This is a genomic window from Arcticibacter sp. (assembly GCF_053551015.1).
In genome coordinates this window covers 115,344-230,686 of sequence record NZ_JBMQOB010000008.1, presented here as the reverse complement: position 1 = coordinate 230,686, position 115,343 = coordinate 115,344, and the positions used below count along the sequence as shown (strand labels likewise).

Below are 115,343 nucleotides of genomic sequence, written 5' to 3'. Positions count from 1 at the left end.
AGTACCACCATCAGAAGTCCCATTGACCAATGTAGAATCCTGTGAGTTATTGTAAAACGCATATTAATAGTTGCTTTCATGACCTATATTTTCTTAATCATTGTAATTCCGTAAGTATTTCTCTGGCCGAAGGGAGCAATCGACAAGGACTCTACCTCCTTTTTTGAAGACAAGTATCTCGAGATCAACGGAAACAGCCAGTAAGCAACTTCGGTTGACAAAATCCCGATACCAGCGCCTGCAACAACGTCACCAACCCAGTGCTTATCGTTGAATACCCTGTATATTCCGGTCATAGCAGCAACCGGATACCCGGAAATGCTCAGCCCAAAATTAACATCCTGATATTCCCTGAACATAAACTGAGCTGATGAAAATGCCGTAGCCGTATGTCCCGAAGGAAAGGACAAGTGGTTTGTAGCATCAGGTCGGACTTCGCTCACAAAGTGTTTCGTCGGCAAAACTAAAGCTGCTGCAACGAGCTGAGATGCTGCATAGATCATGGTTCTGTCCTTGAACTTATGCTTCCCCTTTACTCCGGCAAAATTGAGTAAATACACAGCGGCGGCTGGAGCGTACTGCATATAGTTGTCTATCCTGGCTCCAGCAATGATGTGTTCCCGGGTTTCGTGGCGTGTAGACTGGTTTAAAGATTTCAGATCGTTAGACACCAGACTTACTACGCCATACGAAATCAAAACGGATGGAACAATCAGCTTCCCTCCCGAGAAATGATAAGCGCGATCCTGATGGTCCGTTGTATCCTTGTTTACTGTTTGTGCTTTCAACTTCAACGTGAGCAAAAAGCAGCTAATCACTAACAATGCACACTTCATATTAGTCTTCTGCGGTATTCTTCAACGCCATCAATAAGGTATAGGCCCCTTTACTGACAATTTTCTTCCGGCCCGGTTCTGCTCCGCTCAATATTTCCACCCAGCCGTCTCCAGTGTTCCCGGTCTCTACTGCTTTCATCCGGAAAGTCCTCTTGTCCAGCACCTCAAAGACATAATTATCCCCTTCAAAGCTAACGATGCTCTCTTCTGGGAGTGCTGGTGCCTTGCTCTCGGGGATTCGAATTTCCGCATTCATATACAGCCCGGGAATAAGACTTTCATCAGCCCCCTTGAAACGGGCGTAGGCTTCCACCGCGCGGTCCGGGGTTATATTTTTGCTAATTAACATCATCTCGGCAGGATATTTCTTTTCAGGGTAGCTGTTGGTATAGGCCCTGAGCGTTTGTCCGACCTTGAGTTTGTCCCAGTCTTTCTCGAAAACTTTCAGCTTCAGGTGCAAATCATGCGGATCTACCAGCTCAAACAGGGCATCGGTTGGCGACACATATTTACCTGAATTCACAAGAACTTTTGAAACAAAGCCGCTAAAAGGCGCATATATAGCAACTGTTGGCTTGATGTTACTCACCGATATACTAGCCGGGTTGATGTGGATCAGGCGAAGTTTTTCTTCCAGGGCCTTTTTGCTGATGAGCAATGTCTCGTAGTTTGCTTTCGCCTGCAAGTGGGCTTTATCACTGCTTGCCTGACTTTCGTTAAGTTGCTTTTGGCGATTGTATTCGGCTTCCAGATTTTGCAATTGGACCTTTGCTGTGAGATAGTCCTGCTGCAACTCAATAAATTGCTTGTCTTCCAGCAGCGCGATCACCTCTCCTTTCCGAAAATACATCCCGGGAAGCAGCCTGGTCGACTTTACATACCCCCCTAGGGCGCTGCTCACCGATACCAGGTTCTGCGGAGCAACATCCACCATCCCGCTAAGTTTCAATGTATTTGTCACGTTCCTTTCCTCTAGTTCAACAGTCGTCAGAGTGAATGCCTTTAACTGCTCGTCGGATAGCGTCAGTACGTTTTCTGAAGTCTGCATGACCTTGTTTTCCGTGGTGTTTTTCTTATTTCCGCAACTCCATAACAGGAGCAGCGTGAAAAGCCCGACTATATTTTTCATTTGTTTGTTTATTTTGAAATGAGATATTGAAGATTGATCATCTGGAAGTTGAGCTGCAGTACCGCATCAAAATATTCATTCTGAATCTGGATTGCCTGATTGTTGAGCATCACCCAGTCCAAATAGTTGATCTCTCCTTTAGCAAATTGATCCCCCGCGGTTTTGAAAATCTGTTCTGCTGCGGGCAGCTGCTTCTTCTTGTACGTTTCCACGATGTCAAGCTGGGTCTGGTACTGCTGCACCGACGCAGCAAAACCGCTCCGCCACTCGGCTTTACGCAAGGCAAGTTCATTCTCCGTAAACCGGATACGCTGCTCTTCTGCTTTTATCTGGGATTTCTGTGCCTGAAAAAAAATTGGAATGCCCAAACCTATCTGAAAGGAATTGAACCGGCTACTGTTTAACTCCCTGAAGCTTTGGTTGAAGTAGCCGACCGATAGATCAGGTAGAAGCTTAGATTTCTCAAGGCGACCAGACGCCCTGGCCTTCTCAATTTCCTGTGCAGACAACTGCAGAACAGGATGTTGCACAATATCGATCATGGGGTCGAACGCAAGGTCCTGAAAAACAATGCCCGGTGCCGAGGGTTCGTAGCGTGGATCCGCATTCAAGAGAAGCTGAAGCTGTATCTTTGCGAGCTCGATCTCACTGGCCAGTGTCTTTAGTGCTATAGCAATATGTTCACGCTGCACCTCGGCAGCCGTCTTTTCAAGGAGATTACTTTCTCCGCTTTCCATACGCAGGGCCGCTTTTTGCGAAAACGTCTCGTACATCTTGTCGCTACGTTGCATGATCTTCTCCTTTTCGCGCAAAACGAGGATCTGGTAGAACAGCTCGCTCACGTTCTTTCGAATGTTCAGCTTATTCAGGTTGACCGAAATAACAGCCGAACTCCATTCTTCTGCCAGTAATCTTTTCTGATTACTGTAAACCGTCGGAAAGCTTAACGACTGCGAAACGCCAAACCTGGTATCGGACGCAGCACTATTGATCTGTCCGAATTCACCGGATACCATCGTCTGAGGAAGGTTAACGCCTGTAGCCATACGCTTCCGGTGATATTCAGCCAGCAGTTGCTGGCTTTTAGCCGAAAGATTATTTTCAGTAGCCATCTGAACAGCAGCTTCAAGCGTTATCGTCTGCGAATAGACGGAAGCACTTAAACCCAGGAAAACGAGCAGAGTCCCGCTCTTCTTTCCCAGCCTGCGCTTCGGGAGCTCGATTTTTTGAAACAGCACGAATAATGTAGGCAGAACAAAAAGGGTTAGAAACGTTGAAATCAGCAAGCCGCCGATCACTACGGTTGCCAGCGGACGCTGTACTTCAGCTCCTGCACCATTACTCAATGCCATCGGGAAAAATCCTAATGAGGCTACGAAGGCCGTCATCAGTACAGGACGAAGTCTCGTTTTGGTACCCACCAGTACGATCCGGTACAGGTTCTTTTCTCCGCTCTTCTTCATACGATTAAACTCCGCAATAAGTACAATCCCATTAAGAACAGCTACTCCAAACAACGCAATAAAACCGACGCCGGCACTGATGCTGAACGGCATTCCCCGCATTGCCAGCAGGAATATACCTCCAATGGCCGACAAGGGGATGGCGGTGTAGATCAACAAGCTTTCCTTGATCGAGCCAAAGGCAAAATACAGCAGAATGAAGATCATCGCCAGCGAAACAGGGACAGCAACCAGCAGTCGATTAGTCGCTTCATTCAGGTTCTCAAACGCTCCGCCATAGGTGACGTAGTACCCGGGCGAAAAGGCCATCTGCTTATCAGCTTTATCCTGTACTTCATTTACGATGCTTTGCACGTCACGTCCCCGAACGTTGAAACCAACGACAATCCGTCTTTTTGCATCCTCACGCTGGATCTGGGCTGGTCCGTTAACGATCTGAACGTCGGCGACCTGATAAAGCGGGATCTGGTTACCCGTATAAGTAGGAATGAGCAGATTGCGAATATCCTCCAGGTTTTCACGCTGGGTTTCGTCCAGCCGGACCACCAGATCGAAGCGCTTTTCACCTTCGTAGACTTTTCCCGTGCTCTGGCCCGCAAAAGCAGTATTCACCACCCGGTTGATCTGTGCAATGTCCAGATTGTACTGGGCTATGCTGGCCCGGTTGTACCGGATGACCACCTGAGGCATTCCGGTAATGGGCTCCACATACAAATCCTCCGCACCTGGTACCGTTTTGATGATTCTGCCAAATCGGGCCGCATAAGCAGACAGACTGTCCAGGTCTTCACCAAAAATCTTACAGACCACGTCCTGCCGGGCACCGGTCATCAGTTCATTGAAGCGCATTTGCACAGGATATTGAAACCCGGCGGTGATACCCGGTACGGCTTCCAGCGATTTTCCCATCTTTGCAGCCAGTTCAGGAAACGATCTTGCTGATGTCCATTCCTTCTTGTCTTTTAAAATAACCATCATGTCACTTGCCTCCATCGGCATCGGGTCTGTGGGCACTTCGCCACTTCCTATTTTAGTGACCACTTTCTGCACTTCCGGATAATCCCTTATCAGAATATGAGCGGCTTTTTGGGTGTATTCAACCGTCGTTTTCAGGTTACTTCCTGTCATTACCCGCGTATCTACCGCAAAATCACCTTCTTCAAGAGCAGGAATGAATTCTCCTCCCAGCCGGGACAAGATCAGTACTGCAACGATGAACAGAGAAACAATGACGGCGATGAGCGCTTTCGGATAGTGCAGCACTTTCTTCAAGGTACGGTAATGGATATTCTCCAGGCTCTGCATGATCCGATCCGAATAATTGGGGGTATGCTGGATTTTTTTATTTAATACCAATGAGCTCATCATCGGAATATAGGTCAGCGAAAGGATAAACGCGCCGATCAGAGCGAAAGCCACGGTCTGCGCCATCGGTTTGAACATTTTACCTTCGATGCCTTCGAGTGTGAAGATCGGCAGATATACGATCAGGATGATGAGTTGTCCGAACACGGCACTGTTCACCATTTTACTGGCAGAGCTCCTCACCTGATTGTTCATCTCTGCCTGCGAAATCCTGTCCGCAGCCGACAGTTTCTTTCCGTGCAACTGATGCAGTACCGCTTCAACGATTATGACGGCTCCATCTACAATCAATCCGAAATCCAGGGCGCCCAGACTCATCAGGTTACCGCTCACGCCAAACATATTCATCATGATAATGGCAAAAAGCATCGACAATGGAATCACAGACGCTACGAGTATACCGGCCCTGAAATTGCCGAGGAACACCACAAGCACGAAAACAACGATGAGTGCGCCTTCTGCAAGATTGGTTTCAATGGTGCTGATGGCATTGTTAACCATCTTAGTACGATCAAGAAAAGGCTCAATGACAACCCCTTCAGGCAGCGTTTTCTGAATGATGGCAATACGTTCTTTAACATTTGTGATTACTTCGGCACTATTAGCGCCCTTAAGCATCATCACCACCGCTCCGGATACCTCGCCCTGATCGTTATAGGTCATCGCTCCATAACGTGTGGCATAGCTTGTTTTGACGTCGGCTACGTCTTTCAACAGTACGGGAATGCCCTCTCGGCTCGTCCTGACCGAAATATTCTCAATATCGTCTTTATTGCCGATCAGGCCTTCACTGCGGATGTAGAGGACGGTGGGTCCTTTTTCGATATACGCTCCCCCGGTATTCTGATTGTTGCTTTCCACCGCCCTGAACACATCACCAATGCTGAGGTTCAGCGATTGCAACTTGTTTGAATTGACCGCGATCTCATATTGTTTCAGCTTGCCACCGAAACTGCTGACTTCGGCTACACCTTTTACACCCAATAGCTGCCGGCGAACGATCCAATCCTGAATAGTACGCAGTTCGGTAGCATCGAATTGGTCTTCGTATCCCTTTTTGGGCAATATCATATACTGATAAATCTCTCCCAAACCGGTCGAAACGGGTCCTAATTCCGGCGTTCCGACACCCTCTGGAATCTCATTTTTTACTACTTGCAAACGCTCAGCGACTTGCTGTCTCGCGCGGTACACATCAGTATCGTCGTCAAAAACAATCGTCACAAGCGATAGCCCGAAGCGAGAAAAACTTCTGATTTCGGTAATACCATCGATGTTGCTGTTAGCTTGTTCAATAGGGAATGTTACCAGGCGTTCAATGTCGGTAGCTCCCAGAGAAGGAGCTACGGTAATCACCTGTACCTGATTGTTAGTAATATCAGGCTGTGCGTCGATGGGTAACTTGGTGGCTTCGTATCCGCCCAGGCCAATGAGGGCCAGGGTAAGAAGCGCAATGATGAGTTTGTTCTGTATGGAAAACCCAATAATCTTGTCCAACATGATTTCTACTAAATTATAATAAATCGATACGGGGTCCGCAAGAATCCCCCTCCCTGGGACCCCGAAAACTGCAGATGATAAGCCGCTGATTTTTAGGCTACCGACACAAACGTCCCCATACAGGACCGTATCAAACCTTATTCAGAAACGACTCAATAAAACCTTAGTCCAAAAAACGACTAGCAACCTTTTGGCGGTTGCCAGATTGTAGAAAAGTAGTTGCAATAGGAGAAAGTATCGTCCCAGGGCAATGCTTCAGACTCCTTTCGAACCGGATAGTCTGCTTCTGTTTCGAAATGAAACGGAGGAATAAGAACAAAGCTCAGACTCAAAACATGCGAATGGAAGATAAAGGGTAGTCTCTGGTCTTCTTGGTAGTCTTCATCCTCCGGATGGTTCTCCAGATGATTGCCCTCGTAATGAATTGCCAGGAACCGGACGATCGAAATATCGGGATTTTTCTCTTTGTGGCTGATATAATGTCCTATCAGCACCGGAAATTTCAAGAACTCAACTAACTCAGTTGTTGAAATTAGGTACACTGACAAAAACCATATAGCGAGTAATCTCCCCATAGGCCAAAGTTAAGGAGAAAGAATATGCCGTTTTTAAGTCCTTGTAATTTAAAACTCTTCAAAATAGCAGTTGGGAGTTGGAGTTGCTACATTTTGAGCAGGCAATGATTTTAGGGAAGACTTGTCGACAATAGCTTAACAGCTGGAAAGTTAACTTCATAAGAGCCTCACCAATACGTGACGAGAGCTAGAGCCTTTCCCAGGTTCACCAAAAAAACCTGGAATCTCCCCTCAGTCCTTTAGCAAAAAAGCCCTCTGATCAGGCATTCCTGACCAGAGGGCTAAACCCAAAATGACTATTCCGGGCAGGCTATTTTAAGCCCGTATTGCTAATCCTGAAATAGTCAAACGACACGTTAAATGGAGTGCCGGGCTTGGTAGTGCTCTTATCGAAATAGAAGGTGCTGGTCATGCTCTGCGTCACCACTCCATCAGCCGCAATTAAGCCGGCTTTGATATTCTTCAACATAATATTGGCAGTTGCCAGGTGGTTAAACTTGACCCCATCTAAAGAATAGTAGGCGGTATAAACACTCCCCTTTTTCTCCAACTTGAGAAGTAAATCCTTATTGCCCGTAATCTCTTCCTTCAGATCGATCCACTTCATCGATTTAGCGATCCCGTTTTCCTCGATCAACAGATCTACTGATCCTGGCTGCACACCCGTTTGCCTCGTAGTTTTGATAACTGCCCGGAACATTAATTTCAGGAAATTGTCCTCATCCTGGTAAACCAGCAGCCCGGCATTTTCCGGCTGGGAAGGCGCTCTTGAACCTACCAGCTTTGTTTCTATCACCCAATCGTTATTGGCACTTTGCAACAGGATGTTTCTGGCATTGTTACTTGCTTCAGAAACGTCTCCCGGTTCTGTAGTGATCGTTAGTGCTCCAGGTTTCGTTGCCAGATTGCGGGTAGCCGGATTCTCTCTCAGCCATTGCCACTGTTTCCCTACCGACGCAGCATTAAACTCGTCGCTCTGCGAGGCCACATCGAAATTGATATAGTAGGAGTTCTTCTCAAAAGTAAGACGGTCAATGAAATGGACTACCGCGGTCCCCGGTATCGCCTTCGCCTGCTCGATCTCAACGGAAATGTTTCGATCAGCAGCCCTGGCTTTAATCAGCGGGATAGCGTTCTTGTTACTCATCAGATAACTGTATGCATGCACATCGGCACTAAATCCGGCAATTGCCTTTCCGTTTACCGTAACAGATGCGGGATTGAGGTTCGGCATTACCTTGACAGGATAACTGCCAGACAAACTTTTGCCGTCATAGCTTACTTCGGCAAAGATAGTGGCAACCCCCGGACGCAACGAGCTTACCTTCCCGGCTGCGTCAACTGAAGCCACGGCTGGATTGTTACTTTTATAGGTAACTTTTGCCCGGTTGAGATCTAGAAAACTATCGTCAGATAAGCTTGCAGTAAGGCGGGACAGGGCGGTGTCTCCGGGCTTCAGAACAATCTTATCCGAGCCCGCAACCACTGTCTTCAATACCGCCTTGTAGCTACCGGTCATAGTGACCGCAACCTGCCCTCTTATGTCTTTGGACGATGCCCCTATTTCAAATACATACCTGCCCTGATCAAAGGTGATTTTATCGTTATCCGCGTCCCAGAACCAAAGGTCGGAAGCATCTACCTCGATGGCTACTGTTTTGGTTTGCCCTGCCGGGATGGTAACCCGTTTAAAGCCTTTCAACCTCTTAAGAGGGCGTTGGAGGATCGCCGGACTTTCAGGGGTTTTCATATACAGCTGCACAATTTCATCCCCGTCTACCTTGCCTGAATTTTTAACATCGACTGAAACGGTAACTTTTTCATTAGGCGTTATCGTATTCTTATCGATCCTGAAATTGCTGTAATCAAAGCTTGTATACGAAAGTCCGTAACCAAATTCATACGAAACATCTTTATTGAAATACCAATAGGTACGCCCATTTTTGCCCGCTCCACCCCTCAGGGTATAATCATTAAAATCAGGAAGATCGTCAACCGATTTATACCAGGTTAGCGTTGACTTTCCACCCGGGTTAACCTCACCAAACAGGATTTTCGCCATAGCGGCGCCCTGCGCCTGACCGTTATATCCCGTAAAAATGATCCCCGGGATATTCGCGTTATTCTTAATAGATTCAACTTCAACCATCCCCATCGTTTGCATGACTACAATGGTATTCGCGTTTGCAGCCGATATGGCTTTAATAAGGGCCATCTGGTTCCCCGGTAAGGCCAGGGAAAAACGGTCTGACTCTTCACGTCCGGTGCTCTGATCTGTACCCACAAAAACAATGGCGACGTCGGCAGAAGCCGCCAGTTCAAGGGTCTGCTTATCCGTTGCAGGAGCCTCCGGCTCTTTAAAAACCAGATATACCTCTTGAGGACCAGCTATGCCAAGGGTATTTACTTTTGCAGCCACCGTCATGTTCCTGCCACCGAAAGGACTTCCACTGCCTGCAGGCGTTTTAGCCGCAACTGTTTGTGAAGCGATGATATTGCCTGTCACTGATCCTACCCTGGCTTCAATCACGCCGCCATCATAGGCCACACTTACGTTAAATCTGATGGAATCCAACTCGCCTACATTGATGTTGCCGTAAGAAGTCCAGTCGCCATTTTTAATACCTCTTACCGACACGCGCCCGAACCTCGGCTCGGTGATGAGCCCTTTGACTGCATTATCAAATTTGGTGGCGTCATAGTCTTTTACGGTGCCACTTTTAGAGACGGTCGAAAAGCTGTTGAGAGTAAAAAAATCATTCCTTCTTTCTGTATTTCCCCCTTCAGCATGCATCACCTGGATATTAAGGCCCTTTTGTTTAACATAATTCTGGATCCCTGCCAGTGGTGTACTTTGCAAGGCGGGTTCTACCGGGCCGGAGTAATCTCCCAGTTCGACCTTATTAGCCATCGGACCGAATACTGCGATTTTCCTGATGTTCGCCGGATTAAGAGGCAAAGCTTTTTGTCGTGTTTTAGCAACTTGATCGTTCTTTAAAAGCACAGGAGTTTTAGTGGCGATTTCCAGTGCCAGGTCATTGTGGGAAGGATCATTGATGATATTGGGCCGGATACCGGCGAAGGGTACAATGTTTTGAGGATCAAACTCTCCCACCCTCATGCGAATAGTAAACATATTGACAAGTGCCCTGTCTATATGAGCTTCATCGATCAGTCCTCTCTTCAAAGCCTCGATAGCGCTTACCTGGTACACATCACCACAGTCACTATCCACTCCCACAGTAAGGCCCATAGCGGTGGCCTCCGCACCGTCTTTTGCATACTTGTGTCCTCGTATCATATCGGATATCGCACCACAATCGCCCGTTACATAGCCATCCATTCCGTAGGTGCGGCGGATGACAGAATCAACCAGAAATTCATGTGCCGACATAGGCGTGCCATTCAAGGCTCCGTAGGCAGTCATCACAGAAGGCAGATTATCTTTTTCAATCAAGGCTTTGTAAGGGGTCAGGTAGAACTCCCGCAGGTCCCTGTCGTCCATATCGGAAGAACCTGTATGCCGGTTATATTCGGTATTGTTGGCCACAAAGTGCTTTCCGCAGGGAACCGTTTTGAGGTAAACGCGATCGTCGCCCATTAAGCCCTGAATGAAGCCCCTGGAAATCTCAGATACCAGAAAGGGATCTTCTCCAAAGGTTTCCGCGGTACGCCCCCAGCGGGGATCGCGGGCAGGCTCAATCACCGGCGACCAGTATGTTAACGTAAAAATACGATCGTGGTTAAAGCCGCGGGCCTCGTCGGAGATAACTTTAGTTTCGCGCTTAATCAACTCCGGGTCCCAGGTGCAGCCAACGGCCACACTGTTCGGAAAAGATGTAGCCGTCATCCCACTATTATTATTCCGCCCCATCACGCCATGAAGTGCCTCTCCCCAGACATCGTATTTATTGACACCCAGACGCGGAATAGCCGGCATGGTATTGCCCAGCTGACTCATTTTTTCTTCCAGCGTCATTCTGGAAACCAGGTCCGCCGCCCTTTCCCTGAAGCTGTAAGCGGTATTAAGGTAAATCGGCTTTCCGGAATCCTCCTCGTATGGGATAAAAGCCATCATGGCCATTAAACAGAGCATTAACGGGAGGATCTTGGCAAAAATTTTCATTACGTGATGGTTTAGTTTATAAAAGGTGTTTTTAGACTACATAATAAGAAATATAAACAGCTCACTTTTCCCTCACCAGGCGAACATAATAAACCGCTCCCGCTGTACTGTTCGGAAGGGCCTGAAACTTAACGCGGATATGTTCCTTCCCGTTAAGCATAGCATTGGGGATGGAATATTCAACATCCTGAAATTGCGACTGGTTCCATCGTTCAGTATTGTCTTCTGTTACCAACTTCTTATCGTCAATATAGATATCGAACGTCCTTGTTCCCCATTCAGCACCCCAATACCTCACGTATAGTTTCAGTTCAGTCTCAGAGTTCGTTACCATCTCATAGCTAAAGTAACCCTCCTTGCCGGCCTCGCGAAACATCTCATCAAAATTGCTGCCGGTCCGCGAATTTTTGCTCTGCATCTTATGGTCTGTTTCCGGCTGTTGTTCGCCGGTGTTCACCTTATCAACCGTGCGACGGTCGAGCGCCAGTCTTTTTTCCTCTGTCTTTGAAAGAGAATCACTGTATCGCTCATACCTTTTATCATTTAAGGCCAGCCAGTAAATCATGTACCGGGCATCGTGTATCTGGTAAAAAGGTTCCAGCACCATATTCTCCAAGGGATTTTTGATCGCTACATTTAACTTAAAATGCAAGGGCTTTCCTTCCAATTGCACCAGTTTGTCGCCAATATCTTCAATGTTGTTGTCAATAATGACGGGAGCTTTGTCTATGGCGAGCATTTTGCCTCCGGTATATTGATCGAAGCGTCCCGCTCCGGCAACCAGGCTTCCCATGTCCTCTGTCCCTGCTTTAGCCCCAAGCAATATTGGCCCGTGCATGATCGCAACATAGTCCGGCACATCAGGCATACGCTCGATGGTATTCCTCATGGGTAAGAAAACCTCAACTTTGTCGCCCTTTTTCCATTCTCTGGCAATACTCACATAAGAAGAGGGCTTGGCAGAATAGTTAAAGACTTTCCCGTTTACCAATATTTTAAGAGCACCTTCTTTTACCCATCCGGGATACCTGACTAAAAGATTGAATTTCGCTGTACCTTTTGTAACTGTCAGTTTCGTTTGTTCTTCCAAGGGAAAATTCGTTTCCTGTTTAATCTCCACACCTTTCTCTTTCCAGCTAAGTTGTGAAGACATAAAGAGGTTTAAGAAGAGCTTGTCGCCTGAATGCGAAAACACCATCTGGTTGTACTTCCCATGATTCTCCATTCCGGTGCCTACACAACACCACATGGCCTCATTCGGCGCGGAATATTTGCGGTGCTGACGCGGCCGGGCAGTCGTAAAATAAACATAACCGCCATGTTCCGGATGTTGAGTGGAACGGATGTGATTGAATGTGGCCCGCTCGTAAAAATCCATGTATTTTGCCTCCGGCTGCTCGCGGAACAGGTCTTCCGTTAACTTAAGCATGTTATAGGTGTTGCACGACTCCGGTCCGTCGGTAACCAGCAGATAGTCGAAAGCCGACGTTTTGCTGGGGAAATGTTCCCTGCGGCTGTTTCCACCGAATGCAAGCGAGCGCTTCTGTGTAATTGTCTCCCATGAAAAGCTCGCCGCCTTCGCATACTGTTCGTCACCGCTTAGTTCACCGACCCGGCCAAAGCCAATAAACTTCGGAATCTGAGTATTGGCGTGTTTATTGTCCAGATTATCAACTCCCCTGGATAAGGGGTCCAGGAATTGTTTGTGCGAGTATCTTTTGGCAGCCGCCAGATATCTGGTGTCTTTTGTCATCTGATAAGCATCGGCAAACATTTCATTCATGCCGCCATGCTCCATGTTCAGCATTCTTTCCATCTGATCGTCAGACAGGCCTGCGGTAATATCAATACCCCAGTCGCAAAACTTAAGGAACATATCCTTCGCTTCCTGATTATCGGCGTATAACCAGGCATCGCGCAGTCCGGCATACATCTTATGCAAGTTATAAAAAGGTGCCCATGCGGAATTATAGGCACTTAAGTCGCCCTTTTTAAAAGCCGACCATAGTCTGGCGCTGTTTGGGAATCCGCCTACATAGCCCCGCCCCCATTGTGCATTATTTTTCGCATTGGCTTCCTGACACTCCCTGAGTTCTTTGATCATATACTCCATGCGGATTTTACACTCTGCATTTCCGGTAGCTGCATAATTCATCGCCAGGGCCGACAGATAATGGCCTCCGACGTGACCATCCAGACCATCCCAGTTAGGGTACGTCTCAGCTTTTTTTGATAAACCTGCCTCTTTGCGGTAAGGTGCCAGTAAACGGTCTACATCGTATTGCATCAGCACTTTTAGGTTCAGGTCTCTCGCTTGTTTAAACGGGCCATCCAAAAGACTAATATCACGTAAAGGGAACTGATCGGGGTATAACTTCTCCTGAGAACTGCCTGTAAATGGGATCAGGCCTCCCATCAATACACTAAGTATTAAATTTTTAAGGTTTATCTTCTTCATAATTGGTCTTATGCAGTTTGGAGTAAACATACAAATTCAGGTTTGAAATTTGCTACTGAAATACTGCGACCAAGGGGAAAGCTTATAAATAGAAAATACCGAACAAGAGCAGGACGAAATTGACCTGCTGATTACCTGAACCCTGGAGTTTAACCGCCACCTTCGGCATCGGAAAGGGATTAGTTCCCCGTTGTCGGTCCATAAACGACCAGCCTTCCGTCTTTTAGGACCTCCATTTTATCGATAAATACAAGCCTCTCGTGTCCTGTAGCTTCCGTGCGACCGTGGTAAACACAAAGCATCTCCTTTCCATCCGGCGACATGGTGATACTGTTATGACCTGTACCCGTCACCTTTCCGCGCTTTTGGAGAACAGGATTACCAGCTGCCTTAACAAAGGGACCCAAAGGCGACTTAGACGTCGCATAGCCCACCGCATAATTTTGGCCGTCGAAATTGTTGGCAGAATACATCATGTAATAGGTGCCATTCTTCTTGAAGATAAATGAGCCCTCAGTCCAGCGCCGGTTAACCTCACGGGAAGTAACCGAGCGGCTCTCCCACTCCGCGATATCCATCTTTACCGGCGGGCGCAGCAGCAGCACGGGTTCACCTATGACACCACTGAAGTCGGCCTTCATCTCTACGCCGTAAACCCAGCTCTCCTCAATCTCTTTATACCAGCCCTTCTGCCGGGCCCACTTAGAAACCTCAGTCTCTACGGGATGCTTGTAGCAACACCTGGAATAATATAAATACGTCTTTCCGTTCTCAAACCAGACATTCGCGTCGATGATCGGATAGCCCGGATCAAATACCGGAGCATTCCGCATGTCGATGAACGGTCCCGTTGGCTTGTCCGCAACCGCCACCCCGATCTTGAAATTCTCTTCTTCATTGGTCGGATTATGCCGCCACTGCGCACTATAGAACATATAATATTTGCCGTTCTGCTTGTACACCTCAGGAGCCCAATAGGCGCCGGTCCCCCAGCCGTTCTTGTTGTCCCCGAAGTAAACCTGCCCCTCATTCTTCCAGTTTTTCAAATCAGCAGATGAATACGCCGCAAAGCCGTCCTTCGCACCTCCTCCCGTACCATACATGTAATATACATCACCGTCTTTTAGCACAAAGGGATCGCCAAAGGCAATTGATAGTGGATTGGAGTGTGCGGATACGGTTCCCACCTGAGCTTTGCCTTGTGCTTGTACCTGTACCAGACTAGTAGGCAAGCACGAGATAATGATTAGAAATGTACTGCTGATGATCCTTAGCATAGGTCGGTAGATTAGCTTGTGAATTAAAGGAGATTCATTCAAAGCAAATCTAGGATTCCAGGCGGGCTACGGCTAACAAGAATGTGCCGATTGTTATAAATTTTGTGTCATACTGCCTGTAAAGCAGTTAGGGAAGAGCAAAACAGCTTAAATATCCTTCACGCCTGCTCAAAGGTCTTTAGATACAAAACTCTTCAAAATAGCAGGTCAGAGAGGACGTTTATCCGTGCCTCTGATCCTTTTCGAGCAGCCTTGTCATCCCTGGCGCAGCTAGAAATCTGAGTAGATCCCTGGTGGCGCTGAGATGACATGACGTCGAGTAAAATGAGCAAATGACAAGCCCGAGAGCATCTATTACTTTTTAGGCTTTGGCAGAGGTTTAAACACCATGCTGAATAGCGAAACGCTTCGCTGGCACAGCATTACTATCAAGCAGTTCGTTAAAACGGGCGTTCATAATCCATACCTCTTCACCTTTTTTGGTAGCGGTTGCAGGATAAGTAAACCGGTCGGCAATAAGAGTCGTTGCCGCAAGCCTGGCGCTTTTCCAGTTATCCGTACTTTCAAGCTGGTAAATCTTGTCGTTTCCGCCATTTACTACTATCGTAAGTCGTTCGCTGCTATTAAGCAATAATCCGTCAGCGCCGAGTAAATATTGGTCGGTCTCGACTTTTTGCACATCGGACGGGTTTTTAATATCTACTTTGTAAACCTGGCCGGTATTGCTGTTATCAACCAACAAAAATCCTGCGGGATGATAAACGATGCCGTTTACACCAATATCTTCCGTTTCAAACTTCTTGTCTTTGGCAAATACACTGGCCTCTCCCTGAGGAGTAATTTTATAAATGGCGTGTGCGTAGCTATCAGTAAGGTATATATTTCCGTTATCACCGAAGGTTAAATCATTGGAAAAATGCTTTCCAGGCACTAAGCCGGAAAGGTCCACGTCCGACAAACGTTGACCGGTCGCCAGATCGATACTGATTAAACGGGCCATTTTATTACGGGTATCCGGCTATGTAAATTTGCCACGCTAATATAAAGCATACCGTCAGGACCGAATTCGATTGTCCGGTTCGGATGCTGGCCCGCATTTGGCAAATCATTTATTAAGAGCTCCATCTCACCCAATGTGCCGTCCGGGTTGAGCGGGTAACGGCGAAGCTCCTTATTATTGCACAAGTACATATATCCGTCTTTCATGGTTATACCATGCACGCTCTTAAAATCATAAAGAACGGTTTTCAGTTCTTCAAACCTGGTGTCGCCATCATTGTCTTTCAGCATCAGCACATCGCCGGCGTCCCGCCTGGTAATATACAATTCGCCATTTGGACCGGCGTAAAGCATTCTTGGCCGTCCCAGGCCCGAGGCGGCAACACTGACTTCCCAGCCGGCAGGCACCTTCAACAACTTCACCATCTCGGGTAAAAAGTCTAAATGCTGAGGGTACTTGGTAACGTTCGACGACCTCGTCTTTTCTTTAGGGGGCAATCCACGCTGCGCCGACGCTCAGGCACATAATAGCGTGGATATCAAAAGAGTTGATATCAATTTTTTCATAGGTAGATGTTTCTCTGATAATGTATTTGGAGCCAGGATAGTTTTGGTTATTTATTTATATTTTTTCTAAGCTCTTTATACCTTTTGCGGCAACTGAACAGAAAACAACTTGAAAGAGAATTTTTAAAGCCTGCTGAAGAACACAAACGTTATGATAATTGAGTCGCATGCTTAAATTACTTGCCCGATACGATTGATTGCACAAGCAACATCCCGCTTATCTGCAACGCCCGGCGCAGTCCAAAACATTCCTAAAAACAAAGAAGGCGGTCCCAAAACCTGGAACCGCCTTCTTTTATAGCTTTAAAGAATTACTGAAACTAGATCTTCTCCAATCCCTTCAGGTCTGACTTCTTCGCTTCTACCACACTAATGGCATAACCTCCGCCGGCAGCAACAAACTGCGAAAGCTTCGACTTGCTGGTCACCGCCACTTTACGGATCGTGTAAGCCTGAGGATTTGTCTTATAATGTGCATCTTTCGCATCTGTGTACAGCGTAGCGATATACGTTTTGGACGGATCTAAAAAGCCAAAGTCAATCTTCGATGTTCTGGAGTTTTCGCCACCTACGCTTCCAACAAACCATTTGCCTGTCTTCTTCGCTTTACGTGCTACGGTAATATATTGTCCCGGTTCTGCTTCCAGGTACTTGCTGTCGTCCCAGTCTACCGCAACATCCTTGATGAACTGAAAAGCATCCGCGAACTGCATGTAATGCTCAGGAAGGTCGGCTGCCATCTGAAGCGGACTGTACATCGTCACATACAGCGCCAGCTGGTTGGCGATGGTGCTGTTTACATGTGATTTATTGTCCGGATTCAGCTTGCTGATATCCATTTCAAAGATGCCCGGAGTATAATCCATCGGCCCCCCCAGGAGTCTCGTAAACGGAAGAAGAGTCACATGGTTCGGCTTAGAACCTCCAAAGGCCTGGTACTCGGTACCGCGGGCCGACTCGTTGCCGATCAGGTTAGGATACGTACGTGCAATACCTGTGGGACGTACAGCCTCATGCGCATTGATCATGATCTTGTATTCGGCTGCTTTCTCCAGCGCGTACTGGTAATGGTTTACGATCCACTGGCTGTAGTGGTTCTCCCCTCTTGGCAGGATATTACCTACGTAACCGCTCTTTACCGCATCATAGCCGTTGTCTTTCATGAACTGATAGGCCTTATCCATGTGGCGCTCGTAATTACGTACGGAGCTGCTCGTCTCGTGGTGCATGATCATCTTCACATTTTTGGATTTCGCATAATCCCTGATCTCCTTCACGTTGAAGTCCGGATACGGCGATACGAAGTCAAACACAAAATCCTTGGAGTTCCCGAACCAGTCTTCCCATCCCTGGTTCCAGCCTTCCACCAAAACACCGTCGAAGCCATGCTCCGCAGCGAAATCAATGTATCTCTTCACATTTTCAGTCGTCGCAGCATGCTTGCCGTTAGGCTTTGCCTTCGAATAATCGGTGATACCCAGTTGCACGGCCGGATACTCATCTGTATATGCCCATGAACTCTTGCCGGTGATCATCTCCCACCATACTCCTACGTATTTGGTCGGCTTGATCCATGAAGTATCCTCAATCTTGGAGGGCTCATTCAGGTTATAGATCATCTTGGAAGCCAGGATATCGCGGGCGTCATCACTCACGATCACCGTTCTCCATGGCGTATTGAAGGGTGCCTGAATATAGCCTTTATCTCCCTTAACATCGGGCGTCAGCCAGGACTCAAACACCATGTTCTTATCATCCAGGTTCAGGTGCATACAGGCATAATTAATCAGCGCCGCCTCATGCAGGTTGATATAAATACCCTGATCTGTTTTCATCATCAGCGAAGTTTGCACCCCTGTTGGCGAGAATGAAGCCTGCGATACGTTAGCGGTAATGGCCTTCGGCATCAGTCCCCTGATCTCTGATAAGCGTGAAGTGGTGAAATCATATTCCTGGGTATCATAGTCGCCCGGAATCCAGTATGCTGTATGATCGCCGGTCATGGCGAATTGGGTCTTTTCTTCTTTGATCACAAAGTAAGTCAGGTTCTTCTGCTCCGGAAACTCGTAGCGGAAGCCCAGTCCATCGTCGAATAAACGGAAGCGGATGAGCATCTGACGTTTGGTGCCTTTCTGATCAAGCGTCACCGCCAGTTCATTATAGTGGTTGCGGATCTCCCTTACCTCACCCCACACGGGCTTCCAGGTTTCATCAAAGCTCGATGTTTTGGAGCTGGCCAGCGTAAAGTTATCATGCAGGGAAGATTCAGCGTTGGCAACCTTCTGGTTCATGTCGCCGCCGGATGCCGCGTCCTTCGCCTGGCGCTTCAACTCGAAACCCAGCTTGCTCTGTTTCACCACGTCCTTACCTTTATATTTTAGGCTGTACGCGGGTGTACCATCTTTCAGCAGCGAAAACCGAAGAGCGAATTTGCCGTCCGGCGATTTAAGATCCTGTGCATTAATTACGTTTGGCATAGCCACACATAAGCAGATCAAAAAGAGAATTGTTCTCATATTATAAGTTTATGTTAAAAGGTATGTACGCTCGGGAACGTTCCCGAAATTAGGATATTATATCCATCACAGCAAGAGAAAAATAAATTTCTATATCAAAAGCGGAGCTTATGCTACACTGTCTCGCCTATTCCGCCATTCATGCTCACACTTTATTGAACATCCGGTGTTCTTAAGATCAACAAGTACTCAACATGAAGAAAAGGTCTAATGACGCATTACGGCGTCAGATATACACGGTCGTATTCCGGTCAGACACCACTGCAGGCAAGCTGTTCGACCTGATCCTCCTATGGCTCATCCTCTTTAGTATCCTTTCCGTATTTCTGGAAAGCGTGGCGAGCATCAGGCAGAACTATCTCACTTATATCCGGATTGCCGAATGGTTTTTTACTATCATATTCACAATAGAGTACCTCCTGCGCATTTACAGCTCACGCAGGCCGCTAAGCTATATCTTCAGCTTTTACGGACTCATTGACCTGATTGCCTTCCTACCGGGATACCTGAGCCTGTTCCTAGCCGGGGGACAGTATCTCGTGGTCGTACGAGCCTTCCGCCTGCTGCGTGTCTTCCGCATCCTGAAGTTGAGTCGCTTTCTGTATGAGGGCAACATACTCCAGAGCGCGCTAAAAGCAAGTATGTACAAGATTATTGTATTTATCACAAGTGTAGTCACCCTGGTCACCATTATCGGCACACTCATGTACATTATCGAAGGAGACAAAAGCGGCTTCACCAGCATTCCGGTATCCATATATTGGGCGATAGTTACCATCACGACTGTGGGTTATGGGGACATATCGCCACAGACTCCCGCCGGCCAGCTGCTGGCCAGCATCCTGATGATCATCGGCTATGGCATCATTGCGGTTCCCACCGGAATCGTATCTGTTGAAATGGCACGTGCTACGGAAGAAGCGAAGGAAAAATGCAGCTACTGCCAGGCGCCCATATACCCACGGAACGCCCGGTTCTGCTCCAACTGCGGAAAAGAACGCCCCGGCAAAAACTTACAGGAAAGCAAACCTGAGATTTAGCAAACTATAGACCGTCAGCCATAAATTGATCACAACTGCTTGGTTTGTTCATCCAAGAAAAAGCAGGAAAGCGCTTGAGTATTTGTCCGATCTATCATTTTTTTTATTCAATCAAGCTTTTCAAACGAGAGCGAAGGAATGCAGGAGGAAGCCTGAGAAAAACATCCTATGTTTGTTCAACGACCAGTTAAAACATTCGAATATGCAGATGAACAACCACCTAAAATTCACGATAAGTACGGCGCTCGCATTCTTCGCCAGTTTCCCCAACCTTCGGGCACAGGATACAAAGCCGGCTGAAATACAGGTAACGCCTTATAAGACCACTATGCTGGCGAACGGCAAAGATGAAGTTCTGATCACCGCCAAAATAATCGATCGCAAAGGCAGGGATGTACCGCAACTGTCGAAGTCCGTCACCTACAAGGTAATCGGTGATGCCCGCCTGATCAGTGTGAACGGAATAGACGCAAAGACCCTGCAAAAAACTGACAGTACCTGGGAGTCTACCCTCAGCGGAACGGCCCGAATTATACTGAGAGCAGGTAACGTGCGTACCCCTATCAAATTTGAAGCAAAGAGCGATAGCCCGACGGAAGGCGCAACCGAGATCCACACCATTCAGCCGGGCAAAGCTCATAAGGTTACAAACGACAGGTACACAGCAAGAGCTATCAGTGATAAAATCCTCGGAGCAGATATCTCCTTCTTACCTCAACTGGAATCAAGGGGGATAAAGTTCAGTGACAATGGTGTAGAGAAAGATGCTCTGATGATATTAAAAGATCACGGCTTCAACTACATCCGCCTCCGGATCTTTAATAATCCCGCTCAGCCCAAGGGCTATTCGCCAAATACAGGCTTTTGCGATCTGGAGCATACCAAACAAATGGCAAAACGTGTGAAAGCGGCGGGAATGAAGTTCCTGCTGGATTTTCATTACAGCGACTACTGGGCAGATCCGCAGCAACAAAACAAACCTTTGGCATGGAGCGGCAAAGACTTCCGCACCTTAACAGACTCCGTTCAGGCGTATACGAAACATGTTATGCAGCAGCTCAAAGATCAGGGCACTGAGCCCGATATGGTTCAGATAGGCAACGAGATTAACCACGGCATGATATGGCCGGAGGGACATGTAAACAATCTCGACAGTCTCGCACAACTGATCTACGCTGGATTCAAAGGGATAAAAGAAGTTAGTCCGCAGTCTGTCATCATGCTGCATGTGGCCCTCGGCGGCCAGGCAGAAGAGTCAGAATTTTTCTATGATGCCATGCATAAACGCAACGTTCCCTATGACATAATAGGCCTTTCCTATTATCCGAAGTGGCACGGCACGCTGGCTGACCTGAGAAGTAACATTGCTGACCTCTCAAAAAAATACAAGAGACAAATTATGGTTGCCGAATACACCCACATGAAACGGGAAGTCAATGATATCGCCTTCACCGTGCCAGGAGGCAGAGGTGTTGGTTCCTTTATCTGGGAGCCGCTAAACACCTGGGAAGCCATATTCGATCGTTCCGGAAAGTCCAATGAACTGCTTGATGTGTATCCCGAAATAGCTGAGAAATACCTGAAATAACCGTCACAGCATCAAAAAATAAAAGCTCTGCTCTGATGTGGCTATCAGAGCAGAGCTTCAACCGCAACGAATTTTCGTCTTTCCTGAACGAAAGAAACATCCTCCCCCAGCGCCCTGAAAGCGAGCATGTACAAGATCACGGTATTCATCTCGAGCGTAGGTACACTGGTGATCATAGTTGGCACACTTACGTACATTATTTGAGGGAGATCAAATTGGGTTTACCAGCATACCGGTACGCATTTATTGGGCAATTGTTACCATCACAAACCTGGACAATGGGTACATATCTCCACAACTCCCGCACGCCAGTTGCTTGCCAGCGTCCTGATGATCGTCGGTTATGGCGCCAGTACGGGCCAATAGGCATGACATCCGTTAAGATGGCGAGAGCTACAGGCGAAGCAAAGGAAAAATGCGGCGTCTGCCGGGCACCCATTTACCACCCGCCTCAAGATTCTGCTGCAAAGTGGGAAAGAACGCCCCAGGCAAGAGCTTACAGGAAAGCGAACCTGAGCATAGCAAAGCGTAACGGTTCAATCCTTTGAACTCGCTCCCGCCCCGCCGGAAAATAAAAAAGCCTGGCTCCTCCTCCGGAACCAGGCTTAACAAGTGCAGGATGCTGGCCTACACTGCCACTGCTAGTTGGTTGGCGAGTTGTTGATTGTACTGCTCCAACAAGCTGATATATTTATCTTTCCAGTAATGCTGACCTTCGTCTTCAGTGAATTCGTCAGCTTTCATAGAGAATGATGCACGTTTAAAGCCTCTTTCAAAGTCTTCAGAAGTGAAAAGGTGCGGTAGCTCAACCGAAAAGTCATGATTAATGACGCAACCTACCCGGAAGATAATATCTGCCTTCAATTGCTGTTGGTTGAACCAGTTATATACAGAACGTCTGTTTACATTTGTTAAACGTGCAACGTCGCTGATTGAATGACCGTTTCTTCTTACAACTTTTTCGAGAATTTGACCGTAATGAATTTCCATAGTTTGAGAGTTTGTTAATTTAGTTATTTGATAAAGTACTAGTTACCTGAGCATTAAAATTGTTGAGCCATTTCCACAATCGAGAACTTCTTTTCCTCAATATCGGGAACCCAGCTTGCACATCTTCCGTTTATTCCAACTGATAAACCCTTTCACTACGCTGTTCGGCTGATATAAGGCAACTACTGTACCGATCTCGGTTCATTTTTTTCACATGATGATCTGTATCACATTTTTTCCCATCAACCTGAACACATTAGCCAAAATCACCAGAAGAAATACTTCCAAACCAAGGCAACAGCCTATGAACCTAAGTAGCTATGAATATGGCCATTAACAAATTCCGACTAAATAAAAGCATAAACATACACTCATAACAGTTAGATTATCAATAATATAGCTTTAGTTAGAATTTCAATAATATCGCGACAAAGGCTTGATCCAGAGTTTCGAATCCCGGTTCATTACCAACAAAGGCAGTGACAAAGCCTCCCATTTTCGGGAGGAGAATTCGCGAAAAGTATTTTCCCACTTCGGAAGAAAAACCTATTATTCATTAGGTATGATGAGGAGGTATAAGGCATCGAAGCGCAATAATATTTCATGCATATAATCGCAGCCTGGTAAACGGTTCTCGCTCTTAAAAACCCTCCCAACGACCAAACTCATCGTTTATTTTCCGCCAGAGAGCTGTAGTTCTGAGAACGTTGGAGAAACTTTCCACCCGGAATTCAGTGAAAGAACCGAACCCTAAATTCCGTATCCACCCGCCCTGAAACGCGCCCGTCTCCTACCCCACGGAGCTGCTGGAAGCAAGCACATGAACGAGCCCTAAAAAAGTTTTGGCATAGAAAAGAGAAGCTTAACTCATCTGCTCAAAAAGCGGTGAGTCGATACACTAGTCCACATGGAAGGTGGTGAAAAGTGAAAAGCTTCACATCTCTGTAGCTGAGCTTGCCTAAAAACGGAACAGTTGAGCTGTGCCAGTTTCACACAAGATGTGAAGACCAAAAATTTAGTGACGGGGATTAAACAAAAGTCTCCGCGTCTAACAACGGGCAGCATATACCCCAATATGGGGACTTTTACACATCACACAGCCCAAAATACCCCAACTTTCTGGCACAAAAAGCCCATCTCCTTAACTGAAACTGATGATGTCGTTCACATCGGCCAAACGCTCATTTAGTTCAATAAACGATTTCTTTCTCGCCGTCACCTGCCACAATACCGTCAGCGTTCCATTATCCTTGCTCAGTTCCAGACGTTCAATATTGAGGTCTGAAGTCTGCAGGGATTGTTCCAGATCTGCGATTCTATTCAGATCGGAGTGATTAAACGTCGCGCTAACGATCTTTTGCTTCTGCAGGGATCCGATCAGCCTTTCGACCTTCGTTACCATCAGTAGTATAATCAGTGTTATAATAGTAAAGAGAAACGCCAGCGCATGATAGCCAATTCCTGTTGTCATGCCGATGGCCGCCGAAGTCCAGATCACTGCAGCAGTAGTTAAGCCCCGGATAGACACCTGATCTTTAAAGATCACTCCCGCACCAATAAAACCGATACCCGTGATGATGTTTGCCGAAATACGATCATCGGATCCGACCCCGTAACCGGATACGATCGTGAAGATGGTTGAACCGAGTGAGATCAGCACGATGGTACGGAAGCCAGCCGACTTACTTTTATATTCCCGTTCAAAGCCGATGATGCCACCGCAAAGAACAGACATGAGCATACTTACGATATCATTAATGTCAATATGAAGTTCCATGCGGACTCAACAAAAGCATTAAAACTTGGTTTGTATTATTCTCTTGATTAAACACAGCAGTGTCATGTAAATAATATATTTAGCAATACTGCCTAATTCTCAATAAATTACTGTACATTTGGATAATTAATTAAAATATAATGCAACAAGGAACAGTAAAATTTTTCAACGAAACAAAAGGTTTTGGATTCATCGTGCCAGCTAATGGCGACAGCGAAATCTTCGTTCATTCTTCAGGATTGTTAGATAACATTCGTGAGAATGATTCAGTAACCTATGACGTTGAGCAGGGCAGAAAAGGCCTGAACGCTATTAATGTTAAGATTGGTTAATTAAACTCATTTTATATATTGATCAAAAGCATCCTCACACAGGATGCTTTTGTTGTTTACAGGCTTTTTTTATCTTGCCTGCAGGTCAAACCAGAATGCCCTTCAGCCCGTTCCTATCGGTGAAAAACAGCTGATATATGCATCTGATAGAACTATTCCTGCCCCTTTATGACGCCGGGGGTAATCCTTTTCCGGGAAAAATTTTCTCCGATCTCAAAGAGGAGCTTACTGAAGTTTTTGGCGGACTCACCATCCACAGCAAAGCACCGGCAACGGGCTTATGGAAACCCGAAAACGACCAAACCGTCAGAGACACCATCGTCATCTACGAAGTGATGACAGAAGAACTTAACGACGCTTACTGGAAAACTCGAAAGCTGCAACTCCAGCGGGATCTTCAACAAGACGAGATCATGATCCGTGCAACGCCTATACGCTTGCTGTAGCCCGGCGTGCCATTTCTGGCCTATTCCGGCAGGCACAAGTCCATGTTTAGTCCGACTTTTGTGTAGAAAACACGGACTCAACATGGACTCAACACGCATTCATTAGTGTTGCACAGGACGGCCGGGGGAGCCCAATGGGTACCCCTAGCTCTCGAGGGGATCGCAAGCCCACCTTATTCTGCAAAGCTTTTAAAGCAAATCAGGTCGAGCGGAGATACAAAGAAGCCCAACACTTTTCCTCGCGAACCCCTACATTGCCCGGAAAATGAAGATCCTGTCAGGAGCCGAACAACATAAATGCGATGATCAGGGTGATAAAGATATTGAAAAGCTGCGCGATCAGGAAGGCGTAAAGCGGCTTCCTGCTGTCTTTATTAAACAGGTCTGCAAAGCGGGTTTCCAGGCCAATACTGGTAAATGCCAAGGCGAACCAAAGTCCCTGCAGACTTTTCAGACTGCCTTTAATCTCCGCATTCACCTCTGCAGGAACAGCAAAGGAAAAGATGAGCGAAGCCGTCACGAAGCCCAGTACAAACTTTGGAAAGCGCTCCCAGATCACACCCAGAGTAGGCTTGGTATCTTCCTGTTTGGCAAGCGGATTATTGGTATAGGTCCAGTACACGGAGATGGCGAAGGCCGCTATCCCCAGCAGGACGTTTTGAGAGAACTTGACAATCGTGCTGATTTCCAGTGCCTTCTCTCCTACCAGACTTCCTGAAGCCACAACTGCGCCCGTAGTGTCAATACTGCCGCCCAGCCATGCGCCGGTTACTGCATCCGGGAAATGGAAATAGCTGGCGATATAGGGCATGATGATCATCATAGGGATCGCCGTGATCAGCACCATCGAGATCACGTAGGACAGCTTCTTTGAATCTCCCTTGATTGCTCCCGAGGTTGCAATGGCGGCCGAAACGCCGCAAATGGACACCGCACTCGAGATCATCATGGTCAGTTCGTTATCGATCTTCAGCCTGCGGCAGAGCCAGAAGGCGAAGTACCAAACCGACAGCACCACGACAAGGGCCTGGATGAGTCCCAGGGAACCTGCCTTGAGAATGTCTGAAAAAATGATGGTGGTACCGAGAAGCACCAGTCCGATCTTGACATACAGTTCGGTGGAAAGGGCATCGCGGAACCATTGCGGCAGACGGAAGAAATTACTGATGATCAGACCGATGGACAAGCTGAAGATCACTGCTTCCAGGTTCAGGTCCTTGATCTGCTTGTTTCCTGCGAGAATCAGGGCCAGCAGGGTCAGGATATAGACGCAAGGGAAGGTAAAAAGCAGGTTCTTGAGGGGCTTGGCGGTTAGCAATGCGCCGAGGAATGCCACGACCAGCACCGCCAGAAATTGCAAACCGATAGCCTTCAGGTTTGATGGAGAGAGTACCTGCGTATTCAATTCGGAAACGTTCGTCCAGCTGAAGGCCGGAGCAGGTACAACAAGGCCCAGAATGGCCAGAACAATGATTAAGATTCCCAGTATCACCACGGTCCAGTCCTCGTGCAGAGAAAAGCGGGTATTTGTTGATGACATAAATGATAAGATTGAATTACGTTTTCTAAATTTTTGGAGCTTCGAGATTGAAGATATCGCTCAGTGCCTTTTTAGCGGCATGATAACCGCACATGCCATGCACCCCTCCTCCCGGAGGCGTTGATGAGGAACAGATATAGATCCCCTTGGCGGAGGTGGTATAAGGCGAGCGGCGGAGCACCGGGCGCGTGAACAGCTGTCGCACATCCTGAATGCCGCCGTTAATGTCCCCGCCGATATAATTCGGGTTATAGGCTTCCATTTCCCCGGCGTTCATGGTGTGCTTCGCCAGGATCCGCTCCCTGAATCCGGGAGCAAAACGCTCCACCTGGTTTTCAATAGCAGCGGTCATATCCGCGTTCGATCCGTGCGGCACATGGCAATAGGCCCAGGCAGTATGTTTGCCTTCGGGTGCCCTGGAAGGGTCGAAGAGACTTTGCTGTGCCATCAGGACGAAGGGCTTCTCGACGATCTTCCCGTCGCTGCTCTGTTTTTCGCCGGCAGCAATCTCCTCTATGGTATTCCCGATGTGGATGGTGCCTGCGCGGCGGCAGACTTCGGCCGTGAAAGGGATCGGTGCATCGAGTGCCCAGTCGACCTTGAAAATACCCATTCCGTATCGGTAGCGCTCCATCTGCCACTTGTAGATGGATGAGAACTTGTGGCCCGCAATCTTAAGAAGCTGGCGCGGGGTTACGTCGAAGAGCACTGCGCGGGCAGACGGAAGCTGGTCGAGCGACTCCACCTGGAAGTTCGCTTGGATTTCGCCGCCCAGGGACAGGTAGTAAGAACTCATCGCATTGGCGATCGACACGGAGCCGCCCAGCGGGATCGGCCATCCGCCGAGGTGACCGTTTGCCATCAGCACCAGGCCGATCGCTGAAGTGCTGAGATTCGTGAGCGGCTGTATGGCATGAGCGGCCATGCCGGCCCAGAGTCCCCTCGCCTCCTTTTGGGAGAACATCTTAGCGAGATTCCAGGCAGAGGGGATTGCCTTGATGCCGAAGCCTGCCATGGTAAAGGGCCGGGAGGGAAAATGCAGGGGGCCGAGTGCATCTTTGGCAATGAGCGGCCATGCTTCGCAGACGGAGTTCATGAGCCGCGTATACGCCGGGCCGTCCTTACCCAGCGTGGCAGCGGTTTTTTCGATGGACGTATAGAGCACCGCCGCATGTCCCTCGTCGAAAGGATGAGCCGCGGCCACCTCGGGCGTCACGAAGCGCAGTCCGTGTTCCGCCAGGGGGATCGACTTGAAGAAAGCTGAGCGGGCAGCCATGGGGTGCACCGCCGAGCAAACGTCGTGAAGAAATCCGGGCAGCGTCAGCTCTGCCGAGCGCATGCCTCCACCGATCTCCTTTTTGCCTTCAAGAAGCAAGACGGATAGTCCTGATTGTCTGAGCGTAATCGCTGCAGCCAAACCATTGGGACCAGCCCCTACTACTATTGCGTCGTAATCCCGTCTACTCCCCGATTGTGTCATAATGAATATTAAATGCGCGCTTCATGCCTGCTGCTAAATTAAGTGATTTGTACTAATATTTACCTGCTTCAAGTTTACCATCCGACAAAGCATATTTGCGGTCGATCCGGTTGAGCACCATGTGCAGGGAATTGTTGTTTTCGTCGGTGCCTTCCAGAATGACCCTCGAGCCATCGGATGTAGAATAGCGCAGAATCATCCGCTTGCGCTTCGGATCTCTTTCCTTTTCCGCCTGGATGCCGCGGGTACGTCTCGCGGTCAGGGCAATGGGTTCGATCTTCAGGTTCTCATCCCCGATATTCGCGAGTGCTTCTTTCGGGATCCATTGATCCTGTACTGCGGGCTTTGCCTTTTTGACTTTAGCGGGACCATCTTCGCGGGAGCGTGGTACATTCTTGTCCTGAAGGTAAAGCGTATGGTTCTTCGTATCTGCTTCATAGTAGAATACGCGTCGCCCTCCTCCCACTCCTGTCAGTTCGAAGGTCCGGTTGATATCCCGCATCGGAGATCCACCGCCGTTGGACAGGTCGAGCTTCACGGGTTTGTTGACCTTGTACGTCAGCGTAGACCACTTCTCGAAGCTTACTTCCTGCCAGCGCAGGGAGTCATTGGGAGATTCGGGGAGCAGCTGATCGTTGATCCGGAACTCAGCGACATGATAAAGTCCCCGGAGTTCCTTCACCCCGCTGATCGCCGGCTGCTTATAAGGATCGTACAGAAAGTTGAGGAGCTGCACGTAGAAGAGCAGTCCCAGAAAGATCGCAATCGTCAGCGTTTTCAGACCGATACGCAGGTACTTCTGCCAGGGAAGGCGGAAAGAAGGGTAATAGTTCGCCGGCACCGTGACGCGTTCCAGGATCAGCAAGTTGTAGAGTTTCGGGAGGTCATAGAGGATCAGGAAGGCGCCATACAGCACGAAGTAGGAACTATATACGTGCACGCCCCCATCATAGGCAAAGTTGACATACACGATATCGCCCAGGGCGCCAAACAGGAGCACTGCACCCAGCAAAGTGGTCTTTCTGAAGAACAGCATCAACCCCGCAGTGACTTCCACCACGCCTGCAAATACCTGATACAAGGGTACGATGCCGATGGACAGCCAGTAGATCTTTTGCAGGGTCAGATCTCCGAAATCGGTATTCAGCAGACCGATGGAGGGATAAGGCATCTGCACCGGAAGCAGCTTGGTAAAACCAAAACCGATGATGCCGATACCCGCCCGGTACCTGACGATCACTCTTAACCAATAATTCAGCTTAGTGTACTCTTTGCGTTCTTTATCAAAGAAATACCAGATAGCGGCACCTATAGCCGAGATCCCCAGGATGACGAGCCACTCCCCGTAACCGTAAAGGATGCGGGCAGATCCTTTCAGGAAAGAAGGCTGAAAACGGGCGATATCGTAGAGGTCGCGGTAATGGACACTGGTCCAGTCAATACCGAACAGGCCCTTGTACCAGTTGAGGGAGCCCGGGATGGACATGATGATGAAAAAGATAAACGCCACCCGGAAGAGGAAAAGCTGGTAAGGCTTCCAGGCTTTGGCGGTGCTCAGGACCGGCTTACTTAATTCCGGTGTTCTGATATCTGTATTTGTCTGCATCTTCTTATGAATTCAGATTTTATAATTCCAGTGCTTTGCCGCGGCCTTGTTTCGCTGCTTCCTCCAGAAGGTACTTCTTATCCTTCTTGTTCAGCACCACGTAGATCGACTCGCCCCGCTCATTCCTCCCCTGCAGGATGATCTGCCGGGAATTGGGACGTGTATAACGAAGTTCCAGACGCTCATCGGCATAATGCCTGTTCTTGTTCTCGAGATGGAGGATGCCGTGTTGAGTATCGACGCGATAATTGTAGTAGTGGCGACCAGCGGCTCCTGCAAGTTCGTACAGGCGGTCTTTATCCTGCACGCGGATCACTTCGATGTTGCTTGAGTCGAGTACCGCGGGACGGTTAGAGCGTACGCTTAGGGTGGCCCATTTTTCAAAGACAACGTCATTCCAACGGAGACTGTCGACTGCCGAATACGGAATGATCCGGTTATTGAGGCGAAACTCCGCCACCTCGTAGATGCCGCTGGCTTCAGGCAGTCCCGCCGTCTTAGGGTACTGATAAGGATCTTCCCGGAAGCCCCTGTAAGCAGCAAAGCCATAAACAAGGAGAAAAAGCAGGATAAAGGTCGACTTCAGTGCCAGACGGATACTCCGCTGATTGCCCTCGAAAACGGGGCGGTAAGTATCCGGTGCCGTAGCCTGCTCCAATCCGAACAGCGTGTACAGGCGGATGGCATCATGGGCCAGGAGAAACAGCGCGATGCTGATCAGATAAAGCGCATAGACATGCTCCCCGCCCTCATAAGCCAGGTTGGCCATAAAAACATTACCTGTGTACACCAGCACCAGGAAGGCGCTGATGGTCGCAGTTTTTCTGTACAGGAGCAGCAGCGCCGCCAGGATCTCCACCCATCCGAGGAAAGACTCATAACCGGGCACCACACCCAGTGTGAGGGAGAAGATCTTCCATGAACTCAGGTCGCCGTAGTGGGTATTCAGGTGGCTGAGTGAAGGAAGCGGCGACTGCATTGGGTATATCTTGATGAAGCCGTAGCCAATCAGTCCGAGTGCAAGCCGGTAGCGCAGGATCACCCGCAGCCAGTAATACAATCTGCGGTAATCCGAACGGTGGAGATCCTTTGCCGACCAAACGAGTGAACCCACAAGGGCAATCAGGGCCGGAACAAGCCAGTTCAGAAACGACTCTTCCGCGGTTAAAAAGTGCGGGCTATAGCGTGCGATATTGAACAGGTAGCCGTAAAAGGGATATCCTTCCTCCGGTTGAAGCAGATGCGCGTAAAATGCAGGGTCGAGCGGAAGCACCTGAAGGAGGAAGTAGATGAAAAAGAAGCGAAAGAGCGCTTTCTCATAGTTCTTCCAGGGAGGCAGGGTTCCGGTTGCGTATGGCGTCGTCATATCATTAATTATTTATTGCTGATCGGATTGGCAGACTTCGGTACTTCGGCGATCACTTTCCTGTTTTTGAGGTCGTATTTCTGGCCGCGGCTGAGAAAGACGAAGGGCCTGGCGTTATTCAGCTGACTGCTTTCGTACACGGCAGCGTATGAGGTGCCAAGCACCTCGAAGGTGTCCTTCTGCACGAAGATGGCCGTACTCTCGTCTATGCCGATCCCGAGCAGCTCTGGCTTGCTGCGAATGACTTCGATAAGGTCGAATTGGCGATTGCGCTTCAGGATATGCTGGTCGATGGCCACGTTGTGGATGAAGTCGAGCCCCTGCAGATGGTCGCCCACCAGGATCTCATTTCCTTTGGTATCCCCCCGCAGCAGGAAGGAGCCCTGGATGGTTGCACCGGCTGAGGTGCCGGCAATAACGCCGCCGCGGTTGAGCAGATTGTTGAGCTCCCGGTGCGTGCGCGTATTCAGGAGTGCATCGGCAATCTTCCACTGGCGTCCGCCTACGAACCAGATGCCTGTGGCCTTTTTGATGGGCGCGGCAAACTGCTCGGTGTCGGCAATCTTAGGGTCACGTGTGTGCAGCACCGAAACGGTACGCACACCCAGCGATTCAAGAATTTCCTTTTCTTTCGATACACCCCTGTTAATGGTCGAATCATCACCGGCCGTAGGAATGACGACGATGTTGGCCGATTCACCACCAGCAAGCTCAATGAACTTCGACCAGATTTCGGGACCGACCTTTCCGCCCCCTATGATGAGCAGGGAGCCCTTTTCGGGACCTACGGTTTTGACAATGGGAGCTTTCTGACTGAATCCCGTTTGAGCAGTCAGCAACAGCAGCATGGCGAGGCTTAGCGATTTTATTATTTTCATGATGAGAGAGATAAACTAGTAATCTTTGTTCTGGACGATGGCGGAATTGGCTACGATCTCCGCTGTTGGGATCGGAAAAAGGTACTTACTTGGATTGGTGATCCCGAGCACTTGAGCTACCTTCCCTGTTCTGACCAGGTCAAACCAGCGGTCAGCTTCGAAGGCAAACTCCAGTCGCCTTTCCTGAGAGATAGCATCCAGGATGGCGTTCTTGTCGGTCGTAATCAGTGCCTCCAGACCCGCTCGGTCGCGCACAGCATTCAGGTCATTCAGCGCAGCGCCCAGGTTATTCTGCTGTGCCCGGGCCTCTGCACGGATGAGGTACAGCTCGGCGGTGCGGATGATATAGGCGGGGTCTGTACCCGTTGGGGAGCGGTAGTAGAGTTTGCCATACCAGAGGTTGCCGGGAGCAGCTGTTTGACCGAGCAATTCCTTGCGCCCCCCACCTGTCCGCGGACTCGTCAGCAGCGCAACGAGCTGTGTGGTAGGCGACCATTCCCTCCTGCCCCCCAGGGCCGGCGGCAGCCACCAGTTGCTGTGATTATTTGTTGCAGAGATGGTGTACGAAAGCTCGAAGACCGATTCGGCGGTATTCAGGGCGTTGCTGGCGAAGAAGGCCGAATAGGGCTTCAGCAGAGAGAAGCTGCCCGAGTCGTTGATCACCTTTGTGGCGTAGGACTCCGCCTGCGCCCATTCAGCGCGGTAGAGGTGATAGCGGGAGCGCAGCGCCCAGACCGTCTTGCGCGTCGCTCTCTGGCGGTCGGTTTTTTCCTGCAGCAGCGTTTCAGCCGTCTCGAGATCCTTCAGCACCTGCGCATAGGTTTCGGCCAGGCTCGCTCTTGCGATGTTGGCGTTCTCAGAAGATTCGCGGGTAGGCGTCAGGACGATCGGCACGCCACCCCATCCCCTTGCCAGGTCGAAGTAAGCAAGCGCCCTGATAAAATGTGCCTGACCCAGGATAGTGTTCCGCTGCGTCTCGGTAAACAGCGGATCTACTACCTGGGGTACAGCTTGAATGATATAGTTGGCAGAGAGGATCGTTTTGTAAATGGCTGCCCATGCAGATCCCACATAGCCATTGTCGGCCGTAAGACGATGGAGGACCACCTCCTGAGGAGCAGATTGGGAACCCGACCACTGGATGTCGCCTCCGGAGAGGTACGACAGAGCAGGGAAATTAGAGCCGTAATAGTCGTTTGTACCCAGACGATTGTAAAGCCCGTTCAGGGCAGTAGCGGCCGATGAAGCATTGGTGATGGCCTTTGCCTCATCCACCTGAAGCTGCGGATCCACTTCCAGGAACTTCTCGCAGGAAGAGAGCAGAAGCAAAAGGGGGAATATATATGCTAAGCGTTTCATTGTTCTTGATCTTTTAGAGTGTGACATTTAAACCCAATTGCACCGTGCGTGGCACGGGAGGCGTACCCAGGTCGTATCCCTGAACCAGGGGATTGGAGGTGACGTTGATCTCTGGATCCGGACCGCTGTATTTGGTCCACAGTGCCAGGTTCGTTCCGGTGACATAGATGCGGACAGAAGATGCGTTCACTTTTCTGCTGAGGTGCTTAGGCAGCGTGTATCCCAGATTCACCGTACTGAGGCGCAGGAAAGAACCATCCTCCACAAAGCGGCTGCTCGGGCTGAGCGTATAGTTGGTTCCCTGCGTAGTCACACGCGGCACATCGGTGATATCGCCCGGCTTCTGCCATCTGTTCAGCTGGTTCTTGTTGATGGCACGGCGGTCATCACGCGTACCGCCCGATTCGAGGAAGAAGCGGTTGTTGTTATAGATTTTGTTTCCGTAAGAAAAGTTGAAGAAGACAGACAGATCGATTCCCTTGAAGGAAAACGAGTTATTCAGTCCCCCGAACAGCTTCGGAGAAGCATTGCCGACAACCTGCTTGTCGGCCACGGTGATCTGACCATCCCCATTCAGGTCCTCGTATACCGCGTCGCCCGTTTGCGGGTCGACATACAGCTGCTTGTAGACAAAGAAAGAATACAGCGGATAGCCCTCAATCATGCGGATAGTGTTGTATGAAGCATCGATGGGCGTCGGCAGTTTTTCAATTTTATTGATATTGCGTCCCAGGTTCAGGTTGCTTTGCCATCTGAAATGCTCAGCGGCGATATTGGTGCTGTTGATGCCGAGTTCAAAGCCTTTGTTGCTGATCTCACCGGTGTTCTTGGTGATGGAAGAGAATCCCGTGCTGGGAGCCAGCGGATCGTTCAACAGGAGATCTTCCGTGTACTTGGAATAGACGTTGAATTCAATTCCCAGGCGATCCTTGAACAGGCCGAGGTCCACGCCTAGGTTGGTTTGGCGAGTCGACTCCCAGCCCAGATCGGCATTGGCCAGCTGAATCGGGGCAGATCCCGGGTTGTCCAGATAGTTATACCCTCCCTGCCAAAGGCCAAGAGCCGCGTAGTTGTCGATGCCGTTCTGGTTTCCGGTAAGACCGATGCTGGCGCGGATCTTCAGATCGCTGACGGACTGTGAATTTCTGAGGAAAGATTCCTCTTTTATTCGCCACGAAAGCCCTGCTGAAGGGAAGTAGCCCCATTTCTTATCCGCTCCGAAGCGGGAAGAGCCGTCGGCCCGCAGACTCACTTCGAAGAAGTATTTGCCCGCGTAGTTATAGTCGACCCGGGAAAATAACGAAGACAGCTTATTTTCTGCCAGGTTGGACGAAGAAGTTGTTGTCGCCGCCGAAGCGATCTGCTTCAGATCATCAGAGGGGAAGTTCGTTCCCTGGGCGAAGGTCTGGCGTGCGGTATTCCCCTGCACCGAGTTTCCGAGCAGCACACCCAGGGTATGCTCCTTATGGAAGGAGGTGCGATAGGTCAGCGTCTGTTCGCTGCTCCAGATTAGGTTCTGGCTGATACTGGAGGTAGCAAGACCTTTGTTGGCACTGCCGCGGTTGGTGAGCGAATTCCAGTATTCAAACTCATCGTAATTGTTATAATCGAGGCTCCAGCTTGTGCGGAACTTCAGTCCCTTGATGATCTCCGCTTCGCCAAATACGTTACCGATGTAGCGGGTGCTGACGGAGCTCATGTCCGTATTGTTGATCAGCACGTCGAGGTTGTCGAAGCCCGCCCATTTTGCATACGTTCCATCCGTATTGAACTTCGGCAGATAAGTAGGCGTGTGGAGTGCCGCCTGCAGGATACCACCCTGGGGACCGTCTCCTACCCTTGCATTCGCACGGGATGAGCGGGCCAGCGTATTGCTCGTACCCACCTTCAGGAAAGAGTTGATGGTCTGATCGAGGTTGACCTTGAAGCTGGCACGACTGTAATCATTCGTTTTCAATGTGGCGTCCTGGGAAGCATATCCCCCGCCGATGTAGTAGCGGGTTTTGTCGTTACCGCCGGACACCGAAAGATCGTAGTTCTGGATCGCCCCGGTGCGAAAGATGTCGTTGAGCCGGTCGTAGGTCTGCTGCTGTTCAGGAAGCCCGCGTCCCCCTTCATCCACCGGGCGAAAAGGACGGGTAGCAGCAGGCTTCCCGTCGTTCAGCCAGGCTTCGTTGATAATGGTGGCGTGCTCGGGACCTGTCAGCAGATCCCAAAGTTTAGGTGCCCATGCTGCCCCTGCGTATGCGTTAAGGGCGATTTTGGGGCGGGAGTTGTAGGTGCCCCTTTTGGTCGTAATAAGCACTACTCCGTTTGCGGCCCTCGCCCCGTAGATGGCAGTCGCCTCAGCATCCTTCAGGATAGAAATCGATTCAATGTCGGCGGGGTTGATGTCCGCCAGCGGATTATTCGCTTGACCCTGAGTCGTAATCTTTTGCAGCGACTGGTTATTGATGAAGACGCCATCGATCACGTAGAGCGGGTCGCTGCTGGCGTTGATGGAAGTCGTTCCGCGGATGCGGAAGAAAAGCCCGTCGCCCGGCACCCCAGTGTTGGAGCCCACCTGTACCCCTGCAGCGCGGCCCTGGATCTGCTGATCGAAGCTGGCGGAGGGCTGGTTGGCAATCTCCGAGGTTTTGATGGTGGATACCGAGCCGATCATGGAGCGGCGGGTCTGCGTGCCGTAGCCTACCACAACCACCTCGTTAAGTGCCTTGATATCTTCCTTCAGGAGAACTTCAATGGGACTGCCCGTTGCAGTGACCTCCGTCTTTTGGTAGCCGATATAGCTGATGATCAGATTATAGGGAAACTTCTGTCCCGTGATGAACTGAAAGCGCCCTTTAGCATCTGTTTGTGCCGAGTGCGTAGTCCCCTTGATTTGTATGGATACACCTACGAGAGGGTCCTTCGTTTTATCGTCGAGTACGGTACCATGCAGGCTCGAGTTGATGAGTGGCCGGGGATCTTGCTGAGCCCGGAGCAGTACGGGAGTAAAAGGGACAAGTAAAAATGCGCATACAAAACTAAGCGCATAACGAGTCCGGGTATATAATTTCATACCTTTGGATGTTTTTATTAATGAGCAATTGATTGATAAGAACGGGATAGAGTCAGTGGCAATTGGCGTTACTTTCTGATTTTATCCGACAAGCCGGGAGAGCTACTCTTCCGGCTTTATTTATATCCCTACCGGCAACAACACATTCGCTTTACAACTGCATGAGGCATGTTCAATACTTTCGCTGTCTGATGAGACCGGTGCTTTTGCGTCTTCATTATTTTTCAGTCGTTTGTTTGTTGATTGTTTGAGTTTCTACAGACAAATATAGGGGAAAAATTAGAAGTACATAATTAATCTATAGAATTAGTAGGGTTTATGAAAAAACAGAAAATTCCTAATGATGTAACCAGGAAAGAAGCGTAGGAATAATTGTTAATTTGACATAACATACTTTATGCGGACAGAAAATCTCTTATCTTTCGCCGCTATTTAACCAATAAGATATTTATCGAACAAACCTATCCATGAACAGGTATTCCAAACAGACCCGTCTTCTGATCGCTATTGACTGTATTATATTCGGTTTCGACGGAGAAAACCTCAAATTGTTATTGATCCATAGAGCCTTTGAACCCGAGATGGGCAAATGGAGCGTCGTGGGCGGATTTCTACAGCCGGATGAGAGTCCCGAGAACGCCGCGGCGCGGATCCTGAAACAGCTCACGGGACTGGAGGGTGTGTACATGGAGCAGCTGGAAGCCTTCGGGAACCCGAAGCGCGACCCGATAGAACGCGTGATCAGTATCACCTATTTCGCGCTGATCGACATTAAGAAATATACCGAACAGTTAAGCGAAGAATACAGGCCGGAATGGTTCCTGCTGAAAGAGCGGCCGGAGCTGATCTTCGACCATAATGAGATGGTAGAAGCCGCGCTGAAAAAGCTGCGATACAAGGCCGCGCTGCACCCTGTTCTTTTTGAGCTGCTTCCCGATAAGTTCACATTACCACAGCTACAGTCCTTATACACCGCCGTTTACGATACCGAATTCGACAAGCGGAACTTCAGCAGAAAGGTCTTATCGGCCGACCTCCTGATCAAACAACAGGAGAAAGACAAAGAAGGATCGAAGAAAGGAGCCTTTTACTATATGCTCGATAAATCGCAGTATAAAGACAAACTACAGACCTTCGTAAACTTCGTACCAACACCCGATAATTTTCTTTTATAAAAAGCGTACATATTGACAAGTAATTTCTATTTTTGACATCATTAAGTGTTAATTAGACACGAATACCAATTATGTCTTCAGAAAAATTTGTTATTGGAGTAGATTACGGGACGGACTCGGTACGCTCAGTAATCGTAAACGCAAACAGTGGTGAGGAATTAGCTGCCTCTGTATTTTATTATCCTCAATGGAAAAAAGGTGCATTCTGCGATCCTGAGAAGAATCAGTTCCGTCAGCATCCTGAAGATTACGTTGCAGGACTGGAAAGCACCATCAAGGAATGCCTGGCGAAGGTAGGTCCCGAAGTGGCTGCGCAGGTGAAAGCCATCTCGGTAGACACGACAGGATCCACTCCCGTTGCTGTAAACAAAGAAGGAACTCCACTGGCCCTGTTACCAGAATTCAAGGACAACCCGAATGCGATGTTCGTGCTCTGGAAAGATCATACAGCGGTAAAAGAAGCTGCGGAGATCAATGAGCATGCAACTAAGTTTGAGACCAACTACCTGAAATACGTAGGCGGGATCTACTCCTCGGAGTGGTTCTGGTCGAAGCTGCTGCGCATTCTGCGTGCCGATGAGGCGGTCCGTCAGGCTTGCTATACCTGGGTAGAGCATTGCGACTGGATTCCATTCGTACTGACAGGCGGAAACAACGTAGACGAGATCAAACGCAGCGTTTGTTCAGCAGGACATAAATCCCTGTGGAATGAAGAATTCGGTGGATTCCCGCCGGAAGAGTTCTTTGTTTCTCTCGATCCCCTATTGAAAGGATTCCCGTCCAGATTAGCCAGCAAAACCTATACATCAGCAGAACAAGCAGGAACGATCAGTGCTGAATGGTCAGAGCGTTTAGGTCTGAGCAATGATGTGGTGATCGGTATTGGTGCATTTGATGCGCATATGGGAGCTGTAGGCGGACAAATTGAGCCTTACTACCTGAGCAAGGTAATGGGAACATCCACCTGCGATATGCTGGTTGCACCAGCCGATGAAGTAGAAGGCATCCTGGTCAACGGAATCTGCGGACAGGTGAACGGATCTATTATTCCAGGCATGATCGGTATGGAAGCCGGACAATCAGCTTTCGGAGACGCCTACGCCTGGTTTAAGAACGTGCTGATGGGTCCATTCAAGCAATTGGTGGGCGACTCTAAGGTGATCGATGCAGAAACTGCAGCACGCCTTTTAGAAGAAGTAGAAGGACGTATTATCCCTGAACTTAGCAAGCAGGCTGCCTTATTGCCTATTGAAGAGTTTGGTGAGTATGCGATTGAGTGGTTAAACGGAAGACGTACACCAGATGCGAATCAAGCATTAAAAGGCGCTTTCCTTGGTCTTGACCTGGGAAGTGATGCTGTGAAGATGTTCCGTTCACTGGTAGAATCAACCTGTTTCGGTGCCAAGAAGATTGTTGACCGTTTCAATGAGCAGGGCGTTCCTGTAAAAGGACTAATCGGTCTAGGCGGAGTAGCAAAGAAATCACCTTTCATCATGCAGATGATGGCCGATGTGATGAATATGCCGATCCGCATCCATAAATCAGAGCAGACCTGTGCGATCGGTGCAGCCATGTTTGCCGCTACGGCAGCAGGTATCTATCCACGAGTGGAAGATGCAATGGCGGCAATGGGACAAGGCTTCGACGCTGAGTACCATCCGAACCCGGAGCGAGTAGCCATTTACGCGAAGCGTTATGCGCACTACTCAGAAGCCGGACACGCCATTGAAGGCTTATTAACCGAAGAAGTACACGCTTAATGCTGTTTATACACAGATATCAAGATGAGTAAATACGATCAAATCAAACAAACTGCATATGAAACCAATATGCAGTTACCCAAACTGGGACTGGTACTCTTTACCTTCGGGAATGTGAGTGCTGCAGACCGTTCGGAAGGCGTCTTCGCGATCAAACCAAGCGGAGTACCATACGAAGATCTGAGTCCTGAGAAGATGGTTATTGTGGACTTCGACGGCAAGACCGTTGAGGGAAGCCTTCGCCCCTCTTCAGATACCCTGACCCACGCTGTATTATACAAGCACTGGGAAGAGATCGGCGGTATCGTACATACCCACTCCACCTATGCAACAGCATGGGCGCAGAGCCAGCGTGATATTCCCATCTTCGGAACAACGCACGCTGACCATATCACGGTAGACGTACCTTGTGCGCCGCCAATGGAAGACGCAATGATCGAGGGAGATTACGAATACCAGACCGGATTCCAGATCATGAACTGCTTCCTGGAGAAAGGCTTAAGCTACAAAGAAGTAGAGATGATCCTGGTGGGTAACCACGCACCTTTTACCTGGGGTAAGACAGCAGAAAAAGCCGTTTACAACAGTGCGGTACTGGAAACAGTAGCCAAGATGGCGCTGCTGACGGAGCAAATCAGTCCCGTTGCACCCCGCCTGAAGGACTCGCTGATCAAGAAGCATTTCGAGCGCAAACACGGACCACATTCATACTACGGACAACAATAATATCCCTATAAAAATATGTTAGATTTAAAGAAATTCGAAGTCTGGTTTGTAACCGGCAGTCAGCATCTTTACGGAGAAGAGACCCTGAAGCAAGTAGCGGCACACTCCGAAGAGATTGCCAAATCACTGAATGCAGCATCACAGATCCCTGTGCAGGTTGTATTCAAACCAACAGTAAAGAGCACTGAAGAGATCTACCAGATCTGTCAGCAGGCCAACGTAGCAGAGAACTGTATCGGTATCATCACCTGGATGCACACCTTCTCCCCTGCCAAGATGTGGATCAACGGATTAAAGATCCTTCGCAAGCCGTTATTGCACCTGCACACCCAGTTCAACCGCGATATTCCATGGAGCACCATCGATATGGACTTCATGAACCTGAACCAGAGTGCGCATGGAGACCGTGAGTTCGGTTTCATCGTATCTCGCCTCCGCATAGAGCGTAAAGTGGTTGTAGGTCACTGGAAAGACGAAGAAGTATTGGAGCAGATCAATGCATGGACCCGTGCAGCTGCAGGCTGGAACGACTGGCAGGGAGCAAAGTTCGCGCGTTTTGGCGACAACATGCGTTTCGTGGCAGTAACAGACGGTGATAAAGTAGAGGCAGAACTGAAGTTCGGTTTCTCTGTAAACACTTACGGAATCGGCGACTTAGTAGCTGTGATCAACCAGGTAAGCGATGGAGAGATCGATAAACTGACTGCAGAATATGCAGAACGTTATGCAGTAGTAGAAGCTTTGAGAAAAGGCGGCGCACAGCATGCATCATTGCGTGAAGCAGCGAAGATCGAGATCGGTATGCGTCACTTCCTTGTAGACGGAGGATTCAAAGGATTCTCTGATACATTTGAAGACCTGCACGGCATGAAACAATTGCCAGGTATCGCAGCACAGCGTCTGATGGCTGACGGATATGGATTCGCAGGAGAAGGCGACTGGAAGACAGCAGCTTTAGTACGTGCGATGAAGGTAATGGGTAGCGGACTGAAAGGCGGAAACGCATTCATGGAAGACTATACTTACCACTTCGACCCATCTAACCTATTGGTATTGGGTTCACACATGCTGGAGATCTGCGAGTCTATCGCTGATGGCAAACCATCTTGTGAGATCCACCCATTAGGAATCGGCGGTAAAGAAGATCCAGTTCGTTTGGTATTCAACGTAGCAGCAGGACCGGCTTTGAACGCATCCATCATCGATATGGGTAACCGTTTCCGTATGCTGGTGAACGAAGTAGAAGCAGTAGCTCCAGAGCACGACCTGCCGAACCTTCCTGTAGCACGTGTACTGTGGAAGCCATACCCGGATATGAAGACCGGCCTAGCAGCATGGATCCTGGCGGGTGGTGCACACCACACCGGCTACAGCCAGAACTTAACATCTGAGCACATGCAGGATTTCGCTGAAATGGCGGATATCGAGTTCGTGAAGATCGGTAAGGAAACAAACCTGTACCAGTTCAAGAATGAGCTCCGCTGGAGCGAGGTTGCTTATAAGTAAGATCGTTTTTTATATGGTAAAAGGCCCTGGAGTGTAATGCTTCAGGGCCTTTTTGTTTGTTGGATATTTTTTCAGGCAAGCCTGGGTTCTTTTTTTAGATCAGATCAGCTCTAGTATATAAGGGTCGTTATAATCTTCGATGAACTTGAGGATATTGGGCAGGCCTTCAAACTCATGCTCTTCGTGCATGGTGGTGAGGACAACGGCTTTCATTCCTCCGTTTAGCGCAGCTTCCACACCTTTGGGATTATCTTCGAAGACGATGCAGTCTTCAGGTTTGACGTTGAGCAGCTCAGCCGCTTTTACAAACGTTTCAGGATCTGGTTTGCTCAGGACCACATCATCAGCGCTGACGGTTACCGGGAAATAGTGGCGGAGGTTCAGGTTATCCAGTACAAAGTCGATATTGAAAGGGATGGCGGCAGAACCGATGGCCATTTTGATTCCTTTCTGATGAGCCTTTTCCAGGAACCTGTCGAGACCGTCGATCAGCTTCAGATGCGGTTTGAAAGCCGCCTGGTAGCGTCTCTCCTTTTCTTTTGATAGTTCATCCATGCGTTCCTGGGTGAAGTGGTCTTTGCCGAACACCCGTTCCAGCAGTTCAGAGTTCTTGCCATACATCTGGAGCTTGGTTTCTTCCATGGAGATGTCTTTGCCCAGGTCCTCAGTGAGGATGCTGTGCCAGGCACGGTTGTGGAAGTCCATATCATCGATCATCGTACCGTTAAGGTCGAACAAAAATGCTTTCATAATTTCTTGTTTTGTTGTGCGGAGCTCTATTGAAGCTGCGCGCTGTATCCGGAGCGCTTATTGAAGCTCCTTAAAAATGAGTTCGGCAGTCCGTTTAGACGCGCCGGGCTCTCCCATCTTCTCAGACAATTCCTGATAATTTTTCAGCATGTTGCTGCGGTAGGCATCGTCGTGCAGGAGGGCATTTAATTCTTCCGTGATCTTCGCGGGGTTGCAGTCCTCCTGGATCAGTTCCTTTACCACCAGCTTATCCATGATGAGGTTCACCAGAGAGATAAAGCGGATTTTGATGACCAGTCGCGCTATGGCGATTGAGATCTTATTGCCTTTGTAGACCACGATCTCCGGAACATGAAACAAAGCCGTCTCCAGCGTCGCCGTACCGGACGTGACGATAGCCGCTTCGGCATTTCTCAGCAAGTCGTATGTCTGTCCGAATACCACCTTCAGCTTTTGATTGGGCATCAGTGCATCGTAGTAGTCCTGCGTAAACGTAGGAGCACCCGCGATGACGAACTGGTATCCCGGAAAGTTCCTGACCACGCTCAGCATATCCGTTAAGATAGAAGAAACCTCCTGACGGCGGCTCCCGGGAAGCAGGGCGATGATCTTTTGGTCTGTGAGTCCGTTCTGTGTGCGGAAGTTTTCGTTCGGTGTACTGGCCGCAATTTCATCCAGGAGCGGATTACCGACGTAATCGACCTCCATACCCCAGGAACGGAAGAATTCCACTTCGAAGGGCAGGATGCAATAGAGATGATCCACCACCTTTTTGATCTTCAGGACGCGCTTCTGATTCCAGGCCCAGACCTTGGGTGAGATATAGTAAAACACCTTGATGCCGTTCTTCTTGGCAAACTCCGCGATCTTCAGGTTGAAGCCAGGGAAATCGATCAGGACAAGCGCATCCGGTCTGTCTTGGAGCAGATCCTGCTTTACCATTTTGATGTTGCGCAGGACAGTCCGCAGATTCATCACCACTTCCACAAAACCCATAAAGGCCATTTCGCTGTAGTGTTTGACAATATGGCCACCTTCAGCCAGCATCAGATCACCACCCAGGAAACGAAAGTTCGCCTGAGGGTCAGTCTGTTTGATCGCTTTCATCAGATTAGCTCCGTGCAAGTCGCCCGAGGCCTCCCCCGAAATAAGATAGTAGTTCATTTGAGTGCTGTTATTGGCGAACCTTGTACATGAAGAACACAAAGGCACAGATAAATGTTGAGGCTACAATGCCGCGTGCTGTATTTTCGCTGTTCTTACGGAAAAAGTAGCGCACCAGAAAGAGATTGATTGCCACGCAGCCGATGTAGAGCAGGTCGTCCTTTTCCAGAATGCGGACATTCTTTTTCAGGATCTCTACAATGAAATAGGCAATACCGGGGAACACGAGTCCCAGTACAGTACCCAGCCAGATATTATCTTTCTTAAGCATCCAGGTTCCAGTTATTCAGCAGCGGGATGGCGTGGTGAGCGGTAAAGTCGAACTGCACGGGCACGATGGACGCATAGTCATTGTTCAAAGCCCAAACGTCGGTATCCTCTCCCCTGTCGTTCAGCTGGAATACGCCTGTCAGCCAATAGTAATTGCGGTTATGCGGGTCTTTACGCTCGTCGAACTCTTCTGCCCACTTGGCGTTGGCTTGACGGCATACTTTAAGTCCCTTGATGTTCTCTACTCTTGGGAAGTTCACGTTCAATAGCGTGCCTAAAGGAAGGCCGTGTTCGAGGACCTGCTGTGCCACTATCTTGATAAAGGGAACGCATTTGGAGAAGTCAGCATCGTAGGAGAAGTCGTCGTACGAGAAACCTACCGAAGGAATGCTTTCGATGGCGCCTTCCATGGCTGCTGACATGGTTCCTGAATAGATAACGTTAATGGAGTGGTTTAGCCCGTGGTTGATACCAGAAACGCAAAGGTCTGGTTTCTTACCCTGGAAGACTTTGTTTACTGCGAGCTTTACGCAGTCTACGGGAGTTCCGGAGCATTTATACATCTCCACATCCGGATAGATGTGTACGCGGTCTAAACGAAGTGGTTTTGCTATGGTAATGGCGTGTCCCGTTGCCGACTGAGGGCTATCAGGTGCTACGACCACTACCCTGCCGAGGCCTTTCATGGCATCGATGAGAACTTTAATGCCTGGGGCGTCGATGCCGTCGTCGTTAACCACCAATATGGTTGGAGTTGGTTTCTTTGTCATCCTTGCGAAATTACGAAAAGGGATAGAATTTAAAGAGCGGATGTGGGGATGTTACGGCATGATGATGTTTCCTGACGGCTTTGAGGGGATATTGGCGCTTGTTGGAGTTCGTGTTGGCGTGATTTTTTGGGACTGATTTTGAAGAGCTTATACTAAAGGGAGGAAAAAAGAGTTGTAAATAGTTGCACTGAAAGGCTTGTAGGCGTATCTTTGCGTCACTTTAACGGAAACGAGGTAAGCAGAAATGCTGAAACGAAGAAGAAAAAGTAAGATTCCGTAGCTCAGCTGGTAGAGCATTACACTTTTAATGTAGTGGTCCTGGGTTCGAATCCCAGCGGGATCACAAAAAGGCGCGAGAGATTGCGCCTTTTTGCGTTTTGGGGGCTAGGTTTTGGATCAAGCCAAAACTTAGGATCAATGCGGATCAAGCGGAATTCTTGGGGGGAGATGATCATTAAGCATAAATCTTAGCAAGTCGGAAGAGGAAGAATGAGGTATCTCTGGAAATTACAGCAGACCAGCTTCGTAAAGCTAACAGCACTTATCCCATAAGGGCGCTGGAAATCGGGTATTCGCTCGCTGAGCGCGGGATAGAAAGCGAACTGCTGCCTGCAGCAAAGGAATTAGGCATTAGCATCGTGGCCTTCGCTGGTACTGCTGAAGGCTTGTTGACCGGAGAGTTGAATGCTCCGCTTGCAGAAAACGATTACCGTAATCATTTCTCCCGTTTCAAGGGTGAAAACTTGATTCATAACCTGAAAAAAGTCGAGGTATTAAAGCAGTTAGCAAAGGATAAAGGCTATTCGCCACCACAGGTTGCGATCGCCTGGGTAAACGCACAAGGCGAAAACGTGATGCCGCTGGTAAGCATGAGCCGCAGGTCGCGCTTACCGGAAAATATCACAGCGATGGATATTGTTTTTACGCCGGAAGAAATGAGCACCTTAAACACTACTTTTGCACCCGGCGCCATACTTGGTGGCACTTACTTGCAACGCTAAATGGAAAGTCCAGCAGAAATCCTCCCCGGCGTCATTTTCTACTCCTACCTCTCTTCCGAACGAAAAGAGAAAGTATGTTTTTGGAACCACCCTACCTTAATACTACAGGTTCAGGGCAGTTGGTCTTACAGACCTCTGGACAGAACATTTCGATGACCGGAGGAGAAATGCTGCTGATTGGCAAAAACCAGGTGGGTACGCTCACTAAAACACCCTTTCCCGAAGCAAATTACGAAACCATTGTCATATCCCTCCAGGAAGACTTGCTGCGCAGAATCGCGCTGGAAGAAAAACTTGAAGCAGACCGGAGATATGTTGGTCCGCCAAACATCCTGATTCCCTCAAACGAATTCTTGCAGGGGTATTTTCAATCTATTGTTCCATACGCACGACGCTCTGGAGCGGCCATGACAGACGAAATGGGCATCCTAAAAGTTAAAGAAGGCATTAAACTATTACTGCTTGCCTTGCCCGGACTTCGCAACTTTTTATTTGACTTTTCGCAGCCTCATAAGATCGACCTGGAAAAGTTCATGCTCAGTAATTTTCATTTCAATGTCCCTATCGAAAAATTTGCACAGTTGACCGGGCGCAGCCTGGCGGGTTTCAAACGTGACTTCCAGAAAACTTTCGGCTCACCGCCCCGGCAGTGGCTGCAGGACATGCGGCTGAACGCAGCAAAACAACTTATCGAAATGAAGCATCAAAAACCCTCAGCCATCTACCTTGAGCTGGGCTTTGAGAGCCTGTCGCACTTCTCGTATTCTTTCAAGAAAAAGTTCGGCATGGCGCCTACTGAACTATATTATGATCGTTCTCCAAAGTGATTGTTGGGGAATGTGTGTTGTCCGAAGGGGCCTGGTGTATGGATCATAACTATGTTTCATTTAAATCAGCTTTGTAAGCTTTTGCTGCCATATTCTCTTGTACTCTTCCTTGTAGGGATCCGACAGGAAGGATCTGTCAATCAAATCTTTCACCTTTTCAGTACTGCCTGTGTATTTCTGCATTATGCGCTTAAAAACTATCTCGCGTATACCCAACACCTCTGAGAGTTTCTGAAAGTCATCGCGATTGATATTCTTCTTTCTCCCATTCAACAACAAGGCCATATCCTCTTTATCGGCCGGGTTTATCAGATTGCTATTAATGAGATCATATGCTGGGCTAAGTACAATTTGACCGTCTTGATGCAGCACGGCAAAGTTTTTCATATGCATATCGTTATTGCCGCTTAAAAATGAAAACACCAGGAGTTCAAAGTAACTCAGGACCTCCAGGCCTTTATGTGTACAGTATTTGAGGATCAGCTTTCCACAGCGCTCATAAGTACTCATGTATTTCTGCTCCGTCTGGAACTCTCCGAGCTGGCAAAGATCTTCCATGTGTATCTTCAGATCACCTTGACGGTCAAAACGTTTTACGAGATATACCAGCTGACCTGCTGTCGTAGGGATGAGACAATGTGCGCTCGTGTTTATTTTGAATACTGAAGCCAGATGCATGGTGAGATCTTCCGTTTCAGGCATTTGAGGAATCTCGGCATGCTGGGGCTTTAAGATGTAGGCACCCCATAGGCCTACAATGGTTAAACGTTCGCTTTGCCCCGGAACCCTGTCTAAACTAACCGAAAGCTTGGGCTGCACTCCAGTTATGGAGATACGTTTATTGATAGTCTCTTTTGCAAGTTCCTCCAATAACTCCTTATTCAGCTCAAGAACGGGAAGGCTGTCTGTACCAAAGAATTTCTTACAGCAGTTTTTGTGATAATGCTGCCCTTGAGGTACCTGTCGATAGCAGAAGTAGCATCTATTCATCTGCATCCTCCCCATCTGGCACAACTGTTACTGCCCCGATCGTATCTTTGCAAAGGGTGACCAGCAGTTCGAAACGATCTGTTTCTTTGAGATTCAGGTTTTGCCTGGCAATATTCAACAACCATCCTTCTGGTATGAGGCCATCGAAAAAAGGAAACAAGATCCGGCTGGTATAAGAATATTCTGAAAGCGGTATTGTCAGGCTCACCGGTCTGGCTTCTGCGTGTCGCAGATAAGCTTTCTCATATGAAAACCGGTATCCGGCCTCGTATCTCTCCAGATATCCCGCCAGGCGGTTTCGGTAAAAGATCTTAGCTTTCTGTGTCATAATTTTGTTCCAGATCAGTTATGCCCACCTGCTTTCCAAAAAGCTCCAGCACCTGGTTTACTTTATCGAGGCGCAGGGTTGTTTTGCCCCTTTCGAGCTCCCTAAGAAAACGAAGACCTACACCAGCCTTAAATGCGAGTTCTTCCTGAGAGAACTTTAGACTTTTTCTCTTCGCGCGAACAAATGCCGCTAACGGATTGATAGTTGTACCCATTCGGGTATAAATATAATAAATATTTGTATTTCATACCCTAACGGGTACAAGATAAAGATGTAGTAGGTAAATTATACCCGGCAGGGTATAAAGCGATCCACGGCATGTGTAGCCCTGGGCAGATCATCACGATACATAGTGGGGACAATAATTTTGGAGAGCTTGCCTCTCATTGCCTCAACTGGAAAATGAATTTTTCGTTCGTAGGTGATACGGTGGGCTAGTTCAAGACTTTAACCACATGCGAAATATGTTAAAAATGTCTAGTGATTGGATATAAAACTATCACTTTTAATGCTTTCATACATGTAGGTTTATAGAGACAAACCTACATGTATAATGACCGATCTGCAACTTATTTGACAATCTAACTACCTGATTCATTTACATCACAAGTGGTAATCAAGACTTGCTAATTCCACTATATACTAATTATTTAAACCTACCTAATATGAGACTAACGTTACGAAGACTTACTTCCTATCCTTCTCAACCTATTTATACTGTTTTGCAGAGGCGAAAGCAATCACAAGATTGATTGTCGATGAATGAAGTAAAGATTCCCCGCGGGGGATTACTATCATTCGTATAAATAGTTCAGCCTAGTACACCTTTTATCTAACCTAATAAATCTAATGGAATCCATAATCTACAAAAAGTTTGGGAGAAAGACCTTAGGATTAGCCTTGAAATGCTCTGTTTTTCAGCTGATATTCTTGTCTGTTTCACCCGATGCGTACGCTATCAATAGCGTTACCAAGCTAAGTGTACGATCAGAGATCGCACAAAACATTGTTACAGGTAGGGTTTCCGACAAACGCGGCGAGCCTCTAATTGGAGTCAGTGTTCGGGAATCTGGAACTACAAACGGGACAACCACCAATTCCGATGGCCGTTTTTCTATCAAGGTAAGTAATGCCAGCCCCACTTTGATCTTCACGTATATCGGTTACACGAGTCAAAGCGTCAACAAGGGGACAAGAAGTTCAATTAATGTCATTCTGGTCGAGGAAATGAAAATGCTGGATGAACTTGTGGTAGTTGGGTATGGTACTCAAAAGAAAAAGTTGACCACCGGAGCTTCTGTTCAAGTTAAAGGAGAAGATCTGCAAAAGCTGAGCACATCAAGTGTTATGGGAGCCTTGCAAAGCCAGTCGCCTGGGGTTCAGATCACGCAGAGTTCAGGTATGCCCGGTGAGTCTTTTAAGGTAACTATCCGTGGCTTAGGAACTGTTGGAAATTCATCGCCATTATATGTGATTGATGGAGTTGCAGGGGGTGATATCAATACTTTAAATCCATCTGATATAGCGTCGGTTGACATCTTAAAGGATGCTGCTTCAGCTGCTATTTATGGTTCCAGAGCTGCCAATGGAGTTGTTCTTGTAACAACAAAGCAGGGAAAAGCAGGTAAATTGGTATTTTCTTACGACACTTACATTGGTCGTCAAAATGCATATAAAATGCCTTCCCTGCTTACGGCAAAAGAATATATAAGCGTAATAGACGAACTGCGTTTTAATGAGGGACAGGAACCCTATGATTGGGCCAGCATAATTCCAAAACAATATGAACAGATTCAGGCAGGTACCTGGAACGGAACAAACTGGTTAGAGGAGATTCATTATGATGATGCCCCAACTCAGAATCATGCATTTAATATATCGGGAGGAAATGATCAATCTAAGTTCTCACTAGGTTATTCACTTAATGATCAGTCAGGCATTTTCGGTAAACCCACCCAGCCTGAGTTTAAAAGAAATAATTTCCGGATAAATTCTGATCATATCATTTTAAAGAAAGACGATTTTAACGTAATCAAATTTGGTGAAAATTTGACCTACTCCTATTCCGAAAGATCGGGGATCGGTATCGGAAATATTTACTGGAACGATATTCATAATATGCTTGTAGGAAATCCTCTGCTTCCGGTATATAATGAAAATGGTAATTATTATGATCAAGCAAGTAAAACAGCGGACGGCTGGGCGCTTGATGGATCGACAGCAAACCCGCTTGCTAGTATGGTGTATAACCGTGGACAGAACCGAAGTAAAAATCACTCCTTGCTTGCGAATGCTTATCTCGAACTGCAACCAATTAAGAACTTAAAATTCAGAAGTAGTTTTGGTTATAGGATGACTGCATCGTCCTATAGACAATATACCCCTGCTTACGCTTTGTCGACCACTGTTTCCAATGCCGAGGATGATGTGCAGCAAAATCAGGGAAGCGGTTACAGTACAACCTTTGAAAACACCCTCTCTTATCTATGGTCTATTAATGACCAGCATAATTTTGACGTATTGGCTGGAACATCTATGGAATCATGGGGAATGGGGGATGATTTAAGTGCCAGAAATTCCGGATCCTTATTTCCCGGGTCATGGAAAAATGCCTGGATCACCAATACTCCGGGAGTTTCCGGTACCAATACAGTTATTTCCGGCGCACCATGGGGCGAAGGTGGTTTATCATCTTTCTTCGGAAGGCTAAACTACAACTATAAGGAAACCTATATGGCTACCTTAATTATGAGAGCCGATGGTTCCTCTAATTTTGCAAAGGGTAACCGTTGGGGTTACTTTCCATCTGTAGCTGCGGGTTGGGTAGTATCCAACGAATCCTTTATGAAAGGTTCGAATAGCCTGGTAAACTTCCTGAAACTTCGCGCGAGCTGGGGTCAGAATGGAAATGCAAATATTTCGCCCTTTCAGTATTTAGCTACTATTGCGTTCGATACAAGAAATGGATATTATTTTGGCAACAATAAAAATTCACTATCGACAGGTGGATATGCGGATATATTGCCTAATCCAGACATTACATGGGAGACCTCTGAGCAATTAAATATAGGTATGGATTCCAGGTTCGTAGCGGATAGATTAGGGATTACGTTTGACTGGTACAAAAAAACCACCAAGGACTGGTTAGTACAGGCTCCAATATTAGCTTCTTATGGAACTGCAGCACCATATATTAACGGCGGAGATATTGTCAACAAGGGATTTGAATTGGGTTTAACCTGGAATGAAACGTTGAATAACTTTAGGTATGGAATTAGCCTGAACGGAGCTTACAATAAGAATGAGGTGACCCGAATCGCTAATGCAGAAGGAATTATTCATGGACCCGAACATGTGTTGAGTCAGGGTACTACTGAAATGTATCGTGCACAGGTTGGTTTTCCCATTGGTTATTTCTACGGATATAAAACAGCGGGTATCTTCCAGACTGCAGAACAAATTGTGGATTACAGGAATAGAGGTATAGGTCTACTGCCTACTGCGCAACCCGGAGATGTTATTTTTGTAGACAGAAATGGTGATGGAGTAATATCAAACGAAGATAAGACCATGATAGGAAATCCAAATCCTGATTTTACAGGTGGATTAAATCTGAATCTTGGTTATAAAGGTTTGGACCTGTCGGTTACTGCTACAGGAGCTTTTGGGCAGCAGATTGCAAAATCATACCGGTCTTTTGCTGATAGCCCATTGCAAAATTATACTACAGAAGTTTTTCAAAGATGGTATGGCGAAGGAACCTCGAACCGCTACCCTCGTTTAACTAATGGAAGTCATACCAACAGCCAATATATTTCTGACATTTATATTGAAGATGGTGATTATGTGAAGATTCAGAACATTACGGTTGGATATGATCTGAAATCTGTATTGCCAAAAATGCCTTTCGGGAGGGCCAGATTATATTTTACAGGCCAAAACCTATTTACCATTACGGGATACTCAGGTATGGATCCGGAAATTGGATATGGCGATGCTCAGACCTGGGTGTCGGGCATTGATTTAGGATTTTATCCAACTCCGAGGACCTATCTGATCGGTTTAAATCTCACATTCTAACAACAAGACAATGAAGAAATTTATAAGTTTAGTAGCCCTGACATTCGTTTTTTCAGCCTGTGAAAAGAACCTGGAGTCAGAAAGCTACACAAGGAAAAATACAGGAAATTTCCCTACCACTGTTGCTGATGCAGAACAAATGATCACCGGGATTTATTCTACATTGAACTCGGCAATTTCAAACCCGCAACATTCGCATTTCTATATGTCTGAACTGGCTTCCGACGACCGTTTCGGAGGAGGGGGAGAAAATGATAAAGATATGCAAGGACTTGATCACCTAATGAACACTAAGAGTAGTCGTTTTGAGCCATTTTGGACTGCACGTTATCAAGGAATATACAGAGCAAATACGGCAATTGAAAATCTTGATAAAGTAAATTCCTGGGAGAATGAAACACAAAAAAACCAGCTGCTTGGAGAAGCATATTTCTTAAGGGCTTTGTTTTATTTTGAACTCTCACAAATGTTTGGTGAAGTTCCTTTGGTGATTACAACACAAGCGGTAAACTTGCCGAAAAGTCCTGCTGATGTAACTTATGCTCAAATAGCCTATGACTTGAATGAAGCTATCAGGCTGATGTCTTCCGAAACTTACACCAGTATTACTTCAGGTCATGCAACTAAATGGGCTGCAGAGGCATTGATGGCTCGCGTATTTTTGTTTTATACCGGATACTATAAAAAAACCGAATTACCAGTAGCTAACGAAGGTGGATCTATCAGTAAAGCTCAGGTAATAACATGGATCGATGAGTGTGTAAATAGCAGCGGGCATGGTTTAGTCGATGATTTCAGGAATCTATGGCCATATACAAATGAGTATACAGCGAAGGATTATAAGTACACCACCGACAATGGGTTAAAATGGGTCGGTGACGGCAATAAGGAGACTGTATTTGCAGTAAAGTTTGGTACTTCTGTAGATTGGGGAACTAATTTTCAGTTGGGTTATTCGAACCAAAATATGCTGCATTTTGGTCTACGCTCAAATAACGGTTTGGCGAATACTTTTCCTTTTGGTCAAGGCTGGGGAGCCGGTCCGGTTAACTCTAAATTATGGAATGAGTGGAGGCAGGCTGAACCAACTGATATTCGACGTACAGCCTCTATCATGAATGTTGAAACAGATCTAAAAAGTTACATCTATGGTGCCGATAATCAGATGGAAGAAACCGGCTTCTGGCAAAAGAAATACATTCCGATAACTGCGTATAATAAAGAAACAGGTGCTTTAATTCCTTCCTATGCTATTTTACAAGATGAAGCTCCGGCAGATATGCAGCTTGCTCATACTCAGGATTTGGTACTAATCCGATTTGCAGATGTATTATTGATGCAGTCGGAACTGAAAGAAGAAGCTACAGGAATAAACAAGGTTCGTGTACGAGCGAAGCTTCCGCCAGTAGCATATTCACTGGAGGCTTTAAAAAGAGAGCGTCGTTGGGAACTGTCTTTTGAAGGACTTCGTTATTTTGATCTGATGCGTTGGGGAGATGCCGCTACTGCATTAGCTACACAAGAAGGTGTTGCAATTAAAAACAAAGGTAATGATACACAGATGAGAGGATTTGGAGGAGGTTACAGAGCAAGGTTTGAAGCAACCAGGGGCTTCTGGCCTATTCCTGAATCGCAGATCCTGCTTTCTGACGGAGTACTGGTTCAAAACCCGGGATGGGGAACGCCTGCTGCTGAATTCACAGGATGGTAATTATATAAATAGAATTATGAAACGATATATTGCGTATATAACGGTTTTAATCTCAACCTTCACGCTCATAAGCTGCGAGCCGGTTGAAGACAGGTTAGATATGGGAGGTGCTATAAGCGCCGAACAGCTTAATGTTACGGCAGTTCCATTAATTATTAATGGAAAAAACACAAACAAAGTTATTCTGAATAATTCTAGTCCTGTTTTATCCTCGTGGGATTTCGGGACAGGTACAACCCAGAAAAAGACGGACACCGTCCTTATGGTGGTTGCTGGAGAGAACGATATTATTTTTACTGGTAGAAATCCTGATGGTTCTCAAATTACAAGCACCCTTAAGGTCAACGTGGAGGATATGTATTTTCCTGTACCTCCGGAATGGGGCTATCTGACTGGTGGTTCCGTGAAAGAGTGGGAATGGGATGATACCAAACCTGCAGTTTGGGGTAATGGAGGCTACTTAGCTAGTTCTGCACCAGCCTGGTGGGTAGTACCGATAGCGGATATCCATGGTCAGTCTCCTAAAGAGGGAGCCGGAGCAAAAATGATTTTCTCTTTAAGAGGTGCAAAATTTAGCAAGGTTAAATCAGATGGTACTACTGAAGAAGGAACCTTTTCATTCAATATGAATAGCAAGTCGGTTGCCAGTAATGGAACTGTTTGGGGAAAGGGAAAGTTAACCCTGAAAGGGACTACCATATTAAATGGGATATCGCCTAATGAAGGGAATGCAAAGATATATGAATACGATATTTTGGTACTAGACAACAAACAAATGGTATTAAGTCACCCTGAACCTAATGTTGCAGAATGGGGAACAGCATGGTTTTGGATGTTTAAAACTGTTGTTGATTAATAATATATCCGAAACCTTGCCTTTTAACCAGAAACGGGTGAGCGTCAGTTTGACGCTCACCCGTTTCTGGTGTGCGCCGATTATACGTTTTTGAAGCCTTTGTCCCTTAGTACTGGTGATGTAATTCCCTTTGCGGAAGTGAAGTGCTATGCAGCCGTTTATATCTGACAACAAATCCGTAGACTTTCTATGCAAACTCTACAATAACTCAATTACGAAGACCCAAATATTTATCGCAGGAGCTGCCTTGTTTTTGTTTTCAGTCCAAAGCTTCGCGCTAAAATTCTGGCAGCAGTGCTCCTGCCGCTCCAACGGGCATTGGGATTGTAGCTAAAGTGCGGAATGCCCTCCCCTCCAGGGATTAGGACCATTTACGGATCATACACCTTACTAAAGAAAATAGTCCCCTTCTTTGACACTGAAGTTCAGCTGAAGTTAATATCCTAAAACGTCTTTTAAAAAATGATACCCATCGTCTTTTGCTTCATTTGCCAGGACCATATGGCCGTCATTAGGATAAATCTTATACCTTTTTTCAGCATTGATTTTGTTAAATGCAGCAAATCCAACATGTGAAGGGCAGTCGTCATCAAAAAGTGCAGAAGCAAAGAAAACCTTTGCGGTTATCCATGGTGCCATATTCTTGACGTCGACATAGCTAAGCGTACTATCTATCGTTTCCATTTCACATTCATATGCTTTAGAGAAATAGAATTTTTCCCGTTGCCAAACTTCCCTCACAATGCCATGATGTGCTAAATCGCTAAGAAAAGGACATAATGTGACGCATGCTTTAATCTTATTGCCGGCTAGTGCCGCCGTTGCCAGGGAAAGACCGCCGCCTTGGCTCCCTCCCATCACAGCAACCCGGGAAGAATCGGTTCTAGAAAACGATCTCAGGATATCCAAAGCCCTCAGGCAATCCATATAAGCACCCCGGTAAATATAAGTACGCGGATCATCGATTTTGTAGGCCGCCAGTCCTACCACGCCGAATCCCGGATTAATCACTTTATTGCTTGGAGATTGTCCTCTTATCGCAACCGCAAACTCAATAACATCTTCCGTATTACTACTGAAACTACCCGATGTGTAAGCCTGTCCATATCCAGGCACATGCAGTATAGCCGGAAAGCGTCCTTCTTTTTTAGGAACAAACATAAACCCGGTAATCCTTATATTCTCAAGAGAGGTAAATTCAACCTTATATACGTCTTTTGAAGGATTTCCCGAATCGGTCAATTTAGTCATCTCTGTTTGGGCGCCTATAGAATCCAATTCAAGTTTCGTCTTGTCCCACCAGGTCTTTAGATTCGGAGCTCCGTCTTCACTACAGGATATTCTCTCTGGTTCAATGGCGATCCACATATCTGCTTGTTCGTAAAAAGGGCCATCGGTATAAACTATTATATGATAAAATCCAGGCTTAAACAATCTCCTTTTTAAGGAAACAGCAAACGACCTGTCTTCCTTTATCAATCCAAAATTCCGAGTGGCTACAGTATCATGAAAGTCGGATATTACGGTCATCTTTAATTTAGCCGGAATTCGCCCATTTAATTTATAAAGAACAGAAAAATCTAAATTGTCCTTTTCATAATAAGTATTTGCCGGCACTGCAGTTTTTAAACTAATAGAATCTGAAGAAGCAAAATCGGGATGTGTGAGCCTGAATATATTTTTACAGATACCGCCTGTCCATTTGACATTGGCTATTTTCAGCACGATCAAGTTTCTTTTATCAAACAATAATTGACTTTCGGTGACGCTGATAACCGTCGGTCGATTTTGGAACTGAAAGTTCTCACCAATCTTATTACCATTCAGATATACTTCAAGAACCTTGCATTGCAGGTTTACCGCTAATTGAAAAGGCACCTCCCTTCTGTCTGCCCGCGCTTTTGAAACGTCGAAATAAGTTGCCAGTACCAACTCCTTATCAGCAGAAAAATATCCTTGTCTCTCCCAGCTTATTCCTAAATTTATGGACGGCCATTTATGAATGTCGACGTCGGCCTGAGACAGTTGTAAATTTGCGTCCTTTGAAACCTTCCACACATAAGGTATTAAGTTCGAACCTTTTAATGCAAGTTCTCCATCTGAGGCGAATACATAGGAACTTAGCATTACTAATATCAGAGAGAGAACAGAGCGTTTCATCAAATGGGGATTACAATTGCGTTATATACACGATAAATATAGGATAGATTATTAACTGTTGCTAAAAGAAAAGAACTATGACAAGAAGCAAAGTACCTCAGCTGCACAACATGGGTATCGTTGTAGAATCGCTTGACAAGGCCATTTCTTTTTTTGAGGAGATAGGATTGAAACTTGAAGGACGAGCCATGGTTGAAGGTGAATGGGCGGGAAGAGTTACGGGACTTGGAAATCAATCGGTAGAGCTTGCGATGATGGTAACTTCGGATGGACACAGCCGACTTGAACTCTCACGGTTTCTAACGCCAACTCCCGTATCAGACCACAGGGCTGCCCCGGTGAACTCACTCGGCTACCTACGTCTGATGTTTACCGTCGACAATATTGACGAATTAGTATCAAGACTTACCAGGCTTGGTGCCGAACTGGTTGGCGAAATAGTGCAGTATGGGGACGTGTACCGGCTCTGCTACATTCGTGGGCCGGAGAGCATTCTTATCGGATTGGCCGAGCAACTTGGCAACAAAACAGCGGCAGATATCCTGGATTGAAGTTCTGGATAAAATATAACAAGCTTTCGCGATATGGATTTAACGCCAGTGATTTAGACAATTTATTTAAATTGCGATTTAGATACTGCCTAATTATGTTGCTGTATCAACCGTATGATATTCAATTTCTCCACTACGCCTGACTTTGACTTTCTGACGCACTTTGCGCGTCACATCAATGCACCTGTACGGAACAACATGTTATCGATTCCGGAAAGCCTGGGCGAGGGATACATCCGGAAACTATCTTTCGGAGAGGCGTTCAAGATCACCCAGCATCATTATACGCTCCGTGAAGACCTGGTTATCAGGCGTAATGCCTCCGGCCTCGGCAACAAGCTGATCACCATCTTCTTTTACAGCAATGAACAAACGCTGAGTATCGCCTTTAACGATGATCCGCAGGTACTTTTTTCGCAGCGGGATGATTCGGCTATTCAGGTGACCTCTAACGACCTGAGTTCGACCATACGTTTCCCCGCAAATCACCAGGTGAATTACGTGGTAGTAGCTATTGCGCCGGCTTATCTTAAGGCTTTGTTAGCGATGGAAAACGCAAACGCGGTCATTGGTACCATCACGGGCAGCGGTAACTCCTTTGTTTACTTTGAAGGCATGACTGCAGAAACTAAACTGTTGCTGAAGCATATTGCCGCGGTGGACATGACCGATAGCCTGAGCCTGTTCTACATGCAGGTGAAAGTACTGGAGCTTTTATACCTGCTCTTCCGTCAGCTGGCTTCGCGCGAAAGTACGGTACAGCACCGGATCAACAGTGCCGATGTGGAACGCCTTATGCGGATCCGCAACGAGCTGCTCAGCGAGCTGAGCGTACCGCCGGTGATCAGCGAACTGGCAAAGATTGCCGCCATGAGTGAAACCAAGCTGAAACAGCTGTTCAAGCAAACGTTCGGCGATACCATTTACAACTATTACCAGAAGGCCCGAATGGGAGAAGCCGCTTTCCTGTTGAAGCAGGGCAAGCGGTCTGTTGCCGAAGTAGGCTATGAATTGGGCTTTTCTAACCTGAGCCACTTCAGCCGCTTGTTTGAGAAACATTATGGTGTCACTCCTAAATGCTTTTCGAAGCAGGACTGAGCGACATCACCGGATGCGACTGATTTTGCGTCTCATTGCGCTATTATCAGCTACTGATTAGGGCCACCTTTGCTATGTCAATCAACACATAGCAATATGAAGAAGTTATTTCAGCCGTACACTAACGGCGCACTACAATTGAAGAACCATATCGTAATGGCACCTATGACCCGCAGCCGGGCGCTGAATAATTTGCCGAATGAACTCATGGCTACTTATTATAAACAGCGTTCAGGCACCGGCCTCATCATTACCGAGGGAACTTCACCCAGCCCCGAAGGATTAGGTTACCCGCGTATACCGGGCATCTTTTCGGAAGCCCAGGTTGATGGCTGGAAGCTGGTGACCCATGCTGTGCATGCTGGCGGTTCCAAGATCTTCCTGCAGATCATGCACACGGGAAGAGTAGCACACCAGTCCAACTTGCCCGGAGGCTACCAGGTAGTCGGCATGTCGGACATTAAAGCTGCCGGTGAGATCTATACAGATACGGGTATGGAGGAGTATTCAGCACCCCTACCGCTAGATGCAGATGGTATCGCCCGTGTTATACAAGAGCATGTTCAGGCTGCCCAGAATGCCATAGCTGCCGGCTTTGACGGTGTGGAGTTGCACGGTGCACATGGCTACTTGCTGGAGCAATCTCTTAATCCGCACGTGAATAACCGTACAGATAGCTATGGCGGCTCCATTGAAAACCGTGCCTCCCTGACGCTTGAGATCGTCCAACAGGTTGCTGATGCCATTGGTGCCGAAAAGGTTGGCCTGCGCATATCACCGTTTTTATTGTCGAACGATATTCCTGCTTATGAAGAAGCAGAAGTGCACGAAACGTATGTTCTCTTAGCAACAGAAACGAACCGCCTTGGCATCGCTTACCTGCACATATCTAACAATCCGGACATTCCAGACAAAACCCATCAGGGCATCCGGGCTGCGTTTACAAATACCATCATCTACTGCAACGGCTTTACAGCAGAAACCGCGGAAGCTAAACTGCAAGATGGTTCTGCTGACCTGGTAGCCTTTGGAAGAAGCTTCCTCGCTAACCCCGACTTCATTAGGAGGATAGAAAAAAACGAGCCCTTAAACCAGCCGGACTATAACACGCTTTATACCTCGGGCGAAACAGGCTACACTGATTATCCTGAACTCAACTAATTGAAGAATCTTAAAGCATAAAACTATGAAAATTACAACAACAGGCTCATTGGGTAATGTAGCCAAACCCTTAGTAGAGAAACTGATCGCAGCCGGACATGAAGTAACGGTGATCACGACTAAAGATAACCGCAAAGAAGAGATCGAAGCACTTGGTGCAAAAGCCGCCGTTGGTTACATCAGTGATCCGGACTTCCTTACCAAAGCATTCCAGGGTGCGGATGCGGTGTACACCATGATGCCGCCGAGCATAGGTACAAGCAATTTGATACAGAATATTGCTGATGCAGGGCAAGCTTATGCCGAGGCCATCAAAGCAGCAGGAGTACCCAGAGTGGTGATGCTAAGCAGCATTGGTGCTGATGCATCGGAAGGAACAGGTCCGGTACAAGGCGTAAATCGCGTGGAGCATATCTTGCAGGGTTTGACCGGCGTTTCAGTAACTGTCTTGAGATCAGGATTCTTCTATACAAACTTTCTACGGGATATTCCATTGATCAAGAGCCGGGGTATGTTCGGCAACAACTATGACGGCGACGAGCGCTTGCCGCTTACGCACCCGGATGATCTCTCGTCGGCGATTGCTGAGGAGTTACAGGCCGAGGGAAACAGGTTTGAAGTGAAACACGTTGTCAGCGATATTGCAACCGGCAACCAGATCGCTGCCCTGCTCGGACAGGCTATAGGCAAACCGGAGCTAACCTGGACAAACATCCCGGATGAGCAGCTTAGGCAAGGTATGCTGTCTGCCGGATTACCGCAGGAATTGGTGGGGCTTATTGTCGAAATGGGTCAAGGGGTAAGAGCAGGCATCATGACTAAAGGTTTCTTTGAAAAAGGTGCGCCAGTAAGCGGCCGAATCAAGCTCGCTCAGTTCGCCCGGGAGTTTAAAGCTAAATTTTTGCAGAGCTAAGTTGAATGCTTATGTATTGACTTAGATTGATTTGAACTTCCCAAACAATAACTAACATTTTTTTAAATTTACTGGTGCAGTTTGGAGCGGAATATCCACAAGGTGTTTCTTGGGCAAATTCATCCATGGGACTGTCTTTTAGTAGCCCTAGCGATGAATGATTTTGTCATGAGGTATTAAATCCTATTGATATCGAAATCATTCCTAAAAAATGATACACAGACTACTATGAAGCTCACTGAGCTTGAAGACTTTTTTCAGGACGAGTCAAGTTCGGAACGTCATGCTTTTACTATATTAGAGGACTTAACCTTATCACACTAATATGAACCTAAATCCGCTGAGGCCTTCCGGTCTCTCCCAGGGGATTACCAGTCCTAGTGGAGATTTTACAAAGGAAATCGTAAAAGTACTTTGCCTTTGTCTCGCATTCGTTTTGTTGTATATCTTGCTCTTTATCGGCGTGTTGGCTATCGCAATTGCTGTTTCCGGACTAGGAATCTGGCTGGCCGTTGAAGTCAAAATCTTCATTACGATAATGCTTGCTATCGGAGCGATTGGAATGGGTGTAATGCTAGTTTTCTTCATGCTAAAGTCTCTGGCGATTAAAAAGGCTGATCCTATCGCGACAGTCGGTGAAGTGACAAGATCCTCAGAACCTCAACTCTATGAGTTCATTCTAAAGATATGCAAGGAGGCGAAGGCTCCTTCTCCAAAGAGGATTTTTTTGACCAATGATGTGAATGCCTTTGTTAGTTACAGTTCTACCTTTTTGAGCTTATTCTTTCCTGCCCGTAAAAACCTGTACATCGGCTTGGGTTTAGTTAATGCGACTACTGTTAGCGAGCTTAAGGCTGTGATAGCTCACGAGTTCGGACACTTCTCTCAGGGAAGTATGCGTTTCGGGAGCTATGTTCATCATTTCAACCAGATCATTTTCAGGATTGTGGAAGACAATCCGTCATACAACGAGAGCGTAGAAAGATGGGCAAACTTCAGCGGCTATTTTGCTTTCTTTGCACGTATCAACATCTACCTTATCCAGGGTGTCCAGGAGATTATGGGCAACTTCTATAGATTGCTGAACAAGGGATACATGGGTCTGTCCCGACAAATGGAATTTCATGCTGATGCAGTCGCTGCTAGCGTCGCGGGATCTGCTCCACTCATCTCAGGCTTATATCGTATAGACCTGGCGATGACAAGCTATGATATGTTAATTGGCTATTACAATGAGCAGGTTAAAGAAAACCTGAAAGCTGACAACCTTTACGCTCATCATTTCAAGTTAATACAGTTGCTTGCAGAACGTCAGAATGTACCGCTTGAAAATGGATTCCCCATGATCAGCACGGAGCAGAACAGCGCGCTTGGCGGATGCCGCATTGTTGTTAAAGACCAGTGGGCATCTCACCCTTCGGTCGCTGACAGAGAGCAGGCGGTAAGAAACCTGAATAGTATGGCAAAGGCAAGTCATGAACCAGCATGGCTTTTGTTCTCGGACCCGATGGGCCTTCAGGCTGAGCAAACTTCGAAAATCTATAAGGAAATAGAATTCCCGGGTGATCCACGCCTGTTGGATGTGGAAGAATTTGCAGCCAAGTATACGCAGCTTCTTGCTATTAGATCCTTTAATCAGGAGTACAAGGGGTATTATGATAATCGATACGTAGCGCCTTTTGATCTGTTGCTCACGGGCAATGCTGAATCTCTTTTACCTCCTGATCTATTTGATGACAGGTATTTAGGTCTCCCAAGAGTTGTTGGCTCTCTTGAAGCAGATATATTCACGCTGGATATGATCGCAATGAAAGGGTCTGGACACCGGAGCTTCGATTTTGATGGTATCAGGCACGATATAAGAGAGGCCGCTGAGGTTAAGGAACAGCTTAATGCTGAACTTGAACGGAATAGAATCGCCTTGGCGGAGCACGATCAACTGATCTATGGCGCTGCCAGAGCAAACGCGCTTCTTTCAGGGAGCGAGAAAGAACTGGAAGATGCTTTCATGCGCATGTTGCAGCAAACTGCACTAGTTGAAAAAGATATTGAAATATACAATGATCTCATGCAAGAGGCTAACAAGGTCTACAGCCGCCTTCCATTTGATCAAATCAAGCTTCTTGTATCAACGATCATTCAGAAAGAGAAGAAGGTTAAAAGCCGGCTGCGCGACCTTTTAACACATGATAGAGTTCGAGAGATGAGTGTATTCAAGAATAGTGCAGAAATTATCGAGTTGTTCCTTGACAGCGACCATGTCTACTTTGCCGTAGATAGCTACCTGAACGATCAACTGAATATCCTTATTGGGGCGTCTAATGCTTATGTGGATATCTCCCAGGAGTATTGCTTTTTGTTAAAGAAAGATGCATTACACAAGCAGGCGGTCCATCTGGATGTAGTGAAGCAAAGTTGTTCTGCAACTGTCTAGAAGAAAGGAGTCATGATAGTTACTGGGATATATCTAATGCTCTTTTTTATCGTTGGAGCGATAATTTATTTGAGCTATTGGATACCGAAGAAGCTTGGAATTCGAGAAACTGGGCGGCTGTTTGCGGCTGTCATAACGCTGCTTTTCGGTGTTACTGCCCTGTCGGTTGTGTTCGGAGACAAACTTTTCTCAAACGATAAGGTTAAGGAGTTACTTGCAGAGCAGGATATAAAGCTTATTGACGACTTCGATATGGTTGAGAATAAATCCACGTCCGCAATTGGAGATTACTATCACACCTTTACGCTGCGTATATCTGAAAAGGACAAGAAAGCTATTATCAATCAAATTAAGCGTTCTTCCAATTTTGCGTTTATCAGGGAGTCAGAATTAGCACAATATGTCGATGACAGGGAAGATTATTATACAGGGCAGCGACGAATCAAAAACTATGAAACTGAGACGCAATTTGTAAGGGATCTATTTGAACCTCATGGATATGGATATTCTCCAACTTATAGAAAAATTGAAATAGACAAAGCAGAAAACCTATTGATATTTGAAGAAATTGATGATTAAGAATAGGTACCGAAAAAATTAGTTACCTGATGATATAGGCTAAGTATTATCTGATTGATGATCTATGAACAGTCACAAAATGATCGTGGATGCCAGTATTGACCGCAGTTCTTCAATTAGCCCTTTAACCCAATTAGGCTTAATCAGCATATATTTAATGAGAACTTTGCTATCAACTACTCTCCTACTGGTATTCGCTACATGTTGTTCAGCACAAACAACGTTTCCAGGGTGGTTCCATCATTCGTTCAAGGGGAAGCAGTTAGACAAGAAACTCTCAATTACCCCTTTCTTGAAAAACGGATTTTTACAAGCTGATTTTAATGGTGACAGGCTTGTTGACATTGCTGTGCTTGTAACTGAAAAGATTAGCGAAAAAAAAGGAATATTGCTCCTTCATCAGCAGGGCTCCTATTTCGTATTCGGAGCTGGAACTCAATTTGGCAGTGGTTCTGATAACTTCAAGTGGGCGAGCCGCTGGGGTGTATATAAAGAAAAAACCGCTTCTGAAACACAGTTCAGCGAAGACGGCGACATTCTCGGCGGTAAAGAGATCAGGCTGCAACGGCCTGGAATTACAATATGGGCGGAAGAAGACGGATATCTTTTTGCCGGGGGCATAATCTATTGGACGGGAAAGAAATACATTTGGATCCATCAGGGAGAATAAACAGGATTCTTTTAGTTATATAACTTAGAAGTGCTAGCCAAGTCAGCCTTCCTGGCGCTGATAAGTAAATCTTTACCTTCATTTATATCAAGATTTCAACCGACGAAAATCGATCAGATGATTGGGATCGATCTTCTTGTGGTTCCAACTGCTTCAAACAGTTACACGCTGCTCAACCTACTGCCCGGCTCGATGACCGGCCCATTAGCCATCGCAAACTATTTGTCCTATATCCCTGCTTTTACCTTGCTGATGCCCTACCTGATTGCTGTAAATCTTTCAGCTAAGTCAGGAGGTAAGCATAGAAGAGACGCATAACTTTACTTCTTTTACCACCTGTAGCGTAAAAATTAGCTCTCTGTTCTACTCTTTAGAGCTGCAATCATCTTCCATGTTGAAAAACTTAAAAGCACAAGAATGGCAGAGATAACGGTCCAGAGCACAAGCTTAGACTGAGAAGCAGGTGCTTCAGACGGAACTTTCATTAAGGGATTCCTGAGAACCTGAGCGTGATTGATTATAGAAGTTTCGAGTTGGGCAGAGTCGGAAAAGAATGCTAAATCGTATCCGGGCTTCTCCGCTCTTCTATCTCCGGTAAGTAATTCATAGGACTTACCAGATTCCAGATAAGCTAATAGATATTTCTTCTGTTGCCGGGCCTGTATAGGTCCGATTTCCAGTGGAGGATTGTCTTCGTTCTGGATTTGTAATTCCAGGTTCCGGAATTTATTTGATAAGGTGATCTCATGCGCATCACCTGAACTTAATTCCGTTTCGCTGATCAGTTCCTTCTGCTTTCCCATTCCATAAAAAACCAGAACTTGCCTTTTGAAGTATGTCGGGTAAGTCACCGGAATGATTAGTTTATCTACCTGAAAGTCTGCCTTCAGCTTGATATACAGATAAGTGGTTTTGTCACTGCTGTCTTTGCGGGTCACAGTGGGTGCGGGAAGAGTAATGAACTCCGGATCGGATCTTAGCATCGAAAAAGTGCCTACCTGGAGAATCTTCAGGGGGCTCTTCTTCTGGTTTCGGACATTTATCCTGAAGTATCTGTATTTGCTGACTGGCATGGAAAAAGACTGCAGGTGGGTGTCTGTCTTGCTTTCTGTTGATTGCTGAAGCGTTATACTCTCATCAATAGCAAACCATTTACGCATATCATCACTTCCGAGTAGATCAGCCTGCCGCGATACGGAGGCGTTTTTTATTCGCAGCCATAGCGAGCTGATTGACGTGCGTTGCACATTCTCTACAACTATGGATGTGATAGAATCAGCAGCATCTGAGATTTGAATCAGAGGTAAAGTTTTTAGCTCCCTTGTGACGGTCGGCGAGCCGGGCTGGACATAGGGTACGAATCTTTTGCTTTCTTCCAAATCCTCACATCTGAGAGATCGCTGTTGCTTCTGGCTATCAGTGAGGGACTAAGTTCGATTTTATAAAATCCGGATTGAGGTACTTGCTTTATCGCTGCGCTGTATCTGAAGGAGTCCTGCGCTGATGCACGGTTAGCGGCGCCAGCCAGGAACAGGCTGAAAAATACTACAGCTTTAAGCATGGGGATGTTCTTCATCTGATATAATGATCTTTTTAACCCTTTGATACATAAACGACACGATCAATAGCAACACACCAAGACAGAAGAATGCAATGATCTTACCAGCTGCGGGAATATTCTGGATATCGAAAACAAACAACTTCAACAGGGTGATGGTGAATAAACTTAAAGAGATCACCCTTAAACTACGGTTCTTGAAGTGCATACCCAGCCACATCATGGCAAAAGACAGAACTCCCCATAATACCGGCAGTCCTGTCTTAATGTAAATTCGCTGCACTTCATCGATCGCGTTGGCTTTTGAATAAAACAGCATATTACTTGCCAGATTGACTTCGAGGCTAAGAAACAAGACGATAACGCCACATATTACCCAGGTAAAGCTTGTCAGTAAAGGGCTCTGCATATGGTTCCGGCACAAGATGATCAGTTTATAAAAGAGAATGATCGTCACTACCGAAGACAACCAATGTGCGGTGAAGTGGTATACTGAAATTTCCCCCTTGCTCCAGAATTGCTTTCAGAACAGATGAGAACGAAGCGTACCACAGGAAGTACATAGATAGTGATGCGGCTATAATAAGCGACTTCGGCTGCCAAGGCAAAGATAGGGACCTAGCTTTCTCTGACACCTGGATGAGGATCGAGACAAAGATAGAAACGTACAACATAAGGTAAATGGAGCTTACGCTACTTGTAGTCCAGCGTGTGGTAAATTGATAGTTAATCTCAATAAATCCTGCCAAAAAAAAAGAATTGTTGCGGCTACTGGAAATACAACTGCGGGTATTCGGGATTCCGAGGCACCTTGTTCGATGTTTTCTTTCGACACAAGTCGGGCTAAGAGGGATGTTGCGATCGCAGAAAAGACGGCGGTACCCAGCCCCTTATTTAATATGATGGGAAGCGCGGCACCATGCGAATAAACGACGTCTAAGTCTATAATGAGGCTGATTAACATGGCTACCCAGATCAATTGGGATGTATGACGCATAATCTTGATCTCTGATTTAAGATACAACCAATACAACAGGACGGCTTCAGAGGCCCAGAACAGCGTAATGTGATTACCTTCCAATTGATTTGGTGCTGTCAGCGAGATGAATGTGAGGGTAATACCTATTAGTAGATAAAGGACATTTGTATCAACTTTCTTATTCCGGAAGAGGACGTAAGACAAGCATAGATTCACTAAGCCGAGGCTTGCACTAAATAAACCACGAAATTGTTCATAGTGCATTTCGGTCAGGAGGTAAAGCCCTACGGAGAAGTACAAGGCTGTATTGATCAGCAGAATACTAAAATCGGAAGCAATAAAACGCTTGCTTTCTCTGACGTTATAGGCAATGTTGATTGCAATATATAACAAGTACAAAATAGTGGCATACACCAATCCAATGTGATAATTCAGGGCAGTAAGTTGGGCCAGCACCATAGCAAAGACTATGACTGTTAGACCGAAGGTGGTGATATTGAGTATACGCCAGGACTTGTAGTAGGCGATCACCAGCAATCCAACATTTAAGACCAGCAGATAGAGAAATAAGCCGGAATAATTGGCGTTGCCGGTACTTAGCAAAAAGGGGCTCAGGAACCCGCCCAGCAGCGCGATAACTGCCAGTTCCTGCTTATCATACAGCAAAGAAAGCGCAACAGCGAAGACCGTGACGGTGATCAGAATCGCAAACGCTGTGAGATTGCTGAAAAGGTGAAACTGATGAAATGCCAGGGTTATAGTAAAATAGAAAACGGCCAAACCTCCTCCTACTAAGACGGAGCTAAGCGCATTGTACTCGTCTTTGACCTTATGGGCGATGCCGATCAGGATGGCAGCGCAAACAAGACCAATGACTACTCGCCCTATCTCTCCGATCCAATTGCTATCAATTGCATATTTGACGAAGAAACCGATAGACAGGACCAGAATAGCAATTCCTATTTTGTTGGCCAGGTTTTCACCGATAAACCTTTCGAGATCTGGATGCCTTTCGAAAAAGGACAATCTCGGCTCAGGTTCTGAATACCGCGGCTTATAAGACTTACGATAGGCGGGTTCGTGAAATTCCTGACTTGATTCCACGTCGGGAATAGGCGCTGGAACGGATAGGGTATCTTCCATCGGGATTATCGTGGGAAGAGGTTCTCTTTCTAGCTCGGGAGCATCGACTACCGTCGGCTCCATGGCATCCTTGCTCTCTCTGGGTTCTTTAGACAGCCCAAGAGCCTCGATTGTTTCCTGAAGTGTTATGATGCGCAGCTCGAGCTTAGAAATAGCTTGGGTGAACATGGCACGTTGTTGGGAGATTAAGAAAATCGCTCCTATTACAAGTAGTGGCGTGATAAGGTCCATAAGGAAAGTTTAGGTGCTTAAATATAGAGAAAGTGACTAGAAAGTTGATAGAATTGGACGTTGGGACAGATATAAAAATGGCAATACCACCTTAATCGGATGTAGGCTCAACAATCAATGAATTACTAGGTCGCTCGTAGGTGCAATGTGGTGGCTTAAGTGATAGCCTGATGCCCTATGCCGTTTAGTTGAGATTTTTACTCACTTTGAAAAGGTATGAGTAAATATTACCTTGCATCATGAAAAAAACCTACTCCTTTCAATATTATGTACATTGTTAGTAATCACCTCCTGCAGTAAAGATGAAAACGGTGACGAAGCAACTTCCAAAGGGAAAGTAATTATAACAAAGGTTTCGATATTTGATGAGCATTTTGCCAATTTTGAGATATCCATGAGCGGCGTTGAATGTGAAAACGTCACAGAAATGGGAGTATCGTGGACTCAGGTATCAGACACCCGCAACGCTGGGAAAACGTATCGAGAAAATTGCCTATTTGAAATGGGAAGTTTTTATAGCTCAACCCTTCTAGAGAACACCGTCTACTCCGCAGTGGCTTTTGTAACCTATAAAGATCCAAAGTCTTCTAAAAATCCAGTTACCATCAAATCAGAACAGTTTTCCTTCCGAACACCTTAATCTCTATTTACATTCTTCGTTTAAACTTCCAGATTTCTTTATCTCCAATCGCTGGCTGATTTACCTTCACGATGTTCCCGCCGTCTATGATCTTTATAATCGTATCTTCGTGCACAAAAAACATCTTTATGCCATTTAGTTCGCTTGGTTTATCCCCTGCTTTGTTAAAGACACTGGAACTGCAAAGTTTCACAGCCCCCACTCCTATTCAGGAGCTTGCCATTCCAGCTATTTTAAGCAAAAAAGACGTTTTAGGAATTGCAAAAACAGGCTCCGGGAAAACTGCCAGCTATGTATTGCCCCTGCTGACGAATTTACAAGGATCGACAGGGTCGAAAAATCGTCATGCGGATGTGTTGGTATTAGTTCCCACCCGTGAACTGGCTGAACAGGTTAAAGATGTTTTCAGAACCTATAGCGGGACTCTGGTACAACCCGTAAAGACAGTGGCGGTGTACGGCGGCGTATCCATCAATCCTCAAATGATGGCTCTACAAGGCGTAAATGTGCTGGTTGCTACGCCTGGGAGATTGCTGGAATTAGTCGATTCTAACTCAGTGAGCTTGTCGGGTATTCAAACGCTCGTGCTGGATGAAGCTGATAAGATGCTGAATTTGGGGTTCAAAGATGAACTGGATAAGATTATAGCACTGCTTCCGGAGAAACGGCAGAATATATTACTATCAGCCACCTTGAGTGATGATATTGAGCATATTCACCAAATCCTGCTTCGCGAGCCGGTGGTGATTAAGATAGCGGCCGAGGAGGCTTCGCTGGATCTGATCAGACAGGTTGCTTACCTTGTTTCAGATGATAAAAAAGGTCCATTCTTACGTTACCTGATCAATCATCACGAAATGAAACAAGCGCTGGTTTTCGCTTCTTCTGTGCACCATGTCGATGCTATTGTCAATAAGCTTCGAAAAAACAAGATCGACGCAAGAGCTATCCATAGTAAAAAAAGCCAGGGGGCGAGAACGGAAGCTTTAGCGGATTTCAAATCGGGGAAGTTAAGGGTGTTGGTGTCCACCGACTTAATGGCTCGAGGAATTGATATCAACGAGCTTCCTTTCGTCATTAACTATGATTTACCCAGATCTCCAAAGGACTACATCCACCGGATTGGGAGAACGGGACGTGCGGAAGTTGTTGGGGATGCTATTTCGTTGGTTAGCGTAAGTGAGTTACATCATTTTGAAGTTATTCAGAAAAAGATGGGCAGGCAGGTTGAATTGATCAGGGACAGCGTTGATGGTTTATAATATCTTGTTTGAAGGCTTAAACTGAATCTTACAAGGCAGATTGAGTTATTTGATCAGCTCTTCAGCTGTTTTTGCTTATAGGCTCATAGTAAAGCGTTATCGCACCACTACTAAATACTTTACTGTCTTTGAGTTTAAACACCTTCCTGTCGTTGAGCTTACCGAATAAGGCTGAACCGCTACCTGCAACAACCGGGTGAATACAAAGTTGGAGCTCATCGATTAAATCCAGTTCCAACAGCTGTATAATTAAGCTACGGCTTCCGACCAAAATGTCTTTTCCCGGTTGTTGCTTAAGCGTGAGAACCTCAGCTTCAAGATCTTTATTGGCCAGCGTTGCACTGTTCCAATCGACATTTTTAAGCGTTCGGGAAAAAACGATTTTTTGAATTTTGTCTATCGCAACAGCAAAATCATTCATTGATTTTTCATCTGAAGGATTTTCAAGCAGCGTTTGCCAAAAGCCCATAAGCTGGTAGGTTATTCTTCCATACAGGAGGGTATCTGAGTTGTTTAGCAGGTCCCTGTAATGTAGATGTAGTTCCGCGTCTGGGATTCCTGCTGTATGATCGCTAATTGCGTCGAGTGTTGTGTTGATCGCCCCAATTACTTTTCTCATTACCGTAGATTTTAAATAGTGTTTATTCTTTCAGTTTTTTCGTAATTAAACTATCTATAGACCACTTACCTCCCCCTCTGATCATCAGAAATATGCTCCCCAGCAACATGGACCAGTCTGTTCTGCTATCATGTAGCATTGTCCAGAGCCCACTATCATTTAGTATCTGGATTTTTGTGGAAGCCAGCGCAACAATCATAATAACGAGCAGGGGAACAGCTGCAAACCTGGTAAAAAGGCCTAAAAGAATTAATGCTCCGCAGAGTATTTCGAAAGATCCAACGAAGGGACCTAAGAACTCGGGATTCGGCAATCCGATTTTCGCGAATCTTCCGGCACCGACTTTATCCGGAAAAAGGAACTTCTGAATTCCTTCCGAAACAAATACTGCACCCACCATCAATCTGATGATGATGGTGGTACGTGAGTGATCGGTTAATAACAGCTTTATCATTATGTCGTCTTGGTTGTTAAAATGTTATGAACCTCTAAAGCAAGTCCAAGCAGTCTATCAAATCGCAAATGTCACGTTTTCATACATCGGGCAATTATATCCTTATAGCATAAATAATTTGTCTTTGTGCGAAAGACATGTTAAATTACAGATGCCTATCTTAAAAATAGCAAGTTCCTGGATTCTTCTTTTTACGGATTTCGCGATAAGTGCTCATTTGGTTGATTTATGAACCTTAATATAGAAAAGCTCTATCAGATTGCTGGCAAACCTGTCCGTAATATCATCGGACTGATGTCGGGGACCTCTTTCGATGGTCTGGACGTTGCCCTTTGTGAATTTACCGGGAGCGGGACAAATACCCTGGTCAAGGTTAAACACTTCATTACTAAAGAATATCAACCTGAATTCAAAGAAGAGATCAAATCTGTATTTGCTAAACGAAATGCTGATCTTGAAAAGATTACTTTGCTTAATGCTTTCATCGGAACTTATTACGCCAGGCTTATAAACGAGTGCCTGACTGAATGGGGAGTAAGCAATAATGAGGTTGACCTGATTGCGAGCCACGGGCAGACTATTTTTCATGCGCCCAAGCATCATCATCCATCTGACGCCTATGGGAACGCTACTTTGCAAATTGGAGATGCGGATCACCTCTCCGTAGGAACAGGAATCATCACCCTGAGCGATTTCCGCCAGAAACACATTGCTGCCGGAGGTGAAGGTGCTCCACTTGCAGTTTATGGCGACTATTTGATCTTTTCGGATGCTGTTGAAAATCGCATTATGCTGAATGTGGGTGGCATAGCCAATTTTACATATTTACCGGCATCCAGGCCCGAGCAGTTCTTTTCGACCGATGTTGGTCCTGGAAACACCCTTATGGATCAGTATGTACAGCTAAACTTCCCTGGGTTGTACTACGACGAAGATTCCACATTGGCCATGCAGGGAAGCACTAACAGGCCTCTGCTTGATGCTTTGATGGCGCATCCTTTCTTTGAGGCTGCATTTCCGAAAACTACCGGGCCTGAATTGTTTAACATCGCTTATCTGGACCAGGCTCTTCATGTTTCTGGTGAGGAACACCTCTCCTCCTACGATATTTTGGCCACGCTGGCTTCATTCTCAGCAAAAGCCATTATTCATGCTATCGAAGTTGCCATACCAGCAACAGAGTCTTTCGAAATTTATATCAGCGGAGGTGGTATGCATAACCCGCTCCTGGTATCGCATCTCGAAAACTATTTTTCTAAAAAGATTCGCTCCACATCGCATTTGGGGATCAACCCGGATGCAAAAGAAGCTGTTTTGTTTGCCCTGCTAGCCAATGAGGCCGTCGCCGGAACCAACGAAAGTTTACGGGAGACGGCTGGAATTCCCCGGGTTTCTATGGGAAAAGTGAGTTTCCCTGATTAAAAGGTATTACTTATTAACTGCGCTTAATATGAAACAAATCTTACTACGTTGGAAAACAGCGAGAGCCTTTCTGGCTCTGTTGGTGTTGCTCTGTTTGGGACAAGCAGCTCTTGCGCAAACCAGACAAACCATTAGGGGTGTTATCAGGGATGCCCGAAATAAAGAGGCGATCATCGGCGCCGTAATCAGACTAAGCGGTACGAATATGGGAACGTCGAGCGCCGTTAATGGAGCCTATACCCTGAATGCTCCTGTGCAGAATGGAACTTATACCTTGACCGTCACTTATACGGGCTACCGGCCGGTAAGTAGAAGGGTCACGTTGAACCAAAGTCCTGTTACTGTAGATGTTGAACTATCTCAGGATGCATTGAGCTTAGATGAAGTTGTGGTAACGGGTACCGGAGCTGCAACGAGCAAGAAGCAATTAGGAAACGCGATATCGACAGTATCGTCGCGTGATCTGCAAAACAGCACGGCTACGTCTATCGATCAGGCCCTGACCGGCAAAGTGGCGGGCGCACAGATTTCACAGAACTCAGGGAATCCCGCCGGTGGCATCAGTGTGCGTTTAAGAGGTAACAGTACGATTGCGGGCTCCAGCGACCCCCTATATATGATTGATGGTGTGATTGTAAATAATAGCTCAAGCGAGCTGGTTGATCTGGGTGGGTATTCTCAAAACAGGCTGGTCGACATCAACCCGGCAGACATTGACAGGATCGAGATCATCAAAGGAGCGGCAGGTGCTGCTATTTACGGTTCGAGGGCGAGTAATGGCGTGGTACAGATCTTTACCAAGCGGGGTAAGTCGGGTGCGCCTGTGGTTAGCTTTTCCACACAGTTCAGGTCAAATACCATACGCAAAAAGCTGGACTACAATCAGTATCCGTATCGGTTTGCCAATACGGTCGCTACGGATCTAACGCAAGTTCCTGTTGAACGCTACGATCTCCAGGACCGCATTTTCCGGAATGCCTTCGGTAACGAAAGTAATGTCTCTGTTTCCGGGGGTACTGACAATACGCAGTATTACATGAGCGGCAGCTATCTGGGTAACGAGGGTATTATCGACAAAGCGAATTTTCAAAGAGGTACCGCCCGTTTGCGGCTTGATCAACGATTCAATAACTGGATGAAGGTATCACTGGGACTGAACTATAGTTTGAGCGGAAGTAAAGAAATCCCGAACGGAGGCATCAATGAGGCTTATGGCGCGCTGACCGGATTTATTTTCGGTAATAACTTCGTCAATCCGGATCCGGACCCGGTTACCGGTATCTATCCCAGCCTTGCACCCACCGGCTTGCTACGTACCAATCCGCTGGAGGCGATCAACCGGTTTGATTTCAATCAGAAAACCAGCAGACTGATCGGTGATGTGCAGGTGAATATGACACCGGTGAAAAACCTGTCGGCCAATTATACCCTGGGCTATGACAACTCTACACAGCTTGCTACGGGTTATATCCCGATTGGTAATACGGCCCCTTCTTACAGCACAGGCTTTGCGCGGCGGGCTGACCGGATTGCCTTGCTATTGAACAATGACCTGAACGTGAGCTATAAGGCCAGTCTGGGCGATTTCGAGTTTACCACAGCGGCGGGTGCTACGGCACAGACTGAGCGTGTTAGCACTGCGGGCACTACAGGAACGCAACTAAGCCCGGGAAGTAAAGTCGCTTCGAGTGGTACCAACTTGATTGTAACGGATAGCCGGTCCACCTTGAACATTCTGGGTTTTTACGCGCAGGAAACGATTGGCTTCAAAAATAAGATCTATGTTACCGGCGCCATACGGAATGATGTGGCCTCTTCTTTCGGTCAGGATAACCGATGGCAATACTACCCGAAAGTAAGCGGCACGTATCTGCTTTCTGAAGAAGATTTTTGGAAAAACTCTTCCCTTGGCTCGGTGCTTTCGACCTTTAAGCTGAGAGCTTCGTACGGGGAATCGGGGAATTTAACAGCTATCAATGCTTATGACCGACTGACCAACTATAATGCGGCATTGTTGGCAGGCTTGCCGGGTGTTGTGGCCCCTTCGCAGCTGGGTAATGCGACCGTTAAACCTGAACGCCAGGTTGAAAAGGAAGTTGGTCTTGACGCGAGTTTATTTAAGGACCGCTTAGGCTTTGAGTTTTCGTATTATGATAAATCTGTTGAGGATCTCCTCTTGTTGGTCAACTTAAGGCCTACAAGCGGCTACCTGTCGCAATACCAGAACATTGGCAATATGTCGAACAAAGGTCTTGAACTCATGGTAAGAGGTATTCCGATTCAGCGTCGCGCTCTTGCATGGAACGCTTCTGTTATCTTCTCCCGGAACAGAAATAAAGTGTTTGATATTCCAGGTGGCTTGCTGACCTTTCCCGGAGGATTTGGTCAGGTAGCTGCTGTGGAAGGCTATCCGCTGGGTGCTTTCTATGCAACTGCTTTCGCGCGTAATCCCGACGGCTCCTTATTATTGACGCCTGCAGGTTTGCCACAACGGGAAACGACGGGGCGTAACGAAACGGGACAACCAAGCGGAACGATCGTTAACAGGGTGATAGGCGATCCGAATCCGAAATGGACGGGTTCGTTTATCAACGAGTTAACTATCGGCAAGGACCTTTCATTCCGGATGCAATGGGATGCTTCGTACGGTGGGGATGTGTTTAATTTTACCAGGCGTGTAGGCGACCGTGATCTTTATGGTGGCCTGGCAGGCTATGAAGCTGAATTAAGGGGAGAAGTGCAGAAAGGCACCTCAGCGGCCCTGTTCAGCATTATGGAGAACTGGATAGAAGATGGCTCCTACCTGAAGCTGCGCGAGATTTCTGCTTCTTACAACCTGCGTTTGAGATCCCTTAAAGGTAAGCCCGTAAGAGTGACGCTATCAGGCCGCAATTTACTATCCATAGATCATTACAGCGGCTGGGACCCTGAAACGAATGCGGCAGGACAAAGCGGAGCGGTACGGGGCTTTGACTTTGTTGAGGTACCGATCCCGCGAACTATTGCCCTGGGTCTTCAATACAGTTTTTAACCCCTTTAATTGAATGTCATGAAAATCAAGTATAAACTATTAGCCATGCTGATGCTTGCTTTTGCATCGTCGTGTGAGTTGGATCAGGTTAACCCTAACGCGGCAGCCGGTGAGCAGGTGTTAACAACCAGAGAAGGAATTATTGCTTTGAGCATCGGTTTAAGACAGTTCTATTCGACAACGGGATTAAGCAGCATTATACTGGCTCCCAGCACAAGCTCCCGTGAAATGAAGGGCTTTGCTACCTTCACTACCGTTCTGGAACTCGAAGCTGGTGGAACCGCGTTGCCTACCGCCAATGCCGGTATTCTCAACTACTGGTCGGCTATGCAGCGGGAGATGACCATGTGCGAAAATGTGATCGACAACGCTCCTCAGATATCGTCTCTTGAACCGGCATTATTAAGCGGAATAATGGGACAGGCTTACCTGTTTAAAGCAATGGCTCTCGCCGAATTAGCCATGGCATTTCCGCAGGCCAATATCACGACGAGTACTTCGGCTCCTGTAGACTTTCTGGATCGTGCACAGGTGTTTGCTGAAGCCCTTAGGCTTCTGGACCTCGGCGTGGCGGCGGTCAAGGAGAATCCACCCAATGCGAGTTTCCGCAGCAATGTATCGGGTGCCGACTTTGATCTGGTGAACACACTGTATGCCATGGAAGCTCGCATCAGCTTAATGGCCGGGAACTATCAAAAAGCCCTGGACAATGCTAACCTTGTAGACCTGGGACGGACATCGAGCTTTACCTATACGACGCAGAGCCCTAACCCGCTTTACACCCTGTTCAACGTGACAAAATCATATGTACCACGCGACAATTTCGGTTTGCCTGCTGCTCTGTACTATACAGATGATCAACGTTACAGGTTTTACTTTAACGGTGGTAAAACCACAGTAGGAGGCGAAACTACTGTAGGACTAACAGGCTTTGCGACATCACCGACCACGGCTGTCCCCGTGTATTTAAATGACGAAATCAAGCTTATTAAAGCCGAGGCTACACTGCGCTTGAACGGGCCTCTGCCTGATGCGCTGGTGCAGATCAATGCTGTACGGACGCAAACCAGCGGTGATTTGAATGGCGTCAACGCCGGCTTGCCTCCGTATGGGGGTGCGATAACAACTGAGGCATTGCTGCTTGAAGTGTACAAACAGCGTTGCGCGGAGCTATATTTGAGCGGTCTTAAGTGGGAAGATACCCGCAGGTTCAACCGTCCGGCGCCACCTGCTGATTTGTCTGAGCGCAACCGGATCTTCTACCCCTACCCGGATCAGGAACGATTAAACAATCCGAATACTCCGGCGGATCCTGGCATATAAGATGACCATTCGTCCGGGAAGTCATCAACGGAAGGAAGATTTGTTTTTTGGTACATTTACACCGATGGACTTGTCACATATACCAGATTCCTTAGTTGAAACCGGCCAGGTTGATAGCGGCATTGCGTTTGTGTCGTACTGCTCATCAACGGCGGTTGTTAAAGGGCGGGCTACATTAAGCAAGCACCTAATAAGTCTGATTACTGAAGGGGAAAAGCTCATGTACCTGGAGAACGAGACCATTCATCTTAGACCGGGCCAAATTCTGATTCTGTCTGCGGGAAACACCTTATTCACTCAGCGGCTGAGCAGGAATGCACGAATCAAGAGTACAATGATCTATTTCAATGATGAGGTGCTGCAGGAGGTGTCTTCAGCGAACTCTGCTGCATCTCATCGAAATACAGCGCCACGGCCTTATAAATTGATTGACCGGGATAGCTATCTGCGTAGCTATATAGAAAGCGTGAATGTCTTAATGACACAGCAGTTAATGAGTCCCGCTCTACAACTGGTTAAACTAAAGGAGCTCCTATTATACCTGGAAAGTAAACATCCAGGCACCTTAGTGCAGTTTCAAACCAGCAACATTACCCGGCCCGATGAAGATCGCATTCGACAGGTAATGGAGTCGCACGCTTCGTCGCAACTCAGTTTAACGGACCTTGCTTTCCTTTGTCACATGAGCCTTGCGACATTCAAACGAAAATTTCAGCAGATCTACCATGAGAGCCCTGCCCGCTGGCTCCAGATACAGCGGCTACTATCCGCCGCTGAACGCCTTCGATCAAGAGCAGCCCGCCCGGGCGAGGTATATTTTGAAGCCGGGTACGAAAACCATTCCAGTTTTTCCAAAGCCTTTAAGAAATACTTTGGGGTTCTACCCAAAGACTATGGGTAGTTGAGCTTCCGGCCATATTTTCTGAACCTCCAGGCTTAAAGCGCTTATATGGCGACTGGTAATTTTGGAAGAAATTATGAGCAAAGAAGAAAACAAAGCCCTCGTGACCCGGTATAACAAGGTTGCGATAGAGGCCTGCGACATGGAATTATTGAAAGATCTGATGGCTCCGGATTTTATCAACCACTCTGGCGTACCAGATATGCCTGAAGGACTTGAGGGCATGACCTACTTTTTTACCAAGATCCTGCACGCCTCTTTTTCATATATCCAGGTTGAGATCAAAGACATGGTGGCAGAAGAGAACAAGGTGGTGACGCGGAAAGAAATTACGGGAACCCACACAGGAACACTAATGGGCATACCGGCAACCGGCAGAGTAGTCACCATCAAAGTGATCGACATTCTCACGATTGAGAACGGTAAGATCTCTGGCCATTGGGGTGAAAACAATTTCAGTATGGTAGTGCAGCGTTTATCATCCCCTTGAATCTTTGAAAAAGTATGCGACAGCGTTTCAATCGGGTTACAACTTTCCTTGATTTGGTTACAAAAGCCTTCGGCTGTACCCGGACATTTGATTTATAACAAACTAAAGTGTATTATGGAAAATCAAACAGCATCAGCGAATAAATCAATTGCTCTGGTAACCGGAGCGAATCAAGGAGTAGGAAATGAAATTGCAAAAGCTCTCGCGGCGAATGGCTATATTGTATATGTTGGTTCGCGTAAATTGGAGAATGGTGAAAAGGCCGCTGCTGCGATCGGCGAAAATGCGAAAGCTATAGAGCTGGACGTTACTCAGCAAAGCACCATTGACGCGGCAATGGTGCGGATTGGTTCTGAGCATGGGCGTCTGGATCTGCTGGTGAACAATGCGGGTATATCCCACGGCGGAACGGTGCCAAAAAGCCCGGAGGAGCTGATGAGCACTGGACGAGCGGTTAACGTTTCGCTGGACGAGGTCCGCAAAGTTTGGGAAACAAACGTGTTCGCGGTTATAGCCGTAACCCAGGCGGCCCTGCCTCTACTGCGCAAGTCATCTGCAGCACGTATCGTGAATGTTTCCAGCAGCCTGGGCTCATTGACATGGATCTCTGATCCGCAGTGCTGGGCACGTGAAAATTTCGGTATTGTCTACGCTGCTTCGAAGACAGCACTTAACGCCGTCACCGTAGCTTTTGCACTGGAGCTTGAAAAAGAGAACATCAAGGTGAATGCGACTAGTCCCGGGTATACGGCTACTGCATTGAATAATTTCCAGGGTACAGACAGTCTGGAAGTTGGCTCCCGTGAACCCATCCGGGTAGCCCTGGAAACGGATGGCCCCACAGGCAGTTTCACAGGATCAGAGGGTCTCCTGCCCTGGTAATTGCAAATGAGATCGACAATTGAGAATTATTTATGGCCGGCAACACAGCTATTAGCCGGCCATTTCCTTATTTTACAGTATGAAAAATGACGCGCCAAAAGTGGCTAAGCTGGAATCTATTACCGAGATACACCGCATGCTGGATATCCCCGGACCGATTCATCCACTCATCACGCTACTCGACACCCGGGAAGAACGGATAAATCTGAGCAAGCTGCCGGTTAGCTATGTAACAACTCTTTATAAAATATCTTTCATTAGTAAACTTGGAGGTAAATTCAGATACGGTCAAGGCTATTATGATTTTGATGAAGGCAGCATGGTTTTCACTGCTCCGAACCAGATCGTAGGAAGTACAGCAGTTTACAAGGGAAACGAGGGTTACTCGCTCATCTTTCATCAGGATTTTTTGCAAGGCTATCCCCTCGCTTCCAAGATCAAACAATTTGGTTTCTTTTCTTATGCGTCGAACGAGGCTCTTCACCTTTCCGAGCAGGAAAGAGCAACGGTGTCGGCTGTATTTACAATTATCCAGGAAGAATTGAATAGCCGCATAGACGATTTTAGCCACGAGGTGGTGATTGCCCAAATAGAGTTACTGTTAAGTTATGCGAAGCGATTTTATAAGCGGCAGTTTCTGACCAGGCAACCCGGCAACAGCGACCTTCTTCAGCAGTTTGAAGCGCTTCTGTACCGGTATTTCAAAGAAGGTAAACCTGTGAACCAGGGCGTGCCTGCGGTACAATACATAGCAGAGCAGTTAAACTATACGCCGAATTATTTAAGTGATATGCTGCGTTCGCTCACAGGCTTGAATGCGCAGCAGCATATACATGAGAAGTTGATCGAAAAATCTAAAGAATTGCTTTCAACTACTAACCTGACTGTCAGCCAGGTGGCTTATGAATTGGGGTTTGAGCATTCGCAGTCATTCAGCAGGCTGTTCAAAACGAAGACGAACCTCTCCCCTGTGCAGTTTAGAAATTCTTTTAACTAGCATCCCTAAGATAAGAATATTGCCCGGTTGTAAGGTGAAGTGCCCCCTCCTTTGATGTGGGCTGGAGCTGGGGCCTCATTTTGCCATATTAACGCAGCGGGATCTGAACGTCCTGCCAGCAGAACGCTTCTAAATAACAATCAGATTGCAGGGGCTGTATCCAATGTCCTACTTTTGGACTTTCAACAAACTCAAATGGCAAAAACAAGACTTACAATCAACAACAACGGTTCAGTGAAAATAGAAGGCGATTTTGAAATCGTGGATAAAAACGGCAATGAGTATGGTCTTCAGGGACGTACCGTTGTAAGCGTCTGCAGATGTGGCTTGTCTAAAAACAAACCTTTCTGTGATGGCTCTCACAAGGATCACTTTGAGCACGAGGCTATCGCGTTCGATCTTCCTCCTAAAAAGGTATAGGTTGAGAATGCGGATGACCGAAAAGGAAAGCGACCATATATAATTGTATGGTCGCTTTTTTATGAGCTATAGCGAGATCGAACTTGTTTGGTAAAGAATTTTCTTATCTTGGATCCGCACCAATTATCTTCCTTACCAACATGCATTACTGCAGCAACCTGGTTAAATATTTAAAGACACTCTGTGTTATAGTTACTATAGCGCTTTTTACATCCGATAGTTCAGCGCAGAGCATCGACCGCGCTTCTACGGCTCCTACAGGTATCAAGATTGTATCTAACGTACAGAAATCCAAGAAAAGCCCTCCTTTTGATGAAAAAAAGTTAAATGGCTACCTGCTGGTTTATTTTAAAGATCAGACGCAGTCGGCTTATCTGGCTATCAGTAAAGACGGATATACCTTTACAGACATTAACGGGGGCAATCCTGTTTTTATCGGCTCCGAGTTGGCCGAGCAGAAAGGTGTTCGCGACCCACATATTACACGTGGCCCGGACGGAGCTTTCTATCTGGCAATGACCGATCTGCACATAGCTGGTAAACGCGCGGGCTTCAGAGATACTGAATGGGAACGGCCGGCCGAGAAATATGGCTGGGGTAACAACCGCGCTTTGGTATTGATGAAATCGTATGATCTGATTCATTGGACACACTCTGATTTCCGTGTTGACAAGGCCTTTCCCGAGTTAGGCGACATCGACTGTTCGTGGGCTCCGGAGACTATTTACGATGCTGCGAAAAAGAAGATGATGGTGTATTTTACGATCCGCTATAATAATAAGGATGCAAACATCTACTATTCTTATGCTAATGCGGATTTCACGAAGCTGGAAACCGTGCCGCAGAAGATAAACACGATTGGAGGTATTGATGCCGATATTACAAAAGTTGGCGATAAATTTCAGATGTTCTATGTCTCGAAGGCGCAACTGTTCCATGCTGTTTCAGACAGGGTAAACACCGGCTTTACCAGTGGAGATAAGCGTATTGATCCGGAGTCTGTCAATACAGAGGCTCCGAATTTGTTTAAGCGACTTGGTACGGATAAATGGGTATTGATGTATGACGTATATGGCATGCGCCCGAGCAATATGGGTTTTAGTGAGACTACAGACTTTGCAAACTACACCAACCTTGGACATTTTAACAAGGGGGTGATGAAAGCCACCAATTTTTCCAGTCCGAAACATGGAGCAGTAACCTACCTGACTCCCGACGAGCTAAAAGCCGTCGCTACCCACTGGAAAGTTGATATACAGGAATAAGGTATTATATAGCTTCAACCGAACAGCCAAAAAAGCTTGTGGCGATCATAAATCGGGCAACTGACCGAAATCGCCTACTTAGCTGACCAAACTCAGCCCGCATCTTATAGCACCTTCTCATATTTGTATCAGCGAAACCGTTATACAAATCACGAGACCATGGAAACATCTGTAAAAATCAATTTATCTCCCATCCTATCCTACGTGTACTCCGATGTGGAACAACTCAGGTCCGAAATCGGGTTTTACAATGATGAAATCAGGTTTTTCAGAACACTGATCGATAGATATCTACTTCCACTCATCGATAAAGAGAGTATGCCTAAAATCCAGGAAACAGCAAAGCAGTTGAGCAAGTTTGAGCAGGATAAAGACTTATTTTCTGAACAAACAGTGGCATTCCTTCTTAAAGTTAAAGATAAAGCACTGGCATCTCCAAGCCATCTGGACAGAGAAGATGAAAAAATATATTTGCAATTACTTGCTCGCTGGTGCAGGTAAGGACCATGTGAAATCCTGGAGTGTTGTTTACCAACCTATGGATGAAACTGATCCCTCACAACTGAGAAGCGGTCCGGCAACTGGTACGCCTCCGGCAAATACCTTTTATTGGCAAGATTATCTAGGTAAAGATTATGCAGCAATAGCCATCGGCATGGTTAAGAAATATGCTAATGCAACCGATAAGATATTCTTTACAGAAACTAACCTGATTGACAATCCAGCCAAGATCCAGGGACTTAAAGAGTTCATCGCTTACACAGAAGCAAATGGAGCTCGTGTCGACGGAATAGCTACTGAATTAGCCCTAAATATTGGTGACGATAAGACAAAAATTGAAGCAATGCTTCAAGGCCTGGCTAACACAGGAAAGTTGATCAAGATCTCTGCCTTAGACATCGGTACTGGTGGTACTACAGCCCAGGCTAGCCCGGCCGCTTATCTTGAACAGGCTGAGATGTATAAATGGTTTGTTAAAGCGTACAATAGCTCGATACCGGCCGCCCGGAGAGCAGGAATCACGTTCAGAAGTCCTCATGATCGACCTTCAGGTGACAGCTGGCGCCCGAATGAGCCTGTCGGCTTGTGGACGCGCTTCACGTCAGGAAGTACCGTAAATGCGGGCTTTCAGCGAAAACCTGCTTACGTAGGGGTGCTGGAGGCATTGCAAGGAAAATAAAATAAAGAAGGGGGACAATTTAAGTCCCCCTTCTTTATTTTAAAAATAATTTCTGTTGTCTATCTGATAATAGCAAGGGATATCTTCACACACAGTCTATTATACAGGCTCTATCAGTGCTGTTAGTTCCCTTTCCCAGCCAGATTCAATAACTTTATGTTTCGAAACTCGACTGGTTGACCTTCACTTTGCAAAGCAATAAAGCCTTCTTTTAGTGTCTTTCCATCTTGTTTCACCAAGGGATCGTATCCCTTAACTACCCCTCCTCCTATTTGTGGCTTGGAGTACTGTAGCACTGTGTCCCCCATTGATGACATGAGTGATCAACGAGTCGCCTAAAACAATTAGCTCAGCCTTCACCCATTGATCTCCATCGTAGGTCCTGGATGAAGAATTGATACAATGATCCCCTGCAATTTTACCTTTGTATACGACATTAGTACCCGGAGAACACATATTGCCTGTCGGCCGTGGCTTACCATCTCCCAGCCCGCCTAAAAACTGCATCTCGATTGAAATTGGCCAATCCTGCTCTTTAGGCATGGTGCGGGGATCCTGCGAATGGAACATGACCCCGCTGTTTCGCAGCGTGTAACTCGGTGCTCCTTTCTGTAATTGGCCGGTAAACCTGTATTCGACTACCAAATGATAATAAGAAAACGGCACTTTATAATACAGGTGCCCAAATTGATCATTAAAGTCGCCGTACTGATCATAGCTGACCTTGATTACTCCGTCCTCCACTCTGAAGGTATTACCAAAATTGACACCTACGTCATGATGGTGGATCTTGACGAACCAGTCATCCAGGTCTTTTCCGTTAAACAATGAAATCCAGGATTCTTTGCTCTTTACATCGGGTTTAAGACTTCTGCAGCCGCAAATCAGGATTACAACAAAAAAAAGAAAGCAAGCTTTGAAGAGTTTCATATAATCGGTTAATGTTATCATAAGCAATATACCAATTAATCGATGGATGTACTTGCATAAGATCGACGCAAGACCCCCGCCACATACTTAATCCTGGCCAAAATCTGCTAAGGACGCCAATGGTGTCATCAGGTATCTGGAGTCGTCATTTTGCAGGATCTCCTGATGTGTTTTAGCTCCGAGGTGCATAGCATCCATCCCCAGTATTGTATTGAAAATACGCTGTGCGTTCTCATGTTGATGTAGACCGAGTTGTCCCAAACCCTGCAGGTATAAGCAATGGACGCGGTTGCGCATGCTCAAATCATCACTAAAGACGAGTAGATCGGGCAGGGAAACAGCAAAATAATCCAGCTTTATCTTGTCGTTGAGGTGTTCCTCTCCATATTGAATTAAATCATTGAAGATTTGCTCTGCCTCTGCCTTGTCGCCAAGCTTGTATCGTGCCAATCCCTGATAGAAGATTTTCTCAGGCTGCTGGTCATTGTAAAATATTGCTGCGCCCGGTTGCGACAAACCCTCCACTGCTCTTTGATAACAATCTCTCGCTTCGCTGATTTGCTTCAACCCTTCATAAGCCCGACCTAGCCAATAAAAGATGTCATTTTCCCTTGCGCCTGATAATTTACCCTCTCCCAAATTTTCCGGATATCTCTGTGCCGCCTCCACGTAGGCTAGTGCTGAGGAATAGTTACCGTTCCAGATACATGCTCTTGCTATCCCTAAGAGACTATAGACATATTGCCCGGTAACTTTTCCTTCTCCTCCTTCCCAAGGATGAAAGATTCGCGATGAGATTAGCTGATGAGCCTTGTCGTATAATCCATGGAAGTTGCACAACGCAATCATCTCGAGATAAAGATCGTCACGATGTATTGCTACATGCCGGTGCTCATTCAGGAACTCAAGACGCTTACCGGGCGAATGATTCAGACGTTTACGTAACTGATCCAGCTCCATCAGTACCCGATGATCATCTTGATTCAATAAGTAAGCACGTTCAAAGCATTGAAGCGCATTTTTCGAATTCTGAAGATGATTAAACTGAGCAATTCCAAGATTCCTCCATACTGTAGGAAATCCATGATTTAACGAAGCCGATAACTCCCAGGCGCTGATAGCCTGTTCGTACTGACGTTTGTCATACCAGAGATTACCGAGGTAATATGCGGCCATAGCATCGGCGGGGTTCAACTGCAAAGCCATTTGTAACACCAGGATATCTTCGAGCTTGTTCGGGAAACAATAAGCAGAATCAGCCTCAGATCCCTCGCTAAAACAGCTTTTAGCAAGATCGGTCCTTCCAGCTAACTGATTGAAATAACCTTCGTAATAGAACAACATTGGATTATTCCGTTCTTCTGCCTGGGCATAGGATAGCATTTGAATAGCTTCCTCGTATTCACCGCACCATGCGAGATCAGCAGCATACTCCAACAGGGTGTTTGCGGAACTACGACTGCGCCTTTCCAGCAAATTGATCGATTCTTTTGCTTTATCCTCTTCCCCTACATTTCCCAGACAGTCCGCCTTTTGCAACAAAAGGCCGATATTAAACAGGTCTCTCTTCAACCCCTCTTCTATTATTTCTAGTGCATCAATATACTTACCTAGCTTTTTAAGGGCAAGTGCTTTTAGCACATATGCCTTCCCGTTTCGAGCATTTCGGTCAAGTGACCAATCAATATGTTCGAGGGCCGACTTATAATCTCCCCTCACCAGATCAATCTGCGCTATTGAATAATAAGCTCCATCTTGCCAGGCACTGCTCCAGCTTGCTTTATAAAACGCATCGTACGCCTCGTCCATTCGTCCCTGATACTTCAAACACAAGCCGAGGTTGTAGAAGGGTTCACCGTCATAGGGGTTCGGATTTCGTTGCGTTATTGTATCGACTGCTTGCCGAAAGAACTTTTCTGACTCTTTGAACTGTCCCTTGCGTAGATACCATGCGCCCAATGCCTGATTATTTCTGACATCACCTGGATCTCGTCTTATTGCTTCCTGATAATATGGTACGGGACTTAGAGTAGCATGCCGGTATTGCTCCAGATGCTGTCCTGTTAAAAACAGCTGTTCACAATTTTCAGTTTCTTCGGGCGACTTCGCCGCTTTTGCAGGTTGGGGAATAGGACTTTCTACGTCTGCAGCAGGCTCGTACCTTAACCGTTCTTTGCCCTCTCCGTCAACAACGATGATCATCAGATCCTGCTCTCCTGCTTCGACACCCACTTGAAACGTTTCCTCATAAACCTCTTCGGGCGTCAACAACATCTGCTTGTGAATAGATATCGCACCTTGTACATGCACTGTCAACTGAATTTCCAGCGCACTGGTCGCAAATAGCCGCAGAGTCAGAACCCGTTGATTCTGATTGAAACTCAACAGCAGATCCTCACTCGCATTTTTTATTATTCCGAGCTCTCTGTAAGGCAAAAAGTATTGTTTAAAGGACTTTTCTTCATAAGGCATGAGCCAGCTAAAATCAGGCTGATTATCTGTGTACACTCCGGTCATCAGTTCGATATACGGTCCGTCTTCATCCGTGAGATTGCGGTCCCATGCAATGCCGAAATCTCCGCAGCCCCATGTCCACTGTTTTTTACCGGGGGAAACATGATGATTGGCTACATGCAGCACTCCTGCCCGCGTGTCGTGCTCATATCCCCCAACGAAGTTGTACTTCGAATTAACAGCCATGAAGGAAGTAGGCACCGGTATGTTCTTATATCGTGAGATATCGGTTCCGGGAGAATAATCAACTTTATAGTACGTTCCGGTGGCTATAGGAAAAGTAGAAACATCACGCTTCCCATGATCAAACACGGCATTTACATCCGGAGGAAATACAGACTGATAGTGTTCATTAACCGCTACAGCCGGGTTTGCCCACCATAGAAAGGTCTGTGGCAGATCCGTCCTGTTATAGAGTTTAGCTTTAACTTCCAGGTATGCCTTACCAGGATACAGCGTAAATCCAGCCATTCCTTTCGTTCGAAACATCTTCTCCACTTCATTAACCCACACTGTCCTACTACCATCTGGATTTTCCTCGATGCTAAAATCAACAGGCTCGAAGGTGCTTGGGCGGTGGTGTTGCGGCCAGTTAAACTCAATACCGCCCGAGATCCACGGCCCACATAGACCCACCAAAGCTGGTTTTATAACCTGGTTATAATATATAAAGTGCCTTTCTTTTATTTTATCATAAGCCATCTGAATCCGTCCTCCCAACTCAGGCAGGATCATGATCTTGATGTATTGATTTTCGAGATAAACCGCCTGATATTCCCGATCTATTTTCTCATCATATATCTTTTCGATGATTGGATTGGGATATACTACACCACTGCTCCCCTGATAAACCCGCCTTTCAAAAAACATGGGATTTTTATCGGGTGCATCTACTTCATAAGTCGGGATAGTTACACGTTCGGTCCAGGCTTTTACACTCGGAAAATTCATAGAGATACGTTTTAATGTGAGACGAAATTATTTTCTAACTCTTCGAGGGTTTGTCCCTTGGTCTCCTTAACCCTCTTTTTTATAAAGAGAAAAGCGGCCATACAGATGACTGCATACACATAGAATGGTCCATATGTACCCAGGATGCTGGCCATTATCGGAAACGTGAAGACAAGTACGAAGTACGCTGCCCAAAGACAAACTACTGCAGCGGAGGAAGCCAGACCGCGAATATGATTGGGAAATATCTCGCTGATAAGCACCCAGGTAACTGGAGCAAGCGATGTGGCATACAAAGCGATGGCGACTAACACTACTATGCTGATCCAGATGGGTGCGGCTTGCGACTGAAGTAATGTGGCCAGCACTACGTATGCAATGGATAAGCCTAAGGAGCCTGCCAGCATCAGCGGCCTCCTGCCCAGCTTATCTACCTCCCACATGGCCAGCAAAGTAAATAAGGTATTTACAATTCCTATTGCAACGGTCTCAGACAACTGCCTGTCCAAATCTGCGCCTACCGATTCGAAGATCGTTGACGTGAAGTTAAACACCACGTTAATACCGCATAACTGTTGGAACACGGCCAGGGTGATGCCTACTGTCATCGCCGGACGAACAGCTTTCGAAAATACAGCAGCAAAGCTCTGTTTTTGCTGACTCTTGAAGCCTTGCTTAAAATCGGAGACCGTCTTCGTTACGTAGTTCTTATCACCTATTTTTTGCAGAATCGCTGCTGCACGCTCTTCCTGCCCGTTCGACATTAACCACCGGGGACTCTCAGGTAAATACACCACGCCAATCAGAAAGAGAACAGAAGGGATTACGCCGAGGCCAAACATCATTCGCCACGACTGGTCTCCATAGCCTGCCAGTTTATAATTTACAAGATTAGTAATGAGGATTCCAAAGACAATAGTCAGCTGATTAATCGCGACATTCCTGCCTCTTACTGATGCGGGTGAAATCTCCGCGATATAAAGCGGACTTAGAATTGACGCCATACCCACTCCTATCCCGGCGACGAAGCGCATAAATATGAAAACACTCATTCCCGACGATAATGCCATCCCTAAAGAAGACAAGGCGAATATGATCGCAGCCAATGATAAACCTGGCTTGCGCCCATACTTTTCCGCCAATTTCCCTGCAAGTAAACAGCCGACGATGCACCCTAATCCAAGCGAACCAGCTAAAAACCCCTCCCAATAGGCATTCAAACTAAACTGCTCCCGCAGGAAAGGAAGCGCACCTGAGATCACAGCGAAATCGAATCCGAAGAGATAGCCTCCCAGTGCGGAGATGAAAGAAATGCCGAGAATATAACGGTTGTTATACGTTTGTTCCATGTTGATTATCTAGGGCTGTGAGTTAGTTGACCTTATTCTTGCTGGAACTGGGTTTCAGCTCATCCGGACTATCCTTCGTATAGGTGTCAAACAACTGCTTCGACGGCGACTTGAACACATCCTCAATTACATTAATATCCACTTCCTGTGAGGGATTGAATTTCTCTGATGCCATATACTTCTGTAGCGAGTAAAATAGTTGTTCAGCAGCAGGGCGGTCATCCGCATCTTTACGCAGATCTGCACTACTTACTATAATCTTGCCTTTACCCACTCTTGCTTCGTAAACCAATGCCAGGCGGCGATTTAAAAACCAGGTATCAATTGGTTGGATCAGCGGCTTAAATCCTGCGGGGAAGTCTTCCAGAATCATGGTCTGAGAGCGATGCTGAATGTCCCACCATTGCAGATCGCTATGGTAGCTTGTCGGGAAATCATCAAACGCCGGGCTTTTTTCCTGAATAAGCATTCCGGTGACGTGTGGAGGCCGCATCTTAAACCAAGATGTGTTCCAAAACACCGGCAAGAAATACATCTGCACTTCTTTGCCCTTCACAACCTTGCCTGCTGCATTGAAGAATACCTTTCCTCCCCTGTTCAGCACTTCCTTTGCCTTGTTATCTAATACGCTTGTATAATAAATGCCAGGTACCTCCCGCGGATTACTAGCCGGATATACCCAAAAATCCCAGTCATTAATAAACGAGCTCTTATCAACCGCCACCTCAAGATTTAACCGCGATGGCTGATCTACTTCCGCTAGCGAAACGTCTATGCTACCCACTTTTATGCCGTTCCCATTCCGGAAATTTTGGGGAGCGAAGCTTCCGCTCTTGAGGATCTTCCCGCCCGCATTTTTTATCCTCCACCTGACAACGCCATTCAGCAGCACATTTTTTTCCGAGCGAAAAAGGTCTATTTGTGCCTGAAAGCGCTCATTATTATAAAAAACAAACTTGGGAAGTCGCGCCAAAGGCACCGTGGTATTACAAAATCTTGAAAACTGTTCAGGGGAGACATAGTCTTTCCCTTCCCAAAAAGCATCAATAAGCCCGACAAGCGCGGTCCCCTGTCCCGGAAAATCTTGCAGACCAAGAAGCTGAAACCCTCCATAGCCTGGAGTTCTCAATGATTTCTCAATTTCATGCTTGTAAGAAAGCGCCTGCAATTTTCCCGATGCCATGAAGAAATCACGTGCCTGATCGCCCATCCCCTGATCCTGAAGATCTTGCTGAAACATCTCGAAGTTCCGGGCTCTGTAGACTCCTTTATATTTCTTGATCTCGTCGAAATTCGGAAAGACACACCACTGCCCCATCTCATGCGCTACAAACGGCACTTTAAACTTGGCTATCCCTTCACTAAAATCAGAAAAGGATTCCGGTCTCTTGTCCCACGCCAAACCTCTCACCCCGCCCCTAACCTGGTACTCGGCTTGCGGGACAATGGGCCAGCTTCCTCCAACAGACATTCCTGTATATACGCGCCGGTTGTCTTGTTTCTTCCAAAAAGCTACAAAGTCATTGAGGTACTGAACCTGGTTACCTGCCGGTTCATTGCCTGCTGAATGCATGGTATAAGAGGCATAGTTCCCGTAAGATTTAATCATGCGGGCCGTCTCATCATACAAGTATTTGTCAATCGGTTGCCCTAAACCAATCTTTGGTCCATGGTTCGGCCAGCTTGGTGCTTCAGGCTGAAGAAATATGCCCACCTGATCGGCGGCGATAAAAGCAGCTTCAGGCGGACACCATGAATGAAACCTCACATGGTTCAACCCATATTGCTTCGCTGTTCTAAATATCCTCAACCACCCCTCTACCTTCATGTCCGGATAACCCGTAAGAGGAAACTCAGCGTTATGCAGCGTTCCCCGAAGGAACACCGGATTCCCGTTAATCAGGAACTGATTGCCTTCTATCCTGAATTCACGCATTCCAAACTGCACCTCCTTTTCAGACTCTGCTCCCCGCGCCTGGAGTATCGCGCTCAGCTTGTAAAGCGCTGGGTTAAATTCATCCCAGGTTAACATACCATCTCCGAAAGGGACTTCGACATCTAAGCTAGTATTGCCTGATCTTGCTACATTAAAAGATGATTGAACAGTCTTTGTCTCATGAGATTTCTCGGAATTAAAGCTCCGTGCCACCAGCTTGATCTGGCCCTTAACGGCCGAACCGGATGTGTTTGCAATAAAGAGCCTCACTAGCGCCTTCTTGTTTTTAACATCCGGAAAGACCCGGATATCCTCCAAATAGACCTGTGGGCGGCTCTCTAAGAACATCCTGCCGACGATTCCGTTCCAGTTCCCCTGGGTATGGTCGCTCACGCTATGTGAATCCGGCCCTACATTAATTTCTTTTATTCGATTGTCGACCCGGATGGTAATACGGTGCTTACCGGGTTCAAGGCCTGAACGAAGTTCGTAGATATGAGGAGCGGCCAGTGAATTCTGAGTTCCCAACTCCTGGTCATCTATCCAGACCCGAGTTTCAGTATGTGCCCTTTCGAGGTTCAGTATAATACATTGCCCTTTCCATTTGGCTGGAATGACAACTTCTTTCTGATACCACGCTGCTCCTACATAATGCCTTGCTGGAGTCAGCCAAAAAGGAATGTGAATATTATCGGAACGACGATACTTTTCTAAACGTGGATTAAAATAGTATGAACTGTCATAAATACTTCCCGTCCATTTCGTTTGCAGCGTTATCGGGTCTCCCTTCAGGTTTTCAGCCATAGAACCCGGGAGTCTTATCGCATCCTCCAGGTTTCTGCTAAACCATTTTTCAGTAATACCTTTATCATCCCGGTCAATCCCGAATCTCCAGGTCCCTTCCAGGTTGATAACATCTGCTTTCGCACTGGCGGTAAAGACCAGTGCGAAAAGCATCGTACAAATTAAGCGCAAGTTCAGTATCATAAGTTCATATTCTTCGTGATGGCTAATTTAGGCCATTCTCCCGGTTAGTAATCCGGATTCTGATTCCAGTTGTTCCGTGTATTGAGTTCATTCTGTGGAATAGGAAGCAACAGGTCCTTTGCAGTGGGCAGCTGTCCGTTTGTTCGCGAATGATAATGTTGTGCGAAGCTGCTCAGCGTGCTAATGGCGCTGGCTTGCCCCCATCTTACCAGATCAAAGAAACGTCGTCCCTCACCAATGAACTCCTTTTTACGCTCTTCTTTGATATCGTCTATTGTAGGACCCGCTGTAAGGGCCGCAAGCCCGGCTCGCTGGCGTAGCTTATCGATATATGGCTTAGCAGCACCGGCCTTTCCATTTACGATAAGAGCCTCTGCATAGTAGAGGTAAACATCTGCAGGGCGGATGATTGGAAAATTTCTCGGGAAGTCATTCCAGGCTTTTATCCGGGTATTCGTGTTATCTTTTTCCAGGAACTTCGTTACGATATTTCGCGTTACCCAGCTTCGTGTAGCCACGTTGGTACTGCTCCAGTACCCGGTATCGATGCTGGCCATCAAACGTTTGTCTCCGCTCGCCTTCATTCTGTTCACCAGCATGGTGTCAACCCGTACATCCTGGCCTTGTAAATTGTACGTCGCATAGGTCCATTCAGGAAAGGGAGAACCGGATGAGGGAGAGCTTGTTATGTATCCGGGGAGACTTGATCCGGTATTATTCCCGCCTGAAGCAAATTGAATAGAGAAAATGTCGTTCTTATTCTCATTTGCAAGAATGAAGATCTTGCTATAATCCGGGTTGAAGCGCGCGTCTACATCCGCAATGATCCCCGCATATACCGTTTCAGCTTTGGGGTATGCAGATGCATCATTGGAGGGAAATCCCGCCATAGTCATATATACCTGACCCAATAATGCATTGGCTGCCACACTCCCTACGCGCCCGGCATCAGCTCCTGTGTAGAATTTATCCAGGTTCGCAGCAGCGAACTCCAGATCTGAAATAATCTGTGCGTATATAACTTTAGGATCTTCCCTCGGCAAAGCTATCGCATCTTTGTTCTCGATAGGTGCGGTGACCAGCGCAACAGGACCGAATGACCTGAGTAATTCGAAATAAGCAAAAGCTCTCATAAACCGGGCCTCTGCTCTGTAACGGGTATACTCCCCTTCCTTAGTTCGGTACAGGAGGCTGTTGGCATCCTTGATCAGGCTGTAAAGCCGGCCAAAGATCGACGAAACTGTGCCGGAGTTAGGAGAAATAAGATATTTCCTCAATTCAAGCTGGTCGTTTTGCGCCGATGTTCCTTCTACCAGATACAACAGGTCTGAACGATTTTCAGAGGCCAGCCAGTAATAGTCTGTCGCAAAATCCGTATTGGTACCGTTCCGCCCCAGACGGGCATATACGCCGACGATCGCCTGCTTAACTTCGATCTCATTCTGGTAGAATGCATCTGCTGTGTTATTTTCGATCGGGGCGATGTCTATAATGTCCTTGTTGCAGCCTAGTAGAAGCGCAGACATTATGGTCATTAAACAAATTATATGATTTCTAGATGATTTCATGTCCTGATAGATTGAATTTAAAATGTTGCCGTAAGTCCAAATGATAAAGTCCGTGCCTGTGGATAGGCACCCCAGTCGGAAGATGCATTGTCCTGAGACGCCCCCTCCGGAGAGAATCCTGGATAATAGTTATCCCACATATAGACATTATCGCAGGATACGTATATCCGGGCTCTGTTGATGAATTTGGCTTTTAGCGGTAAGTTGTACCCAAGGTTAATGTTCTTGATTCTCAAATAGCCTGCGTCGTACATCCAATTGGTGTCGTACTCGCTTGTAACAGCGGAGAAGAATGCCGGTACCTTACCGTTTCCTGGTTCTTCTTCCGACCAGTAGGCTTTGGTGAGCCATTGCTCCATGTACATCCATTTAGGATCGTTGGTAGGCCTGTTCCAGGCTCTTGAACCGATCGCAAGAAGATCTCCGCCAACTCTTCCCTGCAGGAGAATAGACAGGTCAAAATTCTTGTAACTGAAGTTGTTTGAAAAGCCCCATTCAAAGTCAGGCTGATAATTACCTGCAACGATATAGTCCGAAGCGTTGATCAAACCGTCACCATTTGCGTCCCGGTATTTCGTATCCCCCGGTTTTTGGCCTGACCAAACCGGAACGTTTGCTACCAATGCTCCATTTGCACCCGGACTAAAATCCGACTCTCTCAACACACCTACGGCATCAAGCAAATAGTAGGAATTGATCGGGTGACCCACACGCTGAATAATCGTCGCACCTTGCCCGATACGGATATCTGCGTCTCCTGATCCCAGCTTGGTGATCTTATTACGGTTGACGGTGATATTCAATCCGCTGTTCCACTTAAATGCGCCCACTGTGTTGAAGCTTCTGACTTCAAGTTCAAATCCTTTATTTTCTACATTGCCGACATTGTCCATCATGTTCGAAAAACCGGTGGTAAGTGAAACAGGCGCACTAAGCAGCAAGTCGCTCGTTTTCTTGTAATAGTAGGCGGCGGATAGAGTGAATCGATCTCGTAGGAAACCTAAATCCAGCCCGAGGTTATAGCTATCTGTTTTCTCCCATCTCAACAGAGAGTTGGAAATATTCCCAACCACATACCCGTTGTTGACCGCTTGGTTATCACCCAGAACGTAGTTCAGCGCGGCCATGTTAGAAACAAACGTCGAGTTCCCTATTCTGTCGTTCCCTGTTTGTCCCCAGCTGGCACTTAGCTTCGTAGTGCTCAGCCAGTCGAGTCCCTGCAGAAAATCCTCCTGATCTATTCTCCATCCCGCGGAAAGAGCCGGGAATACGCCCCAACGATTGTTCTCCCCGAATTTAGAAGACCCGTCGCTACGTACCGATGCGGAGAAAAGATATTTGCTTTTATAGTTGTATTGAATCCTGCTAAAGTACGACAGCAAGGCGTTCTCTGAACCACCAATAGTATTGAAGTTAATTGTTGTGGCGCGATCTTTATTAAATACCCAGGTCTTGTCATTCGGGAAGCCTGATAAGCCCTGGTCTGTAGTTTCCTGTTTGTAGGTCTCCTGAGCAATCCCGAGCAAACCATTGAAATTATGGTCGCCAAAACTCTTGTCATAGTTGATAGTCGCCTGTGTCAGAAGAGAATTCCCCTGGAGGGTCGTGTATCGCGATGACGATCTCTCTCCGGGTACGGATGTATCCCAGGTGCCCTGGATCCATGTCGGGCTGTAAGAACGTTCTCTGTTCCCCCGAAAGTTCCAACCCACCAAGGCATTTACATTCAATCCATTGGCAATATCAACAGTCGCATTGAAGGAACTATTCAGTCTGAAATCCCGGTTCAAGCGTTCGTTGTAAACCGCCTGCACATAGGGACTCACGTTGTTTGCACCGGCCCCCCATTCACCATAGAATTTATAAGGCTGTGCACCGGCCATTCTGCCAGACCCCGCCAAGGTCCATCCTGCATAGCTCAATGCCCGTGAAACGGCATTGTCCTTTCCGTCCACATTGGCGCCTTCCCTGTTGGCCAGAGATGGTGCAAGCATCAGCCCCACCCGGATAAAGCTATTGATCTTTGCATCAATGTTCGCCCGGAAGGAATAGCGGTCAAAGGACGATGCATGCACCACTCCATCCTGCTGAAATACTCCTCCGGAAATTGCGTAGGAAACCGCATCAGTAGCGCCTGAAGCACTCAGCTGAATATCTCTGCTGGGTGCTGTACGGAAAAGCTCATCCTGCCAGTCGATCGGCTCCAGCGCATCGGTTCCCCAATAAGGGTCATAAACTCCATATGTAGCTCTTATGGGCAGCAATGACTGCCGGGTACTGTAAACCGTTCCTGCAGGAGCCAGGCTCTGTGCATAGGCGATACGCTGTTCCTGACTTGCATTCGGATCCTGAGTAGGATTATTTATCCGCCACTGTCTGTCCAGCCACTTCTGGTTGAACTCAATCCATTGATCTGAATCCAGCACATCCACTTTTCTTTCGATGTTCGAAACGGCAGTATAGGCCGTTGCTGTTATGACGGGATTTCCTTTTTTGCCTCTCTTTGTAGTGACCAGCACAACGCCATTCGATCCTCTGGAGCCGTAAATAGCGGCTGATGCAGCATCTTTTAATACGTCTATGGAGGCAATATCTGCTGGGTTGACGCCCGACAAATTATCGAGAGGTACTCCATCAACAACGTAAAGTGGTGTCGCATCCCCGGAAATAGAGGATGCACCTCTCACTCGTATAGAAATGTCGCTGCCAGGAGCACCCGAAGTCGTTCTTACGGCTACACCCGCCATTTGGCCCTGTAAAGCCTGTTCTATCCTTGCGACCGGGCGTTCTTCGATGCTTTCGGAAGTGATCCCGGAGATGGCTCCTGTTATGTTTGGCCTTTGTTGCGTTCCGTATCCAATCACAACGACTTCGGTAAGAGCCGTGGACGACTCTCTTAATACGACGTTCAGGCTTGTTCTTCCTGAAATGGGTACCTCCTGAGTGGTATATCCTACATAAGTAAAGATCAAGATACTGTTAGCGTCAGGCACGGAGATACTGAACTTTCCGGCAATATCCGTAGTCGCACCGCCTGCAGAATTCTTGATCTTAATACTAACTCCGGGTAAAGACTCGCCCTTCTCGTCTCGAACGGTACCTGTTACCACGACAGCCCGTGATCGAAGGCCCGATTCCGAAACCGACCGCTCATGCCGGCTGCCCGGTGTCTCCCCGGTAAGTAGATTATCAGAAGAATACCCGGAAAGCGGACAAAGCACCGGGAAGCTCAGTAGTATGATAAAAGAACCGATTTTGGTCTGAAATTCAGGTATGCTGATTCCGGACGAGAATAGATAGGTGAGTTTTTTTTTCATAACATTACACGGTTTATAAATGGAGGAATCATTGTTCCTAATTGCTTAGGGGTTTATAATGGTCTATCAAAAATAGCCAGATGATGTAGAACGCTGAATGGAAATTCCATTTGAAGAGATGGACATTTATACGCTTTGGAGCATCAGAAAAGAATTCTAATTTTATGTGAGCTATTCGGGACGGCTTTTTATTCACCATAAATGACCTTAGCAGAGAAAACAACAAAGAAAAAAAAGGAAGGCTTTGTGGGACAAAAGATGATTGTCTTGCCACCCAATATCAAGCGTAATATTGCCAGTAATCATCTGATCAGTCGCTTCCATGTGGTGGCAAGCGGCTTTTATCCACATGCTATCTACCATGACAGGGAGAGGAAATCAGGATGCAGTGAGTATATTCTTCTTTACTGCACTTCAGGCAGTGGAACGGTCAATGTATCAGGCAGCACGTCGGTATTAAAGTCCAATCACTTTGTTATTCTTCCCAAAAACACGCCTCATCATTATAAAAGCTCTTTGCTTGATCCATGGTCTATCTACTGGCTGCATTTTACCGGAAAAAGCGCTGATCACTTGTACCAAAGGTACTCTGAATTGGGCGCTGAGCCGGTCTTCCTCGCCTATTCTGCACGAAGGATTGAGGATTTTGATCAAATATTCAATCTCTTAGCGAACAGCTTTGAAGAACGAAATCTGGAAATAGTTAACATCAAATACCTGGAGCTTCTCGCGAACTTTCTTTATGCCCAGGAAATAGACCCCTTAACCCTGGGGCGCGATAAAATCACTAACTCGATCCAGTTCATGAAAAAAAATCCGTTCAGCCTGTATTCGGTTAAGGACCTCGCAGCTCAGCAACATCTTTCTGTGACGCACTATTCGAAATTATTTCGCGACAAAACAGGAACTTCCCCTAAACAATATTTCATTCAGCTAAAGGTTCAAACAGCCTGTCAATACCTGTATTTTACAGACAAAAGCATTAAAGAGATCTGCCGGGAACTAGGCTTCAATGATCCCTTCTACTTTTCTCGCCTCTTCAAGAAGTTGATGGGGCTTTCTCCGGCAAACTACAGGAACCAGCACAAAATGGATTGAACGATTACCTGAATCCGATAGCCAGTGCCCCAATCTTCAAATCTTGCCCTATGGCAAGTAGTATTTGGTCGGTTTTAGTCATTTTTGCTCATGACATCTAACCGGAAACTTCTAATAAACAAACCTATGAGCGATTTTACAACAAGTCTTATCTTAAAAGCCGAAGAAGACAAAGTTTATGATAGCCTGACCAGAAACATCAGTGACTGGTGGACCGAAATCTTTGAAGGATCAGCAGAGGAGGTAAGCCAGGTTTTTACCATTCGTTTTGGACCCCAGGTGTTCAAAACCATGAGAGTTGAAGAACTCGTGCGCAACGAACAGATCATCTGGCGGGTGGAGGATGCGCTGATAGACCTACCCGATCTGGTTAACAATAAGGAATGGATCAATACCCGGATCAGATGGAACATATCCTCTGCACCTGAGGGAACATCCCTTCGTTTAACACATCAGGGTCTGCGTCCGGAGGTGGAATGCTACGAGCTATGTACAAGCGGCTGGCAAAGCTTTCTCTATAGCTTCAATAAATTTGTAACTACGGGAACGGGGACACCTTTCAGATTGGTTGATATCGATTGAATATAGCCTTATGAGAAAGATAATATCATTTATGCATGTATCGCTCGACGGCTTTGTTGCGGGGCCCGACGGAGAGATGAACTGGATTAAGGTAGATCAGGAGATCTTCGACTTTGTAGGAGAACGCATAGAGAAAACCGATACAGCGCTATATGGACGTGTAACTTACGAGATGATGGAGAACTACTGGCCAACAGCCGGCGATAAGCCTTCAGCATCCAAACATGACCTTGAACATTCCAAATGGTATAACAATGCACACAAGATCGTTCTGTCTAAAACAATGCAGGCAGAAGATAGACCAAACACCGAAATTCTCAGTGATGATCTTCCATCCCGGATAGAAGAAATAAAACAACAGGAAGGTTCTGAAATTCTGCTTTTTGGCAGCCCTACAGCAACACATGCACTTATTGAACTGAACCTGATTGATGGCTATTGGCTCTTCGTTAATCCTATTGTTCTGGGACAGGGCGTTCCGTTGTTTGTCAATACCAAAGACAAAATAAACCTCACACTGCTGAGCAGTAAGCAATTTAGCTCAGGGGTGGTTGAACTGAATTATGTATTGTCCGGCTAATACCCAAATAAAGAACATTTTAAGAGAAAAATAATACTTTCCAACATTGTTTATCTGTATTCAAAACATGTATATTTAGTCACCAAACTAATTATAATATGAAAAGGAAAATCTCAATGATCGCGCTGCTGATTTGCAGCTTTGCTATCTGCCTGGCTGCGGCTGCAGACCTCACTGGAAAGTGGCAGGGTGTTCTGAATTTCGGAGACATGGATCTCCCCCTGACTTACACTTTCAAGGTTGACGGAGAAAATTTAACTGGCACCGTCACAAGTCCTCAGGGTGATCTCCCCATTTCAGACGGCAAGATTAAAGGTGCTGATTTTACCTTCTCCCTGGACATCGGTGGCAATGTGATGCCTCAAACCGGTAAATTTTATGGTGACTCAACAGTTATAACCTCTGAGTTCAACGGTATGAAAACTCATCTTAAGCTAACCCGGGCTCAATAAGTTATGTAGCGGCGCATGTTTTATTTGACGGGCGCCGCTAAGACTTTCCCTTTCTCGCCGCATCTGGCCTCCCTCCATCATGATGTCTAATATTGAAGGTGGCGCAGCTTCTTCTCATTCAAAACACAGATACTCCCGTCAGCTGCAATATCAATCAGGTTTTCCATCCTGAACTCTTTCAAGGTTCGTATCGTCGATTCCGGGGCAGAACCTATTACATTCGACAAGTCTTCCCGCGATACCTGAACGGAAGGCAATCCATCTTTTTCGTCGTGGAATTTATCTACGATGTCAATAATCCCCTTCGCCACCTTTTTTCTAAGCGAGTTATAAGCCAGGTTCAGCAGCTGTTCTTCCTTTTCAACCAGATTATGCGACAGCAGCTTAATAAATCGACGTGCAATCTGGCGGTCGTTGTTAATCAGCTGAAGAAAGTCCGCCTTTGGGATAAGTATTAATTCAGCATCTTCAAGCACCTCCACACTCTCACGGTACACATCATCTTCAAAAATGGCCTTATATCCAAAAAAGTCTCCTTTTGTGTACATATTGGTAATGAGTTCCTTCCCATCTTCATTCATCAGGAACTTCTTCAGCTTCCCCTCCGTTACATAATAAACGAACATCGGATTTTCTCCCTCGTTGTAAAGGAGATGACGCTTTTTAAAATGATGAACATCAATGCTGGTACTCAGATCGAAGTTATCCGATTCGTTTACCTCCTGGAGGAAGTTAGCAAAGGGCGTATGGTCCGCCATCACGCGTCCCTTTAAAATGTCTGCTTTTCTTAGCCTGACCTCTATGCTATCAAGCAAATCCTTTTCGTTGAATGGCTTCATCAGATAATCATCAGCTCCCATTCCCATTCCTTTCCGTACATCAGCTTCATCCAATTTCCCCGTGAGAAAGATAAAGGGAATAGAAAAGGTTTCAGGATGACGGCTGAGGATATGTAACACGCTGTAACCGTCCAGTACGGGCATCACCACGTCACATAAAATGAGGTCTGGTCTGTCTTTTAATGCCTTTTCAACACCTTCTTTCCCGTTTGATGCTCTGGTTACGAGATAACCTGAAAGCTGGAGGATTTCACTAAGGTTCTCACTTAGCTCTTCATCATCTTCGATTAACAGGATCTTTCTCATGGATAGCGAGATGTGCTTTAGGTTAAAGGAGATGTTATTGAAAATCAACAAACTGCCCATACCAAGTATAAGACAAATACGCTACATTAGTGATACCACAGGTTTAAACCTGATGAAAGATCAGCCTTATCCATGAAGAGGAAAATCATATAGGATACTCAATCCTCCATTTGTACCCTATGCTACTTTTAGCTCGCTGAGCGGTTAAAATCACATCTTCTTCATTGACGATAAAGTGGTCGGACATTGCCGGCAAATTGGTTGTTCGTGGGTCAGGTAACACGCTCTCGAACAGTTGAACGGCCTCATCCATAGTTCTTACTTGATGTTTTTCTTCCATAACTAATTCGCTTAAATAAAAGAGCGCCGGGCACCCGGGGGAAAACAGGATGGGCTTGCTGCATCAGCCGCGATTCAACAAGACACGCCCGGCGATCCTTATGACTGTTATTCAACAGGTATGATCTTCCGTTTAGGCAAGGCCTTGTCAGACTTTTCAAGTTTCAGGTGAAGGATGCCTTTATCGTACTTCGCCTTGATATGATCTTCCTTAACATTATCCGGAATACCAAACGAGCGGCTAAATGAAGAATAAGAAAATTCTTTACGGGTATAATTGTCCTTGTCTTCCTCTTTTTGATCTTTCCGTTCCGCACTGATTGTCAAGACGTTATTAGCGATATCAAGTTTAAAGTCTTCCTTCTCGAAACCCGGCACAGCGACGTAAATGTCAAAGCCTTTTTCATTTTCCTTGATGTTCACGGCAGGAACCTGCTTGCCACGGTTAAAAAATGAACCGTCAAATAGGCTGTCGTATGTCCCAAAATCTTCAAATAACTTTTTTAAAGATGGACTCGGTGTTGCTTTCATTAATGTGTTCATAGCTTTCATGTTTTATTTTGTACCACAAATCTCTATTAAATCATGCTGATCGGCACTGACTGGTGTTAGTCACCCAACTGATTCTCGTCAGGGCCTAATGTCCCCCCATCCACAGGATATGAGAACCGCGTTACAATTTCATCTCCTGTGCAAACAAAAAAGACACTTATGACATTATCCTTTGTTAACGATTTACAACAAGCGTTTTGGTCATACTCAAACCAGGGCGCTCCATTATGGGCCCACATGCAAAAGTTTAAAGATACGATCAGACTTCTTGAAGATTCTCATTTCTACTACATCATCATCGCAGGGATGGATGGCAAATACCGATACGTCAATAAAAACTATGCGGGAGCTTTCAGCCATATCAGCAACGATATTGTTGGCGAGCCCTACTTCCTGACAATGCACCCGGATGATTGCAAAGTCTGCGAAGAGGTATCCAGGCAATGCTTCCGCTTTCCCGACAAATCTTTCCCCGCCACTATCCGCAAGCATGATGGAAAGGGTGAGTACATCGTCACCCAATGGGAATATTCCGCGATGTTCGACGAGAACGGTGCCCCTTCGGGTGTCTTCTGTATGGGCTACGATATCACCGAAACAGTTGTCGCAAACGAGGAACTGGAAGTTGCGAAGAATGAGATTGAGGAAAAAAACAACCTCCTTGAACAGATCGTTTGGGCGCAGTCCCACGTTCTACGGAGACCTCTGGCAAATATCATTGGCCTTGTGAACATCCTGAATAAAATGGAAATTGACCAGAATCTCAGAAACATTTGCGACATGTTAATCCAGAGCTCTGAACAGCTGGACGAGGCCATTCATGATATCGTAAAGAAGAGACCGGTCACAGAAGAAACAACATAAAACAGCCCGTATATCAATCCAGGCTTTCGCTGTTAAACAACAAACCGATAACAATGAAACTACTATCTCATAAATTCCTCAACTTAGATATGGCAAAAGCGGTTGGCGCTTCTGCCACCGGTGCAATGGCAACAGGAGCTATGGCAACTGGAGCTTCAGCAACAGGTGCAACCGCAATCGGCGCACAGGCTGTCGGTGCCCTATCCGTTGGCGCAATTGCTGTCGGAGCATTCGCTATAGGAGCACTCTCTGTTGGAGCCCTGGCTATTGGCGCACTTGCCATCGGAAAACTAAACATCAAGCGGGCGAAAATCGGACAACTGCATATCCGTGAACTTAAAGTAGACCGGCTCATCATAGAGAAGAATGATTCGCCAGAGGGCAGCAACGCCAGCGGATCATTATAAAGGCATCAGAAACTGATCCCAGGGGGCGCCTGGCAAGAGTTCAAGCCTGAGGGAGTTTGCTAATATCTGCAAACCATCAACAGTCTGAACTGTTCGGGAAGATATCGTACATTTGCCCGCGATATCCAGTTGATGAGAACAGTCCCTTTCTTTGCACCTTTAAGACGATTTTTTGTTTCTGAGTACTTTACTGACGCAATCAGAATCGCCTTAAGCGTGGTAGTACCCGTTTGTGTGTTATTCAGCCTCGGGCATCCCAATGCGGCGATAACTGTCGGCCTGGGAGCACTCAATGTGGGTATCACAGAAAGTGCCGGCACACCGGCCGACAAGAAAATCAGCCTCTTGATCAGCGTACCCCTGTTTTTCCTGATCTCACTGGCGGTTAGCTGTAGCTGGCCCTACCCTCTACTCCTAGCCATCGTCTTCTCTGTTGTGGTTTTCAGTTGTTCCATGCTGACAGCCTATGGGCCTAGATTTAGCGTATTGGGTATATCGCTTATCGGTCAGGCCATTTTCAGCTGGGGCTTTAAGCCTGCCAACGGACTTGAATTCAGTTTATATGTTCTCGGAGGAGGTGTTTGGTACTATCTTGTGAGTTACCTGTACATCAAACTCTGGCCTCTACGGTCATTAAAGCATGCTATAGCAGAATGTCTCACTGCGACAGCCGACTTTCTTCATGCGAAAGCTCCCTTCTATGATCCGGACGTTCCCTTAGACCTCTGCTACAAGAAAATACTGGCCCTCCATGTACGCATTAACGATAAACAGGAACTCGTCCGAAATCTCCTGATCCGAGACAGGCAGGCCATGAGTCCCCATAATACAGAAGGCCAGAGGCTCATACAGGTAGCCTCCTGCGCAATCGACCTGTATGATCAGATCACAGCCATACATTATGATTACGAGTTTGTACGAGAACACTTTAGAGTAAGCGGGGTCCTGGAACTTGTTTATGGAATAATCAATTTGCAGGTAAGGGAGCTACACGTCATCAGTGACGCCCTCCAGACTAACAGAAGGCCGCGGATCAACCGCTACCTGAAGAAAACGCAATTGCTGGAAGACAGGCTTCAGTACATCATTGACCGGGAGACCAGCAGCAACGCAATCCTGCTCACCAAACTCAAAAACAACATCCGACAAATCGACGAATACATCAAAGCCATAAAATCCGGCATGGGTGACCACGATAAGCAGGTACAATACTCCCGCTTCGTATCAGTGCAGGATCTGAGCTTCTCGACTATTAAAAACAACCTTACTCTTCGCTCACCCATCTTCAGGTTCGCGCTGAGACTGACCGCAGCAAGCATGGTGGGGTTTGGCTTGTCCTATTTGTTTAATTTAGGCGAATACAATTACTGGATACTCCTGACCATCCTCGTAGTCATACGGCCGTCGTTCAATATCACTCAAAAGAGAAATAAGCAACGTCTTATCGGTAGTCTCGCGGGCATTGTAGCAGGCTTTGCAGTGCTCCTGCTTATACACAACATCCAGGTTCAGCTTGCTATCACCGTCCTCTTCCTGATGGGCTTTCTGGCGTTTCTTCGCACCAATTACCTCGTCGCAGTGATCTTCATCACAGCCATGGTCGTGATATGCCTGAACGTGTATTCAGGCCACAACAACACTATTATTCTGGAACGCATTTACGACACCATCCTGGGCTGTATCATAGCCTTCGCGGCCGCATATCTGTTCCCCGTATGGGAAAGTAAAAGACTTGGCTTTCATATCAAACAGGTGCTTGAGTCGAATATCCGGTATCTCGAAAAACTATATGAGGAAGCTACCGGCAAGCCGGCGGACGTCACGTCTTACAAGCTTTCACGAAAGGGAGTTTACACCAGTCTGGCGAGTCTTTCAAGTGCCTTCGCGAGCATGCAGAGCGAGCCCCGACGCAGCATGGATAAAGAAAAAGGAGTGTACCACTTCCAGGTGCTCAATCTGAAACTCAGTTCTATGGTCACTTCTTTGTTCTCTGTGTTCCGCTTGAACACCGTATCTTCTTATAACACTCATGAAGAAATCAAGCAGATCGAGGAGACTCTTCAGATCCTGAAAAGCAGTCTATATACTATAAACGACGACTATACCTCGATTGACAAGATGGAATTAGCAACCGGTGTTCTACAGGATTCAGACTTCAACGAAAAAGCCTTCCCCCTCAGAAAGCTGGCTGACGAGATCAAGGAGTGCTGTAAGCAATTGCTTTAATGTATATCCGCCTTCAATCGATTCAGCCAAGAACTTCTGCACCTGATATCACATGAAGAGGAAAAACGATTCTAAATTTAGGCAGCAACAAGGATAGGCCGAATCATAAAAATCTCCACAAAACCTTTCATCTTATTAAATCATTTCTTAATATTGTTTAACCAATCCTAAACAATGTCTAAGACCCAAAGAAGACTTCCTGATCTATGTCCGAGTTGCTCTGCTCCATTGCAGGTAACAAGTTTAGGGTGCAACACCTGTGAAACCACCGTTTCCGGAAAGTTTCAACTTCCTGTCCTGGCTCGTCTCTCCTCAGAGGAACAACAATTCATTCTCGACTTCGTAAAGAGCAGCGGAAGCCTGAAGCTTATGGCCCAGCAGCTGGGACTGAGTTACCCCACCGTAAGAAATCTCCTGGACGACCTGATTCTAAAGCTTGAGCAAACTGAAAAACCCATTATATGAAAACCTGGCTGTTTAAACCTTTCACCTACGTCGCCGGACTTAAAGCGCTCCTCCTCGGCTTCCTCTTTATGTTAGCCACCCTCATCATCTCATTCTACAGCAAAACCCATTTCGATGGCGCCATCGACGCCCATATCGGGATGAAGGCCCCCCTATCCATTTTCGCTTTTGAACAACTCATTGCGTGGGGAAGCATGGTGCTTACCTCTGCCGTCGTCGCCTTTTTTGTTGCGAGGTCTTCCTTCAGGCTGATCGATATTGCGGGGACAATGGCCCTCTCTCGCGCGCCAATGCTCCTGGTAGCCATTATCGGCTTCAGCCCGGTTCTTCATATCACCAATCCCCAAGAAATCAATATCGCAGTAATGGCTGTGGCTATTCTGATGTTGGTTCCGGTGATATGGATGATCGCCCTGATGCTCCATGCCTTTAAAACCTGCACAAACCTTAAGGGAACGAAAGCTAATCTAAGTTTCATTGCAGCCTTGCTGCTGGCAGAAATCATCTCCATCTCTTTAAATCAACTTCTTATTAGACCTTTGCTAATCAAATAAACCATGAAAAGATTTGTTCTACTTACGCTTCTGCTGGCACTTCTCCTGACCAACGGATATGCTCAGGATACACCAGCTACGCGCAGTGCGGCGCAGAAGTTCGTTGGCTATTTCAATGCGGGGAAGTCAGATAGTTTATACACGCTATTTTCTGATGAAGTGAAGAAAAGCATCAGCCCGGCTAGCCTCCCGGTCCTGATAAGTCAGCTAAAGGGACAACTTGGAGCACTGCTTACAAGTGAGTTTTTCAGTGCCGACAAGGGAATAACCAGCTTTATTTGCCCCTTTGAGAAGTCCGGCCCCGTCCTCTATCTGCATTTCAACAGTAATAACCAACTAGCCGGCTTCTATGTAAATGCCGACAGGCGACAACAGACTGCGCTCAAAGCGGAAGAACAACTGATCACTGTGAACACACCAGGCGCCGTCTTAAAGGGTACGCTTTCTGTGCCCCCTACAACAGGCAAAATGCCGGTGGTAATACTCATCGCGGGATCAGGGCCTACCGACAGAAATGGAAATTCCATGCTCATCAACGGAAAACCAGACTATTTCCTGAAGCTGAGTGATGAACTCCGGGCAAATAATATTGCCGTGCTGCGGTACGACAAACGGGGAGTCGGACAAAGCAGTAACAGCACACCGGAAGCTAAACTCAGCTTTGATGACGGGGTTAACGATGCCGTGGCATTAATCAAATATCTGAAGAACGATAAGCGCTTTTCAAAAGTCCTTGTAGCGGGCCACAGTGAAGGTTCCCTGGTAGGGATAGTGGCTGCCGAACGGGAGAAAGTGGACGGACTGATCTCGCTTTCTGGCGCAGGTTATTCTGCCTATGATCTGTTGAAGACTCAGTTTAAAACCTCACTATCTCCTGATGACAACAAACGGGCCCTGACTATTCTTGACACGATCAGATCTGGCAATCAAGTCCACCAGCCATTAACTGCTGGCTTCGACGCACTTTTCAGACCCTCAGTTCATCTGTATCTTAGCTCATGGATGAAGTTTGATCCCCAAACGGAGATAGCCAAACTGCAGATTCCTGTGCTGATCGTTCAGGGCACCCATGACATTCAAGTAGATGCAGATAACGCAAAACGGTTAAAGAATGCGCAGCCCAAGGCTAAACTGCTGCTCGTAGAGGGAATGAGTCACATATTGAAGGCTGCACCGGCGGACCGGCAACTTAATGCGGCTACCTATTCCCAAAATGAACTTCCCCTGCATCCACAATTGGTCGGGGAGTTAACCAAATTTATCCGCGGAATTTAGGCTGTTTGTGACGCATTTCATTTAGTGAAGAAGGGCTTGACTATGATGTCAAACCCTTCTTCGGCCGGTAGGCCCAGTAAACAACCGTCGGATATACAAACAAATTAAATAAGGTATTCGATATCAGGCCACCTATCACAACAACAGCAAGTGGTTTAGACGCTTCAGAACCGATCCCGGTAGAAAGGGCAGCCGGCATCAACCCAATCGCGGCCATAAGAGCAGTCATGATAACCGGGCGTATTCTTGTTTCCAGGCCATCCCGGATCGCGTCAACAAATGTCCAGTCAGGTTTATGCTTCAATTCTGAAATATTGGTCTTAAACCTGGTGATGAGGATGACTCCATTCTGCACACATATACCAAACAAGGCGATAAAGCCGATCCCTGCGGAAATATTAAAGTTTATGCCAGTAGCCAGCAAGGCAAGTATACCTCCTACCATCGCGAAAGGAACGTTGTTAAGCACCAGCAATGAATCCTTGATATTGCCGAACAATACAAACAAGTTCAAGAAGATGAGCAGTAAGCTGACGGGCACAGCCTGAGACAACCTGGCTGAAGCCCTTTGCTGGTTTTCAAAATCACCTGCCCACTCCAGCTTGAAGCCCTTCTCAAGTTTAACATGCTCTTTCACCTTCGCCTGGGCTTCTGCAATCACACTTCCCATATCCCTTCCGCGAATAGAGAATTTGATGGCACCATAGCGCTGATGCTTATCCCGGTATATCATACTTGGGCCCGTTATCTTGCCGATCTCCGAAATTTCTCCCAGTGGTACTTTTCCTCCTGATATGGTAGGAATCATCAGGTTCGCGATCGCATTTTCATCACTCCTGAAATCCTCCGGGTACCGGATGATCAAATCAAACTTTCTTTCTCCTTCGTAGATTTCTGTCGCTGCCTTGCCCCCGATGGCCATTTCGATAACGGCATTTGCATCGGCAGTGGTGATCCCATAAAGCGCCATCTTCTTCTGGTCCAGATTGATCTGCAACTCAGGCTGTCCAAGGTTCCTCAGAATTCCCAGATCTTCGATACCCTCCACATCTTTGAGGATATTGAATATTTTCTCTTCCTCCCGTTCGATAATGGAGAAGTCATCTCCAAACATCTTCACCACAATCGATCCCTTGACACCTGAAACTGCCTCCTCGACATTATCAGAAATGGGTTGTGAGAAATTCAGGCTTATGCCCGGATAGCCCTTCAAACTTTCCTGCATTCGCTGAATCAGCTGCTCCTTCGACTGTTTGCGCTTCCATTCCTTCTTGGGAAAGATGTCTACATGGAATTCCATGTTGTAAAAGCCTGTTGCGTCAGTCCCATCATTCGGTCGTCCGGTCTGCGACATCACCTGCTTCACTTCATCGAAACTCAGGAACACCTTTCTGATATCATTGGAAAGCTTTTTTGTCTCGTCCAGAGAAATGCTCAGAGGCCCCGTAGCACGAACATAGATAGAACCTTCATCCAGCGTGGGAAGAAATTCTGTGCCGAGAAACTTAAAACTCAGCATACCCGCCACCAGGCAGAAGATCGAAAAACCAAATACCAGCTTTCTGAGCCTGAAACAATGATCGTATATGCGCAGGGTATGATGGATCACGAACTCCAGGAATACATTATGTTTTTCGCGAACGTTCTTCTTCAATAATACACTCGCCATTGCAGGTACAAGCGTGAAGGTCAACAACAATGCGCCAAGTAGGGCAAAACTCAGCGTCCAGGCCAGTGGGGAGAACATCTTGCCCTCCACCTTTTCGAACGTGAAGATGGGCAACAAGCCGGTGATGATGATGAGTTTCGCAAAGAAAATACCCTTTCCATTTTCCAAACAGGCTTTCTTGATCACTCCCAGCTTGCTCATCCGATTAAACTTATCCATCCCGCTCTCTTTAGCCTTATGATCGAGGGCGACGAAGATACCTTCAACCATGACCACCGCACCGTCTATGATGATCCCGAAATCTATAGCCCCCATTGATAACAGATTGGCCGACATGCCTTTCAGCTTTAAACAGATAAAGGCAAATAGCAAAGCAAGCGGGATAATGATCGACACGATGAGCGTGGTTCGCCAGTCGGCCATGAAAAGAAACACAATAAGCGTCACGAATATGATGCCTTCCAGCATATTCCCCATAACCGTGTGCGTTGCATAGTTAACCAGATCTTCCCGGTCGTAAAACGGATTTATCTGTACATCACCAGGTAGTATGGTGCTGTTGAGCTCCGTGATCTTTTCCTTCAATCTTGCAATCACTTCGCTGGGATTTCCGCCTTTTCGCATTACAACAATCCCCTCTACAACATCCGGATCGTGATCCCGTCCCACTTGTCCCAGCCGCGGCAAGGCAGACTCAGCCACATCAGCTACCGTCTTAACATATACCGGGGTACCGTTAAAATTGTCAACCACTACGTTTCGTATCTCATCAATATCATTTAAGATACCGATACCACGAACCACATAGGCCTGTCCGCTCTGCACAATGACATCCCCACCCACATTGATATTGCTTTTCGACACCGCATCAAAAAGTTCGGTTGCACTCACACCATATTGAATGGCCTTCTGCGGATCTACGGTAATCTGATAGGTCTTGACTTCCCCTCCAAAGCTTACCACGTCAGCGATGCCCGGTACCGAAAGAAGTTCTCTTTGAATCACCCAATCCTGCAATGTTTTAAGCTCTCTGACCGACTTCTGATCACTGCTCAACGTATAGCGAAATATCTCTCCGGTAGGCCCGTATGGAGGCTGAACCTCCGGCTGGATTCCCTCCGGCAGATCAGCCTCTTCCAGATGATTATTTACCTGAACCCTCGCAAAAGCATAATCCACATCATCGTCAAAAGTCACCTTTACAATAGACAGTCCGAACAAAGACGAAGAGCGGATGCTCGTACGCTTTTCGGTGGGATTCATAGCAATCTCTAAAGGTCTGCTGACGAACTTTTCTACCTCTTCAGCGCTTCTTCCCGGCCATTGCGTGATGATCGTAATGTTTGTATTGGTTACATCAGGAAAGGCTTCTATTGGTGTATGTTTAAAGCTCAGATAACCAGCCAGGATCATGATGAACGTGGCGAAGAAGATAAAATACTTGTTTTTTAGTGCAAAGCCAATGATGGCCTTTATGAATTTATTCATCGTATCTTGTATAGAAAGCCCCCTTAATCTTTTAGGGTCTCGTAAAGAAATACCTGTTTTGAAGCAATGATCCGGTCTCCGGCATGGAGCCCCTTGCTGATGTACGCTTTCTCTTTTGCTTTGCGATTCACCACCACCTCTTTGATTTCTACCTTATTGGATGGACTCAGAGTCAAAACATAGGTCTTATTACCGTCGAAGATGATCCCTCTGGAATCCACCACAGGAAGGTTAATCCCCGATCTGGCAGCAATGGTCACGGTAGCCAGCATTCCCGGCTTGAGGAGTAATTTTGGGTTAGCAATACTCACCCGGGCATTCATCACTTTACTTTCTCCATCAAGCACATTGTAGATCTTATCTACCTTTCCGGAAAACTCCCGGTCAGGGTACGACAAAATGGAAATCTTTACCTCATCACCTTCATTGACCCTCGGGATATCTGACTCGTAGATATTTACCATCGCCGAAACGCGGGATAAGTCGGCTATCGTGAAAAGCCCATTATCATTGTCGGCCCGTAGCTGCATATCTGAGTTCACGTTCTTCTCAATAATGAAGCCGCTTAGCGGAGCTGAAACGGGGTAAGTGCCACGGCTGCTGCCTCCATGCAACTTCAATACTGCTCGCGCACTTCTGTCCTCAGCCTGCTTGATCAGGAAGTCATTCTTCGCCTCCTCCAATTCTCTTGCAGATGACAATCCGCTTTTGAACAATTCCTCTGCCTGTTGCAAATTACGCTGCGCATTCCGGAGCTCGGCAGACGATGTGATAACCTGCTTATCGAACTCTGATATCTCAGCACTTGTTATGGTCGCAAGTATCTGCCCCTTTTCTACCCTGTCACCTAGCTTAACCGACACATTATTTACCTTTCCGCTAACTGAGGGGAAGATCACTGCCGTTCGCTCTTCTTCTGCAATAATCTTCGCAGAAAAAACAAGGTCTGTAACCTGATTCGATTGCTGAACCGTATCAACAAGCAGTCTGCTGATCAGGGAGTCGGTAATGACAAACTTTTCGGAGACAGCAGGCGCCGCGGGCTCTTGACAAGCGCTCACCACGAGGGTGCCAAGCCAGATGCAGCTTAGCGTTTTTAAAAATCGTATGTTCATGTATTTTATCTGAAAATGGTGGTACCTGTATGAAAGTTGATGGCCTCCCGGGCATTCATTAACTCATATTTAAGATCATTTTGTTGTTGGGCGCTTTCTTTGTAGGCATCATAGAAGTCAAGAAACTCAACCAGACTGAGATTCCGGGCTTGAAAGCTTGCAGTCACACCCTGCATCAGTTTTTCAAAGCTCTCATTGAAAGTCGCGTCGAGGCTTCTGTAGAGCTTTGCAATCTGCAACGCAGCCTGATAGCTGCTGTGCAGTTCGTTCTCCACAATTTCTTCCTGCCTTTTCAGGCCAAGTGTTGAGGCCTCCACACCGATCTTGGCCTTCTTTATCTCCCCCTGATTCCGGTTGAAAAGCGGAATAGGCATACTAATTCCCAAGCCGGTGTATTTCTCAGGATAATTGCCTTTTAGATCATAGCTAAGGGATAGACCCAGATCCGGTACCGCCATCGCTTTCTGCACCCTCAGGAGGTTCTTTGAAAATCCTATCTCGGATCGGGCGAGCTGCAGATCTGCACGATTGATCTTAGCAGAGTCCAGAAGTGCCTCATAAGACTTTTCTTCCGGGTTGAAACCATCCGGATTGATCCCACTTCCCCCCAGAATGAGTGTAGTTCCGGCGTCCATGCGAACCAGCAGCTTCAACTGGCTTCTCAAATCTTCCAGCTCTTTTTGAACGGAAACATACTCGCCCATCAGACTATAGAGGCGCGATTTAATCCGGATAATATCCTTAACAGCAATATTTCCGCGTGCAAGCTGCATTTCAGATGCACGGAGAAGCTGTTGCAGGGATTGCACCTGCTGGTCGTAAACCGACGCTGAAAGCTGCGTATAGTAGGCTTTATAAAAGGTACTCCTCAACTCATACCGTAGGGTGCGCATCAGCTCAGCGTATGCATTTGCAGAAACTTTGACACCAGACTCCGCTAATTCGATATTTTTATTCCGTTTACCCGCGAGCTTGATAATTTGCGTTATTGAAGCACTATACTGCCCGGTAGCCTTAGATGTTTCCAGGAACTTCTTCATCTCATGATTGTAGAACAGGTTTTCATAACTTATTTCCGGATTGTCGAACAATCTTGCTGCGATGATCTCTGCTTTCGCCTGCTCCGTTTCATATCGTTGAGCTATCAGCTGCACGTTATTCTGCAGGAACATTCTTTCCGCCTCCGCAACACTCAGGCGCAAGGTATCCTGAGCAGATGCTTCAAAAACGAAGACCGGCAAAAGCATACAAATGAGTAATATTCGTGTTTTCATTTGCACCAAAGCTATCTTCAGCGCATTAAACCCGAATTAAAGCGAAATTAAAACCGGATTAAAATTTAGGAAAGCTGATGATAAAAGTACTTCCCTCGCCCACTGAGGATCTCAGACTGATCGTCCCCTTAAACAACTGGATGATCTTTCTGGCCATAAACAATCCCATCCCTGTTCCCTTATGCTCCTGCTTCTTAGGAGAACTGTAAAAAGGCTCAAAGATCATGGCCTGCTCCACCTCATTGATACCGGGGCCATTATCAGCCACCTCAATAACGATAGCGTCTTTGCCTGAGATCAATGAGCATGAGACCGGACCCTGATCAGAAAACTTGAATGCATTAGATATGATATTATTGACAGCGATCTTCAAAAGGGTCTCGTTGGCAGAGATAACAGCATCGTGGCCTGAATATTCGTCAAGGGAAAGTACTAATGCTCCTGAGGAAGGGACATCCTGCCATTCCTTTGCGATAGAAGCAAGCAGCTCTTTAAGATCGATATCCTGCAGCCTGGAAGAACCATATTCCACATCTGCCTGCGCAAGACTAACCAGTTCCGTGATGATGCTGTTCATTTTTTCAGCATCTTCCATCAGCGAAACAAGAGCCTGCTTGTACTCTTCAGGACTTCGTTCGTGAGCCAGGACAACTTCTGCACCAATCATCATGCTCGTCACAGGCGTTCGGAGCTCATGCGAAGCATTCGATATAAACGTCTTCTGCAGTACAAAAGCCTGCTCCAAATGCTCCATCAGCTTGTTGAAATTCGAGGCAAGAAGGCTTATCTCATCCCTATTGTCCCCCTCATGCACCCGGAAATGGAGATTACTTGATTTGATCTGCTTCACCTCATCTATAAAGTGGTCTAAGGGTCTCAAGGTTCGCTTGGCTATCCACCGGGCGGATAGAAGGAGACCAATAAATATGGTCACGAAGACAAATATCATCACCTTTTTCAGCTTCTCTAAGCGATAAAGGGTACTTTGGTCTGTTGCCGACGCGATGATGACGAAGTCGCCCTGATTGTCTTTATAAAATATCCCTACAACCTGACTCGTGCCATCTTTAAACTTGAGCTTTTTTTCTTTTCGTACTCTTTCTATGATTTTAGTGCTCCAGAACCGGCCGCGGTCATCAATGAAAACCGGACTATTCTCTGAGTTGTAGATCCTGATCCGCTCACCGTTCAGTGTCTCGAGGTACTGCCCTCTCGCCTTCGCAAGCGCCGCAGACGATATCTCGTCAGCCTCCAGGTAGAGCTTTGCGGTAACCATGGTACGATCCGTAAGGCGGTCAAAAAAGTCAGACTCCATAAACTTGAGGAACGTGAAGTAAATCGCAAACAGAACGGTTAAGAGCGTAAAAGTACTCGTAAGCGTGAAATACAGGGCAAGGCGGTCTTTGATCTTCATGCTCATTTCAGGATGTATCCCATGTTGACTTTGGTGTGAATGAGCTTCCGTCGAAAGCCCTTTTCAATCTTCTTGCGAAGAAAATTCACGTACACATCAATTACATTGGTTCCGGTGTCAAAGTTAATATCCCAGGCATTTTCCGCTATAAACTGTCTCGAAAGAAGGCGGTTAGGATTCTTCAGAAACAGCTCCAGCAACAAAAGCTCCCGGGCTGTCAGATTGATCAACTGACCATCTCTGTATACTTCTTTACTCGCCGTGTCGAGTGTAAGATCATCAAAGTGTAAGATAGAATCATCTTCTTCTTTACGCGGGTGACTTCTGCGTAGCAAGGCTTCTATCCTGGCGAGCAACTCTTTGAAATGAAAGGGTTTGACCAGATAATCATCAGCGCCGCTTTTGAAGCCAGTTAGCTTATCGTCTAAAGACCCCAGCGCCGTCAACATCAGAATGGGGAGATCCTGCTGCTCCTCCCGTAGACGACTGCATAGCTGAAGTCCGTTTAAGCCTGGCATCATCACGTCCAGTATCACCAGATCCGGCTTTGCGTTCGCAAACGCTGCAAGTGCCTCCTCACCGTTCGCTGCAGCAATAACCGCATAGCCGCTTTCTTCCAAACCCTTTTTTATAAGTCCGGCTATCTTGATGTCGTCTTCTGCTAATCCAATCAAAGGCATATTTATCAAAGTTAACATATCCTGAATAATGTGACGGAATCTATAGTGCAGGAAGAAAAAGCATTATTTTTCGAGCACTGGAAATCCTGCTGACAAACTGTTGTCACCCATGCATCTCATCTTTACATCAGAAAATAAAACCACAGATCATGAACACAACAGAACAAGAAACAACTCAGACAAACAAAGAGGTAATCAGCAAAGAAGACTTGTTGAATCATTGGCAGGGACACCGGAATCTGACCAGACATGTTATCGAAGCCTTCCCTGAAAAGGAATTCTTTGAATTTTCTATCGGCGGAATGAGGACCTTTGCAGAGCTTACCTCTGAATTGCTGGCCATCGGTGCACCGGGTTTAAAAGGGATTATTAACCAGGATATTCAGCCCTATAACGAGGCAGCGGTTAAAGCGACCACTAAAGCAGGCTATCTCGAAAAGTGGGATCAGGCAACATCAGAAATCAACGAATACTGGAATCAGCTCACAATAGATGATTTCAGCAAGACATTCAACCTCTTTGGCGAGTACGAATTCCCCGTAATTCAGAACATTCTTTATTTCATCGACAACGAGGTTCATCACCGTGGTCAGGGATTCGTTTATCTAAGAGCACTGGGTATCCAGCCACCTTTCTTTTGGAATAGATAACATATAAAACGGACCATCAGCTTATCACTGATGGTCCGTTTGTATTTTTGACTGAATCTTTGTCATCAGATCTACAACCTTCTGCTTCAGGCTTTCCGGCTCTATGATCCGGGCGTAATCGCCGAACGTCAGATACCAGCGGGGGAAGCCTTCATCCAGGCTCCGGCAGAGGAATGTCATCTCCACCTGATCGCCTTTTACGCACTCCTCCACAAAGCCGTGATACTTTTTCTCGAAGTCCAGATATTTCTTGATCTTCATATCCACCCGGATGCGCACCCTCGTTGTCGGGACCTTCTCGCGGTCATCCTTCAGATAGCTCTCCAGCAGTTGATGCTCCCTGCTGAAAGCTTCATCTGTATTCCGAATACTGTGAATCCGGTCTGTCCTGAATTGCCGGTAGTCCTTACG

General features: G+C 46.8%; 94 protein-coding genes and 1 tRNA gene (2 of these 95 cut by a window edge). 47 read left to right on the top strand and 48 right to left on the bottom strand.

Features of this window, described 5'->3' with window-relative positions; translation table 11 throughout:
- From ACO1NU_RS05345 to ACO1NU_RS05295, 11 genes are all read right to left on the bottom strand, one after another.
- On the bottom strand, positions 1-62 hold the beginning of the coding sequence (locus ACO1NU_RS05345; RefSeq protein ID WP_448817461.1) for a cytochrome b/b6 domain-containing protein. Its footprint begins 484 nt before the window's first position; the window shows 62 of its 546 coding nt (coding positions 1-62); its start codon is at positions 60-62; its stop codon lies off the left edge, out of view.
- 21 nt (positions 63-83) lie between these two features.
- Positions 84-788, bottom strand: a complete 705-nt coding sequence (locus tag ACO1NU_RS05340; RefSeq protein ID WP_448817428.1) for a phosphatase PAP2 family protein — start codon at positions 786-788, stop codon at positions 84-86.
- A 49-nt stretch (positions 789-837) separates the two neighbouring features.
- Positions 838-1,965, bottom strand: coding sequence for an efflux RND transporter periplasmic adaptor subunit (locus ACO1NU_RS05335; protein ID WP_448817427.1), 1,128 nt, complete (start codon positions 1,963-1,965; stop codon positions 838-840).
- Between the two features lie 8 nt (positions 1,966-1,973).
- Positions 1,974-6,293, bottom strand: coding sequence for a CusA/CzcA family heavy metal efflux RND transporter (locus ACO1NU_RS05330; protein ID WP_448817426.1), 4,320 nt, complete (start codon positions 6,291-6,293; stop codon positions 1,974-1,976).
- Positions 6,294-6,472: 179 nt separating this feature from the next.
- Positions 6,473-6,868: a hypothetical protein gene (locus ACO1NU_RS05325; protein ID WP_448817425.1), complete on the bottom strand. Its 396-nt coding sequence runs from the start codon at positions 6,866-6,868 to the stop codon at positions 6,473-6,475.
- A 310-nt stretch (positions 6,869-7,178) separates the two neighbouring features.
- Positions 7,179-10,994 carry a glycoside hydrolase family 3 C-terminal domain-containing protein gene (locus tag ACO1NU_RS05320; RefSeq protein ID WP_448817424.1) on the bottom strand — a complete coding sequence of 1,272 codons (3,816 nt, stop codon included), beginning with the start codon at positions 10,992-10,994 and terminating at the stop codon, positions 7,179-7,181.
- A 61-nt stretch (positions 10,995-11,055) separates the two neighbouring features.
- Positions 11,056-13,452 (bottom strand): beta-L-arabinofuranosidase domain-containing protein, encoded by a 2,397-nt coding sequence (locus ACO1NU_RS05315; protein ID WP_448817423.1) that lies wholly within the window; start codon positions 13,450-13,452, stop codon positions 11,056-11,058.
- A 179-nt stretch (positions 13,453-13,631) separates the two neighbouring features.
- The gene (locus ACO1NU_RS05310) at positions 13,632-14,729 is read right to left on the bottom strand and encodes a glycoside hydrolase family 43 protein (RefSeq protein ID WP_448817422.1); all 1,098 of its coding nucleotides are present in this window, start codon (positions 14,727-14,729) and stop codon (positions 13,632-13,634) included.
- 379 nt (positions 14,730-15,108) lie between these two features.
- The gene (locus ACO1NU_RS05305) at positions 15,109-15,729 is read right to left on the bottom strand and encodes a hypothetical protein (protein WP_448817421.1); all 621 of its coding nucleotides are present in this window, start codon (positions 15,727-15,729) and stop codon (positions 15,109-15,111) included.
- Positions 15,717-16,226, bottom strand: coding sequence for a PQQ-dependent sugar dehydrogenase (locus tag ACO1NU_RS05300; RefSeq protein ID WP_448817420.1), 510 nt, complete (start codon positions 16,224-16,226; stop codon positions 15,717-15,719). The genes ACO1NU_RS05305 and ACO1NU_RS05300 overlap by 13 nt, the downstream gene beginning before the upstream one ends.
- Positions 16,227-16,615: 389 nt before the next feature.
- Positions 16,616-18,811: a glycoside hydrolase family 97 protein gene (locus ACO1NU_RS05295; RefSeq protein ID WP_448817419.1), complete on the bottom strand. Its 2,196-nt coding sequence runs from the start codon at positions 18,809-18,811 to the stop codon at positions 16,616-16,618.
- 194 nt (positions 18,812-19,005) lie between these two features.
- Here ACO1NU_RS05295 and ACO1NU_RS05290 point away from each other — a divergent pair, with 194 nt between their 5' ends.
- From ACO1NU_RS05290 to ACO1NU_RS05280, 3 genes are all read left to right on the top strand, one after another.
- The gene (locus ACO1NU_RS05290) at positions 19,006-19,851 is read left to right on the top strand and encodes an ion transporter (protein WP_448817418.1); all 846 of its coding nucleotides are present in this window, start codon (positions 19,006-19,008) and stop codon (positions 19,849-19,851) included.
- 208 nt (positions 19,852-20,059) lie between these two features.
- Complete coding sequence (locus tag ACO1NU_RS05285; RefSeq protein WP_448817417.1) at positions 20,060-21,439, top strand: glycosyl hydrolase 53 family protein; 1,380 nt, start codon at positions 20,060-20,062, stop codon at positions 21,437-21,439.
- Positions 21,440-21,474: 35 nt separating this feature from the next.
- On the top strand, positions 21,475-21,987 hold the full coding sequence (locus ACO1NU_RS05280) for a hypothetical protein (protein WP_448817416.1): 513 nt from the start codon (positions 21,475-21,477) through the stop codon (positions 21,985-21,987).
- A gap of 79 nt (positions 21,988-22,066) precedes the next feature.
- Here the strand turns inward: ACO1NU_RS05280 and ACO1NU_RS05275 are convergent, their stop codons facing one another.
- Both ACO1NU_RS05275 and ACO1NU_RS05270 read right to left on the bottom strand, forming a co-directional pair.
- A complete protein-coding gene (locus ACO1NU_RS05275; RefSeq protein ID WP_448817415.1) occupies positions 22,067-22,429 on the bottom strand; it encodes a helix-turn-helix domain-containing protein in 363 nt (120 codons plus the stop codon).
- 1,141 nt (positions 22,430-23,570) lie between these two features.
- Entirely contained in the window at positions 23,571-24,206 is a 636-nt protein-coding gene (locus ACO1NU_RS05270; RefSeq protein ID WP_448817414.1) for an MgtC/SapB family protein, read from the bottom strand.
- Positions 24,207-24,346: 140 nt separating this feature from the next.
- Here ACO1NU_RS05270 and ACO1NU_RS05265 point away from each other — a divergent pair, with 140 nt between their 5' ends.
- The gene (locus ACO1NU_RS05265) at positions 24,347-24,538 is read left to right on the top strand and encodes a cold-shock protein (RefSeq protein WP_106293153.1); all 192 of its coding nucleotides are present in this window, start codon (positions 24,347-24,349) and stop codon (positions 24,536-24,538) included.
- 137 nt (positions 24,539-24,675) lie between these two features.
- Entirely contained in the window at positions 24,676-24,984 is a 309-nt protein-coding gene (locus ACO1NU_RS05260) for a hypothetical protein (RefSeq protein WP_448817413.1), read from the top strand.
- A gap of 277 nt (positions 24,985-25,261) precedes the next feature.
- Here ACO1NU_RS05260 and ACO1NU_RS05255 read toward each other — a convergent pair whose 3' ends face one another.
- Genes ACO1NU_RS05255 through ACO1NU_RS05225 form a run of 7 tightly spaced genes read right to left on the bottom strand, consistent with a single transcriptional unit; the run spans position 25,262 to position 36,274 of the window.
- Positions 25,262-26,524, bottom strand: a complete 1,263-nt coding sequence (locus ACO1NU_RS05255; protein ID WP_448817412.1) for a YeiH family protein — start codon at positions 26,522-26,524, stop codon at positions 25,262-25,264.
- 25 nt (positions 26,525-26,549) lie between these two features.
- Positions 26,550-28,004 (bottom strand): phytoene desaturase family protein, encoded by a 1,455-nt coding sequence (locus ACO1NU_RS05250; protein ID WP_448817411.1) that lies wholly within the window; start codon positions 28,002-28,004, stop codon positions 26,550-26,552.
- 52 nt (positions 28,005-28,056) lie between these two features.
- Positions 28,057-29,610, bottom strand: coding sequence for a hypothetical protein (locus ACO1NU_RS05245; RefSeq protein WP_448817410.1), 1,554 nt, complete (start codon positions 29,608-29,610; stop codon positions 28,057-28,059).
- 19 nt (positions 29,611-29,629) lie between these two features.
- Positions 29,630-30,976: a DoxX family protein gene (locus ACO1NU_RS05240; RefSeq protein ID WP_448817409.1), complete on the bottom strand. Its 1,347-nt coding sequence runs from the start codon at positions 30,974-30,976 to the stop codon at positions 29,630-29,632.
- An 8-nt stretch (positions 30,977-30,984) separates the two neighbouring features.
- Positions 30,985-31,854, bottom strand: coding sequence for a cyanophycinase (locus tag ACO1NU_RS05235; protein WP_448817408.1), 870 nt, complete (start codon positions 31,852-31,854; stop codon positions 30,985-30,987).
- A 15-nt stretch (positions 31,855-31,869) separates the two neighbouring features.
- The gene (locus ACO1NU_RS05230; RefSeq protein ID WP_448817407.1) at positions 31,870-33,213 is read right to left on the bottom strand and encodes a RagB/SusD family nutrient uptake outer membrane protein; all 1,344 of its coding nucleotides are present in this window, start codon (positions 33,211-33,213) and stop codon (positions 31,870-31,872) included.
- A gap of 13 nt (positions 33,214-33,226) precedes the next feature.
- Positions 33,227-36,274, bottom strand: a complete 3,048-nt coding sequence (locus tag ACO1NU_RS05225; protein ID WP_448817406.1) for a SusC/RagA family TonB-linked outer membrane protein — start codon at positions 36,272-36,274, stop codon at positions 33,227-33,229.
- A 467-nt stretch (positions 36,275-36,741) separates the two neighbouring features.
- Here ACO1NU_RS05225 and ACO1NU_RS05220 point away from each other — a divergent pair, with 467 nt between their 5' ends.
- The 4 genes from ACO1NU_RS05220 to araA all read left to right on the top strand — a co-directional run bounded on the left by ACO1NU_RS05220 (position 36,742) and on the right by araA (position 41,441).
- Entirely contained in the window at positions 36,742-37,449 is a 708-nt protein-coding gene (locus tag ACO1NU_RS05220; RefSeq protein WP_448817405.1) for an NUDIX hydrolase, read from the top strand.
- 71 nt (positions 37,450-37,520) lie between these two features.
- Positions 37,521-39,209 (top strand): ribulokinase, encoded by a 1,689-nt coding sequence (locus ACO1NU_RS05215; protein ID WP_448817404.1) that lies wholly within the window; start codon positions 37,521-37,523, stop codon positions 39,207-39,209.
- A gap of 24 nt (positions 39,210-39,233) precedes the next feature.
- Positions 39,234-39,935 carry an L-ribulose-5-phosphate 4-epimerase gene (locus ACO1NU_RS05210; protein ID WP_448817403.1) on the top strand — a complete coding sequence of 234 codons (702 nt, stop codon included), beginning with the start codon at positions 39,234-39,236 and terminating at the stop codon, positions 39,933-39,935.
- Between the two features lie 15 nt (positions 39,936-39,950).
- The gene (gene araA / locus ACO1NU_RS05205; protein ID WP_448817402.1) at positions 39,951-41,441 is read left to right on the top strand and encodes an L-arabinose isomerase; all 1,491 of its coding nucleotides are present in this window, start codon (positions 39,951-39,953) and stop codon (positions 41,439-41,441) included.
- A gap of 99 nt (positions 41,442-41,540) precedes the next feature.
- Here the strand turns inward: araA and ACO1NU_RS05200 are convergent, their stop codons facing one another.
- The 4 genes from ACO1NU_RS05200 to surE are packed head-to-tail and all read right to left on the bottom strand — an operon-like array spanning position 41,541 to position 44,395.
- A complete protein-coding gene (locus ACO1NU_RS05200; protein WP_448817401.1) occupies positions 41,541-42,191 on the bottom strand; it encodes an HAD family hydrolase in 651 nt (216 codons plus the stop codon).
- Between the two features lie 57 nt (positions 42,192-42,248).
- The gene (gene lpxB, locus ACO1NU_RS05195; protein WP_448817400.1) at positions 42,249-43,355 is read right to left on the bottom strand and encodes a lipid-A-disaccharide synthase; all 1,107 of its coding nucleotides are present in this window, start codon (positions 43,353-43,355) and stop codon (positions 42,249-42,251) included.
- A gap of 10 nt (positions 43,356-43,365) precedes the next feature.
- Positions 43,366-43,626, bottom strand: a complete 261-nt coding sequence (locus tag ACO1NU_RS05190) for a stationary phase survival protein SurE (protein WP_448817399.1) — start codon at positions 43,624-43,626, stop codon at positions 43,366-43,368.
- Positions 43,619-44,395 carry a 5'/3'-nucleotidase SurE gene (gene surE, locus ACO1NU_RS05185; RefSeq protein WP_448817398.1) on the bottom strand — a complete coding sequence of 259 codons (777 nt, stop codon included), beginning with the start codon at positions 44,393-44,395 and terminating at the stop codon, positions 43,619-43,621. Before surE ends, ACO1NU_RS05190 begins: the two co-directional genes overlap by 8 nt.
- A gap of 270 nt (positions 44,396-44,665) precedes the next feature.
- Between surE and ACO1NU_RS05180 the strand changes: the two genes are divergently transcribed.
- From ACO1NU_RS05180 to ACO1NU_RS05170, 3 genes are all read left to right on the top strand, one after another.
- Positions 44,666-44,738: transfer RNA gene (locus ACO1NU_RS05180), tRNA-Lys, on the top strand.
- Positions 44,739-44,859: 121 nt separating this feature from the next.
- A complete protein-coding gene (locus ACO1NU_RS05175; protein WP_448817460.1) occupies positions 44,860-45,396 on the top strand; it encodes an aldo/keto reductase in 537 nt (178 codons plus the stop codon).
- Between the two features lie 74 nt (positions 45,397-45,470).
- A complete protein-coding gene (locus tag ACO1NU_RS05170; protein WP_448817397.1) occupies positions 45,471-46,223 on the top strand; it encodes a helix-turn-helix domain-containing protein in 753 nt (250 codons plus the stop codon).
- A 60-nt stretch (positions 46,224-46,283) separates the two neighbouring features.
- Here ACO1NU_RS05170 and ACO1NU_RS05165 read toward each other — a convergent pair whose 3' ends face one another.
- Genes ACO1NU_RS05165 through ACO1NU_RS05155 form a run of 3 tightly spaced genes read right to left on the bottom strand, consistent with a single transcriptional unit; the run spans position 46,284 to position 47,755 of the window.
- The gene (locus ACO1NU_RS05165; protein ID WP_448817396.1) at positions 46,284-47,219 is read right to left on the bottom strand and encodes a HipA domain-containing protein; all 936 of its coding nucleotides are present in this window, start codon (positions 47,217-47,219) and stop codon (positions 46,284-46,286) included.
- Positions 47,206-47,541, bottom strand: a complete 336-nt coding sequence (locus ACO1NU_RS05160) for a HipA N-terminal domain-containing protein (RefSeq protein ID WP_448817395.1) — start codon at positions 47,539-47,541, stop codon at positions 47,206-47,208. The genes ACO1NU_RS05165 and ACO1NU_RS05160 overlap by 14 nt, the downstream gene beginning before the upstream one ends.
- Positions 47,525-47,755, bottom strand: coding sequence for a helix-turn-helix transcriptional regulator (locus ACO1NU_RS05155; protein ID WP_448817394.1), 231 nt, complete (start codon positions 47,753-47,755; stop codon positions 47,525-47,527). Before ACO1NU_RS05155 ends, ACO1NU_RS05160 begins: the two co-directional genes overlap by 17 nt.
- 635 nt (positions 47,756-48,390) lie before the next feature.
- Here ACO1NU_RS05155 and ACO1NU_RS05150 point away from each other — a divergent pair.
- Genes ACO1NU_RS05150 through ACO1NU_RS05140 form a run of 3 tightly spaced genes read left to right on the top strand, consistent with a single transcriptional unit; the run spans position 48,391 to position 54,188 of the window.
- Entirely contained in the window at positions 48,391-51,621 is a 3,231-nt protein-coding gene (locus tag ACO1NU_RS05150) for a SusC/RagA family TonB-linked outer membrane protein (protein ID WP_448817393.1), read from the top strand.
- A 10-nt stretch (positions 51,622-51,631) separates the two neighbouring features.
- Positions 51,632-53,332 (top strand): RagB/SusD family nutrient uptake outer membrane protein, encoded by a 1,701-nt coding sequence (locus ACO1NU_RS05145; protein WP_448817392.1) that lies wholly within the window; start codon positions 51,632-51,634, stop codon positions 53,330-53,332.
- Positions 53,333-53,348: 16 nt separating this feature from the next.
- On the top strand, positions 53,349-54,188 hold the full coding sequence (locus tag ACO1NU_RS05140) for a hypothetical protein (RefSeq protein WP_448817391.1): 840 nt from the start codon (positions 53,349-53,351) through the stop codon (positions 54,186-54,188).
- Positions 54,189-54,623: 435 nt separating this feature from the next.
- Here the strand turns inward: ACO1NU_RS05140 and ACO1NU_RS05135 are convergent, their stop codons facing one another.
- Positions 54,624-56,348, bottom strand: a complete 1,725-nt coding sequence (locus ACO1NU_RS05135) for an acetylxylan esterase (protein WP_448817390.1) — start codon at positions 56,346-56,348, stop codon at positions 54,624-54,626.
- A gap of 77 nt (positions 56,349-56,425) precedes the next feature.
- Between ACO1NU_RS05135 and ACO1NU_RS05130 the strand changes: the two genes are divergently transcribed.
- The 8 genes from ACO1NU_RS05130 to ACO1NU_RS05095 all read left to right on the top strand — a co-directional run bounded on the left by ACO1NU_RS05130 (position 56,426) and on the right by ACO1NU_RS05095 (position 64,072).
- Positions 56,426-56,899, top strand: coding sequence for a VOC family protein (locus ACO1NU_RS05130; RefSeq protein ID WP_448817389.1), 474 nt, complete (start codon positions 56,426-56,428; stop codon positions 56,897-56,899).
- Between the two features lie 114 nt (positions 56,900-57,013).
- Positions 57,014-57,997 (top strand): helix-turn-helix domain-containing protein, encoded by a 984-nt coding sequence (locus ACO1NU_RS05125; RefSeq protein WP_448817388.1) that lies wholly within the window; start codon positions 57,014-57,016, stop codon positions 57,995-57,997.
- A gap of 96 nt (positions 57,998-58,093) precedes the next feature.
- Positions 58,094-59,158: an alkene reductase gene (locus ACO1NU_RS05120; RefSeq protein ID WP_448817387.1), complete on the top strand. Its 1,065-nt coding sequence runs from the start codon at positions 58,094-58,096 to the stop codon at positions 59,156-59,158.
- Positions 59,159-59,183: 25 nt separating this feature from the next.
- Positions 59,184-60,071, top strand: a complete 888-nt coding sequence (locus ACO1NU_RS05115) for an NAD(P)H-binding protein (RefSeq protein WP_448817386.1) — start codon at positions 59,184-59,186, stop codon at positions 60,069-60,071.
- Between the two features lie 325 nt (positions 60,072-60,396).
- Positions 60,397-62,505 (top strand): M48 family metalloprotease, encoded by a 2,109-nt coding sequence (locus ACO1NU_RS05110; RefSeq protein WP_448817385.1) that lies wholly within the window; start codon positions 60,397-60,399, stop codon positions 62,503-62,505.
- Positions 62,506-62,517: 12 nt separating this feature from the next.
- Positions 62,518-63,084, top strand: a complete 567-nt coding sequence (locus ACO1NU_RS05105) for a hypothetical protein (RefSeq protein WP_448817384.1) — start codon at positions 62,518-62,520, stop codon at positions 63,082-63,084.
- A gap of 79 nt (positions 63,085-63,163) precedes the next feature.
- Positions 63,164-63,754, top strand: coding sequence for a hypothetical protein (locus ACO1NU_RS05100; RefSeq protein ID WP_448817383.1), 591 nt, complete (start codon positions 63,164-63,166; stop codon positions 63,752-63,754).
- A 117-nt stretch (positions 63,755-63,871) separates the two neighbouring features.
- Complete coding sequence (locus tag ACO1NU_RS05095) at positions 63,872-64,072, top strand: hypothetical protein (RefSeq protein ID WP_448817382.1); 201 nt, start codon at positions 63,872-63,874, stop codon at positions 64,070-64,072.
- A gap of 32 nt (positions 64,073-64,104) precedes the next feature.
- Here the strand turns inward: ACO1NU_RS05095 and ACO1NU_RS05090 are convergent, their stop codons facing one another.
- From ACO1NU_RS05090 to ACO1NU_RS05080, 3 genes are all read right to left on the bottom strand, one after another.
- Complete coding sequence (locus ACO1NU_RS05090) at positions 64,105-65,133, bottom strand: hypothetical protein (protein ID WP_448817381.1); 1,029 nt, start codon at positions 65,131-65,133, stop codon at positions 64,105-64,107.
- 174 nt (positions 65,134-65,307) lie between these two features.
- Positions 65,308-65,769: a DUF2339 domain-containing protein gene (locus ACO1NU_RS05085; RefSeq protein ID WP_448817459.1), complete on the bottom strand. Its 462-nt coding sequence runs from the start codon at positions 65,767-65,769 to the stop codon at positions 65,308-65,310.
- A gap of 231 nt (positions 65,770-66,000) precedes the next feature.
- Positions 66,001-67,665, bottom strand: a complete 1,665-nt coding sequence (locus tag ACO1NU_RS05080; protein ID WP_448817380.1) for a DUF2339 domain-containing protein — start codon at positions 67,663-67,665, stop codon at positions 66,001-66,003.
- Between the two features lie 274 nt (positions 67,666-67,939).
- On the opposite strand from ACO1NU_RS05080, the gene ACO1NU_RS05075 reads away from it, so the two are divergent.
- Entirely contained in the window at positions 67,940-68,305 is a 366-nt protein-coding gene (locus ACO1NU_RS05075; protein WP_448817379.1) for a hypothetical protein, read from the top strand.
- Between the two features lie 128 nt (positions 68,306-68,433).
- Positions 68,434-69,567, top strand: coding sequence for a DEAD/DEAH box helicase (locus ACO1NU_RS05070; protein ID WP_448817378.1), 1,134 nt, complete (start codon positions 68,434-68,436; stop codon positions 69,565-69,567).
- A gap of 61 nt (positions 69,568-69,628) precedes the next feature.
- Here ACO1NU_RS05070 and ACO1NU_RS05065 read toward each other — a convergent pair whose 3' ends face one another.
- Both ACO1NU_RS05065 and ACO1NU_RS05060 read right to left on the bottom strand, forming a co-directional pair.
- Positions 69,629-70,186: a dihydrofolate reductase family protein gene (locus ACO1NU_RS05065; RefSeq protein ID WP_448817377.1), complete on the bottom strand. Its 558-nt coding sequence runs from the start codon at positions 70,184-70,186 to the stop codon at positions 69,629-69,631.
- Positions 70,187-70,208: 22 nt separating this feature from the next.
- Positions 70,209-70,640, bottom strand: a complete 432-nt coding sequence (locus ACO1NU_RS05060) for a DoxX family protein (protein WP_448817376.1) — start codon at positions 70,638-70,640, stop codon at positions 70,209-70,211.
- 228 nt (positions 70,641-70,868) lie between these two features.
- Between ACO1NU_RS05060 and ACO1NU_RS05055 the strand changes: the two genes are divergently transcribed.
- The 11 genes from ACO1NU_RS05055 (at position 70,869) to ACO1NU_RS05005 (ending at position 82,551) form a co-directional block, all read left to right on the top strand.
- Positions 70,869-72,062 (top strand): anhydro-N-acetylmuramic acid kinase, encoded by a 1,194-nt coding sequence (locus ACO1NU_RS05055; RefSeq protein ID WP_448817375.1) that lies wholly within the window; start codon positions 70,869-70,871, stop codon positions 72,060-72,062.
- 28 nt (positions 72,063-72,090) lie between these two features.
- On the top strand, positions 72,091-75,093 hold the full coding sequence (locus tag ACO1NU_RS05050) for a SusC/RagA family TonB-linked outer membrane protein (protein ID WP_448817374.1): 3,003 nt from the start codon (positions 72,091-72,093) through the stop codon (positions 75,091-75,093).
- 18 nt (positions 75,094-75,111) lie between these two features.
- Positions 75,112-76,416: a RagB/SusD family nutrient uptake outer membrane protein gene (locus ACO1NU_RS05045; protein ID WP_448817373.1), complete on the top strand. Its 1,305-nt coding sequence runs from the start codon at positions 75,112-75,114 to the stop codon at positions 76,414-76,416.
- Between the two features lie 70 nt (positions 76,417-76,486).
- Entirely contained in the window at positions 76,487-77,317 is an 831-nt protein-coding gene (locus ACO1NU_RS05040) for an AraC family transcriptional regulator (RefSeq protein ID WP_448817372.1), read from the top strand.
- A 76-nt stretch (positions 77,318-77,393) separates the two neighbouring features.
- Positions 77,394-77,807, top strand: a complete 414-nt coding sequence (locus tag ACO1NU_RS05035; protein WP_448817371.1) for an ester cyclase — start codon at positions 77,394-77,396, stop codon at positions 77,805-77,807.
- A 114-nt stretch (positions 77,808-77,921) separates the two neighbouring features.
- A complete protein-coding gene (locus tag ACO1NU_RS05030; protein ID WP_448817370.1) occupies positions 77,922-78,689 on the top strand; it encodes an SDR family NAD(P)-dependent oxidoreductase in 768 nt (255 codons plus the stop codon).
- Between the two features lie 79 nt (positions 78,690-78,768).
- A complete protein-coding gene (locus ACO1NU_RS05025; RefSeq protein WP_448817369.1) occupies positions 78,769-79,686 on the top strand; it encodes a helix-turn-helix domain-containing protein in 918 nt (305 codons plus the stop codon).
- 195 nt (positions 79,687-79,881) lie between these two features.
- Positions 79,882-80,106: a CDGSH iron-sulfur domain-containing protein gene (locus ACO1NU_RS05020; protein ID WP_448817368.1), complete on the top strand. Its 225-nt coding sequence runs from the start codon at positions 79,882-79,884 to the stop codon at positions 80,104-80,106.
- A gap of 140 nt (positions 80,107-80,246) precedes the next feature.
- Complete coding sequence (locus ACO1NU_RS05015; protein WP_448817367.1) at positions 80,247-81,371, top strand: glycoside hydrolase family 43 protein; 1,125 nt, start codon at positions 80,247-80,249, stop codon at positions 81,369-81,371.
- Positions 81,372-81,530: 159 nt separating this feature from the next.
- Positions 81,531-81,872: a hypothetical protein gene (locus tag ACO1NU_RS05010; protein WP_448817462.1), complete on the top strand. Its 342-nt coding sequence runs from the start codon at positions 81,531-81,533 to the stop codon at positions 81,870-81,872.
- Positions 81,754-82,551, top strand: a complete 798-nt coding sequence (locus ACO1NU_RS05005; RefSeq protein ID WP_448817458.1) for an endo-1,4-beta-xylanase — start codon at positions 81,754-81,756, stop codon at positions 82,549-82,551. The genes ACO1NU_RS05010 and ACO1NU_RS05005 overlap by 119 nt, the downstream gene beginning before the upstream one ends.
- Before the next feature lie 122 nt (positions 82,552-82,673).
- Here the strand turns inward: ACO1NU_RS05005 and ACO1NU_RS05000 are convergent, their stop codons facing one another.
- From ACO1NU_RS05000 to ACO1NU_RS04970, 7 genes are all read right to left on the bottom strand, one after another.
- On the bottom strand, positions 82,674-82,859 hold the full coding sequence (locus tag ACO1NU_RS05000) for a family 16 glycoside hydrolase (RefSeq protein WP_448817366.1): 186 nt from the start codon (positions 82,857-82,859) through the stop codon (positions 82,674-82,676).
- A complete protein-coding gene (locus tag ACO1NU_RS04995; RefSeq protein ID WP_448817365.1) occupies positions 82,804-83,481 on the bottom strand; it encodes a 3-keto-disaccharide hydrolase in 678 nt (225 codons plus the stop codon). The genes ACO1NU_RS05000 and ACO1NU_RS04995 overlap by 56 nt, the downstream gene beginning before the upstream one ends.
- Positions 83,482-83,568: 87 nt before the next feature.
- Complete coding sequence (locus tag ACO1NU_RS04990) at positions 83,569-86,946, bottom strand: DUF5107 domain-containing protein (protein ID WP_448817364.1); 3,378 nt, start codon at positions 86,944-86,946, stop codon at positions 83,569-83,571.
- 11 nt (positions 86,947-86,957) lie between these two features.
- Positions 86,958-88,295 carry a sugar porter family MFS transporter gene (locus tag ACO1NU_RS04985; RefSeq protein WP_448817363.1) on the bottom strand — a complete coding sequence of 446 codons (1,338 nt, stop codon included), beginning with the start codon at positions 88,293-88,295 and terminating at the stop codon, positions 86,958-86,960.
- A 22-nt stretch (positions 88,296-88,317) separates the two neighbouring features.
- On the bottom strand, positions 88,318-91,188 hold the full coding sequence (locus tag ACO1NU_RS04980) for an exo-beta-1,4-galactosidase (protein ID WP_448817362.1): 2,871 nt from the start codon (positions 91,186-91,188) through the stop codon (positions 88,318-88,320).
- Positions 91,189-91,262: 74 nt separating this feature from the next.
- Positions 91,263-92,753 carry a RagB/SusD family nutrient uptake outer membrane protein gene (locus tag ACO1NU_RS04975; RefSeq protein ID WP_448817361.1) on the bottom strand — a complete coding sequence of 497 codons (1,491 nt, stop codon included), beginning with the start codon at positions 92,751-92,753 and terminating at the stop codon, positions 91,263-91,265.
- Positions 92,754-92,803: 50 nt separating this feature from the next.
- Entirely contained in the window at positions 92,804-96,103 is a 3,300-nt protein-coding gene (locus ACO1NU_RS04970; protein WP_448817360.1) for a SusC/RagA family TonB-linked outer membrane protein, read from the bottom strand.
- 201 nt (positions 96,104-96,304) lie between these two features.
- Here ACO1NU_RS04970 and ACO1NU_RS04965 point away from each other — a divergent pair, with 201 nt between their 5' ends.
- From ACO1NU_RS04965 to ACO1NU_RS04950, 4 genes are all read left to right on the top strand, one after another.
- Positions 96,305-97,201 (top strand): AraC family transcriptional regulator, encoded by an 897-nt coding sequence (locus ACO1NU_RS04965; protein ID WP_448817359.1) that lies wholly within the window; start codon positions 96,305-96,307, stop codon positions 97,199-97,201.
- Positions 97,202-97,327: 126 nt separating this feature from the next.
- Positions 97,328-97,783 carry an SRPBCC family protein gene (locus ACO1NU_RS04960; protein WP_448817358.1) on the top strand — a complete coding sequence of 152 codons (456 nt, stop codon included), beginning with the start codon at positions 97,328-97,330 and terminating at the stop codon, positions 97,781-97,783.
- 10 nt (positions 97,784-97,793) lie between these two features.
- Positions 97,794-98,363 (top strand): dihydrofolate reductase family protein, encoded by a 570-nt coding sequence (locus tag ACO1NU_RS04955; RefSeq protein WP_448817357.1) that lies wholly within the window; start codon positions 97,794-97,796, stop codon positions 98,361-98,363.
- A 98-nt stretch (positions 98,364-98,461) separates the two neighbouring features.
- On the top strand, positions 98,462-98,815 hold the full coding sequence (locus ACO1NU_RS04950) for a hypothetical protein (RefSeq protein WP_448817356.1): 354 nt from the start codon (positions 98,462-98,464) through the stop codon (positions 98,813-98,815).
- Between the two features lie 86 nt (positions 98,816-98,901).
- Here ACO1NU_RS04950 and ACO1NU_RS04945 read toward each other — a convergent pair whose 3' ends face one another.
- Positions 98,902-99,960, bottom strand: a complete 1,059-nt coding sequence (locus tag ACO1NU_RS04945) for a response regulator (RefSeq protein WP_448817355.1) — start codon at positions 99,958-99,960, stop codon at positions 98,902-98,904.
- Positions 99,961-100,407: 447 nt separating this feature from the next.
- On the bottom strand, positions 100,408-100,842 hold the full coding sequence (locus ACO1NU_RS04940) for an Hsp20/alpha crystallin family protein (RefSeq protein ID WP_448817354.1): 435 nt from the start codon (positions 100,840-100,842) through the stop codon (positions 100,408-100,410).
- Between the two features lie 246 nt (positions 100,843-101,088).
- Between ACO1NU_RS04940 and ACO1NU_RS04935 the strand changes: the two genes are divergently transcribed.
- The 6 genes from ACO1NU_RS04935 (at position 101,089) to ACO1NU_RS04910 (ending at position 106,642) form a co-directional block, all read left to right on the top strand.
- On the top strand, positions 101,089-101,715 hold the full coding sequence (locus tag ACO1NU_RS04935) for a PAS domain-containing protein (RefSeq protein WP_448817353.1): 627 nt from the start codon (positions 101,089-101,091) through the stop codon (positions 101,713-101,715).
- A gap of 53 nt (positions 101,716-101,768) precedes the next feature.
- On the top strand, positions 101,769-102,122 hold the full coding sequence (locus tag ACO1NU_RS04930; protein ID WP_448817352.1) for a hypothetical protein: 354 nt from the start codon (positions 101,769-101,771) through the stop codon (positions 102,120-102,122).
- A gap of 132 nt (positions 102,123-102,254) precedes the next feature.
- Complete coding sequence (locus tag ACO1NU_RS04925; protein ID WP_448817351.1) at positions 102,255-104,348, top strand: FUSC family membrane protein; 2,094 nt, start codon at positions 102,255-102,257, stop codon at positions 104,346-104,348.
- Between the two features lie 174 nt (positions 104,349-104,522).
- Positions 104,523-104,813: a DUF2089 family protein gene (locus tag ACO1NU_RS04920; protein WP_448817350.1), complete on the top strand. Its 291-nt coding sequence runs from the start codon at positions 104,523-104,525 to the stop codon at positions 104,811-104,813.
- Entirely contained in the window at positions 104,810-105,367 is a 558-nt protein-coding gene (locus ACO1NU_RS04915; RefSeq protein WP_448817349.1) for a hypothetical protein, read from the top strand. The genes ACO1NU_RS04920 and ACO1NU_RS04915 overlap by 4 nt, the downstream gene beginning before the upstream one ends.
- 3 nt (positions 105,368-105,370) lie before the next feature.
- Complete coding sequence (locus tag ACO1NU_RS04910; protein ID WP_448817348.1) at positions 105,371-106,642, top strand: alpha/beta fold hydrolase; 1,272 nt, start codon at positions 105,371-105,373, stop codon at positions 106,640-106,642.
- 40 nt (positions 106,643-106,682) lie between these two features.
- Here the strand turns inward: ACO1NU_RS04910 and ACO1NU_RS04905 are convergent, their stop codons facing one another.
- From ACO1NU_RS04905 to ACO1NU_RS04885, 5 genes are read right to left on the bottom strand one after another with little or no spacing between them, the layout of a single operon-like run.
- Entirely contained in the window at positions 106,683-109,799 is a 3,117-nt protein-coding gene (locus ACO1NU_RS04905; RefSeq protein ID WP_448817347.1) for an efflux RND transporter permease subunit, read from the bottom strand.
- Between the two features lie 23 nt (positions 109,800-109,822).
- Positions 109,823-110,914: an efflux RND transporter periplasmic adaptor subunit gene (locus ACO1NU_RS04900; RefSeq protein ID WP_448817346.1), complete on the bottom strand. Its 1,092-nt coding sequence runs from the start codon at positions 110,912-110,914 to the stop codon at positions 109,823-109,825.
- Between the two features lie 5 nt (positions 110,915-110,919).
- Positions 110,920-112,188, bottom strand: a complete 1,269-nt coding sequence (locus ACO1NU_RS04895; protein ID WP_448817345.1) for a TolC family protein — start codon at positions 112,186-112,188, stop codon at positions 110,920-110,922.
- Between the two features lie 58 nt (positions 112,189-112,246).
- Entirely contained in the window at positions 112,247-113,602 is a 1,356-nt protein-coding gene (locus tag ACO1NU_RS04890) for a sensor histidine kinase (protein WP_448817344.1), read from the bottom strand.
- Between the two features lie 2 nt (positions 113,603-113,604).
- Positions 113,605-114,300, bottom strand: coding sequence for a response regulator transcription factor (locus ACO1NU_RS04885; RefSeq protein ID WP_448817343.1), 696 nt, complete (start codon positions 114,298-114,300; stop codon positions 113,605-113,607).
- Positions 114,301-114,431: 131 nt separating this feature from the next.
- Here ACO1NU_RS04885 and ACO1NU_RS04880 point away from each other — a divergent pair, with 131 nt between their 5' ends.
- Positions 114,432-114,932, top strand: coding sequence for a DinB family protein (locus ACO1NU_RS04880; RefSeq protein ID WP_448817342.1), 501 nt, complete (start codon positions 114,432-114,434; stop codon positions 114,930-114,932).
- Positions 114,933-114,956: 24 nt separating this feature from the next.
- On the opposite strand, the gene ACO1NU_RS04875 is transcribed toward ACO1NU_RS04880, so the two are convergent.
- On the bottom strand, positions 114,957-115,343 hold the final stretch of the coding sequence (locus ACO1NU_RS04875) for a helix-turn-helix transcriptional regulator (RefSeq protein ID WP_448817341.1). The gene runs 585 nt beyond the window's last position; 387 of the gene's 972 nt are visible here — the last part of the coding sequence; the start codon falls outside the window, past its right edge; it ends in the stop codon at positions 114,957-114,959.

Coding starts and splice junctions, on each gene's coding strand:
- ACO1NU_RS05335 (WP_448817427.1), bottom strand. CDS start 1,965: ATGAAAAATATAGTCGGGCTTTTCACGCTGCTCCTGTTATGGAGTTGC.
- ACO1NU_RS05330 (WP_448817426.1), bottom strand. CDS start 6,293: ATGTTGGACAAGATTATTGGGTTTTCCATACAGAACAAACTCATCATT.
- ACO1NU_RS05325 (WP_448817425.1), bottom strand. CDS start 6,868: ATGGGGAGATTACTCGCTATATGGTTTTTGTCAGTGTACCTAATTTCA.
- ACO1NU_RS05320 (WP_448817424.1), bottom strand. CDS start 10,994: ATGAAAATTTTTGCCAAGATCCTCCCGTTAATGCTCTGTTTAATGGCC.
- ACO1NU_RS05315 (WP_448817423.1), bottom strand. CDS start 13,452: ATGAAGAAGATAAACCTTAAAAATTTAATACTTAGTGTATTGATGGGA.
- ACO1NU_RS05310 (WP_448817422.1), bottom strand. CDS start 14,729: ATGCTAAGGATCATCAGCAGTACATTTCTAATCATTATCTCGTGCTTG.
- ACO1NU_RS05305 (WP_448817421.1), bottom strand. CDS start 15,729: ATGGCCCGTTTAATCAGTATCGATCTGGCGACCGGTCAACGTTTGTCG.
- ACO1NU_RS05295 (WP_448817419.1), bottom strand. CDS start 18,811: ATGAGAACAATTCTCTTTTTGATCTGCTTATGTGTGGCTATGCCAAAC.
- ACO1NU_RS05290 (WP_448817418.1), top strand. CDS start 19,006: ATGAAGAAAAGGTCTAATGACGCATTACGGCGTCAGATATACACGGTC.
- ACO1NU_RS05285 (WP_448817417.1), top strand. CDS start 20,060: ATGAACAACCACCTAAAATTCACGATAAGTACGGCGCTCGCATTCTTC.
- ACO1NU_RS05280 (WP_448817416.1), top strand. CDS start 21,475: ATGTGGCTATCAGAGCAGAGCTTCAACCGCAACGAATTTTCGTCTTTC.
- ACO1NU_RS05275 (WP_448817415.1), bottom strand. CDS start 22,429: ATGGAAATTCATTACGGTCAAATTCTCGAAAAAGTTGTAAGAAGAAAC.
- ACO1NU_RS05270 (WP_448817414.1), bottom strand. CDS start 24,206: ATGGAACTTCATATTGACATTAATGATATCGTAAGTATGCTCATGTCT.
- ACO1NU_RS05265 (WP_106293153.1), top strand. CDS start 24,347: ATGCAACAAGGAACAGTAAAATTTTTCAACGAAACAAAAGGTTTTGGA.
- ACO1NU_RS05260 (WP_448817413.1), top strand. CDS start 24,676: ATGCATCTGATAGAACTATTCCTGCCCCTTTATGACGCCGGGGGTAAT.
- ACO1NU_RS05255 (WP_448817412.1), bottom strand. CDS start 26,524: ATGTCATCAACAAATACCCGCTTTTCTCTGCACGAGGACTGGACCGTG.
- ACO1NU_RS05250 (WP_448817411.1), bottom strand. CDS start 28,004: ATGACACAATCGGGGAGTAGACGGGATTACGACGCAATAGTAGTAGGG.
- ACO1NU_RS05245 (WP_448817410.1), bottom strand. CDS start 29,610: ATGCAGACAAATACAGATATCAGAACACCGGAATTAAGTAAGCCGGTC.
- ACO1NU_RS05240 (WP_448817409.1), bottom strand. CDS start 30,976: ATGACGACGCCATACGCAACCGGAACCCTGCCTCCCTGGAAGAACTAT.
- ACO1NU_RS05235 (WP_448817408.1), bottom strand. CDS start 31,854: ATGAAAATAATAAAATCGCTAAGCCTCGCCATGCTGCTGTTGCTGACT.
- ACO1NU_RS05230 (WP_448817407.1), bottom strand. CDS start 33,213: ATGAAACGCTTAGCATATATATTCCCCCTTTTGCTTCTGCTCTCTTCC.
- ACO1NU_RS05225 (WP_448817406.1), bottom strand. CDS start 36,274: ATGAAATTATATACCCGGACTCGTTATGCGCTTAGTTTTGTATGCGCA.
- ACO1NU_RS05220 (WP_448817405.1), top strand. CDS start 36,742: ATGAACAGGTATTCCAAACAGACCCGTCTTCTGATCGCTATTGACTGT.
- ACO1NU_RS05215 (WP_448817404.1), top strand. CDS start 37,521: ATGTCTTCAGAAAAATTTGTTATTGGAGTAGATTACGGGACGGACTCG.
- ACO1NU_RS05210 (WP_448817403.1), top strand. CDS start 39,234: ATGAGTAAATACGATCAAATCAAACAAACTGCATATGAAACCAATATG.
- araA (WP_448817402.1), top strand. CDS start 39,951: ATGTTAGATTTAAAGAAATTCGAAGTCTGGTTTGTAACCGGCAGTCAG.
- ACO1NU_RS05200 (WP_448817401.1), bottom strand. CDS start 42,191: ATGAAAGCATTTTTGTTCGACCTTAACGGTACGATGATCGATGATATG.
- lpxB (WP_448817400.1), bottom strand. CDS start 43,355: ATGAACTACTATCTTATTTCGGGGGAGGCCTCGGGCGACTTGCACGGA.
- ACO1NU_RS05190 (WP_448817399.1), bottom strand. CDS start 43,626: ATGCTTAAGAAAGATAATATCTGGCTGGGTACTGTACTGGGACTCGTG.
- surE (WP_448817398.1), bottom strand. CDS start 44,395: ATGACAAAGAAACCAACTCCAACCATATTGGTGGTTAACGACGACGGC.
- ACO1NU_RS05170 (WP_448817397.1), top strand. CDS start 45,471: ATGTTTTTGGAACCACCCTACCTTAATACTACAGGTTCAGGGCAGTTG.
- ACO1NU_RS05165 (WP_448817396.1), bottom strand. CDS start 47,219: ATGCAGATGAATAGATGCTACTTCTGCTATCGACAGGTACCTCAAGGG.
- ACO1NU_RS05160 (WP_448817395.1), bottom strand. CDS start 47,541: ATGACACAGAAAGCTAAGATCTTTTACCGAAACCGCCTGGCGGGATAT.
- ACO1NU_RS05155 (WP_448817394.1), bottom strand. CDS start 47,755: ATGGGTACAACTATCAATCCGTTAGCGGCATTTGTTCGCGCGAAGAGA.
- ACO1NU_RS05150 (WP_448817393.1), top strand. CDS start 48,391: ATGGAATCCATAATCTACAAAAAGTTTGGGAGAAAGACCTTAGGATTA.
- ACO1NU_RS05145 (WP_448817392.1), top strand. CDS start 51,632: ATGAAGAAATTTATAAGTTTAGTAGCCCTGACATTCGTTTTTTCAGCC.
- ACO1NU_RS05140 (WP_448817391.1), top strand. CDS start 53,349: ATGAAACGATATATTGCGTATATAACGGTTTTAATCTCAACCTTCACG.
- ACO1NU_RS05135 (WP_448817390.1), bottom strand. CDS start 56,348: ATGAAACGCTCTGTTCTCTCTCTGATATTAGTAATGCTAAGTTCCTAT.
- ACO1NU_RS05130 (WP_448817389.1), top strand. CDS start 56,426: ATGACAAGAAGCAAAGTACCTCAGCTGCACAACATGGGTATCGTTGTA.
- ACO1NU_RS05125 (WP_448817388.1), top strand. CDS start 57,014: ATGATATTCAATTTCTCCACTACGCCTGACTTTGACTTTCTGACGCAC.
- ACO1NU_RS05120 (WP_448817387.1), top strand. CDS start 58,094: ATGAAGAAGTTATTTCAGCCGTACACTAACGGCGCACTACAATTGAAG.
- ACO1NU_RS05115 (WP_448817386.1), top strand. CDS start 59,184: ATGAAAATTACAACAACAGGCTCATTGGGTAATGTAGCCAAACCCTTA.
- ACO1NU_RS05110 (WP_448817385.1), top strand. CDS start 60,397: ATGAACCTAAATCCGCTGAGGCCTTCCGGTCTCTCCCAGGGGATTACC.
- ACO1NU_RS05105 (WP_448817384.1), top strand. CDS start 62,518: ATGATAGTTACTGGGATATATCTAATGCTCTTTTTTATCGTTGGAGCG.
- ACO1NU_RS05100 (WP_448817383.1), top strand. CDS start 63,164: ATGATCGTGGATGCCAGTATTGACCGCAGTTCTTCAATTAGCCCTTTA.
- ACO1NU_RS05095 (WP_448817382.1), top strand. CDS start 63,872: ATGATTGGGATCGATCTTCTTGTGGTTCCAACTGCTTCAAACAGTTAC.
- ACO1NU_RS05080 (WP_448817380.1), bottom strand. CDS start 67,665: ATGGACCTTATCACGCCACTACTTGTAATAGGAGCGATTTTCTTAATC.
- ACO1NU_RS05070 (WP_448817378.1), top strand. CDS start 68,434: ATGCCATTTAGTTCGCTTGGTTTATCCCCTGCTTTGTTAAAGACACTG.
- ACO1NU_RS05065 (WP_448817377.1), bottom strand. CDS start 70,186: ATGAGAAAAGTAATTGGGGCGATCAACACAACACTCGACGCAATTAGC.
- ACO1NU_RS05060 (WP_448817376.1), bottom strand. CDS start 70,640: ATGATAAAGCTGTTATTAACCGATCACTCACGTACCACCATCATCATC.
- ACO1NU_RS05055 (WP_448817375.1), top strand. CDS start 70,869: ATGAACCTTAATATAGAAAAGCTCTATCAGATTGCTGGCAAACCTGTC.
- ACO1NU_RS05050 (WP_448817374.1), top strand. CDS start 72,091: ATGAAACAAATCTTACTACGTTGGAAAACAGCGAGAGCCTTTCTGGCT.
- ACO1NU_RS05045 (WP_448817373.1), top strand. CDS start 75,112: ATGAAAATCAAGTATAAACTATTAGCCATGCTGATGCTTGCTTTTGCA.
- ACO1NU_RS05035 (WP_448817371.1), top strand. CDS start 77,394: ATGAGCAAAGAAGAAAACAAAGCCCTCGTGACCCGGTATAACAAGGTT.
- ACO1NU_RS05030 (WP_448817370.1), top strand. CDS start 77,922: ATGGAAAATCAAACAGCATCAGCGAATAAATCAATTGCTCTGGTAACC.
- ACO1NU_RS05025 (WP_448817369.1), top strand. CDS start 78,769: ATGAAAAATGACGCGCCAAAAGTGGCTAAGCTGGAATCTATTACCGAG.
- ACO1NU_RS05020 (WP_448817368.1), top strand. CDS start 79,882: ATGGCAAAAACAAGACTTACAATCAACAACAACGGTTCAGTGAAAATA.
- ACO1NU_RS05015 (WP_448817367.1), top strand. CDS start 80,247: ATGCATTACTGCAGCAACCTGGTTAAATATTTAAAGACACTCTGTGTT.
- ACO1NU_RS05010 (WP_448817462.1), top strand. CDS start 81,531: ATGGAAACATCTGTAAAAATCAATTTATCTCCCATCCTATCCTACGTG.
- ACO1NU_RS05000 (WP_448817366.1), bottom strand. CDS start 82,859: ATGGGGGACACAGTGCTACAGTACTCCAAGCCACAAATAGGAGGAGGG.
- ACO1NU_RS04995 (WP_448817365.1), bottom strand. CDS start 83,481: ATGAAACTCTTCAAAGCTTGCTTTCTTTTTTTTGTTGTAATCCTGATT.
- ACO1NU_RS04990 (WP_448817364.1), bottom strand. CDS start 86,946: ATGAATTTTCCGAGTGTAAAAGCCTGGACCGAACGTGTAACTATCCCG.
- ACO1NU_RS04985 (WP_448817363.1), bottom strand. CDS start 88,295: ATGGAACAAACGTATAACAACCGTTATATTCTCGGCATTTCTTTCATC.
- ACO1NU_RS04980 (WP_448817362.1), bottom strand. CDS start 91,188: ATGCTTTTCGCACTGGTCTTTACCGCCAGTGCGAAAGCAGATGTTATC.
- ACO1NU_RS04975 (WP_448817361.1), bottom strand. CDS start 92,753: ATGACCATAATGTCTGCGCTTCTACTAGGCTGCAACAAGGACATTATA.
- ACO1NU_RS04970 (WP_448817360.1), bottom strand. CDS start 96,103: ATGAAAAAAAAACTCACCTATCTATTCTCGTCCGGAATCAGCATACCT.
- ACO1NU_RS04965 (WP_448817359.1), top strand. CDS start 96,305: ATGACCTTAGCAGAGAAAACAACAAAGAAAAAAAAGGAAGGCTTTGTG.
- ACO1NU_RS04960 (WP_448817358.1), top strand. CDS start 97,328: ATGAGCGATTTTACAACAAGTCTTATCTTAAAAGCCGAAGAAGACAAA.
- ACO1NU_RS04955 (WP_448817357.1), top strand. CDS start 97,794: ATGAGAAAGATAATATCATTTATGCATGTATCGCTCGACGGCTTTGTT.
- ACO1NU_RS04950 (WP_448817356.1), top strand. CDS start 98,462: ATGAAAAGGAAAATCTCAATGATCGCGCTGCTGATTTGCAGCTTTGCT.
- ACO1NU_RS04945 (WP_448817355.1), bottom strand. CDS start 99,960: ATGAGAAAGATCCTGTTAATCGAAGATGATGAAGAGCTAAGTGAGAAC.
- ACO1NU_RS04940 (WP_448817354.1), bottom strand. CDS start 100,842: ATGAACACATTAATGAAAGCAACACCGAGTCCATCTTTAAAAAAGTTA.
- ACO1NU_RS04935 (WP_448817353.1), top strand. CDS start 101,089: ATGCAAAAGTTTAAAGATACGATCAGACTTCTTGAAGATTCTCATTTC.
- ACO1NU_RS04930 (WP_448817352.1), top strand. CDS start 101,769: ATGAAACTACTATCTCATAAATTCCTCAACTTAGATATGGCAAAAGCG.
- ACO1NU_RS04925 (WP_448817351.1), top strand. CDS start 102,255: ATGAGAACAGTCCCTTTCTTTGCACCTTTAAGACGATTTTTTGTTTCT.
- ACO1NU_RS04920 (WP_448817350.1), top strand. CDS start 104,523: ATGTCTAAGACCCAAAGAAGACTTCCTGATCTATGTCCGAGTTGCTCT.
- ACO1NU_RS04915 (WP_448817349.1), top strand. CDS start 104,810: ATGAAAACCTGGCTGTTTAAACCTTTCACCTACGTCGCCGGACTTAAA.
- ACO1NU_RS04910 (WP_448817348.1), top strand. CDS start 105,371: ATGAAAAGATTTGTTCTACTTACGCTTCTGCTGGCACTTCTCCTGACC.
- ACO1NU_RS04905 (WP_448817347.1), bottom strand. CDS start 109,799: ATGAATAAATTCATAAAGGCCATCATTGGCTTTGCACTAAAAAACAAG.
- ACO1NU_RS04900 (WP_448817346.1), bottom strand. CDS start 110,914: ATGAACATACGATTTTTAAAAACGCTAAGCTGCATCTGGCTTGGCACC.
- ACO1NU_RS04895 (WP_448817345.1), bottom strand. CDS start 112,188: ATGAAAACACGAATATTACTCATTTGTATGCTTTTGCCGGTCTTCGTT.
- ACO1NU_RS04890 (WP_448817344.1), bottom strand. CDS start 113,602: ATGAAGATCAAAGACCGCCTTGCCCTGTATTTCACGCTTACGAGTACT.
- ACO1NU_RS04885 (WP_448817343.1), bottom strand. CDS start 114,300: ATGTTAACTTTGATAAATATGCCTTTGATTGGATTAGCAGAAGACGAC.
- ACO1NU_RS04880 (WP_448817342.1), top strand. CDS start 114,432: ATGAACACAACAGAACAAGAAACAACTCAGACAAACAAAGAGGTAATC.